The sequence below is a fragment of the Bradyrhizobium commune genome (assembly GCF_015624505.1).
Classification (GTDB): Bacteria; Pseudomonadota; Alphaproteobacteria; order Rhizobiales; family Xanthobacteraceae; genus Bradyrhizobium; species Bradyrhizobium commune.
The window spans coordinates 171,298-283,788 of record NZ_CP061379.1; the positions used below are offsets into that span (position 1 = coordinate 171,298).

The 112,491-nt window shown below is 64.7% G+C and carries 112 protein-coding genes, 1 tRNA gene and 1 riboswitch (1 of these 114 only partly in view); of the genes, 48 read left to right on the forward strand and 65 right to left on the reverse strand.

Features of this window, described 5'->3' with window-relative positions; translation table 11 throughout:
- Positions 1–29: 29 nt before the first annotated feature.
- The 8 genes from IC761_RS00775 to dnaK all read right to left on the reverse strand — a co-directional run bounded on the left by IC761_RS00775 (position 30) and on the right by dnaK (position 7,422).
- Positions 30–653, reverse strand: a complete 624-nt coding sequence (locus IC761_RS00775) for a 2,3-bisphosphoglycerate-dependent phosphoglycerate mutase (protein ID WP_195801428.1) — start codon at positions 651–653, stop codon at positions 30–32.
- A 22-nt stretch (positions 654–675) separates the two neighbouring features.
- On the reverse strand, positions 676–1,491 hold the full coding sequence (dapB, locus tag IC761_RS00780; protein ID WP_195801429.1) for a 4-hydroxy-tetrahydrodipicolinate reductase: 816 nt from the start codon (positions 1,489–1,491) through the stop codon (positions 676–678).
- Between the two features lie 263 nt (positions 1,492–1,754).
- Positions 1,755–2,066, reverse strand: coding sequence for a DUF1330 domain-containing protein (locus IC761_RS00785; protein WP_195801430.1), 312 nt, complete (start codon positions 2,064–2,066; stop codon positions 1,755–1,757).
- A gap of 23 nt (positions 2,067–2,089) precedes the next feature.
- On the reverse strand, positions 2,090–2,800 hold the full coding sequence (gene pyrF / locus IC761_RS00790) for an orotidine-5'-phosphate decarboxylase (protein WP_195801431.1): 711 nt from the start codon (positions 2,798–2,800) through the stop codon (positions 2,090–2,092).
- Positions 2,801–2,806: 6 nt separating this feature from the next.
- Positions 2,807–3,385 carry an NADPH-dependent FMN reductase gene (locus tag IC761_RS00795; RefSeq protein WP_195801432.1) on the reverse strand — a complete coding sequence of 193 codons (579 nt, stop codon included), beginning with the start codon at positions 3,383–3,385 and terminating at the stop codon, positions 2,807–2,809.
- A gap of 57 nt (positions 3,386–3,442) precedes the next feature.
- The gene (locus tag IC761_RS00800) at positions 3,443–4,042 is read right to left on the reverse strand and encodes a class I SAM-dependent methyltransferase (protein ID WP_195801433.1); all 600 of its coding nucleotides are present in this window, start codon (positions 4,040–4,042) and stop codon (positions 3,443–3,445) included.
- A gap of 91 nt (positions 4,043–4,133) precedes the next feature.
- The gene (dnaJ, locus tag IC761_RS00805; RefSeq protein WP_195801434.1) at positions 4,134–5,261 is read right to left on the reverse strand and encodes a molecular chaperone DnaJ; all 1,128 of its coding nucleotides are present in this window, start codon (positions 5,259–5,261) and stop codon (positions 4,134–4,136) included.
- Between the two features lie 259 nt (positions 5,262–5,520).
- Positions 5,521–7,422, reverse strand: a complete 1,902-nt coding sequence (gene dnaK, locus IC761_RS00810) for a molecular chaperone DnaK (RefSeq protein WP_195801435.1) — start codon at positions 7,420–7,422, stop codon at positions 5,521–5,523.
- 395 nt (positions 7,423–7,817) lie between these two features.
- Between dnaK and IC761_RS00815 the strand changes: the two genes are divergently transcribed.
- Both IC761_RS00815 and pncA read left to right on the forward strand, forming a co-directional pair.
- Positions 7,818–8,759 carry a hypothetical protein gene (locus tag IC761_RS00815; protein WP_195801436.1) on the forward strand — a complete coding sequence of 314 codons (942 nt, stop codon included), beginning with the start codon at positions 7,818–7,820 and terminating at the stop codon, positions 8,757–8,759.
- Positions 8,760–9,032: 273 nt separating this feature from the next.
- A complete protein-coding gene (gene pncA, locus IC761_RS00820; protein WP_195801437.1) occupies positions 9,033–9,755 on the forward strand; it encodes a bifunctional nicotinamidase/pyrazinamidase in 723 nt (240 codons plus the stop codon).
- Between the two features lie 18 nt (positions 9,756–9,773).
- Here the strand turns inward: pncA and grpE are convergent, their stop codons facing one another.
- A complete protein-coding gene (gene grpE, locus IC761_RS00825) occupies positions 9,774–10,379 on the reverse strand; it encodes a nucleotide exchange factor GrpE (RefSeq protein ID WP_195801438.1) in 606 nt (201 codons plus the stop codon).
- A 99-nt stretch (positions 10,380–10,478) separates the two neighbouring features.
- Positions 10,479–11,567, reverse strand: coding sequence for a heat-inducible transcriptional repressor HrcA (hrcA, locus tag IC761_RS00830; protein ID WP_195801439.1), 1,089 nt, complete (start codon positions 11,565–11,567; stop codon positions 10,479–10,481).
- Positions 11,568–11,748: 181 nt separating this feature from the next.
- Between hrcA and rph the strand changes: the two genes are divergently transcribed.
- The 3 genes from rph to hemW are packed head-to-tail and all read left to right on the forward strand — an operon-like array spanning position 11,749 to position 14,310.
- Positions 11,749–12,462: a ribonuclease PH gene (rph, locus tag IC761_RS00835; protein WP_195801440.1), complete on the forward strand. Its 714-nt coding sequence runs from the start codon at positions 11,749–11,751 to the stop codon at positions 12,460–12,462.
- 11 nt (positions 12,463–12,473) lie between these two features.
- Positions 12,474–13,109: an RdgB/HAM1 family non-canonical purine NTP pyrophosphatase gene (rdgB, locus tag IC761_RS00840; RefSeq protein WP_195801441.1), complete on the forward strand. Its 636-nt coding sequence runs from the start codon at positions 12,474–12,476 to the stop codon at positions 13,107–13,109.
- A gap of 16 nt (positions 13,110–13,125) precedes the next feature.
- Positions 13,126–14,310, forward strand: a complete 1,185-nt coding sequence (gene hemW / locus IC761_RS00845) for a radical SAM family heme chaperone HemW (protein ID WP_195804507.1) — start codon at positions 13,126–13,128, stop codon at positions 14,308–14,310.
- 115 nt (positions 14,311–14,425) lie between these two features.
- Here hemW and IC761_RS00850 read toward each other — a convergent pair whose 3' ends face one another.
- Positions 14,426–15,658, reverse strand: a complete 1,233-nt coding sequence (locus tag IC761_RS00850; protein WP_195801442.1) for a penicillin-binding protein activator — start codon at positions 15,656–15,658, stop codon at positions 14,426–14,428.
- 339 nt (positions 15,659–15,997) lie between these two features.
- Here IC761_RS00850 and rsmI point away from each other — a divergent pair, with 339 nt between their 5' ends.
- From rsmI to IC761_RS00885, 7 genes are all read left to right on the forward strand, one after another.
- Positions 15,998–16,948 carry a 16S rRNA (cytidine(1402)-2'-O)-methyltransferase gene (gene rsmI, locus IC761_RS00855; protein WP_195801443.1) on the forward strand — a complete coding sequence of 317 codons (951 nt, stop codon included), beginning with the start codon at positions 15,998–16,000 and terminating at the stop codon, positions 16,946–16,948.
- On the forward strand, positions 16,935–17,333 hold the full coding sequence (locus tag IC761_RS00860) for a YraN family protein (RefSeq protein WP_195801444.1): 399 nt from the start codon (positions 16,935–16,937) through the stop codon (positions 17,331–17,333). Before rsmI ends, IC761_RS00860 begins: the two co-directional genes overlap by 14 nt.
- A gap of 10 nt (positions 17,334–17,343) precedes the next feature.
- Positions 17,344–18,288 (forward strand): glutathione synthase, encoded by a 945-nt coding sequence (gene gshB / locus IC761_RS00865; RefSeq protein WP_195801445.1) that lies wholly within the window; start codon positions 17,344–17,346, stop codon positions 18,286–18,288.
- Positions 18,289–18,774: 486 nt separating this feature from the next.
- A complete protein-coding gene (gene cpaB, locus IC761_RS00870) occupies positions 18,775–19,587 on the forward strand; it encodes a Flp pilus assembly protein CpaB (RefSeq protein WP_195801446.1) in 813 nt (270 codons plus the stop codon).
- Positions 19,588–19,597: 10 nt separating this feature from the next.
- Positions 19,598–21,115, forward strand: a complete 1,518-nt coding sequence (locus IC761_RS00875) for a type II and III secretion system protein family protein (RefSeq protein ID WP_195801447.1) — start codon at positions 19,598–19,600, stop codon at positions 21,113–21,115.
- Positions 21,116–21,171: 56 nt separating this feature from the next.
- Positions 21,172–21,909 carry a CpaD family pilus assembly protein gene (locus IC761_RS00880; RefSeq protein WP_195801448.1) on the forward strand — a complete coding sequence of 246 codons (738 nt, stop codon included), beginning with the start codon at positions 21,172–21,174 and terminating at the stop codon, positions 21,907–21,909.
- Positions 21,906–23,195, forward strand: a complete 1,290-nt coding sequence (locus IC761_RS00885; RefSeq protein WP_195801449.1) for a CpaE/TadZ family protein — start codon at positions 21,906–21,908, stop codon at positions 23,193–23,195. The genes IC761_RS00880 and IC761_RS00885 overlap by 4 nt, the downstream gene beginning before the upstream one ends.
- Positions 23,196–23,278: 83 nt before the next feature.
- Here the strand turns inward: IC761_RS00885 and IC761_RS00890 are convergent, their stop codons facing one another.
- Both IC761_RS00890 and IC761_RS00895 read right to left on the reverse strand, forming a co-directional pair.
- Entirely contained in the window at positions 23,279–24,037 is a 759-nt protein-coding gene (locus tag IC761_RS00890; protein ID WP_195801450.1) for a tetratricopeptide repeat protein, read from the reverse strand.
- Positions 24,038–24,120: 83 nt separating this feature from the next.
- Positions 24,121–24,366 carry a PilZ domain-containing protein gene (locus tag IC761_RS00895; protein WP_027534981.1) on the reverse strand — a complete coding sequence of 82 codons (246 nt, stop codon included), beginning with the start codon at positions 24,364–24,366 and terminating at the stop codon, positions 24,121–24,123.
- A 227-nt stretch (positions 24,367–24,593) separates the two neighbouring features.
- On the opposite strand from IC761_RS00895, the gene IC761_RS00900 reads away from it, so the two are divergent.
- The 3 genes from IC761_RS00900 to IC761_RS00910 all read left to right on the forward strand — a co-directional run bounded on the left by IC761_RS00900 (position 24,594) and on the right by IC761_RS00910 (position 29,050).
- Entirely contained in the window at positions 24,594–26,132 is a 1,539-nt protein-coding gene (locus IC761_RS00900; protein ID WP_195801451.1) for a YifB family Mg chelatase-like AAA ATPase, read from the forward strand.
- Positions 26,133–26,229: 97 nt separating this feature from the next.
- Positions 26,230–26,703: a hypothetical protein gene (locus IC761_RS00905; protein ID WP_195801452.1), complete on the forward strand. Its 474-nt coding sequence runs from the start codon at positions 26,230–26,232 to the stop codon at positions 26,701–26,703.
- 124 nt (positions 26,704–26,827) lie between these two features.
- Positions 26,828–29,050 (forward strand): ATP-binding protein, encoded by a 2,223-nt coding sequence (locus tag IC761_RS00910; RefSeq protein ID WP_195801453.1) that lies wholly within the window; start codon positions 26,828–26,830, stop codon positions 29,048–29,050.
- A gap of 135 nt (positions 29,051–29,185) precedes the next feature.
- Here IC761_RS00910 and coaA read toward each other — a convergent pair whose 3' ends face one another.
- From coaA to hisB, 7 genes are all read right to left on the reverse strand, one after another.
- The gene (gene coaA / locus IC761_RS00915) at positions 29,186–30,142 is read right to left on the reverse strand and encodes a type I pantothenate kinase (protein WP_195801454.1); all 957 of its coding nucleotides are present in this window, start codon (positions 30,140–30,142) and stop codon (positions 29,186–29,188) included.
- A gap of 27 nt (positions 30,143–30,169) precedes the next feature.
- Entirely contained in the window at positions 30,170–30,493 is a 324-nt protein-coding gene (locus tag IC761_RS00920) for a phosphoribosyl-ATP diphosphatase (protein ID WP_195801455.1), read from the reverse strand.
- A 76-nt stretch (positions 30,494–30,569) separates the two neighbouring features.
- Positions 30,570–31,346, reverse strand: coding sequence for an imidazole glycerol phosphate synthase subunit HisF (gene hisF / locus IC761_RS00925; RefSeq protein ID WP_195801456.1), 777 nt, complete (start codon positions 31,344–31,346; stop codon positions 30,570–30,572).
- Between the two features lie 9 nt (positions 31,347–31,355).
- Positions 31,356–32,093, reverse strand: a complete 738-nt coding sequence (hisA, locus tag IC761_RS00930; protein WP_195801457.1) for a 1-(5-phosphoribosyl)-5-[(5-phosphoribosylamino)methylideneamino]imidazole-4-carboxamide isomerase — start codon at positions 32,091–32,093, stop codon at positions 31,356–31,358.
- Positions 32,090–32,740 (reverse strand): imidazole glycerol phosphate synthase subunit HisH, encoded by a 651-nt coding sequence (hisH, locus tag IC761_RS00935; RefSeq protein ID WP_195801458.1) that lies wholly within the window; start codon positions 32,738–32,740, stop codon positions 32,090–32,092. The genes hisA and hisH overlap by 4 nt, the downstream gene beginning before the upstream one ends.
- Positions 32,737–33,267, reverse strand: coding sequence for a DUF2628 domain-containing protein (locus tag IC761_RS00940; RefSeq protein ID WP_195801459.1), 531 nt, complete (start codon positions 33,265–33,267; stop codon positions 32,737–32,739). Before IC761_RS00940 ends, hisH begins: the two co-directional genes overlap by 4 nt.
- A gap of 72 nt (positions 33,268–33,339) precedes the next feature.
- Positions 33,340–33,933, reverse strand: a complete 594-nt coding sequence (gene hisB, locus IC761_RS00945; RefSeq protein WP_195801460.1) for an imidazoleglycerol-phosphate dehydratase HisB — start codon at positions 33,931–33,933, stop codon at positions 33,340–33,342.
- A gap of 191 nt (positions 33,934–34,124) precedes the next feature.
- On the opposite strand from hisB, the gene hslV reads away from it, so the two are divergent.
- From hslV to IC761_RS00965, 4 genes are all read left to right on the forward strand, one after another.
- Positions 34,125–34,685: an ATP-dependent protease subunit HslV gene (gene hslV, locus IC761_RS00950; protein WP_195801461.1), complete on the forward strand. Its 561-nt coding sequence runs from the start codon at positions 34,125–34,127 to the stop codon at positions 34,683–34,685.
- 181 nt (positions 34,686–34,866) lie between these two features.
- A complete protein-coding gene (locus tag IC761_RS00955) occupies positions 34,867–35,472 on the forward strand; it encodes a DUF2585 domain-containing protein (RefSeq protein ID WP_195801462.1) in 606 nt (201 codons plus the stop codon).
- Positions 35,473–35,524: 52 nt separating this feature from the next.
- On the forward strand, positions 35,525–36,829 hold the full coding sequence (gene hslU / locus IC761_RS00960; RefSeq protein ID WP_195801463.1) for an ATP-dependent protease ATPase subunit HslU: 1,305 nt from the start codon (positions 35,525–35,527) through the stop codon (positions 36,827–36,829).
- Between the two features lie 181 nt (positions 36,830–37,010).
- Entirely contained in the window at positions 37,011–38,135 is a 1,125-nt protein-coding gene (locus IC761_RS00965) for a hypothetical protein (protein WP_195801464.1), read from the forward strand.
- A 138-nt stretch (positions 38,136–38,273) separates the two neighbouring features.
- Here the strand turns inward: IC761_RS00965 and IC761_RS00970 are convergent, their stop codons facing one another.
- Genes IC761_RS00970 through IC761_RS00980 form a run of 3 tightly spaced genes read right to left on the reverse strand, consistent with a single transcriptional unit; the run spans position 38,274 to position 41,063 of the window.
- Positions 38,274–38,864 (reverse strand): Smr/MutS family protein, encoded by a 591-nt coding sequence (locus tag IC761_RS00970; RefSeq protein WP_195801465.1) that lies wholly within the window; start codon positions 38,862–38,864, stop codon positions 38,274–38,276.
- Positions 38,861–40,381: a murein transglycosylase A gene (gene mltA / locus IC761_RS00975; RefSeq protein WP_195801466.1), complete on the reverse strand. Its 1,521-nt coding sequence runs from the start codon at positions 40,379–40,381 to the stop codon at positions 38,861–38,863. Before mltA ends, IC761_RS00970 begins: the two co-directional genes overlap by 4 nt.
- Positions 40,359–41,063 (reverse strand): Tim44/TimA family putative adaptor protein, encoded by a 705-nt coding sequence (locus IC761_RS00980; protein WP_195801467.1) that lies wholly within the window; start codon positions 41,061–41,063, stop codon positions 40,359–40,361. The genes mltA and IC761_RS00980 overlap by 23 nt, the downstream gene beginning before the upstream one ends.
- A 411-nt stretch (positions 41,064–41,474) precedes the next feature.
- Between IC761_RS00980 and secB the strand changes: the two genes are divergently transcribed.
- A complete protein-coding gene (gene secB, locus IC761_RS00985; RefSeq protein ID WP_195801468.1) occupies positions 41,475–41,954 on the forward strand; it encodes a protein-export chaperone SecB in 480 nt (159 codons plus the stop codon).
- Here secB and dnaQ read toward each other — a convergent pair.
- Genes dnaQ through IC761_RS01005 form a run of 4 tightly spaced genes read right to left on the reverse strand, consistent with a single transcriptional unit; the run spans position 41,951 to position 44,785 of the window.
- Entirely contained in the window at positions 41,951–42,670 is a 720-nt protein-coding gene (dnaQ, locus tag IC761_RS00990; RefSeq protein ID WP_195801469.1) for a DNA polymerase III subunit epsilon, read from the reverse strand. The two genes, secB and dnaQ, sit on opposite strands and share 4 nt — an antisense overlap.
- Before the next feature lie 34 nt (positions 42,671–42,704).
- On the reverse strand, positions 42,705–43,304 hold the full coding sequence (gene coaE, locus IC761_RS00995) for a dephospho-CoA kinase (RefSeq protein ID WP_195801470.1): 600 nt from the start codon (positions 43,302–43,304) through the stop codon (positions 42,705–42,707).
- A 23-nt stretch (positions 43,305–43,327) separates the two neighbouring features.
- Positions 43,328–43,936: a Maf family protein gene (locus IC761_RS01000; protein WP_195801471.1), complete on the reverse strand. Its 609-nt coding sequence runs from the start codon at positions 43,934–43,936 to the stop codon at positions 43,328–43,330.
- Positions 43,937–43,945: 9 nt separating this feature from the next.
- Positions 43,946–44,785 carry a pyruvate, water dikinase regulatory protein gene (locus tag IC761_RS01005; RefSeq protein WP_195801472.1) on the reverse strand — a complete coding sequence of 280 codons (840 nt, stop codon included), beginning with the start codon at positions 44,783–44,785 and terminating at the stop codon, positions 43,946–43,948.
- A gap of 475 nt (positions 44,786–45,260) precedes the next feature.
- Here IC761_RS01005 and hemJ point away from each other — a divergent pair, with 475 nt between their 5' ends.
- The 7 genes from hemJ (at position 45,261) to IC761_RS01040 (ending at position 53,827) form a co-directional block, all read left to right on the forward strand.
- Positions 45,261–45,695, forward strand: coding sequence for a protoporphyrinogen oxidase HemJ (gene hemJ / locus IC761_RS01010; RefSeq protein WP_195804508.1), 435 nt, complete (start codon positions 45,261–45,263; stop codon positions 45,693–45,695).
- Between the two features lie 259 nt (positions 45,696–45,954).
- Positions 45,955–47,220, forward strand: a complete 1,266-nt coding sequence (gene rho, locus IC761_RS01015; protein WP_195801473.1) for a transcription termination factor Rho — start codon at positions 45,955–45,957, stop codon at positions 47,218–47,220.
- Between the two features lie 316 nt (positions 47,221–47,536).
- Entirely contained in the window at positions 47,537–48,907 is a 1,371-nt protein-coding gene (mnmE, locus tag IC761_RS01020) for a tRNA uridine-5-carboxymethylaminomethyl(34) synthesis GTPase MnmE (RefSeq protein ID WP_195801474.1), read from the forward strand.
- 385 nt (positions 48,908–49,292) lie between these two features.
- Positions 49,293–51,173 (forward strand): tRNA uridine-5-carboxymethylaminomethyl(34) synthesis enzyme MnmG, encoded by a 1,881-nt coding sequence (gene mnmG / locus IC761_RS01025; RefSeq protein WP_195801475.1) that lies wholly within the window; start codon positions 49,293–49,295, stop codon positions 51,171–51,173.
- 60 nt (positions 51,174–51,233) lie between these two features.
- Positions 51,234–51,905, forward strand: a complete 672-nt coding sequence (gene rsmG, locus IC761_RS01030) for a 16S rRNA (guanine(527)-N(7))-methyltransferase RsmG (RefSeq protein ID WP_195804509.1) — start codon at positions 51,234–51,236, stop codon at positions 51,903–51,905.
- 30 nt (positions 51,906–51,935) lie between these two features.
- Positions 51,936–52,790 carry a ParA family protein gene (locus IC761_RS01035; RefSeq protein ID WP_195801476.1) on the forward strand — a complete coding sequence of 285 codons (855 nt, stop codon included), beginning with the start codon at positions 51,936–51,938 and terminating at the stop codon, positions 52,788–52,790.
- 152 nt (positions 52,791–52,942) lie between these two features.
- Complete coding sequence (locus IC761_RS01040; RefSeq protein ID WP_195801477.1) at positions 52,943–53,827, forward strand: ParB/RepB/Spo0J family partition protein; 885 nt, start codon at positions 52,943–52,945, stop codon at positions 53,825–53,827.
- A 275-nt stretch (positions 53,828–54,102) separates the two neighbouring features.
- Here the strand turns inward: IC761_RS01040 and holA are convergent, their stop codons facing one another.
- Genes holA through leuS form a run of 3 tightly spaced genes read right to left on the reverse strand, consistent with a single transcriptional unit; the run spans position 54,103 to position 58,311 of the window.
- Positions 54,103–55,131, reverse strand: coding sequence for a DNA polymerase III subunit delta (holA, locus tag IC761_RS01045; RefSeq protein WP_195801478.1), 1,029 nt, complete (start codon positions 55,129–55,131; stop codon positions 54,103–54,105).
- Positions 55,132–55,133: 2 nt separating this feature from the next.
- Positions 55,134–55,685, reverse strand: a complete 552-nt coding sequence (lptE, locus tag IC761_RS01050) for an LPS assembly lipoprotein LptE (RefSeq protein WP_195801479.1) — start codon at positions 55,683–55,685, stop codon at positions 55,134–55,136.
- Positions 55,672–58,311: a leucine--tRNA ligase gene (gene leuS / locus IC761_RS01055; protein WP_195801480.1), complete on the reverse strand. Its 2,640-nt coding sequence runs from the start codon at positions 58,309–58,311 to the stop codon at positions 55,672–55,674. The genes lptE and leuS overlap by 14 nt, the downstream gene beginning before the upstream one ends.
- Positions 58,312–58,518: 207 nt before the next feature.
- On the opposite strand from leuS, the gene IC761_RS01060 reads away from it, so the two are divergent.
- Positions 58,519–59,565: a GGDEF domain-containing protein gene (locus IC761_RS01060; protein ID WP_195804510.1), complete on the forward strand. Its 1,047-nt coding sequence runs from the start codon at positions 58,519–58,521 to the stop codon at positions 59,563–59,565.
- On the opposite strand, the gene IC761_RS01065 is transcribed toward IC761_RS01060, so the two are convergent.
- Positions 59,562–61,259, reverse strand: a complete 1,698-nt coding sequence (locus tag IC761_RS01065) for a diguanylate cyclase domain-containing protein (RefSeq protein WP_195801481.1) — start codon at positions 61,257–61,259, stop codon at positions 59,562–59,564. The two genes, IC761_RS01060 and IC761_RS01065, sit on opposite strands and share 4 nt — an antisense overlap.
- A gap of 108 nt (positions 61,260–61,367) precedes the next feature.
- On the opposite strand from IC761_RS01065, the gene IC761_RS01070 reads away from it, so the two are divergent.
- On the forward strand, positions 61,368–62,057 hold the full coding sequence (locus IC761_RS01070; RefSeq protein WP_195801482.1) for a YggS family pyridoxal phosphate-dependent enzyme: 690 nt from the start codon (positions 61,368–61,370) through the stop codon (positions 62,055–62,057).
- A 162-nt stretch (positions 62,058–62,219) separates the two neighbouring features.
- Here the strand turns inward: IC761_RS01070 and IC761_RS01075 are convergent, their stop codons facing one another.
- Positions 62,220–62,999 (reverse strand): 2-keto-4-pentenoate hydratase, encoded by a 780-nt coding sequence (locus IC761_RS01075; RefSeq protein ID WP_195801483.1) that lies wholly within the window; start codon positions 62,997–62,999, stop codon positions 62,220–62,222.
- A gap of 6 nt (positions 63,000–63,005) precedes the next feature.
- Entirely contained in the window at positions 63,006–63,575 is a 570-nt protein-coding gene (locus IC761_RS01080; RefSeq protein ID WP_195804511.1) for a L,D-transpeptidase family protein, read from the reverse strand.
- A 203-nt stretch (positions 63,576–63,778) separates the two neighbouring features.
- Between IC761_RS01080 and IC761_RS01085 the strand changes: the two genes are divergently transcribed.
- Both IC761_RS01085 and IC761_RS01090 read left to right on the forward strand, forming a co-directional pair.
- Positions 63,779–64,465 carry a response regulator transcription factor gene (locus tag IC761_RS01085; RefSeq protein WP_007598630.1) on the forward strand — a complete coding sequence of 229 codons (687 nt, stop codon included), beginning with the start codon at positions 63,779–63,781 and terminating at the stop codon, positions 64,463–64,465.
- 58 nt (positions 64,466–64,523) lie between these two features.
- The gene (locus tag IC761_RS01090) at positions 64,524–64,967 is read left to right on the forward strand and encodes a cyclic nucleotide-binding domain-containing protein (RefSeq protein WP_195801484.1); all 444 of its coding nucleotides are present in this window, start codon (positions 64,524–64,526) and stop codon (positions 64,965–64,967) included.
- 115 nt (positions 64,968–65,082) lie between these two features.
- Here IC761_RS01090 and xth read toward each other — a convergent pair whose 3' ends face one another.
- From xth to IC761_RS01145, 11 genes are all read right to left on the reverse strand, one after another.
- Entirely contained in the window at positions 65,083–65,898 is an 816-nt protein-coding gene (gene xth, locus IC761_RS01095) for an exodeoxyribonuclease III (RefSeq protein WP_195801485.1), read from the reverse strand.
- Positions 65,899–66,085: 187 nt separating this feature from the next.
- Positions 66,086–66,841 (reverse strand): outer membrane lipoprotein carrier protein LolA, encoded by a 756-nt coding sequence (locus tag IC761_RS01100; protein ID WP_195804512.1) that lies wholly within the window; start codon positions 66,839–66,841, stop codon positions 66,086–66,088.
- Positions 66,842–66,994: 153 nt separating this feature from the next.
- Positions 66,995–69,466 carry a DNA translocase FtsK gene (locus IC761_RS01105; protein WP_195801486.1) on the reverse strand — a complete coding sequence of 824 codons (2,472 nt, stop codon included), beginning with the start codon at positions 69,464–69,466 and terminating at the stop codon, positions 66,995–66,997.
- 9 nt (positions 69,467–69,475) lie between these two features.
- The gene (locus IC761_RS01110) at positions 69,476–70,690 is read right to left on the reverse strand and encodes an aminotransferase class I/II-fold pyridoxal phosphate-dependent enzyme (RefSeq protein WP_195801487.1); all 1,215 of its coding nucleotides are present in this window, start codon (positions 70,688–70,690) and stop codon (positions 69,476–69,478) included.
- A 321-nt stretch (positions 70,691–71,011) separates the two neighbouring features.
- The gene (locus IC761_RS01115; protein ID WP_195801488.1) at positions 71,012–71,416 is read right to left on the reverse strand and encodes a GFA family protein; all 405 of its coding nucleotides are present in this window, start codon (positions 71,414–71,416) and stop codon (positions 71,012–71,014) included.
- A 217-nt stretch (positions 71,417–71,633) separates the two neighbouring features.
- Positions 71,634–73,082, reverse strand: coding sequence for an ammonium transporter (locus IC761_RS01120; protein WP_129270114.1), 1,449 nt, complete (start codon positions 73,080–73,082; stop codon positions 71,634–71,636).
- A gap of 38 nt (positions 73,083–73,120) precedes the next feature.
- Entirely contained in the window at positions 73,121–73,459 is a 339-nt protein-coding gene (locus IC761_RS01125) for a P-II family nitrogen regulator (RefSeq protein ID WP_195801489.1), read from the reverse strand.
- Between the two features lie 447 nt (positions 73,460–73,906).
- On the reverse strand, positions 73,907–74,509 hold the full coding sequence (locus tag IC761_RS01130; protein ID WP_195801490.1) for an ATP-dependent Clp protease proteolytic subunit: 603 nt from the start codon (positions 74,507–74,509) through the stop codon (positions 73,907–73,909).
- Positions 74,510–74,550: 41 nt separating this feature from the next.
- Positions 74,551–74,904 (reverse strand): SRPBCC family protein, encoded by a 354-nt coding sequence (locus tag IC761_RS01135; protein ID WP_195801491.1) that lies wholly within the window; start codon positions 74,902–74,904, stop codon positions 74,551–74,553.
- On the reverse strand, positions 74,901–75,215 hold the full coding sequence (locus IC761_RS01140) for an ArsR/SmtB family transcription factor (RefSeq protein WP_195801492.1): 315 nt from the start codon (positions 75,213–75,215) through the stop codon (positions 74,901–74,903). Before IC761_RS01140 ends, IC761_RS01135 begins: the two co-directional genes overlap by 4 nt.
- Before the next feature lie 68 nt (positions 75,216–75,283).
- Positions 75,284–75,622, reverse strand: a complete 339-nt coding sequence (locus IC761_RS01145; protein ID WP_195801493.1) for a P-II family nitrogen regulator — start codon at positions 75,620–75,622, stop codon at positions 75,284–75,286.
- Positions 75,623–75,861: 239 nt separating this feature from the next.
- Here IC761_RS01145 and IC761_RS01150 point away from each other — a divergent pair, with 239 nt between their 5' ends.
- Complete coding sequence (locus IC761_RS01150) at positions 75,862–76,752, forward strand: DUF4339 domain-containing protein (protein WP_195801494.1); 891 nt, start codon at positions 75,862–75,864, stop codon at positions 76,750–76,752.
- 45 nt (positions 76,753–76,797) lie between these two features.
- Here IC761_RS01150 and tesB read toward each other — a convergent pair whose 3' ends face one another.
- Positions 76,798–77,661 carry an acyl-CoA thioesterase II gene (gene tesB / locus IC761_RS01155; protein ID WP_195801495.1) on the reverse strand — a complete coding sequence of 288 codons (864 nt, stop codon included), beginning with the start codon at positions 77,659–77,661 and terminating at the stop codon, positions 76,798–76,800.
- A 148-nt stretch (positions 77,662–77,809) separates the two neighbouring features.
- Between tesB and IC761_RS01160 the strand changes: the two genes are divergently transcribed.
- Positions 77,810–79,030, forward strand: coding sequence for a ubiquinone biosynthesis hydroxylase (locus IC761_RS01160; RefSeq protein ID WP_195801496.1), 1,221 nt, complete (start codon positions 77,810–77,812; stop codon positions 79,028–79,030).
- Between the two features lie 67 nt (positions 79,031–79,097).
- Here IC761_RS01160 and IC761_RS01165 read toward each other — a convergent pair whose 3' ends face one another.
- Positions 79,098–79,295, reverse strand: a complete 198-nt coding sequence (locus IC761_RS01165) for a Trm112 family protein (protein ID WP_092027743.1) — start codon at positions 79,293–79,295, stop codon at positions 79,098–79,100.
- Between the two features lie 39 nt (positions 79,296–79,334).
- Positions 79,335–79,865, reverse strand: a complete 531-nt coding sequence (locus IC761_RS01170; protein ID WP_195801497.1) for a TetR/AcrR family transcriptional regulator — start codon at positions 79,863–79,865, stop codon at positions 79,335–79,337.
- 92 nt (positions 79,866–79,957) lie between these two features.
- Here IC761_RS01170 and IC761_RS01175 point away from each other — a divergent pair, with 92 nt between their 5' ends.
- The 3 genes from IC761_RS01175 to IC761_RS01185 all read left to right on the forward strand — a co-directional run bounded on the left by IC761_RS01175 (position 79,958) and on the right by IC761_RS01185 (position 81,430).
- Positions 79,958–80,308, forward strand: coding sequence for a hypothetical protein (locus IC761_RS01175; RefSeq protein WP_195801498.1), 351 nt, complete (start codon positions 79,958–79,960; stop codon positions 80,306–80,308).
- 192 nt (positions 80,309–80,500) lie between these two features.
- Complete coding sequence (locus tag IC761_RS01180) at positions 80,501–80,779, forward strand: PepSY domain-containing protein (RefSeq protein ID WP_195801499.1); 279 nt, start codon at positions 80,501–80,503, stop codon at positions 80,777–80,779.
- A gap of 36 nt (positions 80,780–80,815) precedes the next feature.
- On the forward strand, positions 80,816–81,430 hold the full coding sequence (locus tag IC761_RS01185) for a cytochrome b/b6 domain-containing protein (RefSeq protein WP_195801500.1): 615 nt from the start codon (positions 80,816–80,818) through the stop codon (positions 81,428–81,430).
- A gap of 168 nt (positions 81,431–81,598) precedes the next feature.
- On the opposite strand, the gene IC761_RS01190 is transcribed toward IC761_RS01185, so the two are convergent.
- A complete protein-coding gene (locus IC761_RS01190) occupies positions 81,599–82,276 on the reverse strand; it encodes an LON peptidase substrate-binding domain-containing protein (protein ID WP_195801501.1) in 678 nt (225 codons plus the stop codon).
- A 27-nt stretch (positions 82,277–82,303) separates the two neighbouring features.
- Entirely contained in the window at positions 82,304–83,224 is a 921-nt protein-coding gene (trxA, locus tag IC761_RS01195) for a thioredoxin (protein ID WP_195801502.1), read from the reverse strand.
- 274 nt (positions 83,225–83,498) lie between these two features.
- On the opposite strand from trxA, the gene IC761_RS01200 reads away from it, so the two are divergent.
- A tRNA-Gly gene (locus IC761_RS01200) sits at positions 83,499–83,573 on the forward strand.
- Between the two features lie 144 nt (positions 83,574–83,717).
- On the opposite strand, the gene IC761_RS01205 is transcribed toward IC761_RS01200, so the two are convergent.
- Positions 83,718–84,368, reverse strand: a complete 651-nt coding sequence (locus IC761_RS01205) for a nucleotidyl transferase AbiEii/AbiGii toxin family protein (RefSeq protein WP_246791421.1) — start codon at positions 84,366–84,368, stop codon at positions 83,718–83,720.
- Positions 84,369–84,371: 3 nt separating this feature from the next.
- The gene (locus IC761_RS01210) at positions 84,372–84,632 is read right to left on the reverse strand and encodes a hypothetical protein (RefSeq protein WP_195801503.1); all 261 of its coding nucleotides are present in this window, start codon (positions 84,630–84,632) and stop codon (positions 84,372–84,374) included.
- 149 nt (positions 84,633–84,781) lie between these two features.
- On the opposite strand from IC761_RS01210, the gene IC761_RS01215 reads away from it, so the two are divergent.
- The 3 genes from IC761_RS01215 (at position 84,782) to IC761_RS01225 (ending at position 88,104) form a co-directional block, all read left to right on the forward strand.
- Entirely contained in the window at positions 84,782–85,768 is a 987-nt protein-coding gene (locus tag IC761_RS01215; RefSeq protein ID WP_195801504.1) for an NAD-dependent epimerase/dehydratase family protein, read from the forward strand.
- A 381-nt stretch (positions 85,769–86,149) separates the two neighbouring features.
- Positions 86,150–87,430: a PQQ-dependent sugar dehydrogenase gene (locus IC761_RS01220; RefSeq protein WP_195801505.1), complete on the forward strand. Its 1,281-nt coding sequence runs from the start codon at positions 86,150–86,152 to the stop codon at positions 87,428–87,430.
- Positions 87,431–87,510: 80 nt separating this feature from the next.
- Entirely contained in the window at positions 87,511–88,104 is a 594-nt protein-coding gene (locus tag IC761_RS01225) for a c-type cytochrome (RefSeq protein ID WP_195801506.1), read from the forward strand.
- A gap of 74 nt (positions 88,105–88,178) precedes the next feature.
- Here IC761_RS01225 and panE read toward each other — a convergent pair whose 3' ends face one another.
- From panE to IC761_RS01245, 4 genes are all read right to left on the reverse strand, one after another.
- A complete protein-coding gene (panE, locus tag IC761_RS01230) occupies positions 88,179–89,102 on the reverse strand; it encodes a 2-dehydropantoate 2-reductase (protein ID WP_195801507.1) in 924 nt (307 codons plus the stop codon).
- Between the two features lie 99 nt (positions 89,103–89,201).
- Positions 89,202–89,810: a 2-hydroxychromene-2-carboxylate isomerase gene (locus tag IC761_RS01235; RefSeq protein WP_195801508.1), complete on the reverse strand. Its 609-nt coding sequence runs from the start codon at positions 89,808–89,810 to the stop codon at positions 89,202–89,204.
- A 90-nt stretch (positions 89,811–89,900) separates the two neighbouring features.
- Positions 89,901–91,250, reverse strand: a complete 1,350-nt coding sequence (locus IC761_RS01240) for an MATE family efflux transporter (RefSeq protein WP_195801509.1) — start codon at positions 91,248–91,250, stop codon at positions 89,901–89,903.
- An 89-nt stretch (positions 91,251–91,339) separates the two neighbouring features.
- A complete protein-coding gene (locus IC761_RS01245) occupies positions 91,340–91,936 on the reverse strand; it encodes a DUF2239 family protein (RefSeq protein WP_195801510.1) in 597 nt (198 codons plus the stop codon).
- A 147-nt stretch (positions 91,937–92,083) separates the two neighbouring features.
- Here IC761_RS01245 and IC761_RS01250 point away from each other — a divergent pair, with 147 nt between their 5' ends.
- On the forward strand, positions 92,084–92,749 hold the full coding sequence (locus tag IC761_RS01250; RefSeq protein ID WP_195801511.1) for a glutathione S-transferase family protein: 666 nt from the start codon (positions 92,084–92,086) through the stop codon (positions 92,747–92,749).
- On the opposite strand, the gene ggt is transcribed toward IC761_RS01250, so the two are convergent.
- On the reverse strand, positions 92,750–94,501 hold the full coding sequence (gene ggt, locus IC761_RS01255; RefSeq protein ID WP_195801512.1) for a gamma-glutamyltransferase: 1,752 nt from the start codon (positions 94,499–94,501) through the stop codon (positions 92,750–92,752).
- 100 nt (positions 94,502–94,601) lie between these two features.
- Here ggt and IC761_RS01260 point away from each other — a divergent pair, with 100 nt between their 5' ends.
- Positions 94,602–95,987, forward strand: a complete 1,386-nt coding sequence (locus tag IC761_RS01260; RefSeq protein WP_195801513.1) for an MFS transporter — start codon at positions 94,602–94,604, stop codon at positions 95,985–95,987.
- A 98-nt stretch (positions 95,988–96,085) separates the two neighbouring features.
- Here IC761_RS01260 and purH read toward each other — a convergent pair whose 3' ends face one another.
- From purH to IC761_RS01275, 3 genes are all read right to left on the reverse strand, one after another.
- Complete coding sequence (gene purH, locus IC761_RS01265) at positions 96,086–97,678, reverse strand: bifunctional phosphoribosylaminoimidazolecarboxamide formyltransferase/IMP cyclohydrolase (RefSeq protein ID WP_195801514.1); 1,593 nt, start codon at positions 97,676–97,678, stop codon at positions 96,086–96,088.
- 24 nt (positions 97,679–97,702) lie between these two features.
- A riboswitch (ZMP/ZTP riboswitch) is annotated at positions 97,703–97,784 on the reverse strand.
- A 59-nt stretch (positions 97,785–97,843) separates the two neighbouring features.
- On the reverse strand, positions 97,844–99,562 hold the full coding sequence (locus IC761_RS01270) for a heparinase II/III family protein (RefSeq protein ID WP_195804514.1): 1,719 nt from the start codon (positions 99,560–99,562) through the stop codon (positions 97,844–97,846).
- Between the two features lie 157 nt (positions 99,563–99,719).
- Positions 99,720–101,066 carry an RsmB/NOP family class I SAM-dependent RNA methyltransferase gene (locus IC761_RS01275; RefSeq protein ID WP_195801515.1) on the reverse strand — a complete coding sequence of 449 codons (1,347 nt, stop codon included), beginning with the start codon at positions 101,064–101,066 and terminating at the stop codon, positions 99,720–99,722.
- Positions 101,067–101,254: 188 nt separating this feature from the next.
- On the opposite strand from IC761_RS01275, the gene IC761_RS01280 reads away from it, so the two are divergent.
- Together IC761_RS01280 and IC761_RS01285 are read left to right on the forward strand one after the other, a co-directional pair.
- Positions 101,255–101,458 carry a DUF1674 domain-containing protein gene (locus IC761_RS01280; RefSeq protein ID WP_195801516.1) on the forward strand — a complete coding sequence of 68 codons (204 nt, stop codon included), beginning with the start codon at positions 101,255–101,257 and terminating at the stop codon, positions 101,456–101,458.
- 49 nt (positions 101,459–101,507) lie between these two features.
- The gene (locus IC761_RS01285; protein WP_195801517.1) at positions 101,508–102,098 is read left to right on the forward strand and encodes a thermonuclease family protein; all 591 of its coding nucleotides are present in this window, start codon (positions 101,508–101,510) and stop codon (positions 102,096–102,098) included.
- A gap of 55 nt (positions 102,099–102,153) precedes the next feature.
- Here the strand turns inward: IC761_RS01285 and IC761_RS01290 are convergent, their stop codons facing one another.
- Complete coding sequence (locus IC761_RS01290; RefSeq protein WP_195801518.1) at positions 102,154–102,669, reverse strand: L,D-transpeptidase; 516 nt, start codon at positions 102,667–102,669, stop codon at positions 102,154–102,156.
- A gap of 424 nt (positions 102,670–103,093) precedes the next feature.
- The gene (gene acs, locus IC761_RS01295) at positions 103,094–105,040 is read right to left on the reverse strand and encodes an acetate--CoA ligase (RefSeq protein ID WP_195801519.1); all 1,947 of its coding nucleotides are present in this window, start codon (positions 105,038–105,040) and stop codon (positions 103,094–103,096) included.
- 400 nt (positions 105,041–105,440) lie between these two features.
- On the opposite strand from acs, the gene IC761_RS01300 reads away from it, so the two are divergent.
- Positions 105,441–106,610, forward strand: coding sequence for a DNA topoisomerase IB (locus IC761_RS01300; protein WP_195801520.1), 1,170 nt, complete (start codon positions 105,441–105,443; stop codon positions 106,608–106,610).
- A gap of 10 nt (positions 106,611–106,620) precedes the next feature.
- On the opposite strand, the gene IC761_RS01305 is transcribed toward IC761_RS01300, so the two are convergent.
- Positions 106,621–107,079, reverse strand: a complete 459-nt coding sequence (locus IC761_RS01305; RefSeq protein ID WP_195801521.1) for an SRPBCC family protein — start codon at positions 107,077–107,079, stop codon at positions 106,621–106,623.
- 168 nt (positions 107,080–107,247) lie between these two features.
- Here IC761_RS01305 and IC761_RS01310 point away from each other — a divergent pair, with 168 nt between their 5' ends.
- Positions 107,248–108,327, forward strand: a complete 1,080-nt coding sequence (locus IC761_RS01310) for an adenylate/guanylate cyclase domain-containing protein (protein WP_195804515.1) — start codon at positions 107,248–107,250, stop codon at positions 108,325–108,327.
- Positions 108,328–108,449: 122 nt separating this feature from the next.
- Here the strand turns inward: IC761_RS01310 and IC761_RS01315 are convergent, their stop codons facing one another.
- The 3 genes from IC761_RS01315 to tsaD all read right to left on the reverse strand — a co-directional run bounded on the left by IC761_RS01315 (position 108,450) and on the right by tsaD (position 111,034).
- Positions 108,450–108,863 (reverse strand): EVE domain-containing protein, encoded by a 414-nt coding sequence (locus IC761_RS01315; protein ID WP_195801522.1) that lies wholly within the window; start codon positions 108,861–108,863, stop codon positions 108,450–108,452.
- Between the two features lie 114 nt (positions 108,864–108,977).
- Complete coding sequence (locus tag IC761_RS01320) at positions 108,978–109,958, reverse strand: NAD(P)H-dependent glycerol-3-phosphate dehydrogenase (RefSeq protein ID WP_195801523.1); 981 nt, start codon at positions 109,956–109,958, stop codon at positions 108,978–108,980.
- Positions 109,959–109,960: 2 nt separating this feature from the next.
- Positions 109,961–111,034, reverse strand: coding sequence for a tRNA (adenosine(37)-N6)-threonylcarbamoyltransferase complex transferase subunit TsaD (gene tsaD / locus IC761_RS01325; RefSeq protein WP_195801524.1), 1,074 nt, complete (start codon positions 111,032–111,034; stop codon positions 109,961–109,963).
- A gap of 152 nt (positions 111,035–111,186) precedes the next feature.
- Between tsaD and IC761_RS01330 the strand changes: the two genes are divergently transcribed.
- Together IC761_RS01330 and IC761_RS01335 are read left to right on the forward strand one after the other, a co-directional pair.
- Entirely contained in the window at positions 111,187–111,933 is a 747-nt protein-coding gene (locus tag IC761_RS01330; RefSeq protein ID WP_195801525.1) for a uroporphyrinogen-III synthase, read from the forward strand.
- A 77-nt stretch (positions 111,934–112,010) separates the two neighbouring features.
- Positions 112,011–112,491, forward strand: the 5' portion of a protein-coding gene (locus IC761_RS01335) for a COG4223 family protein (RefSeq protein WP_195801526.1). Its footprint extends 749 nt past the window's final position; only the first 481 of its 1,230 coding nucleotides appear in the window; its start codon is at positions 112,011–112,013; the stop codon falls past the right edge of the window.

The window sequence follows — 112,491 nt, forward strand, 5'->3', positions numbered from 1 at the left end:
ACCCTACGATTTCTTTTCCAGATCATGCTTTAGCCCGCCAGATCCAGCTTCGATGCCACGGTCGAATCCGCATTGAGGCGATAGATGATCGGCACACCTGTCGCGAGCTCGCGCTTCAGGATGCCTTCGGGCGAGAGCTTTTCCAGCACCATGATCAGTGCGCGCAGCGAGTTGCCATGGGCGGCAACCAGCGTGCGCTTGCCGTTGAGCACGCCGGGCAGGATCTCCTGCACGTAGTACGGCAGCGCGCGCGCCAGCGTGTCCTTCAGGCTTTCGCCGCCGGGCGGGGGCACATCGTAGGAACGGCGCCAGATCAGCACCTGATCCTCGCCCCATTTCTTGCGGGCGTCGTCCTTGTTGAGGCCGGAGAGATCGCCATAGTCGCGCTCGTTCAGCGCGAGGTCCTTGTTGGTCGGCAAGTCCTCCTGGCCGAGCTCGCCCAGAATCAGATCGAGCGTGTGCTGCGCGCGCGTCAGCACCGAGGTGTAGGCGACGTCGAACACGAGGCCTTGTGCCTTCAGCTTGCGGCCGGCTTCCGAGGCTTCCTTCACCCCGAGCTCGGTGAGATCAGGATCCTTCCAGCCGGTGAACAGGTTCTTCAGATTCCATTCGCTCTGGCCGTGGCGGACGAGCACGAGAAGACGTTCGCTCATTGACTGCTTTCCGTTTGGTTCTTCAGATATCTGCGAGGCCGAGCACGTCGGCCATGGAGTAGTGCCCCGGCTTCTTGCCATGCGCCCACAGCGCCGCCTTCAGCGCGCCGTGTGCGAACAGCATGCGGTCTTCAGCGAGATGCGACAATGTCAGCCGCTCGAACGGGCCGAGGAAGGTGACGCTATGCTCGCCGGCGACGGTGCCGCCGCGCAAGGAGGCAAAGCCGATTGCGCCGGGCTTGCGCGCGCCGGTGATGCCGTCACGGCCGCGTTCTGCATTGTCCTCGAGCGAGATGCCGCGACCGGCCGCTGCCGCCTGACCCAGCATCAGCGCGGTACCGGAGGGCGCATCGATCTTCATGCGGTGATGCGTTTCCACGACCTCGATATCGAAGCTCTCGTCGAGCGCCTTGGCGACACGTTTCACCACCGCTGCGAGCAGATTGACGCCAAGGCTCATATTGCCGGACTGGACGACGACGGCGCGGTTGGTGACGCTCTTGATCACGGCGTTATCCGAAGCCGAAAGCCCGGTGGTGCCGATGACATGGACGATACCGCGCTCGGCCGCGATCGCGACATTGGCGATGGTCGCGGCCGGAACGGTGAAATCCAGAATGCCGTCGGCGTCCTTGGACATGGCCCAGAGATCGGCGGAGAGCTTGATGCCGTTGGCCGGCAGGCCTGCGAGCACGCCGGCATCCTTGCCGAGCAGCTCCGAACCCGGCGCCTCCAGCGCGCCAGCCAGCACCGCGCCTTTGCTGTCGGCGATTGCCCGCGTCAGCGCCCGGCCCATCCGGCCGCCGGCTCCAGCAACAATCAAGCGCATGTCTGACATGGTGCGATCCTCTCAGATGCGTTGTAGCGGCGGGATGCAGTTCCGGCAACCGAGGGGCGGGCAGGCGCCAGCGCGCGCCCTATCTCCCCCTGAAGGCAGGTCGCTTGCGGCCATCCTTCGAGACGCCCGCCTGCAGCGGGCCCTCAGGATGAGTTCGGAGTACGTGGCAACAAATTCGACGGGTACCGGTGCTGCTTGGCCTCATCCTGAGGAGACCGCGGAGCGGTCGTCTCGAAGGACGAGGCGCGCGCGCAGATCGCGGCCTAGCCGTCCGACGGCTGCGGGCCGTCGTAGCCCTCGATGATGATGAGGTCGGCGATGGAGTGCGGCTGGCGCACCTTGATGTTGGCCTGGTATTCCGGCGAGTTGTAGCAGGCGATCGCGGTCTCGTAGTCGGGGAATTCGATCACGACGTTGCGGTTGCGACTAGCACCCTCGACGGTGGTGAACTTGCCGGCGCGGACGACGAAGCGGGCGCCCCATTTCTTGAAGATCGGACCGTTGGCCACGGCATAGGGCTTGTAGCCCTCGTCATTGTTCACATCGACGCGTCCGATCCAGTAGCCTTTTGCCATTGTTCTTCTCCCTGTGTTGTTGGTTAGCCCAGCGCCGCAGCTATCTCGGCCTGGATGGCGTCAGCGGTCGCCCTGGGGTCGGCGGCTTCCACCACCGGCCGTCCGACGACGAGATAATCGGCGCCGGCCGCGATCGCGCGGCCCGGCGTCATGATGCGTTTCTGGTCACCGGTCGCAGAGCCTGCCGGGCGGATGCCGGGCGTGACGAGGCTCATCTGGTGGCCGACGGTCTTGCGCAGAGCACCCACCTCCTCCGGCGAGCAGACGAGGCCGTCGACGCCGAGCACCTGGGCCTGCTGCGCGCGCGCCTCGACCAGCTCCGAGACGCTGAGCCTGTAACCTGCCGCATGCAGATCGTCGTCATTGTACGATGTCAGCACGGTCACCGCGAGAATCTTCAGGCTGGCCTTGCCGCGGCCTTCGACCGCGCCCTTCATGGTCTGCGGATAGGCATGCACGGTCAGGAAGGTCGCGCCGAGCTTGGCCACGCTCTCCACGCCGCGCGTCACCGTGTTTCCGATGTCGTGCATCTTGAGATCGGCAAATACCTTCTTGCCCTTGTCGGCGAGCTTGCCGATCAAAGGCAATCCACCGGCATAAGCGAGCTGATAGCCGATCTTGTAGAACGTGACGCTGTCGCCAAGCTTCGCAATCATCGCCTCCGCGGCATCAACGCTGGGCAGATCGAGCGCGACGATCAGGCGGTCCTTCGGGGCGATTTCGGCTGGCGTCATGTCACCTCACATCATGCGTTGGGAAATATCGATCAACTGCCGCACCATCTCCTTCAACGAGGCGATGTCGCCTTCGTTCTTCAGCCTGTCCATATCGTCATAGGCCTGATCGGCAAAGGCGAGCGTGAGCTGGCTCGCGATCACATTGGCGTGGCAGGAGGTCAGGATCAGCCGCAACGCCTGGAGCGCGCGGGCGGCACCGAGCCGGCTCTGCGAGGCGCCGGCAAGCGCAAAGGCGCGGTTGCGGAACACGTCGCCGCGCGCCTCGTGCGGATCCTGTACCCGGCTCACCCAGTCGATCGCGTTCTTCAGCAGCGGCGGCACCGAGGCGTTGTATTCGGGCGTGACGAACAGCACGCCATGATGCGCGCCGATCATGCGCTTGAGATTGGTTGCGTGCTTGGGCACGCCGGACTTGGCCTGGAGATCGCCGTCATAGATCGGCAGCGGAAAATCGGCCAGCGAGATGCGGGTGATGTCGACGCCGGCCTGGGCGAATTCATAGCTGGCTGCCGCCGCCAGCTTCGCATTATGCGAGCCGGTGCGGAGCGAGCCAGGAATGACCAGGATTTTCGGTGCTGACATCCAATCCAATGCGTTCGGCGAAACGAGCCCGCCGCGCAAAGAGGAAAGCCGGCGGAATTAGTCCTTGCGATACACCCAGACGCGGGCCGGCGGAAGGTTCATCCAGATCCGTTCCGATGCCTCTGTGGACACGCCGGGCAACGATTTCGGGATCGGCGGCACCACCGCATAGGTGAATTGGACGAAGGGCGCGCCAGGCGCGAGCGCCGTGAAGGCGTCGCGCATGAGCCGCAGCCGCGTCAGCATCGGCTTCGTCACCAGCGGCAGGCCAGAGACCACCGCCGCCGCCGGCGCGCTCAGCACGTTCCAGAGCGTATCACGCAGGCGATAGGCATCGCCCTGGACGACCTTGGCCTGCGGATAGCGGTCGCGGAGCAGGGCGCAGAAGCCGGGATTGTATTCGACGAGGACAAGGCGCTTCTGGTCGACGCCGCGCTCGACCAGCGCGGAAGTGATGGCGCCGGTGCCGGGTCCGAGCTCGACCACCGGGGCGTCCGAATTGACATCGACGTAGTGCGCCATGGTCCGGGCGAGAAGCTTGCCCGACGGCATCACCGCGCCCATATGCAGCGGCTTTTCGATCCACGACCTTAGAAAACGCACCTCGTCATCAAGACGAGGCTTCTTCAACGCACGCGCGGACGATGGCAAGGGCATGTCAGGACCGGACGACGGGACCGCGTGACCGCGGCGTGTCAGAAAATGGTCATAAACAGGTATAGGCCGCGGACGGTACGGTCAAGCCGGGTCAATTCGCCCGATTACCGAAGAAATCCTTGACCTTGGCGAAGAAGCCGTCGGCTTCCGGCTGGGTTGTGCCGGAGGAGAGCTTGTCGAACTCGGCCAGCAATTCCTGCTGCTTCTTGGTGAGGTTCTGGGGGGTCTCGACCACGACCTGGACATACATATCGCCCATCTGCCGCGAGCGCAGCACCGGCATGCCTTTTGATGCAATGCGGAAGCGGCGGGCGGACTGGGTTCCGGCGGGGACCTTCACCTTGGTCTTGCCCTTGTCGATGGTCGGCACCTCGAATTCGCCGCCAAGGGCAGCGGTCACCATCGAGATCGGCACGCGGCAATGCAGGTCGGCGCCATCGCGCTGGAAGAACTGGTGCTGGGCCAGCGACAGGAAGATGTAGAGGTCGCCGGGCGGGCCGCCGCGGACTCCGGCCTCGCCTTCGCCGGCGAGCCTGATCCTGGTGCCGTCCTCGACGCCCTGAGGAATGTTGACCGACAGATTGCGCTCGCGGGTGACTCGGCCCTGGCCCGAGCAGGACGGGCAGGCATCCTCGATCATCTGGCCGCGGCCCTGGCAGCCGGGGCAGGTGCGTTCGAGCGTGAAGAAGCCCTGCGACTGCCGCACACGGCCGGCGCCACCACAGGTCGCACAGGTCTTGGGCTTGGTGCCGGCCTTGGCGCCAATGCCCGAGCAAGCCTCGCAGGTGACCGAGACCGGGATCTCGATCTGCGCGGTCTTGCCGCCAAAGGCTTCCTCGAGGGTGATTTCCATGTTGTAGCGCAAATCGGCGCCACGCTCGCGGCCGCCGCGGCCGCGCTGCCCGGCCATGCCGAACAGATCCTCGAAAATGTCGGAGAAAGACGAAGCGAAGCCTGCGCCGAACCCGGGACCGCCACCGGGGCCTCCCTGCTCGAAGGCAGCATGGCCGAAACGGTCATAGGCCGCGCGCTTGTCCTTGTCCTTGAGGATCTCGTAGGCCTCGTTGATTTCCTTGAACTTGACTTCGCTGGTGTCGTCCCCGGGATTGCGGTCGGGGTGGAATTTCATCGCCAGCTTGCGGAAGGACGATTTCAGAACCGAATCGTCGGCCGAGCGTTCGACTTCGAGGGTTTCGTAATAGCAGCGCTTGGTGGACATGTGTGACCCGGTCTATCCAATCGCGATTCAAGTCGGAGCGAAACAACGTCGCCACGCGACGATATAGGCAGCCTTCCGCCTTGCGGCAGAGGGCTGCATGGCAGCGTTGAGAATAACGGCTGGGGATTGATTGATCGTAACGGGACCGACTTCAAAAGAGTCCTGGCCCGTCGAGCCCGACACGAAAGCCTCCCCCCTGAAGGGGGAGGCCGTTGCAGCGTGTGGGGTCCAAGCCGTCCGCATCATGACCCTCGCGGGCTTATGCAGACTTCTTGTTGTTCTTGTCGTCGTCGACCTCGGTGAATTCCGCGTCCACGACGTCGTCCTTGGCCGCATCCTTCTTGGCGTCGGCCTCGGCCTGCTGCTTGTACATGGCCTCGCCGAGCTTCATCGAAGCCTGGGCCAGCGTCTGGGTCTTGGCCTTGATCGCCTCGGCATCGTCGCCCTTCAGCGCTTCCTTGAGGTCGCTGACGGCATCCTCGATGGCGCGGCGCTCGGTCTCGGCGACCTTCGAACCGTGCTCGGCCAGCGCCTTCTCGGTGGAGTGCACCAGCGCGTCGGCATGGTTCTTGGCGTCGACCGCCTCGCGGCGTTGCTTGTCGGCCGCGGCATTGGCCTCGGCGTCCTTGACCATCTTGTCGATGTCGGCTTCCGACAGGCCGCCGGAGGCCTGGATGCGGATCTGCTGTTCCTTGCCGGTGGCCTTGTCCTTGGCCGAGACGTTGACGATGCCGTTGGCGTCGATGTCGAAGGTCACCTCGATCTGCGGCATGCCGCGCGGGGCCGGCGGAATGCCCATCAGGTCGAACTGGCCGAGCATCTTGTTGTCGGCCGCCATTTCACGCTCGCCCTGGAAGACGCGGATGGTGACCGCGTTCTGGCTGTCCTCGGCGGTCGAGAACACCTGGCTCTTCTTGGTCGGGATCGTGGTGTTGCGGTCGATGATGCGGGTGAACACGCCGCCCAGCGTCTCGATGCCCAGCGACAGCGGGGTCACGTCGAGCAGCAGCACGTCCTTGACGTCGCCCTGGAGCACGCCGGCCTGGATCGCAGCGCCGATCGCCACGACTTCGTCCGGGTTGACGCCCTTGTGCGGCTCCTTGCCGAACAGCTGCTTCACGACTTCCTGGACCTTCGGCATGCGCGACATGCCGCCGACCAGCACGACTTCGCCGATCTCACCGGCGGTGACGCCGGCATCCTTCAGCGCCTTGCGGCAGGGCTCGACGGTCTTCTGGACGAGGTCGTCGACCAGCGCCTCGAACTTGGCGCGGGTGAGCTTCATCGTCAGATGCTTCGGGCCGGTCTGGTCCGCGGTGATGAACGGCAGGTTGATCTCGGTCTGCGTCGTCGACGACAGCTCGATCTTGGCCTTTTCAGCGGCTTCCTTCAGGCGCTGCAACGCGAGCTTGTCGTTGCGCAGGTTGATGCCCTGCTCCTTCTGGAACTCGTCCGCGAGGTAGCCCACCAGGCGCATGTCGAAATCTTCGCCGCCGAGGAAGGTGTCGCCATTGGTCGACTTCACCTCGAACACGCCGTCGCCGATTTCGAGAATGGAGATATCGAACGTGCCGCCGCCGAGGTCGTACACGGCGATCGTGCCGGTCTTGGTCTTGTCCAGACCATAGGCGAGCGCAGCCGCGGTCGGCTCGTTGATGATGCGCAGCACTTCGAGGCCGGCGATCTTGCCGGCGTCCTTGGTGGCCTGGCGCTGGGCGTCGTTGAAGTAGGCGGGAACGGTGATGACGGCCTGGTCGACCTTCTGGCCGAGATGGGCTTCCGCGGTCTCTTTCATCTTCTGCAGGATGAAAGCCGAGACCTGCGAGGGCGAGTAGGTCTGGCCGTCGGCCTCGACCCAGGCGTCGCCGTTGGAAGCCTTCACGATCTTGTACGGAACGAGCTTCTTGTCCTTCTCGACCATCGGGTCGTCGTAGCGGCGGCCGATCAGGCGCTTCACTGCGAAGAACGTGCGCTCGGGATTGGTGACGGCCTGGCGCTTGGCAGGCTGGCCGACGAGGCGCTCACCGTCGTCCGTGACGGCGACGATCGAAGGCGTCGTGCGCATGCCTTCGGAATTCTCGATGACTTTGGCGTTTTTGCCATCCATCACGGCGACGCACGAATTCGTGGTGCCGAGGTCGATCCCAATGACCTTTCCCATGGTCCTGATATCCTTGTTTTTGCGGCAGGTTGGCTGGGCCCAGAAGGCACCCGAACCGAAACCCCCTAAGATCAAACATTCGCGATATTGCGATGGTTGACGCTCATATAGGAGGGGGGGAGGGGCCCGCAAGGACCGAACGCAAGTTTCGGCCGTGAAAACATCGGGTTTTGGAAGAACATATCCGCCCTGCACCGCCCTTGCGGGTGAGGAATTATTAACAGGTTCAGCCCTCAGCCGGCCCGCGCCGCCGTGATCCGCCCCGCCTTGTTACCGGCGCGCCAAACCCGCTAAAAGGCGGACCGGCCGGACCGCCGCGCGACCGTGCCTCGCGCGACAAAGAGGCCCGATGGCCGACCATCGAACGGCCTCAATGTGAACCAATCAGAGTGCCCATGAAGCTGATCCGCCCCCTCGCCGCGCTCGCCCTCCTCGCCGCCACGGCACTTGCGGCCTTCGCCGCCGACGCTGTTTTCCCGCCCGGCTTGCGCCTCGGCATGGTGCCGCTGGTCGGCCTCAATGCGGCCAAGACCTTCCCGGGCTTCGAAAGCGAGGACGGCAGCGTCAAGGTGCTGATCACCGAGCTGCCGCCGGCGGCCTATGGCGAGGTCGCCAGTGCCTTCAGCGCCAACCCGGCCGGCAACAACGGGGTGAAGCAGGACAAGATCGAGACGCCGGCGGGGCTGGCCTATTTCACCACCGAGACTGGCAAGGCCGGCGACACCCCGGTGAAGCGCTATTCGATGATCGTGCCGGGTCCCGGATTCTCCGGCTATGTCGCGGTCCAGATCCCGGAGAACGCCACCAAGATCTACACCGATGAGGCGGTGCGGCAGATGTTTGCGAGCACCAGCACCCGCAAGCAGGTCTCGGCCGAAGAGCAGATCGCGCTGATGCCGTTCAAGATCACCGATCTCGCCGACTTCAAGGACATCCGCACGCTGGCGCCGGGCGCCAGCATCATCCTGGCCGACGGCAGCGAGAGCACCGGCTATGAACAGAAGCCGTTCATGATCCTCGGCCTGATCGGCGCCACCCCGCAGCAGGCCGACGACCGCGCCCGCTTCGCGCAGGAAGCCGCGCTGCAGATTCCCGGCGTGCGCGAATCGCGCATTACCATGTCGGAGCCGATCCGCATCAATGGCCAGCAGGGTTTTGAGACCCGGATCGACGGCGTCAGCGGTAAGGACAAGGTCCCGGTGACCGTGGTGCAGTGGATCCGCTTTTCCGCCGGCGGCGCCTCGCTGCGTATCATCGCCAGCGCCCCGCGCGACCAGTGGTCGGATGCCTTCACCCGCTTCCGCGCCGTGCGCGACGGCATCCAGCCGAAGGGCTGACGACGGCGGTCCAACACATCCGGTGTCGTCCCGGCGAAGGCCGGGACCCATAACCACAGGGAGTGGTTGCAGGGTGAGCTGGTAATTCCAAGTCTTCGCAAAACCATTGCTGCGGCGTATGGGTCCCGGCCTGCGCCGGGACGACGATCTGGATTAGCAGCTCAACCGCTCATCAAAGCCGGCTGCATTTTCGGGCTTTTGTTCGTATACGAACGGAACTAGGCTTCGCTCCCGGTGGATCACCTTATTAGATCATTCTGGAGGAGGCGAACGATGCTCAATCGGCGACAGATTTTGGCGGCGCTGGGGACGACGGCGCTCGCAACCCTCGCACCAAGCGCGCTGTTTGCAGCGACCTCGATCAAGCCGGACGACGCATCGGCGCTGCTCGTGATCGACGTGCAGAATTGCTTCCTGCCCGGCGGCAGCCTCGCGGTGAAAGAAGGCGAGCAGGTGGTGCCGGTCATCAACAAGATGGCCAAGGCGTTCTCTAACGTGGTGATGACGCAGGACTGGCACACGCCTGGCCACGTCTCGTTTGCCTCGGTGCATTCCGGCAAGAAGCCGTTCGAGACCATCGACCTGCCCTACGGCAAGCAGGTGCTGTGGCCCGACCATTGCGTGCAGGGCACCGACGGCGCCTCGCTGTCGAAGGATCTCTCGATCCCGCAGGCCGAGCTGATCATCCGCAAGGGCTTTCACAAGGACGTCGACAGCTATTCGGCCTTCCTCGAAGCCGATGGCAAGACTTCGACGGGACTTGCCGGCTATCTCAAGGGGCGCAAGATCAAGCGCGTCTTTGTCGCCGGCCTCGCGACCGATTTCTGTGTCGCCTGGACCGCGCTCGATGCGCGCAAGGCCGGCTTCGAGGTCTATGTCGTCGAAGACGCCTGCCGCGGCATCGACAATCAGGGCTCGCTGGCAAAGGCCTGGACCGATATGGCCAAGGCCGGCGTGAAGCGGATCCAGTCTGCGGACATCGCGGTGAGCGCGTAAGTGTGACTTACGTCGCGCCTAGTTCGCCTCGTTGCTGTTCGCCGCGGGCGCGGCCTTCGCCCCGCCCTTGGCGACACCGACCAGCGCCGGGCGCAGCACGCGGTCGCCGATGGTGTAACCGGCCTGCACGACCTGAACCACGGTGCCCGACGGCACCGACGCATCAGGCACTTCGAACATCGCCTGCTGGAAGTTCGGGTCGAACTTCTGGCCCAAGGGATCGAACTTCTTCACGCCGTGCTTTTCCAGCGCGTTGAGCAGCGAGCGCTCGGTGAGCTCGACGCCCTCGATCAGCGAGGTCAGGCCGGGATCGGCCGCGGCGCGCGTTTCGGCCGGAATGGCATCGAGCGCACGCTGGAGATTGTCGGCGATGTCGAGCACGTCGCGGGCAAAGCCGGTGATGCCGTAGAGGCGGGCGTCAGCGACCTCCTTGGTGGTGCGCTTGCGCAGATTTTCCATCTCGGCCAGCGTCCGCAGCATGCGGTCGCGCGCCTCACTGGCTTCCTTCTGCAACAGCTCGACCGAGCCGGGCTCGGGATCGTCGGGCATGATGTAGGGTTTTGACACCACCGGCTCGCCGGTCGCAGCAGTCGTGTCTTCGGGTTGCCGGTCTCGATCGGTCATCGGCTCTCTTCTCGAACTGGTCTCAATGGGATTTTGCTGGCCCGGATATCGTGCTTCGGGCGCTGAAAATCAAGCGCCCGTGATCGGCGCAAATGCCGGTCAGCCCCCCAGCAGGCGGCTGACGATACGGGCGGCGTAGTCCACGGTCGGGATCACACGGGCATAATTCAGCCGCGTCGGCCCGATCACGCCCAAAACGCCGACGATGCTGCCGGCCGCATCCCGATAGGGCGAGATGATGGTGGAGGAACCGGACAGCGAAAACAGCTTGTTCTCCGAGCCGATGAAAATCCTGACGCCTTCGGCGGTTTCTGCGCGGCCCAGGAGGTCGATCACGCCGCGCTTGGTCTCGAGATCGTCGAACAGCAGCCGCACGCGCTCGAGATCCTCCAGCGCATGCAGGTCTTCCAGCAGATTGGCGTGGCCGCGGACGATCAGCTGGCGGTCCTCGTTCTCGCCGCCGGACCAGCTCGCAATCCCGGCCGAGATCACCTTCTGCGTCAGCTGATCGAGCTCGGCGCGCGCCTCGTTGAGCGCGGTCTCAAGCTCGAGCCGCGCCTCGGCCAGCGTTCGGCCCCGGATCCGCGCGTTGAGGAAATTGCCGGCCTCTGTGATCGCCGAGGAGGGAACTCCCGGCGGCAGCGCCAGCACGCGGTTTTCGACCTGGCCATCTTCGCCGACCAGGATCACCAGCGCCTTTTCCGGTTCCAGGCGAACGAATTCGATGTGTTTCAGCCGCGTATTGGATTTCGGCGTCAGAACGACCGCGGCGGTCCGGGTGAGACCCGACAGCCGCGTCAACGCCTGATCCAGCGCCGCCTCGACCGACTGCGCCTGCCCGACCGAGGTCAGTTGGCTCTGGATCGACTGCCGCTCGGCCTCGTTGAGGTCGCCGACCTGCATCAAAGCGTCGACGAAGAAACGCAAGCCGAGTTCCGTCGGCAGCCGGCCGGCGGAGGTGTGCGGGGCATAGATCAGGCCGAGATGTTCGAGATCCGCCATGACGTTGCGGACCGAGGCCGGCGACAGCGGCATCGCGATCAGGCGGGAGATGTTGCGCGAGCCGACCGGCTCACCGGTGGCGAGATAGCTTTCGACAATTTGACGAAAGATGTCGCGGGAACGCTCGTTGAGCTGGGCGAGGCCTGCGCGCGGCGCGATCAGATGGATCGGATCGTGATGGGCCACAGACGATAACTCCTCTCAGGTGCTCATAATTTGTCCATCCCGGAAGCTTCTGACAAGCGTGGCGTTTGCGGGGTGGAAAACCGGGGGTGAAAAAGCCTTGTGGTTTCCCCTTGCTGCTCACCCTCGCCCCCCCTACAAGCACCGCGAACAGCCCTTTTCCGAGAGTTTTGGAGGATTTCCCATGCGGCCAAGCCGCCGTGCGCCCGACGAATTGCGCCCCGTGACGCTTGAGCGCGGCGTGGTCAAATATGCGGAAGGCTCCTGCCTCGTGAAATTCGGCGACACCCATGTGCTGGTCACGGCCACGCTGGAGGAACGCCTGCCGCCATGGCTGAAGGGCCAGGGCCGCGGCTGGGTCACCGCCGAATATGGCATGTTGCCGCGCGCCACGCTGGAACGCACCCGCCGCGAGGCCTCTGCCGGCAAGCAGAGCGGCCGCACCGTCGAGATCCAACGCCTGATCGGCCGCTCCTTGCGCACCATCGTCGATCTCGAAGCGCTCGGCGAGCGCCAGATCACGGTCGATTGCGACGTGATCCAGGCCGACGGCGGCACCCGCACCGCCTCGATCACCGGCGCCTGGGTCGCACTCGCCGACTGCATCAACTGGATGAAGTCGCGCAACATGATCAAGGCCAAAGTGCTGCGCGACAATGTCGCCGCGATCTCCTGCGGCATCTATCAGGGCAAGCCGGTGCTCGACCTCGACTATGCCGAGGATTCGGAAGCCGAGACCGACGCCAATTTCGTCATGACCGGCGACGGCCGCATCATCGAGGTGCAGGGCACCGCGGAACGCGAGCCCTTCACGCAGGACGAGTTCCTGGCGCTGATAGCGCTGGCCCAGAAGGGCATCGCGCGTCTCGTGGACTTGCAGAAACTGGCTGTCGCGTAGTCAATAGGCCCATGCCCCGCCGAATCACCGGAAAGCTCGTCATCGCCACTCACAATCCCGGCAAGCTCGCCGAGATGAAGGAGCTGCTCGCGCCGTACGGCATCGAGGCGGTGTCGGCCGGCGAGCTCGGCCTGCCCGAGCCGGACGAGACCGGCAACGATTTCCGCAGCAACGCCGCGATCAAGGCGATCGCGGCGGCGCAGGCAACGAAGTTGCCGTCGTTCGCCGATGATTCCGGGATTGTCGTCGACGCGCTCGATGGCGCACCCGGCATCTACAGCGCGCGCTGGGCCGGGCCAGCCAAGGATTTTAGCGCGGCGATGGCGCAGATCGAGCGCCTGCTACAGGAGCGCGGCGCGACCACGCCGGACAAGCGCACCGCGCATTTCGTCTCCGCACTCTGCGTCGCCTGGCCCGACGATCATCTCGAAGAGGTCGAGGCGCGCGTCGACGGCACGATGGTGTGGCCGCCGCGCGGCACCGCCGGTTTTGGTTACGATCCGATGTTCCTGCCCGACGGTCACACGCGCACCTTCGGCGAGATGGAAAGCATCGAGAAGCACGGCCTGCCGCCGCTTGGCCTCGGCCTGTCGCACCGTGCCCGTGCCTTCGTGAAACTGGCGGAGATCTGCCTTGAGCCGCGCTAGAGCGTTTTCGAGCGAAGTGGATACCGGTTCGCGCAAGGAAAACGCGTCAAAACAAGAATCTGAACCCTTTGGCGTCTACGTGCACTGGCCGTTCTGCCTGTCGAAGTGCCCCTATTGCGACTTCAACAGCCACGTCCGCCACGCTGCGATCGACGAGGCGCGCTTTGCCTCCGCCTTCGCGCGCGAGATCGAAACCACCGCACAGCGCTCGCCTGGCCGCGAGGTCACCTCGATCTTCCTCGGCGGCGGCACGCCGTCGCTGATGCAGCCGGCAACCGTCGGCGCCGTGCTCGATGCGATCGGCAAGCACTGGACCGTCGCCAGCGACGTCGAAGTGACGCTCGAGGCGAATCCCACCAGTGTCGAAGCCACGCGCTTTGCCGGCTATCGCGCCGCCGGCGTCAACCGCGTCTCGCTCGGCGTGCAGGCGCTCGATGATGTCTCGCTGAAGGCGCTCGGCCGCATGCACAGCGCGCGCGAGGCGTTAGATGCCGTCGCGATCGCGCGCCGCTCGTTCGACCGCTACTCGTTCGACCTGATCTACGCCCGTCCCGACCAGACGCCGGCGATGTGGGCTGACGAGCTCCGCCACGCCATCGATGAAGCGGCCGAGCATCTGTCGCTCTATCAATTGACGATCGAGGAAGGCACGCCTTTCTTCGGCCTGCACCAGGCCGGCAAATTGAAGACACCGGACGAAGCCGTCGCGCGCGCGCTCTACGACGTGACGCAGGAGACCTGCGACAAGCTCGGCCTTCCCGCCTACGAGATTTCCAACCACGCACGGCGCGGCGCCGAGTGCCGGCACAATCTGGTCTACTGGCGCGGCGAGGAATATGCCGGTATCGGCCCCGGCGCCCATGGCCGTCTCGACATCGACGGCGTGCGCCATGCCACCGCCACCGAGAAGCGCCCCGAGGCCTGGCTGATGCGGGTTGAAAGCAACGGCAACGGCATCGTCACCGACGATCTCCTCAACAGCGAAGAGCGCGCCGACGAATTCCTGTTGATGGGATTGCGCCTTGCTGAGGGCATCGACCCCGAGCGCTACAGAGCGCTCTCCGGCCGCCCGCTCGACCCAAAGCGCATCGCGCTGCTGCGCGAGGAAGGCGCGATCACAGTCGATGCGACGGGGCGCTTGCGCGTGACGAGCAGCGGTTTCCCGGTGCTGGACGCGGTGGTTGCGGATCTCGCGGCGTAGCGAGGTGTCGTAGGGTGGGTTAGCGAAGCGTAACCCGCCAACTTTGTCCCACGTGCACGGAAACATGGTGGGTTACGCCTTCGGCTAACCCACCCTACGGCACCGTCGCCCTGAGCTATGCCCCAAAACTCTTCGGCGAGCCCGCGACCGCAACACCGCCGCCGGTCGTCACCTTCATCACCGCGAGCCCGCGCTCGTTGGTGCCGTCGGCACGGAAGCGGAACAGGCCGTCGATGCCGGCAAAGCCGGAAGGGTTGGTGAGCACATCGGGCGAGAAGCGCGTGGTGCCTTGCGTGCGCGCGAGGGCGGCGACGAGCGCGACCGCGTCATAGGCGAGCGTCGCGGTGCGGATCGGCTCGGCACCGTATTTGGTGCGGTAGCGGCCGGAGAACGCGCGAAAACCGGCCGGATCGGGCGCGGCGTAGAGGCCGCCTTGCAAATTTGGGCTGGCATAGACGCGCGGATTGTCCCACAGGCCGGTGCCGAGCAGCTGGATGTTGCGCAAATTCGCGCCCGCGGCCGTCATCGCATCGGCCACCGCGACGACGGCATCGCCGTCATCGGCGATGAACAGCGCATCGGCGCTGCCGAGCTGCTGCGCCACGGTTCGTGCCGGCGTGGCGCGATCGGCGCCGTATCGTTCGAACGCGACGACGCGGCCGCCGCGCCGCGGCACCGCCGCCTTCACCGCGGCCTCGACGACGTTGCCATAGGCGTTGTCGGGCACGAGCACGGCGACGGAGCGCTTTCCGATGCTGGCGGAATACTCGACGATGCGGTTGACGTCGGACTCCGGCAGGAAGCTGAGCAGATAGACGCCGCGGCCGGCGATGCTGGAATCGGTCGAGAACGCGATCACGGAGATGCCGCGCTGGCGCGCGACCTGCGCCACCGCCGGCACCGACTGCGCGAACAGCGGCCCCAGGATGATCTCGGCGCCTTCGTCGACCGCCTGCTGCGCGCCGGCTTGCGCGCCCTGCGGGCTGCCATTGTCGTCCTTGATCAGGAGCTGGATGTTCGGGTTCTGGAATTCGGCCAGCGCCATCTCGGCGGCGTTGCGCATGGATTGCGCGGCGAGGCCGGCATTGCCCGCGGCCGAGAGCGGCAAGATCACGCCGACCTTCACACCACCGCTGCCGGCGGTCGTGGCCTGCTGCGGCGGGCCAGCCGGTTGGGCCGGGGGCTGGGAGCTCGAGAACGGATTGGAGAACTGGCTGAGGCTCTGCTGCACGCCGGCGCAGGCCGACAGCAGCGGCGCGCCGAGCAACAGGCCAAGCGCGCCCCTCCGGGTCGCCCCCGACGATCGGGGCCCCTGAACGGGAGACTTCAAATCACGCGGGCCCAGCATGGCAGCTTCTCTTCTGACCCGCCGTCGCCGGCCGGTCACAACGAACTTGCCGCGACGGAAGTCGCGGATTCAGGCATATTGTCGGCAAATAGTTAACCAAAACAAAAGGATAAGGACCGCTTAACGCGGCCGCCTGTCAAGTTCTGGCTCGCTGTCCGCCGTCCGTCACCAAGCACCAAGGCGGCGTTTCCGCCGCGAATATGGCACTGACGCTGCATTCCCTCTCGAATGTGACCCCGGACGGATCACATTCCAGTCCTTCCTCGCCCCTTAACCGGTACGATCTTTTTCGGAGCACCGGTTCCCAGCCCTCCGGATCATGCCTAAGTTCGTTTCATTATGCGCGCAAAGCCGGCCCCGATAAATACACCTGAAGGCACAGACGCCGCCTTGCGCGGTTTCTCCATCGACGCCCATCGGCTCGTCGCGCCGAAGCCGGCGCCAGGCCTCTATCTGGTCGCGACCCCGATCGGCAATCTCGGCGACATCACGCTGCGCGCGCTCCAGACGCTGGCCGGGGTCGAGATCATCGCCTGCGAGGACACCCGCATCACGCGGCGCCTGACCGAGCGCTACGATATCTCGGCGCAGCTCAAGCAATATCACGAGCACAATGCCGAGGCCGCGCGGCCGAAAATTCTGGAGGCGCTCGCGCAGGGCGGCTCGGTCGCGCTGGTGTCGGACGCCGGCACGCCGCTGATCTCCGATCCCGGCTACAAGCTGGTGCGCGAGGTCTGCGCCGCGGGTCATGCCGTCTACGCATTGCCTGGCCCGTCCTCGGTGCTCGCGGCGCTGTCGGTCGCGGCGCTGCCGACCGACCGCTTCTTCTTCGAAGGCTTTTTGCCGGCGAAATCCGTCGCCCGGCGCTCGCGCCTCACCGAGCTCGCCCGGATCGATGCGACGCTGGTGATGTTCGAATCCGGCAACCGCGTGCAGGATACGCTGGCCGATCTCGCCGAGATCATCGGCACGCGCGAGGCCGCGATCTGCCGCGAGCTGACCAAACTGCACGAAGAGATTTCGCGCGCGACCCTGAGCGAGCTCGCGCGCGAGGCGGACACGCTGGAGACGCGCGGCGAATTCGTGCTGGTGATCGGCCCGCCCGCGGCCGACGCCGAGGTGATGACGTCGGACGCGCTGGATGATCTCCTGCGCGGGCAGCTCGCCGCGCACAGCGTCAAGGACGCAGTGGCGCACGCCGTCGAGCTATCCGGCCGGCCGCGCCGCGAGGTCTATGCCCGCGCGCTCGAGCTCGCAAGAGGCTTGCGGGGCGACGATGGCGAAGACTAAGGGCGCAGAACCGAAAGTCGCCTCGCCCGAACGTGTCGCCGCGTTCCGCACCGGCATCTCGGCCGAGACCCGCGCCGCAGCCTACCTCATGGCCAAGGGCTATCGCATCCTGGCAAAGCGCTACCGCACACCGCATGGCGAGATCGACCTCGTCGCCCGCCGCCGCAATCTGATCGCCTTTGTCGAGGTCAAGGCGCGCGCCAGCCTCGACGAGGCCGCCTATGCGGTGACGCCGCGCCAGCAGCAGCGCATCATCGACGCCGCGCAAGGCTGGCTTGCCGCGCATCCCGAGCATGCGGAATTCGAGCTGCGATTCGACGCCATGCTGATTGCGCCGCGCTCGCTTCCACGCCATGTGTTGGCGGCATTCGACGCCTCGACCTGAAAGGCAGACCATGAAACTGAACGTCGCCGTCCAGATGGACCCCATCGCCCGCATCAACATCAAGGGCGATTCCACCTTCGCGCTGCTCCTGGAGGCGCAGAAGCGCGGCCACGGCCTGTCCTATTACACGCCGGACAAGCTCTCGATGGTCGGCGAGGAGCTGGTCGCGCCGGTGCAGCTTCTGACCGTGCGTGACGAGCCCGGCGATCACTTCACGCTTGGAGAGCCCAAGCGCGAGGCGCTCAATGGCTTTGACGTGGTGCTGCTGCGCCAGGATCCGCCGTTCGATCTCGCCTACATCACCTCGACGCATTTCCTGGAGCGGATCCATCCGAAGACGCTGGTGGTCAATGACCCGGCCTCGGTGCGCAACGCGCCGGAAAAGCTGTTCGTGATGAACTTTCCGCAGCTGATGCCGCCGACCTTGATCTCGCGCGACCTCGACGAGATCAATGCGTTTCGCGACAGGCACGGCGCCGTGGTGATGAAGCCGCTGCACGGCCATGGCGGCGCGGCGGTGTTCCGCGTGATGCCGCAGGACATGAATTTCGGCTCGCTCTACGACATGTTCTCGGTGACCTTCAAGGAGCCCTGGGTGATCCAGCAGTTCATCCCCGAGGTGAAGCACGGCGACAAGCGCATCATCCTGGTCAATGGCGAGTTCGCAGGCGCAGTGAACCGCGTGCCGGCCGCCGACGACCTCCGCTCCAACATGGTCCGCGGCGGCGCTGCGCAGGAGACCGAGCTCACCGCCCGCGAGCGCGAGATCTGCGCGACCGTCGGGCCGGCGCTGCGCGAGCGCGGCCTCTTGTTCGTCGGCATCGACGTCATCAACGGCAATCTCACCGAGATCAACGTGACCTCGCCGACCGGCATCCGCGCGATTGCGCGGCTGGGTGGGCCGGACGTTGCCGCCAAGATCTGGGACGTGATCGAGCAGAAGCGCGCGAAGTAATATTCCGCAATGATTCGTCTGGGAGCCCGCGATCTCTCCGCACGTCGTCCCGGACAAGCGGAGCGCCGATCCGGGACCCATACGCCGCAGCAACAGTTTTGCGACGGGTCGGGGTTACCAGCTGCGCGCCACAACTACTCCCTGTGGTTATGGGTCCCGGCCCCCGTGCGCATTTGCGCACCAGGCCGGGACGACACCATTGATGTTGGCGTTGCTTCCGTCTCATCAGCATACCGCCCCGCCGACCGCTAACCACCCATTCACCATGACGCCCGGCGTCTCATCCGAATGCATGAGCGGACACGCGTAGGTCTACGGGGCCGCAGCCTCGCGGCTAACGCGGCATTCACCATCTGCCCAGAACTCGCACCGTCACAGGCCATCACACTCGGCCTCGCAACACCCCTTATACTTTTACTGCCTACTCATCGACACGGGGGAACCCGCCAGGTGCGGTCCGAGTGCCCCGCGTAAGAGTAGCAGCGTATGAATACCGCACGCATTGTCGTTCTCGTCATCGCGCTGGGCGCCGGCGGCGTCGCCGCCTATCTCGCCAGCGGCTATGACAACAAGCCCGCGCCCGCGCTTCCGGTCGCCGAGAAGCTACCGACGATCGAGGTTCTGGTCGCGAAGAGCGACATCCAGCTCGGCCAGGCGGTCAAGCCCGACGACCTGATATGGCAGGTCTGGCCGGCGGCGACCGCGAGCGGCGCCTTTATCCGCCGTGACAGCAGGCCCGACGCGCAGACCCAGATCGCCGGCTCGATCGCGCGCATGCCCCTGATGCAAGGCGAGCCGATCCGCGAGCAGAAGCTGGTGAAGGCCGACGGCTCCGGCTTCATGGCCGCGATCCTGCCCTCAGGGATGCGCGCCGTCTCCACCGAAATTTCCGCCGAGACCGCCGCCGGCGGCTTCATCCTGCCGAACGACCGCGTCGACGTCGTCCTGACCCGCCGCCTGAAGAATCCCGACACCAATGGCCCGGCCGGCGGCAACGATCTGATCCTGTCCGAGGTCATCCTGCGCAACATCCGCGTGCTCGCGATCGACCAGGCGCCGAAGGAAAAGGACGGCCAGACCACCGTGCTCGGCAAGACCGTCACGCTCGAGCTCAAGCCCGACCAGGTCGCGACACTGTCGGCCTCGCGCCAGGGCGGCACGCTGACGCTCGCGCTGCGGAGCATCGCCGATGCCAACGCGGCCGACGGCTCGCTCGAAGACCAGGGGCTCAAGCGCGCGGACGGCGTCAACGTGATCCGATACGGCGTGCAGGCGCGGCAACTGACGTCACAGAAGTGATGGGGATAGCATGAAGGACGGGGACATTCGGACGGGCCTGCGCATTCGGGGGAAGCGCACGCGCTCGTTCTGGACGGGGGCAATGCTGATGCTGGGGCTGGTCGCAGTCCCTGGCCGGGTCAGTGCCGCGGATGCGCCGGTCGGCGACCAGGCGCCGATGCAGGCACCGGATCTCGGCGTGTCGTCGGTTGCAACCATCGCGCCAGCGAAGACGCGTTTCCTCTCGCTCGGCGTGGGCAAATCCGTCGTCATCGACCTGCCGCGTGAGGTCAAGGACGTGCTGGTGGCCGATCCCAAGATCGCCAATGCCGTGATCCGCTCGGCGCAACGCGCCTATATCATCGGCGGCACGGTCGGCCAGACCAACGTCGTGTTCTTCAGCGCCGACGGCCAGCAGGTCGCCGCCTATGACATCGCGGTGAAGCGCGACCTCAACGGCATGCGCGCCGCGCTGCGCTCGTCGCTGCCGGGTGTGCAGATCGAGGGCGTCGGCGATAGCGTGATGCTGACCGGCTCGGTATCGAGCCCGGTGGAAGCGCAGCAGGCCGGCGACGTCGCCGCAAAGCTCGTCGGCGGCCCGGAGAAGGTCGTCAACAACATCGTCGTGCGCGGCCGCGACCAGGTGATGCTCAAGGTCGTGGTCGGCGAAGTGCGCCGCGACATCGTCAAGCAGCTGGGCGTCGACCTCAGCGCCAGCCTGAACGCCGGCACTGCGGTGGTGAATTTCAACAACTCGAACCCGTTTACAGCCAGCGGCGGACCGCTGGTCAGCAACAACGGGCTCGGCGTTGCCGGCCTCACCAAGGGCGTCGCCACCGTCAGCGCCACGATGCGCGCGATGGAAAGCGCCGGCGTGATGCGGACGCTGGCCGAGCCGAGCCTGACGGCGATCTCCGGTGAATCGGCGACCTTCGTCGCCGGCGGCGAATTTCCAATTCCCGGAGGCTACGCCTGCGATCCGACCACACATGTCTGCACCACCCAGATCACCTACAAGAAGTTCGGCATCTCGCTGAACTTCACCCCCGTCGTGCTCAGCGAGGGCCGGATCAGCCTGCGCGTGATGACCGAGGTCTCGGAGCTGTCGAGCCAGAATGCCATCACGGTGTCGCAGGCGCTGTCCTCGAGCTCGACCAACTCGATCACGATTCCCTCGGTCCAGACCCGCCGCGCCGAGACGACGCTGGAAATTCCCTCGGGTGGCTCGATGGCGATGGCCGGCCTGATCCAGCAGCAGACCAAGCAAGCGATCAACGGCCTGCCCGGCGTCGACCAAGTGCCGATCCTCGGCGCGCTGTTCCGCAGCCAGGACTTCGTCAACAACGAGACCGAGCTGATGGTGATCGTGACGCCCTATGTGGTGCGCGCGGTCGCCCAGAAGGACCTGTCGCGGCCCGATGACGGCTTCGCGCCCTCGTCGGATGCGCAGTCGGCGCTGCTCGGCCGCATGAACCGCCTCTATGGCATCGCCCGCCGCGTCGATCCGATCAACGGCATGCCCGGCGATTTCGGCTTCATCATCGACTGACACGGGCGGACGTTTTGGGGAACGGGGCGAGAAACGGGGCAAGAGGGGACGAGGCGATGACGAAGACGACACAGGATCGGCGTCGCGGCTTGCGCATCGCGCTGGCACTGGCGGGGCTCGCTGTCACGCTGGGCGCGTGCAACACCACCGGCGACGTTGTCACCACCCAGACGGTGCCGATCGACTATCGCATGCGCCACCCGATCGCGGTGCAGGAAGGCAAGCGCTCGATCGTGATCTTCGTCGGCAAGGCTCGTGGCGGCCTCTCGACCGCGCAACATGCGGACGTGATGGGCATCGCCCAGGACTGGGTGCGCGAAGGCACCGGCTCGGTTGTTGTCGATGTTCCCATCGACACTGCCAATTCGCGCGCTGCGGCTGCGACCTATCGCGAAATCCGCGCCGTGCTTGGCGCCGGCGGCGTACCCTCGCGCGCCATCGTCCAGCATCCCTATCGTCCCGAGGATCCCGGCCTGCTGCCGACCATCCGGCTGAGCTATTCCAAGATCGCCGCGGTCGCCGGACCCTGCGGCTTGTGGCCCGAGGACATGGGTCCGTCCATCGTCGATCCCGGCTACAACGAGAACCGGCCCTATTTCAATCTCGGTTGCGCCACCCAGCGCAATCTCGCGGCGATGATCGACAACCCCGCCGACCTCGAGCAGCCGCGCGCCGAAACCCCGGCCTACACCGCACGGCGCGACATCGCCTTCGACCGCTACCGCAAGGGCACGGCGACCACGACCACCTATCCCGAAGCCGAAAAGGCCAAACTCAGCGATACAGGCAAATGACGGGCATTCACGACGAAGAAGCGGACGATCCGCAGCACCCCGACGAGCACATTGCGCCGGTCCCGCGCATCTCGGTGCAGGCGTTTTGCGAGACCGAGCAGACGCTCGCCGCGGTGACCGCGGCGGGGCAGGATCGCCGTCTCGCGAAAGCGCATCTGACCGCGAAGAGCGGCGGCCTGGCTGCGGCAATCGAAGTCTATGACACGATGCCGACGCCGAACGTGATCGTGATCGAATCCGACGGCACGCGCGACATCCTCGAGGGCCTCGACGACCTCGCCGGCGTCTGCGATCCCGGCACCCGCGTGGTCGTGATCGGCAATCCCGGCGACACCGCACCCTATCGCGAGCTGGTCCGCCGCGGCGTCAACGACTACGTGATCGGGCCGGTCGAGACCATCGACGTGGTGCGCTCGATTTGCAGCCTGTTCTCGGCCTCGGAGGCCATCATCACCGGCCGCGTCATCGCGGTGGTCGGCGCCAAGGGCGGCGTCGGTGCCTCCACCGTCGCGCACAACGTGGCCTGGACGATTGCGCGCGACCTCGCGCTCGATTCCGTCGTGATCGATCTCGACCTCGCCTTCGGCACCGCCGGCCTCGACTACAACCAGGATCCGCCGCAGGGCATCGCCAACGCGGTGCTGTCGCAGGACCGGCCGGACACGGCGCTGATGGAGCGCCTGCTCGCCAAATGCACCGAGCGCCTCAGCCTGCTCGCGGCACCCGCGACCCTAGATCGCGTCTATGATTTCGGCGCCGAAGCCTTTGACGCGATCTTCGACACGCTGCGCATGACCACGCCCTGCATCGTGCTCGACGTGCCGCATCAATGGTCGGCCTGGACCAAGCGCGCGCTGGTCAATGCCGACGACATCGTGATCGTGGCCGAGCCCGATCTCGCCAATCTGCGCAACACCAAGAACATGCTGACCGTGCTCAAGGCGGCGCGGCCGAACGACCGGCCGCCGCTCTACTGCATCAACCAGGTCGGCATGCACAAGCGCGCGGAGATCGACGTCAAGTCCTTCGCCAAGACGATGGAGAGCCAGCCGCTCGCGGTGATTCCGTTCGATTCAAAACTGTTCTCGGCCGCGGCCAATAACGGCCAGATGATCGCGGAAATCTCCAAGAGCCACCGCACCACCGAGCTGTTCCAGAACATGGCGAACCGTCTCGCCGGACGCGGCGAGGTGAAGAAGCCGAAGCGTTCGCTGCTCGGGCCGCTGCTGAAGAAGCTGAAGGGCAGGCCGGGACGCGGATCCGCACCGCACCGCAAGGCGTCGTAACATAGCGTTTTCGAGCGAAGTGGATACCGGTTCGCGTCAAGAAAACGCGTCAAAAAAAGAAGGGCGGATTACTTGTCCGCCCGCTACTGCTTCTTCGCCAGCAGCTGCCGCAGCGCCGTGACCTTGGCCGCGGCCTGGTCCGGCGGCAAATCTGCCTTCACGAGGATTTCAGCCTCGGCCTCGCGGCCCTGCAATCCCAGCACGAGCGCGAGATTGGCACGGACCCGCGCATCGTTCTGATTGCGCTGATAGGCGCGGCCGAGCACCTGTTCGGCCTTCGGCAGATTGTTTTGCAGCACATAGGACAGGCCGAGATTAGACAGCACGGTCGGCTCGTCGGGCACGATCTTCAGTGCCGTGGCATAATATTGCTGCGCTTCCTCGTTGCGGCCGAGCTGGTCGAGCGCCGCACCCTGCGCCGACAGGATGCGCCAGTCGGGATCCTCGGGCGTATGCGCGCGGCTCAGCACGTCGAAGGCCTGCTGGAAATTGCCGTTGTCGGCGAGCGCACGGCCGTAGCCGGCAAGCAGCGCCCTGTTGCTGGGATGGGCAAGCACGGCCTGCTCCATCACCGCGACCGCCTGGGCGCGCTGGCCGGTGTCGCGCAGCGCCTTGCCATAGTCGAGCGCGACATTGGGATCGCCGGGCTTGGCGCGATACCGCTCGCGCAGCGCATCCATGTCCGGCTTCGCGTCGGCTTTGGCGGCCGGCTCCGACTTGACGCCGAGCGCGCCGGTCACGTCCTCCAGGCTCGTGGTCTGGCAACCGCCGAGGACGAGCACCAGGAGCGCGGGGAACAGCAATCTTGCCCGGGGGGAGGCAAGGGACGAACGCTTGGACATACTCTGATCACCGCCGGCGGACTGATCAGAGATGCTTTGCCGATTAACGCTAAAGTCCGGTTAAGGAATCGCGCCGCTCGGGACTAGTCGGTGAATTCCGCACCGAATTCGCAGCCGATGCGCCAGCGCAGGCGGCACTGGCGGGAATAATCCGGCGCGAAGATGATGGTGAATTGCGGAGGCACTTCCAGAAACTCCGCCACCACCTTCACACCCCCGTCCGAGATATCCGTGATCGTGCAGTCCCGCGGCAGCGAGCCCGCGCCAAAATGAATCTTGGCGAGCCGCGTGCACACCCGTCGTTCGCTTCTGCGGCGATTTGCAAGCATTTGAATTGTTCACCCGTTAGATCACGGCCCATCCCGCAGCCCTAGGAGTAGCGGACATTCGTTGGAATGTGCTGAGGACAGCCGCTCGCATTCGAGGCGTAGTCGACGCTTAGTGTCTTCGTCCCGTTTACGGGTCGTTAGGGAATCCGGCCCCTCCGCTCTCGTTCCCGTATTGTTCTTGTCAGGGCCGTCGGCGTCTGCTACCCTCGATTGTGCGAGGGGGCAGCATGGTTCAGCGGGTTTCGACAGTCGCCTTTGAGGGGATCGAGGCCCGCGCGGTCGACGTGCAGGTACAGGTCGCGCCAGGCCTGCCGGCCTTTGCCATCGTCGGCCTGCCGGACAAGGCGGTATCGGAGGCGCGGGAGCGGGTGCGCTCGGCGCTGATCGCCTCGGGGCTGGCGCTGCCGGCGCGGCGGATCATCGTCAATCTGGCGCCGGCGGACCTGCCCAAGGAAGGCAGCCATTACGATTTGCCGATCGCGCTCGGGCTGATGGCGGCGATCGGCGCGATCCCGCCGGATGCGCTGACCGGCTTCACCGTGCTTGGCGAGCTCGGCCTCGACGGCTCGATCGCACCTGTCGCCGGCGTTCTTCCCGCCGCGATCGGCGCCAATGTGCGCGAGGAAGGCCTGATCTGCCCGGCGGCCTGCGGCTCGGAAGCAGCCTGGGCCAGCCCGGACATCCAGATCATCGCCGCGCGCTCGCTGATCCAGATCGCCAACCATTTCAAGGGCACGCAAGTGCTGTCGCGGCCAGTGCCGAAGGTGCATGAGGCCGCGGCCTCCCCGCTCGATTTGCGCGACATCAAGGGCCAGGAGAGCGCCAAGCGGGCGCTGGAGATCGCGGCCGCCGGCGGACATCACCTCCTGATGATCGGCGCGCCCGGCGCCGGCAAATCGATGCTGGCGGCGCGACTGCCTTCGATCCTGCCGCCGCTGTCGCCGGGCGAGCTGCTCGAGGTCTCCATGATCGCCTCCGTCGCCGGCGAGATCGAGGGCGGCGCGCTGACGTCGAAGCGACCGTTCCGTTCGCCACATCATTCAGCAAGCATGGCAGCACTGACCGGCGGCGGCGCGCGCGCAAGACCCGGCGAGATCTCGCTGGCGCATCAGGGCGTGTTGTTCCTCGACGAGCTGCCGGAGTTCGACCCGCGCGTGCTGGATTCGCTGCGCCAACCCCTGGAGAACGGCGAGGTCTCGGTCTCCCGCGCCAACCATCGCGTGACCTATCCGGCGCGCTTCATGCTGGTCGCGGCGATGAATCCCTGCCGCTGCGGCAATGCGTTCGAGCCCGGCTATGCCTGCAAGCGCGGTCGCATCGATCGCTGCACCGGCGACTATCAGGCGCGCATCTCCGGCCCGCTGATGGATCGCATCGATCTGCGCATCGAGGTGCCGGCGGTGACCGCGGCCGATCTGATCCTGCCGCCGCCCGCGGAAGGCTCGGCCGAAGTCGCCGCGCGTGTGGCGGCTGCGCGCGACATCCAGCTCGCGCGTTACGCCGATGTCGGCCTGCCGCATGTCCGCACCAATGCCGAGGCGCCGGCCTCCGTGCTGGAAGACATCGCCAAGCCCGATGCGCAGGGCCAAAAGCTGCTGCGCGATGCCGCCGAGACCATGCGGCTGTCGGCGCGCGGCTATCACCGCGTGTTGCGGGTGGCACGCACGCTCGCCGACCTCGACGGCACTGAGAAGATCGGCCGGCTGCATCTCGCCGAGGCGCTGTCCTACCGCGCACTCGCGGAGGATGTACGCCAGCTGGCGTAAGGGCTTCGCGCGTCAACCCGGCGGTAAGGAGTTTCCTTTACCCTCTGCAAACCATAAGGCCCAACAGTTCCCATCTGGGCCCGGCGAGTAGAGTGTCATGTTGCGTTTCAAGATCCTGGCCTCGGTTGTTCCCCTGTTGGCAGCTGCGGTGTTCGCCCGCAGCGAGATCGGATCGGTGTCGCATCCCTGCATCGCCATCGGCGAGACCTCGGTCGAGCTGACATCCCTGTTCTGGACCGCCGGCGTCCAAGTCGCCTTCACCGACGATCCCGCACTGGCCAATGTGCGGGTCCAGATCACCGACGATGCAGACGCGGCCGACTTCGCCGTCGTGGACGACGGTCTCGGTTCGGAACCGGACTCCTGCCAGGCCAATCCGTCGACCCGTCTTGTCACGATTGCCGCGCAGCCGGTGGACGGCGGTCCGGTCATCTACCTCTCCACCGACGGCCCGGCCGACTACCGCGTCTATGTCCGCTCGAAGACGCTCTCGCAGCAAGAGGCCGCAGCCCTGATCGTCGGCGCTCATGGCGGCCACCGCCCGTCCCCTCTCCAGGCCGCCTCGCTCTGAAGCGTTAACACCTCGTCAACCCTGTTTGGAGGCGGCGCCTGCGCCTCAAGCTGTTCGCAAGGTCGGCGAGACATCGTCGCGCGCGGCGGCAGTGGGGTTTCGGACAAGAGTCGGGGTCGGTGCGATGGGTGGGACGTTCCGGATCAAGGTGCGCATGCGCCGCTTCAGGCGCCGCCACCCCAGGATCGCCTTTGCGATCCGCTCGTTCATGATCTTCTCGGCGACGTTCGGCGGCGCCTACGGCTTCGTCTCCGGCAGCCGCTCGGAAAATTCCGGCTACGATCCCAACACCTTTGCGATCGGCGCGAGCTTCCTGTTCGCGCTCGCCTGCCTCGGCCTCGCCACGCTCAGCATGCGGCTGCGCTTCGTCAACAAGCGGCTGCGCACGCTCGCCGCGCACAACGAAGCCCTGATCGACCGCAATTGGGAACTGAAGGAAGCCGAAGAGCGCGCCCGCAGCCTCTTCGAGTCGCAAGGCGATCTCATCGTGCTGCGCGACCATCAGGGCCGCATCACCTTCGCCAACGACGCCTATTGCGCGCTGTCCGGACAGGCGCGCAACGCGCTGGTCGGTACGCGGTTTGACTTCGACGTGCTGGAGCAGGGCGACAGCGCGCGCGAGAGCAACGGCACGCGCATCCACGACCAGCGTATCACCACGCAGCTCGGCGCGCGCTGGATCGCCTGGCGCGAAGGCTTCGTGCGGCTCGATGCCGGCCAGCCCGCCGAATTGCAGAGCGTCGGACGCGACGTCACCGACCGCACCGAGACCGAGCGCGCGCTGGCCGACGCGCGCGACCAGGCCGATGCCGCCAACCGCGCCAAGTCGCGCTTCCTCGCGATGGCCTCGCATGAGATCCGTAACCCCCTGAACGGCATCATCGGCATGGGCGGGCTGCTGCTCGACACCACACTGACGCCGGAGCAGGCGACCTATGCGAAGGCGGTGAAAACCTCCGGCGAAGCGCTGATGGCGCTGATCGAGGAGCTCTTGGACTATTCCAAGATCGAAGCCGGCAAGCTCGATCTCGAGCAGCGCCCCTTTGCGCTCTCGACCCTGATCGAAGAAATCACCGAACTGCTGGCACCTCGCGCACAAGCCAAAAACCTCGAGATCGCGGCTTACGTCGACGAGCGGCTTCCGCTGGAAGTCGTGGGCGACGCGGCACGGCTGCGTCAGGTGCTGCTCAACCTCGCCGGCAACGCCATCAAATTCACCGCGACCGGCGGCGTCGCGCTGATCGTCGAGCCCGGCATCTGGCCGAACGAGATCAGCTTTCTGGTGCGCGACACCGGCATCGGCATCGCGCCCGAAGCGCAGCAACGCATCTTCCGTGAGTTCGAGCAGGCCGACGAGCGCGTCGCCCGCACCTATGGCGGCACCGGGCTTGGCCTCGCCATCAGCGAACGCATCGTCAAGCGCATGGGCGGCCGCATCACGCTTACGAGCGAAGTCGGCAAGGGCTCGACCTTCGAGGTCGCGATTCCGCTGGCGCCGTCGCAAGGGAATGCCGGGCACACGACGTTCCCGAGCCCCGACCTCACCGGCAAGCCGATCCTCCTGATTGTCGAGGGCATCGAGGGCTCGCTGATCGCGCGGCGGCTCGAGCGCTGGGGTGGCCAGACCTGCATGGTTTCGGATGCGGCCGCTGCCGAAGCGCTGCTGCCGGAGCGCGCGTGGCATGCGGTGCTGGTCGACCGCACGCTCGGCGCTGCCATGGCCGACCGCCTCGGGGAGCTCGCTCGCCCACACGCGACGCAGCGGCTGGTGCTGCTGACGTCGGGCTCGCGCCACGAAAACTTCTCGCCGGCCTTCACCGGTTTCCTGATGAAGCCGCTGCGCGCGGCCTCGCTCGCCGCGCGTCTCGCATTGACACCGGAAGTCGCCTCGCCCGATCTCGCGCCGGAGCCGCCGGTGGAAGCCAAGGCACCGGCGGCAAAAGGCCTGTCGATCCTCGTCGCCGAAGACAACGAGATCAACGCGCTCCTGATGCGGTCGCTGCTGACCAAGCTCGGCCACCGTGTCGTCATCGCCGTTCACGGCGAAGCCGCGCTGGAATCCTGGCTCGCCGCCAGCTCTGCCGGCACGCCTTACGATCTGGTTCTGATGGACATCCAGATGCCGCAGCTCGACGGCATCGAGGCCACAAAACGCATCCGCGCGCATGAGTCCGCCACCGGCGGCCACCATACCCCGATCCTGGCACTCACCGCCAACACGCTGGTAGAAGATCGCTACGCCTGTTTCGAGGCGGGCATGAATGGATTCTTGATCAAGCCGCTCGATCGCGACAAGCTCGACGAGGCGCTGGCGGGGCTCGCGGCGGCGCGGCAGCTGGCGGTGTAACGACAAGCGACGGTGCCGTAGGGTGGGTTAGCCCTGCAGATGCGCGAAGCGCATCTGCTCGGCGTAACCCACCTCTTCTGCTTACGCGGAAAGAGAGATGGTGGGTTACGCCTACGGCTAACCCACCCTACAAAGCTACAGCCTTCGCAGCGCCACGCTCTCCACCACGTGATCCGCGCCCTTCTTCAGGATCAGCGTCGCGCGGGGCCGCGTCGGCAGGATGTTGTCCTCGAGATTGGCGAGGTTGGTGCGCTCCCAGATCGCGGTGGCGGTGGCAGTGGCCTCCTCGTCCGAGAGCAGCGCGTAGCGGTTGAAGTAGGATTTTGGATTGGTGAATGCGGTGTCGCGCAGCGCCAGGAAGCGCTTGATATACCAGCGCCGCAGCGCCGCTTCATCCGCGTCGATATAGACCGAGAAGTCGAAGAAGTCGGAAACAACGGGCACCGCCTTGCCGTCGCGCGGCAGCTTGCCGGTCTGCAGGACGTTGACGCCCTCGACGATGAGAATGTCGGGCTGGTCGACCTCGGCCCATTGGTTCGGCACGATGTCGTAGGTCAGATGCGAGTATACCGGCGCACGCACGTGGCGGCGTCCGGACTTGATGTCGGACAGGAAGTTCAGCAGCAGCGGCAGGTCGTAGCTTTCGGGAAAGCCCTTCTTCTGCATGATGCCCTGCCGGTCGAGCACGGCGTTGGGATAGAGAAAACCGTCGGTGGTGATCAGCTCGACCTTCGGCCGCGGCGACCACCGCGCCAGCAGCGCCTGGAGCACACGAGCGGTGGTGGACTTCCCGACCGCGACCGAACCGGCGACGCCGATGATGTAGGGCACCTTGCGATCGCGGATGTCGAGGAACTGGCGTTCCGCATAATACAGGCGCTGCATTGCATCGACATAGATCGAGAGCAGGCGCGACAGCGGAAGATAAATGTCCTCGACTTCCTGCAAGTCGAGGCGATCGTGCAGCGAACGCAGCCGGTCGAACTCGCCCGGCTCCAGCGTCATCGGCGTATCGTCGCGCAGATGCGCCCATTCCTGGCGCGTATAAACGCGGTACGGATTGTACTGCTGCTCGGGTGCGCGGATATCCATGACGCGACCTTCTCCGTTAAGAGCTGGCTAGCTGCTCTTGCGCGACGCTTTCTCTTCCAACCCAGACATGTTCGTGCGCTTGTCGAGCGCCGCTTCCACTTCCTCCAGTTTTACGCCGCGCGCCTTGAGCAGCACAAGGAAGTGATAGAGCAGGTCGGCACTCTCGGCGATCAGATGTGCGCGATCGTTTTCGACTGCGGCGATGACGGTTTCGACGGCTTCCTCACCGAACTTCTTGGCGCAGTGTTCGGCGCCCTTGTCGAGCAGCTTGCGGGTGTAGGACGCCTCGCCACCGGATGCCGCGCGGGCATCGATGGTCTCGGCCAGATCGTGGATCGTGAAACGCGGCATACAAAATACTCAGAAAACGCCCAGGCAAAAAGCCAGTCCCCGCCGGCAGATGTAGCACTTTTATGAACAGGAGTCGTCAGGCATCCATGCGCATGGGCAGCCCGCGCCGGGCCATATGCTCCTTGGCTTCACGGATGGTGAATTCCCCGAAATGGAAGATCGAGGCGGCCAGCACGGCGGTGGCGTGCCCGTCGCGGATACCGTCAACCAGGTGATCGAGATTGCCGACGCCGCCCGAGGCGATCACCGGAACGGGAACGCTGTCGGCGATCGCCCGGGTCAGCGGGATGTCAAAACCCTGCCTGGTGCCGTCGCGGTCCATCGAGGTGAGCAGGATTTCACCCGCACCGAGCGAGACCACTTCCTGGGCATATTCGATCGCGTCGATGCCGGTCGAGTTGCGGCCGCCATGGGTGAAGATCTCCCAGCGGTCGGAGCCGCCCGGGCGCTTGACCCGCTTGGCGTCGATCGCCACCACCACGCACTGCTCGCCGAACTTTTCGGCCGCTTCCTTGACGAACTCGCGCCGCGACACCGCAGCGCTGTTGATCGAGACCTTGTCGGCGCCGGCGCGCAACAGCGTCTTGATGTCGTCCACCTTGCGCACGCCACCGCCGACCGTCACCGGCATGAAGCAGGCCTCCGCCGTGCGCCGGACCACGTCCAGCATGATGCCGCGGTTCTCATGGGTCGCGGTGATGTCGAGGAAGGTCAGCTCGTCGGCGCCGGCCGCGTCATAGGCGATCGCGGCTTCGACGGGGTCGCCGGCATCGCGCAGGTCGACGAAATTGACGCCCTTGACGACGCGGCCGTCCTTGACGTCGAGGCAGGGGATGACGCGCACCTTGAACATTTTGCTCTCCTAGGCGGCGCGGGCGTTGCGGATCAAAGCGAGAGCGGCGGCGGGATCGAGCCGGCCGTCATAGAGCGCACGGCCGGCGATCGCGCCGGCGAGCTTTTTCGCCCGCGGCGTCAGCATCGCGTTGACGTCCTCGATCGAGGCGAGGCCGCCGGAGGCGATCACGGGGATCGAGATGGCGTCAGCCAGCGCAATGGTCGCATCGAGGTTCAGGCCTTTGAGCAAGCCGTCGCGGGCGATGTCGGTAAAGATGATGGCGGCAACGCCGGCATCCTCGAACCGCTGCGCGATCTCCAGCACCGTCACTTGCGAGGTCTCGGCCCAGCCTTCGACCGCGACCTTGCCGTCGCGGGCATCGAGCCCGACCGCGACGCGGCCGGGGAATTTTTTCGCCGCAGCCTTCACCAGCTCGGGATCGCGCACCGCGGCCGTGCCGATGATGACGCGGGTGATGCCCTTGGCGAGCCAGGCTTCGACAGTCGCAAGATCGCGGATGCCGCCGCCAAGCTGCACCGGGATCTTGATGGTCTTCAGCATCGCCTCAACGGCCTGCGCGTTCATCGGCTTGCCGGCAAAGGCGCCGTCGAGGTCGACGACGTGGAGATACTCAAAACCCTGCGTGACAAAGCTCTGCGCCTGCGCGTCAGGATCGAGGTTGAACACGGTTGCGCGCGCCATGTCGCCTTGCTCGAGGCGCACGCATTGGCCGTTCTTGAGGTCGATGGCAGGGAAGAGAATCACGGTTTCCATCGCAAAAAGTTCGAGATCAGGGCCAAGCCAAAACGCTGGCTCTTCTCGGGGTGAAACTGCGTGCCGATTGCGGTGTCCTTGGCGACGATCGCGGTGACGGGCCCGCCGTAATCGGCGCGCGCAAGCACGTCCGCCTCGCTGGCGGGATTGAGGTGATAGGAGTGCACGAAATAAGCGTGCTGACCCTTGGGGCCGAGCGGCAGCTTGTTCAGCACCGGGTGCTCGCGCAGCACCTCGAGCGTATTCCAGCCCATGTGCGGGATCTTCAGGCTCTCGTCGCGCGGCGTGATCTTCTCGACATCGCCGCCGATCCAGTTCAGGCCTTCGGTGATGACGTGCTCCTTGCCGCGGGTCGCCATCAGCTGCATGCCGACGCAGACGCCGAAGAAGGGCCGCGCCTTGACGCGCACCGCCTCGGTGATCGCCTCGACCATGCCGTTGACGGCATCGAGGCCGCGCCGGCAATCGGCGAAGGCGCCGACACCCGGCAGCACCAGACGGTCGGCGCTATAGGCCTGGTCCGGATCGCTGGTGACGAACACCTTTTGCGGGTTCTCCAGGCTGCGCGCGGCACGCTCAAACGCTTTCGCGGCGGAATGCAGGTTGCCGGAACCGTAATCGATGATGGCGACGCTCATCTTGACCCTCCCGGTTCTGGAAACAAACCAATGATGCCACCGGCCGGAATCGGCGGCGGGTTCGAAAATGGCTGGCCCGGCACGTTGCGGGTCGGCGGCGGGCCGCCGCGGTCGACGGCCCATTGATCGTTGACGATGCCGCGCTGGGTCTTGCTCCAGCGCTCGAAGAACCGGTGCTCGGCCGTGTCCTCATCGTCAGCGACGACGACGTCGAGCTGTTTCCACTTGCCGCGCGACAGCGTCCAGCGGCGCAGGCTCGAGGCCTCAAAGCCCATCAGCAGCGCGACGATCATGTTGGCAAAGAAGATCGCGCCGCGGCCGACGCCCAGGCTGTGCAGCCCGGCATCGAATGCAGCCAGGAACACGATCCAGCCGATCAACGCCAGCCACAGCCTGTTCCAGAGCAGCCAGAGCGGACCGAGCAGCATCGCCCAGAGATGAAAGCCGTCGCGCACGAACACGAACTTGTCGGTCGCGCGCAGATCGGCCCCGCCGGGGGTGGGTGCATGAACTGTGTAGACAGGCATTTTCGATGCCCCGTTCTCGAGAATTGAGTCAATGCCGTCCGCAGCGCCATCAGGCGTCGCGAGATGGAGATGTCAGCCGCCGAGCGAGCCCTTGGTGGACGGGATTTCCCCCGCCGCTTTCGGATCGATCGCAACCGCCGTCCGCAGCGCCCGCGCCAGGCCCTTGAAGCAGGACTCGGCGATATGGTGGCTGTTATCGCCATATAGGGTCTCGACGTGCAGAGTCACGCCGGCATTCATGGCGAAGGCCTGGAACCACTCGCGCACCAGCTCGGTGTCGAACTCACCGATCTTGTCGCGGGGGAAGTCGACCTTGAACACCAGGACCGGGCGGCCCGAGATGTCGATGACGACGCGCGACAGCGTCTCGTCCATGGGCATGTGCACGCCGGCATAGCGGGTGATGCCCGCCATGGTACCGAGCGCCTGCTTGACGGCCTGGCCGAGCGCGATGCCCGTGTCTTCGGTGGTATGGTGATGATCAATGTGCAGGTCGCCAACCGCCTTGACCGTGAGGTCGATGCGGGAATGGCGGGCGAGGAGATCGAGCATATGGTCGAAAAAGCCGATGCCGGTCGCGATTTTGGCCACGCCGGTGCCATCGAGGTTCACGGTGACCTCGATGTCGGTTTCCTTGGTCTTGCGCTTGATCGTCGCGGTGCGCATTGGAAAATCGGTTTCCATTCTAGTTTTGAGCCGAAAACGGCGGTCTTTTAACAGCCAAATGACGCCTTCGCTACTGCGGGAACGGCTGGCCGGGGCCTACTTCTGCCTATGGTGAGCGAAATGGGGCCGGAGCGGCCCGTTGTACGCCCGGCCCCAACCGCCTAAATCAGGCCGGACAACGAGGATGATTTATGCAGGATTCCCAGAACAGCCTGCCGGTCTGGCACGGCACCACGATTTTGACGGTCCGCAAGGGCGGCAAGGTGGTGGTCGGTGGCGACGGCCAGGTCTCGATCGGCCAGACCGTGATCAAGTCCAACGCCAAAAAGGTCCGCAAGCTCGGCAAGGGCGACGTGATCGGTGGCTTCGCCGGCGCCACCGCCGATGCCTTCACCTTGTTCGAGCGGCTGGAGAGCAAGCTCGAGCAATACCCGGGGCAGCTCACCCGGGCGGCCGTTGAGCTCGCCAAGGACTGGCGCACCGACCGTTATCTCAGGCGGCTGGAGGCCATGATGATCGTGGCCGACAAGGACGTCTCCCTGGTGCTGACAGGCACCGGCGACGTGCTCGAGCCCGAGGCGGGCGTGATGGCGATCGGCTCCGGCGGCAATTACGCGCTGGCCGCGGCCCGCGCCCTGATCGACACCGACAAGGACGCCGAGACCATCGTCCGCCGCTCGCTCGACATCGCCGCCGACATCTGCGTCTACACCAACCGCAACGTCACCATCGAAGCACTGTCGGCCGGCTAAAGGATCCATCCGTGGATGAACAGCGCAGCTCCGGGCTCGTTCTAACCTCTCCCGCTTGCGGGAGAGGTCGGCGCGTAGCGCCGGGTGGGGGCTCTCACCTCTTGGGGGTTCTTGCCAGCGGAGGCACCCTCTCCCCGACCCTCTCCCGCAAGCGGGAGAGGGAGAGCACCGCCGCTCTGGCATGACGCTCGCACCCGCCAAGAGCGCCAGGACGGCGATCCCCGCGACCTACTGGGTCGGCATCGCTCTGCTGCTGCTGGCGCTGCAAGCCTCGATCCTGTTTGCGATGGGCCGGGTGCCGATCTGCACCTGCGGTTACGTCAAGCTCTGGCATGGCGTGGTGAACAGCTCGGAGAATTCGCAGCACATCGCCGACTGGTACAGCTTCTCGCACGTGCTGCACGGCTTCCTGTTCTACGGGCTGACATGGCTCTTGTTCTCGCGGGGCTTGTCCTGGTCCGCACGGCTGATCATCGCGATGCTGATCGAAGGCGCCTGGGAGATCGTCGAGAACTCGCCGTTCATCATCGAGCGCTACCGCGCCGGAACGATCTCGCTGGACTATTACGGCGACAGCATCGTCAACTCGGTCTCGGACACGCTGTTCATGGTGCTGGGGTTCCTCACCGCGCGCGTGCTGCCGATCCCGGCCACCGTTGCGCTCGGGCTCGCCTTCGAGATCATGATGGCGCTGCATATTCGCGACAATCTGACGCTCAACATCCTGATGCTGATCCATCCGATCGACGCAGTCAAACAATGGCAATCCGGTCCGCCGATCATCTGACGGTCGAAAAAGCCGCTTGTCCTCGGCCGCCTCGCGCCCTAGCTAAACAGACATGACAGATTTTTCCCCCCGCGAAATCGTTTCCGAACTCGACCGTTTCATCGTCGGCCAGTCCGACGCCAAGCGCGCCGTCTCGATCGCGCTGCGCAATCGCTGGCGGCGGCAGCAGCTCGAAGGTTCCTTGCGCGAGGAAGTGCTGCCGAAAAACATCCTGATGATCGGCCCGACCGGCGTCGGCAAGACGGAAATCGCGCGACGGCTCGCAAAGCTTGCCAACGCACCGTTCCTCAAGGTCGAGGCGACGAAATTCACCGAGGTCGGCTATGTCGGCCGCGACGTCGAGCAGATCGTGCGCGATCTCGTCGAGGTCGCGATCGCCCAGGTGCGCGAGAAGAAGCGCAAAGACGTGCAGGCGCGCGCGCAACTTGCCGCCGAAGAGCGCGTGCTCGATGCGCTGGTCGGTGCCAATGCCAGTGCCGCTACGCGCGAATCCTTTCGCAAGAAGCTGCGTGCCGGCGAACTGAACGACAAGGAAATCGAGATCGAGACGCAATCGTCCGGCAGCGGCATGCCGATGTTCGAGATCCCGGGCATGCCCGGTGCGCAGATGGGCGCGATCTCGATCGGCGACATTTTTGGCAAGCTCGGCGGCCGCAGCAAGACGCGGCGGCTGACGGTCGAGGGCTCGCACGAGATCCTCGTCAACGAGGAATCCGACAAGCTCTTGGACACCGACCAGCTGACGCTGGAGGCGATCAGCGCGGTCGAGAACAACGGCATCGTGTTCCTGGACGAGATCGACAAGATCTGCGCCCGCGACGGCCGCGTCGGCGGCGACGTCTCGCGCGAGGGCGTGCAGCGTGATCTCTTGCCGCTGATCGAGGGCACCACGGTCTCGACCAAGCACGGCGCGGTCAAGACCGACCACATTCTGTTCATTGCGTCCGGCGCCTTCCACGTCGCAAAACCGTCCGACCTCTTGCCGGAATTGCAGGGCCGCCTGCCGATCCGGGTCGAATTGCAGGCGCTGACCCGCGACGACATGCGCCGCATCCTGACCGAGCCCGAGGCCTCGCTGATCAAGCAATATGTCGCGCTGTTGCAGACCGAGGGCGTGACGCTCGACATCACCGACAGCGCCATCGACGCGCTCGCCGACGTCGCGGTCGCCGTCAATTCCACCGTGGAGAACATCGGCGCGCGCCGACTCCAGACCGTGATGGAGCGGGTGCTGGACGAGATCTCCTTCACCGCGCCGGACCGCAACGGCGAGACCGTCCGGGTCGACGCCGATTTTGTGCAGAAGCACGTCGGCGATCTCGCCAAGAACGCGGATTTGAGCCGGTTTATTTTGTAATTTTGCGCGGTCGCGCTATTCATTCCGTCGTCGTCCCGGCGCAGGCCGGGACCCATACCCACCAGTGGTTATTGTCGGAAAGCGATGGCGGCTCCAGCCTTGACTCAAAACAACCATTCGTGGGTATGGGTCCCGGCCTGCGCCGGGACGACAGCGGAATTTTGTGCACGCAGGGTTCGTCGTGTTCGCTGACATCCAGAAGAACCCCTGGCGCCTCTTCCTCGCGATCAACATCGCCGTCATTGTCGGCGTGTTCATCCACAAGATCCTGCTGCCGCCTTACGTCCCCTATATCCACCTCCTCGTCGACTACCATTTCGGCTTCATCAAGCGCGCGCTGATCGGGGCGATCGTCGCGCTGTTCACGGCAAAAGTGCCGGTGTGGCTGGTATTCGCGCTATCGGGTACGGTGTGGCTGGTGACACTGGGGCTGTTCGTCAAGCTGTTTCAGAAAACGTTCGGCTTCACGCAACAGACGCTGCCGCTGTTCGTCTTCCTCGCAGGCTCGCCGTTCTTCCTGAAAAACTTCATGCACACGCTCGGCCATTTCGACATCTATGGCTGCATGCTGGCGCTGATCCTGCTGCTGGTGCCGGCGCGCTCACTGTTGTTCGTGGCGCTGGCTGCGCTGTTCTCGATCATTCTGGTGCTGATCCACCACATCCATCTGCTGATGTATGTGCCGACCCTCATCACCATCGTCGTGACCAGGCATTACCTGATCTATGGCTGCAATCGCACCAACGTCGCGTTCGGTATTGTCGCCTTCACAGCGGTTTCCGCGCTGTTCTTCGCCGCGCAGTTTTTGGGAACGATGCCGATCGCGGAAGCGGATTTCCTCGCCTATCTGAAGACCCGGATGGCCGATCCTGCGCGTACCGACCTCTTGCAATTCAGCTACATCTGGTATCAGCCGCTGTCGAAGGAGATGTCCGACACCTGGGGACGCCTGCCCCACAACAGCCTCGGCATCCCCGTCTTCGCGCTGCTGATCTGGCTGCATACGCCGCTGTGGCGCTATTTTGCCGGCCTGATCCGCGCGCTCGAACACGACATGCACCGTCGTCTCGTCATTGCGGCGCTGATCGGCGTCAGCCTCGCTTATCTCGTGATGTTCGCGATGGTGTTCGACTATTCGCGCTGGATGTCGAGCTGGGCGGTCTGCATGTTCCTGCTGCTGCATGCGGTGAAGATGCTGCCAGCCAAGCAGGAAACGCAGCTGATCCCCGCGGTGGACAAGAAGACGAATATCTTCGGCCTGTTCGTCACGCTGATCCCGCGCGTCGGAATCGTCCGGCCGTTTTAGGCGGTCTGCTCCCTCTCCCGCTTGCGGGAGAGGGCTGGAGAGAGGGTGTCGCCGCAATGGGACACCCCCGATGCTGAAAGAGCCCTCACCCGGCGCTGCGCGCCGACCTCTCCCGCAAGCGGGAGAGGTGTAGAGCCGCTAGAATCTCGCCCGCCGGATCCGCACATAAAGCGCGCCCTCGCCGCCATGGCCGATATGCGCCTCCTCGAAGCCGACCACGAAGGCGCGGAATTCCGGCAGGCTCAGCCATTCCGGCACCTGGCGGCGGAGCACGCCGCTCTCGCCGCCGCTCCGGCCCTTGCCGGTGATCACCAGCACGAAGGTCAGGCCGTCGTGATGGGCGCGGTGCAGGAAGCCGGTCAAAGCGCGATGCGCGCGCATCTGGGTCATGCCGTGCAGATCGAGCCGGGCCTCGATCTCGCTGCGGCCGCGCGACAGTTTTGTGCGCTCGCGCTTGCCGAGCGGGGCGAGCGGCGGCATCGCCGGCTTTGATGGACGCGGTGCCGGTGCGGCGGCCAGGGGCCGCGGCGACGGCGCGGGTTTTGCGACTGGCGTTGCGGGCGAAGGATCCGTGCGCGGCGCCGCATGCACCTTTGTCGCGCGATGCTTCCGCAGCGGCTTGATCTGCTTTGCGACAAGGTCCCACAGCTCACGGTCTTCCTCGCTCAGCCCGCGACGGCGCGGCGAGGGACGAGGATCCAGCACGGGCGGACGGGACGATCGCTTCATTGCTGGTGGGAACGACTTTTCGTGTGCCGGCGTGGCTCGCGGACAGGCTCGATCACGGGACGCGGTGCCGGCAGCGGCACCGGATTGGCCACCGCAACCGTCTCACCCTTGCTCGGCGCCACGGCAGGCGCGGCTGGCTTCGCTGCCTCCGTCTGCGGAAACAGCCTCGCGATCTTCTCCGATGGCCGCGGATCCGGCACCGGCAGACGCGCAGCACGAACGCCGGGATCGAGGCTCTTCGGCACCAGCATCACGAAATGCATGGAATGGCGCAGCCGGCCCGAGACCCGGCCGGCATCCGCACCGGCGCCAAAATAAAGATCGGCGCGCGCGGGGCCGATGATGGCCGAACCCGTATCCTGCGCGATCATCAGCCGATGGAACGGCGTCTTGGATCGTTCGGAATCGATCGGCAGCTCGCCTTCGATGAAGAACGGCGTGCCGTAGACGTGGAGCGATTTGTCGACCGCGATCGAGCGGCCGGCTGTCAGCGGAATGCCCTGCGCCCCGACCGCCTCGTCCTTGTCGGAGAGATTGACTTCGTGGAAGAAGATGTAGGAGCGGTTCTGGCGCCGCAGCTCTTTCGCGCCATCCGGGTTTTGCGCCATCCACTCCCTGATCTTCTGCATCGACATCTCCTCCTTCGGAATGATGCCGCGTTCGATCAGGACGCGCCCGACGGCGGTGTAGGGATAGCCGTTGTAGGAATCGTAGTTGAGCCGAATGGTACCGCCGTCATCGAACTTGATCCGCGCCGAGCCCTGGATCTGGGCGAACAAAAGATCGGTCGGGTCCTTCAGCCAGGCGATCTCGAGGCCGCGGCCGGCGATCTTGCCATCCTCGATCTCGCCGCGATCGTAATAGGGCACGAGCTTGCGGCGGCCGATCTTGCGATAGACCGGCCCCTTGTTGGGCAGGTTGACGGACGCCTGATTGTAGCCGCGCACGAACAGGTTCGAGGGACGGCGATAGACCGGAACGTTGTAGACATCGGTCTGTGTGCGCGAGCCGTCGAGCACTGGTTCATAGTAACCCGTGACAAACCCGTCGGGCTCGCCGAGCCGCGAGATGCGCAGCGGCGAAAAATTGTCCTCGAAGAAAGTCTTTGCCTTGGGGTCGTCGGTGAGCTCGAGCGATTTGGCGAGGCGGCAGGGCTCGATCAGCGACGCACCCAGCGCTTTCGGCTCGGCCGCGCCAGTCTGCGCATTGATCGAGCGGCAGCTGGCGCGAAACGTCTTGTAGGCCGCGAGGTGATCGTCATCGCTCCAGCCTTTCACGTCGGCCCAGGCCAGCGGCAGATATTGCGCCCCGGGAATCTCGAACGGGAGCGGGAGCTGGGGATAGGGCAGGGCCCGCGGCGGGAGCGCGGCCACGTCCGGAAGATGACGCTGATGGCTGCGATAGTGGCGCCGCGCCGCCTCGGCGCCAAGCGGGAACGACAACAGCACGACGGCACCTGCGCACAGCGCCGTCACGCCATTCCTGAAGGCAATTCTAATTCGCGCTTCCGGTGCCAACCAGCTTCCAGTTCGGATCGCGAGAGGTGGTGTCGCGGGCGAAAGTCCAGATGTCGGTGATGTCGGCGACCTTGTCGGCGTTGCCGTCGACGATGTTGCCGGCCTTGTCGCGGGTGACCGAGATCATCTGCGAGACGAAGCGGATGGTCAGCTGGGCGGTGCGGTCGCGCAGCTCGGCGCCGACCAGCTCCGCCTTGTCGATCGAGACGAAGCGTGTCTCGGTCTTCTGCTCGTTCTTCTCGCGCTCCTTGATCGCGGCGTCGAAGCTGTCATAGACCTCCGACGACAACAGGTCGCGCAGCGCGCGACGGTCGCCATTGGCAAAGGCCAGCACGATCATCTCGTAGGCGCCGCGGGCGCCGGAGATGAAGTGGCGCGGGTCGAAGGTGGAATCCTTGTCGACGATGGCATCGAGGCCCTGGGCGAGCGCGGTGCCCGGTTCGGTCAGGCCCTTCCAGCGGTCGGAGGGCGGGGCCGGCTCGGCGGTCGGCGCCAGGGGCGCCTGATCGATCACCTTGCCGGGCATGGTGACGACGTTCTTGTCCGGGGCCCCCTGAAGCGCATTCCTGGCCGTGCGGTCGAACGGCGGCCGCTCATTGCCGGTCCGCTGCCCCAGCACGCTGCGCAGCCTCAGAAAGATAAAGACCGCCAGCGCAAGGAAGATGATGGTGTAGATGTCCACGTCGTATTCGCTTTCTGGTCTTTTCAGGAGGTCGCTGCCGGGAAAATCAATCCGGCCAGTAGACCGTTCCATACGGGAACGGCAAGTCTACATCACCATTTTAGGACCCGCTTGAGGCCCCGCGTCTCGTCTGTCGGATGTAGGCACGAAATCTTGCCCGGCCAATGGCGCCTTTTGGCACAGCGGGAAGTGTAGCGCGTTTTATGCTTAAGGGGAAACCCGATCCTGCCTGGAAATCGCGCATCTTCAAGCGTTTAAGGCGCGATTTCGTGTCCGGGGCAGGGCGAACGTCACAGTTGTGGGCGCGGCCCGGATTCCCCATCCGGAGCCGTTCGTCCTTGTGGAATGAGGCGGCCCTATGTTAGCCAACCGCCGCGAAATTCAGCCCCAATCGGGTAAGGAGACACTCTGATGACCAACGGCAACGGTACCCCTCCCGAGGCGGCCCAGGCTCCCCAGCTCAACGTGCTGGCGCAATATACCAAGGACCTCTCGTTCGAAAATCCGAACGCGCCGAGCTCGCTCCAGCAGCAGAGCCAGCCGCCCCAGATCAACATCCAGATCAATGTCGGCGCCAACAACCTCAGCGAAACCGAGTTCGAGGTGACGCTGTCGGTCGAGGGCAAGGCCGAGACCGCCGGCAAGGTGATGTTCTCGTTCGAGCTCGCCTATGCCGGCGTGTTCCGCATCGCGAACGTGCCGAAAGAGAATCTGCACCCGCTGGTCATGATCGAGTGCCCGCGACTGCTGTTCCCGTTCGCCCGCGAGATCATCGCGACCGCTGTCCGCGACGGCGGGTTCCCGCCGCTGATGCTGGATCCGGTCGATTTCGTCGGTCTCTACCGTCAGAACATGGAGCGGCAGATGGCCGCTCCTGGCGGTCAGGCCTAACCGGCCGGATTGGCGGCAACTGGGGCGGGCAAGAACTCGTTCCAGATCGCCTTGTCGCCGAGCGTTGCGATGAAAGCCCGATGGGCCTCGCGCTCGGCATCTGACACCCGCGGGGCAAGCGGCACCGGCCGCTGCCGCCGCGGCGCATCTCCAGCGGCATTGACGCGAATCTCCTGGGCGTCCGACGCCAGCAGCAGCTGCGACTGCCGCGCCCCGACCAGATCGACATAGACTTCGGCGAGCAGCTCGGCGTCCAGCAGCGCGCCGTGCTTGGTGCGGTGTGAATTGTCGATCGCATAGCGCGAGCAGAGATCGTCGAGCCGGTTCGACACGCCGGGATGCTTGCGCCGCGCCAGCAGCAGCGTATCGACCAGCCGCTCGCGCGGGATCGCGGCGTGCTTGATCCGGTCGAGCTCGGCATTGATGAAGCTGATGTCGAACGAGGCGTTGTGGATCACCAGCGGCGCATCGCCGATGAACTCCAGAAACTCGTCGACGACCTCGTTGAACAGCGGCTTGCTCGAGAGAAACTCGGCCGACAGCCCGTGCACCGCAAAGGCCTCCGCCGGCATATCCCGTTCGGGATTGATATAGACGTGGAACGTCTGTCCCGTCGGCATGCGGTTGAAGATCTCGACGCAGCCGATTTCGACCAGGCGATCGCCGCGGAGCGGATCGAGGCCGGTGGTTTCAGTGTCGAGGACGATTTCGCGCATGATTCCGAGAGATCTAGCCGTGTGAGGCGGCGAATCAGGCGCGCCGCTGCGGCATCTTAACGACCTCGGCCAGAATGTGCGCGATTTGCGCGCGCACCGGCTCAAGTCCGTGTGACGTATCCACCACGAAATCGGCCCGCTTGCGCTTCTCGGTATCGGGGGTCTGCTTGGCGATGATGGCGTCGAGTTTTGCGTCGTCCATGGTGCCGCGCGCCAGCACCCGCTCGCGCTGGAGTTCAGGCGAGGTGGAGACCACGACCACGGCGTCGACCCGCTTCTCGCCGCCGGTTTCGAACAGCAGCGGGATGTCGAGAACCACGACCGGCGCCGCGGCAGCTTCAGCTTCCGCAAAGAACTTTTGCCGGGACGCACCGAGCATCGGATGGACGATCTGCTCGAGCTGCTTGATCGCCGCGGGATCGTGCACCACGCGCGCGGATAGTTTGGGCCGGTCGACCTTGCCGTTCACGGTGGTGCCGGGGAAGGCCGCCTCGATCGCCGGCGCTGCCTCACCCTCATAGAGCTGATGCACGGCAGCATCGGCGTCGTAGACGGGCACACCGGCCTCCGCGAACAGCTTTGCGGTGGTCGATTTCCCCATCCCGATCGAGCCGGTCAGTCCCAAAATCCGCATCAGCGTCCAGCCGTATTGATTGTCTAGACCGCAATTAGCTGTTCGCGCCGCAGGAACGCAAGCAACGGCAGCAGTGGCAGGCCGAGAATGGTGAAATGGTCGCCCTCGATGCGCTCGAACAGATGGATGCCAAGCCCTTCGAGCTGATAGGCCCCGACGCTGGTGGTGACGGCATCGCCAGCGGCGTCGAGATAGGCTGAAAGCTCGGCCTCGGACATTTGCCGCATCGTCATGCGGGCTATCGCGACGTCCTCGAAAACAATCTTGCCGTCTCGTGCTACGGCGATGGCGGAATTCAGCTCGTGGCCGTTGCCCGCGAGATCGCGCAACTGCGCCATCGCTTGCGACCGGCCAGCGGGCTTGTTGAAGAGACGATCGCCGAGTGCCAGCGTCTGGTCGGCGCCGATCGCGTAGCTGCCGGGATGGCCAGCCGAGACCGCCCTGGCCTTTTCACGGGCCAGCAGCAGCGCGACTTCGCGCGGGTTCGACAGCTTTGAATCGGCCTGAATGCCGCGCTCGTCGATGTCGGCCGCAATCGCCTTGAATTCCAGCCCGGCATTGGCCAGCAACATTTTTCGCGCGCCGCTTTGCGACGCCAAAATCAAACGAGATTTGCCGCGCCAGAGAGACATCGCCAAAACTTATTCCGAAGGCCGGCTTCGCTGGCGATCACTATACAGCTTCATGATAGCCGCCGCTGTTTCCTCGATCGAGCGCCGCGTCACGTCAAGCAGCGGCCAATCATGCTTGGCACTCAGCTTGCGCGCAAACGCAACCTCCTCGGTGACCGACTGCCTGTCGGTATAATTCTCGCTGCCGGACTCGGCGCCCATTGAGAGCAGCCGGTTCTGACGGATCTGGATCAGGCGTTCCGGCGTCGCGTGCAGGCTTACGACCAGCGGCCGGGTCAGTGTCTCCAATTGCGCCGGCACCGGAATGCCCGGCACCAGCGGCACGTTGGCGGTGCGGATGCCGCGGTTGGCCAGATAAATCGAGGTCGGCGTCTTGGAGGTGCGGGACACACCGACCAGAACGACGTCGGCTTCCTCGAGGCCCTCGACATGCTGACCGTCGTCATGGATCATCGTGTAGTTCAGCGCATCGATGCGCTTGAAATATTCCGCATTGAGCACGTGCTGCGCGCCGACGCGACCGGTGGTCGCTGCTCCAAGATAGGCTTCGAACAGCTGCATCACCGGGCCGATGATCGACAGGCTCGGAACATTGATCTCCTTGCACTTGTCCTCGAGCCGGGAAACCAGATCCTTCTCCAAGAGCGTGAACAGCACGATCCCCGGCGCTTCCTCGATCTCATCGAGCACGCGGTCGAGCTGCTTCTGGCTGCGCACCAGCGGATAGACATGCTCGACCGGCGTCACGTTGGCGTATTGCGCCGCGACGGCGCGCGCGACCGTAATCAGGGTCTCGCCGGTGGAGTCGGAGACGAGGTGCAGATGAAAATAATTGCTCGAGGTCGGCACAAAAACTCTTTGTATGAGGGCGGGGCAGTTTGTGGATTTCTGTGGAGCTTAACCCCTCGGAAAGGGATGCGCGACACCAGGGGCGGGATAAGTGCCAATTTTCTTCACACCGCTGCCCCTCAGAACAAGTCCGGCACGCATGCGAGACGGAAACGGGATTGCGCCGACAAGCCCTTTGATAAGCTGCGGATGAAAACGCGCAAGCCTTTGAGCCCGGATGGTTTATCCAGGCAGGCAGGAACCACGCAGGAGATGTTGAGGGATGTGAACAAGGGCGCACGAACTGGCGCACTTCATTGCGTGAGTCCAATCCACGGTCACTCAGACTCAAACCTTTAAGAATCTAAGATTCTAGATTTGAGGAAGGCAGTACGGACGGATATGTGTGCAGAGTAAGACCTTAACGGGTTCTTACTATCCCCAGCCCGCTGGCCTAAGGTCGCCGGAAGGCTGGGTGCTCATTCGGGTGCCGGACATGTCGGAAGACCTCTACCTCTGGATCAAGGCGCTTCACGTGATCGCCGTCATCTCCTGGATGGCCGGCATGCTCTATCTGCCGCGGTTGTTCGTCTATCACTGCGAAGCCGAGATCGGCTCGAAGCAGTCCGAGACGTTCAAGATCATGGAGCGCCGGCTGCTCAAGGCGATCATCAATCCGGCGATGGGAGCGACCTGGATTGCCGGACTTTTTCTCGCCTGGTCCGGGCATTGGTTCAGTTTCGGCTGGCTGCACGTAAAACTGGCACTGGTGCTGGCGCTGTCCGCGGTCCACGGCTTTTTTTCGCGCTGGGTGAAGGACTTCGCTGCCGACAAGCGCCCCCGCACCCAGAAATTCTATCGGATTATCAACGAGGTGCCGACGTTGCTGATGATCCTCATCGTGATCATGGTGATCGTAAAGCCGTTCTAGGCAAGATTCTAGGCAACAATCGTGAGCGATCGCTCAGCGCTTCGTCTTGCGGAGTGGGAAGCGATTTTCTATATTAGCGATATCCCACCCAACGCAGGCGGATGTGGTTGTGTCCGAGCTTTTTGAAGGCCGGACACCGCATCAGGTTTGAAGCCTCCACCGGCGCTCACCTTGCCAGACCTGCGGACCTTACCTTCTCACGTCCGCATTTCAGAGCCTCCTCGCACCCCTCCCCAGGTTACCCCACAGGACCACCCCAATGCGGGAAATTAAACTCCAGGACCTCAAGTCGAAGACGCCGGCCGAGCTCGTCTCGTTCGCGGAAGAGAACGGGGTCGAGAATGCCAGCACCATGCGCAAGCAGGAGCTGCTATTTGCCATCCTCAAGCAGCTTGCGATCGCGGAAACTGACATCGTCGGCGAGGGCGTCGTCGAGGTGCTCTCCGACGGCTTCGGCTTCCTCCGCTCGCCGGATGCGAATTATCTGCCGGGCCCGGACGATATCTACGTTTCGCCGTCGCAGATCCGCCGCTTCGGCCTGCGCACCGGCGACACCATCGAAGGCCACATCCGCAGCCCGAAAGAGGGCGAACGCTATTTCGCGCTGCTGAAAGTCAACACGCTCAATTTCGAGGACCCGGAAAAGGCCAAGCACAAGGTCAATTTCGACAACCTCACGCCGCTGTTTCCGAATCAGCGTTTCCGCATGGAAATCGACGACCCGACGCGGAAAGACCTGTCTGCACGCGTGATCGACATCGTAGCCCCGATCGGCAAGGGCCAGCGCGCGCTGATCGTGGCGCCGCCGCGCACCGGTAAAACCGTGCTGATGCAGAACATCGCGCACTCGATCACGGCCAATCATCCCGACTGCTATCTGATCGTGCTCTTGATCGACGAGCGTCCGGAAGAAGTCACGGACATGCAGCGCTCGGTGAAGGGCGAGGTGGTGTCCTCGACCTTCGACGAGCCGGCCGTGCGTCACGTCCAGGTCGCCGAGATGGTGATCGAAAAAGCCAAGCGCCTGGTCGAGCATGGCCGCGACGTCGTGATCCTGCTCGATTCGATCACGCGCCTGGGGCGCGCCTACAACACCGTGGTGCCGTCATCCGGCAAGGTCTTGACCGGCGGTGTCGACGCCAACGCGCTCCAGCGCCCGAAGCGTTTCTTCGGCGCCGCCCGTAACATCGAGGAAGGCGGCTCGCTGACCATCATCGCGACCGCGCTGGTCGATACCGGCAGCCGCATGGACGAAGTCATCTTCGAAGAGTTCAAGGGCACCGGTAACTCGGAACTGATCCTCGACCGCAAGGTCTCGGACAAGCGCACCTTCCCGGCGATCGACATCTCGCGCTCCGGCACCCGCAAGGAGGAGCTCATCACCGATCCGCAGGTGCTCAAGAAGATGTACGTGCTCCGCCGCATCCTGAACCCGATGGGCACCATGGATGCGATCGACTTCCTGCTCGACAAGCTGCGCTCGACCAAGAGCAATTCCGAGTTCTTCGACTCGATGAATACCTAGTGTGCGGTGCAACAAAGCCTCAGAGGGCGCCTTCGGGCGCCCTTTTTGTTGTGCGGCCTTGCTGCGGGACAGGTGCAGCATGAGAGGCGATTTGGCGCCGGATTCCCGATCGCTTCTAAGTTGTTGATATTTATTGAATTTGATTGACTTTCGGAGTTCCTTCCGGGTTCCGGAGCAGGGGTTTCTGCAGCAAACGCCCTGACTATATTGCGCTGCAATATGCCTGATTGCTGCGGGAATGGTGCAGCAAAGCAGGCTGCCGCACACTGACCAAAACGGGTGTTTGCCTTTTCGCCGGCAGCCGGACAAATAGGCCATGCATCCGCGAGACCAGACCATCTTCGCTTTGTCGTCCGGCCGTCCGCCGAGCGCGATCGCCGTGGTGCGGGTTTCAGGCTCACAGGCTGGCGCGGTGCTGACGGCGCTGACAGGCCAGCTGCCGGCGCCGCGGCAGGCGAACCGCCGGCTGCTCCGAGATGCGGCGGGCCAGCCGATCGACGATTCGGTCGTGCTCTGGTTTCCGGGACCGGCGAGCGCGACGGGCGAGGACGTCGCCGAATTTCACGTTCATGGCGGCCGGGCGGTCCTGGCGGCGCTCATCGCCGCTATTTCGAAAATTCAGAATACGCGCGCGGCCGAGGCCGGCGAGTTCACGCGGCGCGCCTTCGAGAACGGCAAGCTCGATCTCACCGAGGCCGAGGGCCTCGATGATCTGATCCACGCCGACACCGACCGTCAGCGCCGCCAGGCACTGCGGCAGTTGCAGGGCCTGCTCGGCAACCGCGCGCGCGACTGGCGCGAGCGCATCATCGAGGCTTCGGCGCTGATCGAAGCCGGCATCGATTTCTCGGACGAAGGCGACGTGCCCGCGGAATTGATGGCGCCGGCCGTGAAGGCGATCAGGGCGCTGCACGACGAAATCACAGAAGTGCTTGCAGCACAGGGACATGCTGAACGGCTGCGTGACGGCATGGTGGTCGCCATTGCCGGCCCGCCGAACGTCGGCAAATCGACGCTGATGAATCAGCTCGCCCGCCGCGAGGTCGCGATCGTCTCGCCGCATGCCGGCACCACACGCGACGTGATCGAGGTCCAGCTCGATCTCGATGGCTATCCGGTCACGGTGATCGACACCGCCGGCATTCGTGAGACCGAGGATCCGGTCGAGCAGGAGGGGGTGCGTCGGGCGCGGGCGCGAGCCGAGGACGCCGACCTGGTGTTGTGGCTAGAGGACGGCGACCATCCGGCGGATCGATCGAAAGCCAGTCCCATTCCAACCAGGAAGCGTCCGTCGGGCGAGATTGATTTCCGCGGGCTGACCGTGCTGCACGTCCGCAACAAGATCGATCTAGTTGCAGGCGAAGGAACAGATCTGGCCGAGGGCCAGATTGGGATTTCTGCGAGTCGTGGCTTTGGTGTGCCCGAACTCGTCAACTTGCTGGTTGGGTTCGCTGCGACCTTCTTCGGTGAGAGCGAGGGCGCGTTGGTGACTCGGGCGCGCCAGCGTGAATTGCTTTATCGCGCCTCGGACAGCTTGCACCGGAGCCTGGAGCTTGTAGAAGAAGGTGAGGAGCTGGCCGCCGAAGAGCTGCGCGCCGCGGCCTATGCCTTGGGCCGACTGCTGGGCCGGGTGGACGTCGAGGACGTCCTTGGGGCCATCTTCCAGAAATTCTGCATCGGAAAGTAGCGCTAGTTCTTCAATGTAGAACTAGCGTTTGTTCCATTGCTTGGTGTTTCACGTGAAACGGTGGTTGGGTTCCGATCCCCGCGCCGCCCGCGGCATTGCGAGGAGCTCTTGCGGCGAGGCAATCCAGGTTGCCACCGCGGAAGTCTGGATTGCTCCGCTGCGCTCGCAATGACTGAGTGGGGCGCGGCCACTGCTGTCCCCTCATTGAATTACCCCTGTCCGCAGCCCAGCTTTGTTTCACGTGAAACAACAACGCGACTTCTACTGTGCATGGGGTTGTTTTCGAGAAACGATCTAGCTCCTCCGGCCGCCCTGTTTCACGTGAAACACCCGCCTCCCCAGTTTCCACTTCCGGCTTTCCCGCCTCTGAGCTAGAAGTCCGCCCATGCGACCAGAGCGAGAGAGTTTCGACGTCATCGTCATTGGCGGCGGCCACGCCGGCTGTGAGGCTGCGGCTGCCTCAGCCCGGATGGGCGCGACCACTGCCCTGGTGACGCACCGCTTCTCGACCGTCGGCGCGATGTCCTGCAATCCCGCCATCGGCGGTCTCGGCAAGGGCCATCTGGTCCGCGAGGTCGATGCCCTCGATGGTCTGATGGGCCGCGTGGCCGACGCTGGCGGCATCCAGTTTCGTGTTCTCAATCGCCGCAAGGGTCCTGCCGTGCGGGGTCCCCGTGCCCAGGCGGACCGGAAGCTTTACGCCGCGGCCATGCAGGCGGCGATCCAGGAAACCTCGGGTCTTTCCGTCATCGAAGGCGAAGCCGACGAGCTGATCGTGGTCGAGGGACGAGTGACCGGGCTGCGCCTGGCGGACGGCCGGATGTTTCGGGCAGGGGCTGTCGTCGTCACCACCGGCACCTTCCTGCGCGGTCTGATCCACCTCGGCGAGAAGAACTGGCCGGCCGGGCGCGTCGGCGAGGCCCCTGCGATGGGTCTCTCGAACTCCTTCGAGCGTGCCGGCTTCACCCTCGGGCGACTCAAGACCGGCACGCCACCCCGCCTGAATGGCACGACGATCGACTGGTCTGCAGTCGAGATGCAGCCCGGAGACGAGCCCCCGGAGCCGTTCTCGGTGATGACCGAGCGGATCACGACCCCGCAGATCCAGTGCGGGATCACCCGGACCACGTCCGCGACCCACGAGGTGATCCGGGCCAATGTGCATCGCTCCCCGATGTACTCCGGCCAGATCAAAAGCTCGGGGCCCCGCTATTGTCCTTCGATCGAGGACAAGATCGTCCGCTTCGGCGATCGCGACGGCCACCAGATCTTCCTGGAGCCGGAAGGGCTCGACGATACCACCGTCTATCCCAACGGCATCTCCACCTCGCTGCCGGAAGAGGTCCAGCTCGCGATCCTCGCCAGCATTCCGGGCCTGGAGCGGGTGAAGATGGTCCGGCCGGGCTATGCCATCGAATACGACCACATCGATCCCCGCGAGCTCGATCCGACCCTTCAGACCAAGCGTCTGCGCGGTCTGTTCCTCGCCGGGCAAATCAACGGCACCACCGGATACGAGGAAGCCGCGGGGCAGGGCATTGTGGCCGGCTTGAACGCGGCCTTGTCCGCGAGTGGCGCGGCGCCGACCGTGTTCGACCGCGCAGACGGCTATCTCGGCGTGATGATCGACGACCTTGTCACCCGTGGCATCAGCGAGCCCTATCGGATGTTCACCTCGCGCGCCGAGTACCGGCTGACCTTGCGGGCGGACAATGCCGACCAGCGCCTGACCGAGAAGGGGATGGCGCTGGGCTGCGTCGGCAGTGCCCGGACGCAGCATCATCGCGCCAAGATGGACGCTTTGAATGCGGCCCGGACGCTGTCGAAGTCGCTGACCATCACCCCGAACGAGGCGATCAAGCACGGGCTGTCCCTGAACCGGGATGGTCAGCGCCGCTCCGCTTTCGAGCTGATGGCCTATCCGGAGATCGGCTGGGACCAGGTCCGCGCGATCTGGCCGGAGCTGTCCACCATCGATCCCGTCATCGCGACCCATCTCGAGATCGACGCCAAGTACGATGTCTATCTCGAGCGCCAGAGCGCTGATGTCGAAGCCTTCCGGCGCGACGAGGGGATGGTGCTGTCTGAGGTCGACTACCGGCAGGTCCCCGGTCTTTCCAACGAGGTCCGCGCCAAGCTGGAGAAGGCGCGGCCGTTTACCGTTGGCCAAGCCGGTCGGATCGACGGCATGACGCCGGCGGCGCTCGGCATCCTCGCCGCCTATCTTCGTCGCGAGGCACGGAAGACCTCGAAGGCAATTGCATAGGCGTTTCACGTGAAACAGCGCGGACCGGCCCAGTCCCAGCCGAAGATCGCCAAGCCGAAGATCGCTAAGGCCAGCGCCAACGATCAATCGCTCGACGCTGTCATCGCCGCCGACAAGATCGCAGCTCTCAAGCTCGCCCCCGTTTCACATGAAACGGAAGCCCGGCTCGATCGCTACATCGCGTTGTTGAGGGAGTGGCAGGCCAAGACCAATCTGGTCGCGCCCTCGACCCTGCCGCAGCTCTGGACCCGGCACATCGCCGACTCGCTTCAGCTCGTGGATCTTGCGCCGACCGCAAAGCGCTGGGCCGATCTCGGCAGCGGCGGCGGCTTTCCCGGAATCGTCCTCGCCTGTGCCATGGCCGGGACGCCGGGCACGAGCGTCCATCTCGTCGAGCGGATCGCCAAGAAAGCCGCGTTTTTGCGCGAAGCGATCCGCGTCACCACATCACCGGGAGTCGTACATCTCGCTGAGATCGGGGATAATGTGGATAGAATCACCGGCCCCGTCGATTGCGTCACCGCGCGCGCGCTGGCTCCGCTACATCAACTCATCGGCTTTGCGGAGCCGCTGATGCGTCAGGGCGCAAAGGCGTTATTTCTCAAGGGTCAAGATGTAGAGGCTGAATTGACCGAAGCCGCTAAATATTGGAATATTCGGCCAAAGCTTCACCAAAGCCGCACGGGTGACGGCTGGATCGTAGAACTCGTTGGCGCCGACCGGCGCGGCTGAGGCGTTCAGGGGTTGAGTGGGGAATTTGCGATGGGCTTGATTGACGAGACGCAGCAAGAGCAGACCGCAACGGTGCCGCAGGGTCATCCGCGCATCCTGGCGCTGGCGAATCAGAAGGGCGGCGTTGGAAAAACAACCACGGCGATCAATCTCGGCACGGCGCTCGCCGCGATTGGCGAGCGCGTCCTGATCGTCGATCTCGATCCGCAGGGCAACGCTTCGACCGGCCTCGGCATCGATCGCCGCAACCGCTCCTGCTCGACCTACGACGTGCTGATCGGCGAGGCCAGCCTGCGCGAGGCGGTGGTCGCGACCGCCGTGCCGCGGCTGCACATCGCGTCCTCGACCATGGATCTCTCCGGCCTCGAGCTCGAGCTCGGTACCACGCCCGGCCGCGCCTTCAAGCTGCGCGACGCGATCTCCGCGCTCAACAACAACGTCTCGCCGGAAGCCGATTACACCTACGTGCTGATCGACTGCCCGCCCTCGCTCAATTTGCTCACGGTGAACGCGATGGCAGCATCCGATGCGATCCTGGTGCCGCTGCAATGCGAGTTCTTCGCACTCGAAGGTCTGTCGCAATTGCTCCAGACGGTGGAGCAGGTGCGCTCGACGCTCAATCCGAACCTGTCTATCCACGGCATCGTGCTGACCATGTTCGACTCGCGCAACAACCTCTCGAACCAGGTCGTCGCCGACGTTCGCCAGTTCATGGGCGAGAAGGTCTACAAGACCATGATCCCGCGCAACGTGCGCATCTCGGAAGCGCCGTCCTACGGCAAGCCGGTCCTGGTCTATGATCTCAAATGCGTCGGCAGCGAAGCATACTTGCGGCTCGCCACCGAAGTGATCCAACGCGAGCGCGAGCTGCGCGTCACGCATTGAAGCGACGGTGATCCGTAGGATGGGTAGAGCGCAGCGAAACCCATCATCGCACGCGCGAACAGCGATGGGTTTCGCTTCGCTCTACCCATCCTACAAGTTTCGAAAATTCAGTTCTGGAGTACTGCAGCGTGAACCCAAGGGAGCTGGCGACAATGGCCGACGAAGCGCGTTCGCGACTGGGCCGGGGTCTTGCGAGTCTGATCGGTGACGTCGGCGGTGAAGCCGCGCATGTCGATCGTCCGCGCGCACAGCGCAAGGTGCCGATCGAATTCATCAAGCCCAATCCGCGCAATCCGCGCCGCACCTTTTCCGACACCGAGCTCAAGGAGCTCTCCGAGTCGATCAAGCAGCACGGCGTGATCCAGCCCATCGTGGTGCGCCCCGTGAAGGGCGCGCAGGATCGCTACGAGATCATCGCCGGCGAGCGGCGCTGGCGCGCCTCGCAAATGGCCGGCCTGCATGAAGTGCCGATCGTACCGGTCGACATCAGCGACAGCGATGCGCTGGAATTCGCCATCGTCGAGAACGTGCAGCGCGAAGACCTCAACCCGATGGAAGAGGCGCAGGGCTATCACGCGCTCGCCAACGAATTCAAACGCAGCCAGGACGACATCGCAAAGGTCGTCGGCAAGAGCCGCAGCCACATCGCCAACATGATGCGGCTCACAAGACTGCCGGCCGAGGTGCAGGCCCTCATCGCGCAGGGACAGCTGACCGCCGGTCACGCCCGCGCGCTGATCGGCGTGCCCGATCCGCTCGCCGCGGCCAGGCGTATCGTCGAAGAGGGCCTCAACGTCCGCCAGGCCGAGGCGCTCGCGCATGAAGAGGGCGTGCCGGAGCGCAAGCCGCAAAAGGCACGCGCCGGGGGCAAGGAGAAGGACCCCGACACGATCGATCTCGAGAAGCGCGTCACCGACGCGCTCGGCCTCAAGGTCACGGTGAACCACCGCGATCCCGGCGGCTCCGTGCAGATCAACTACCGCAACCTCGATCAGCTCGACGAAGTGATGAAGCGGCTCGCCAAGGGCGGGCTTTGATCATCGGTGTCGTCCCGGCGAAGGCCGGGACCCATACCGCGTGATCCATCGATTGCTGAAGGCAGCAGCACCGACCACGAGTCGTAGCCAAACTTCTCCCCGTGGTTATGGGTCCCGGCCGTCGCCGGGACGACGTCGAAGATATTGTCGGGCTCAATAGTCTATCCACCCGTCATTGCGAGCGTAGCGAAGCAATCCAGAGTCTCTCCGCGGAGGGATTCTGGATTGCTTCGTCGCAAGGGCTCCTCGCAATGACGGGGAGAGAGCGGGGGAACTCAACCCCGCCGCTTCGCGTTCGCGGCGATCGCCATCAGCGTGCGCTGGGCGATTGCCGCGGCAAGCGTCGCTTGCTTGCGGGTGTCGAGGGCGGCGGTCGCGAGCTGCTCGATGATGCCTGCGAGCCGCGTGACGCTGAAATTACGCAGCGCGGTTTCGACCGCCGGCTTTCGTGAAAAATGCAGCCGCGGGAAACCACCGTCGAGCACGGCGGAGGCTGGCGTACCGTCGGCAATCGCAAGCGCGGATTTGTGCAGCCATGCGGCCTGACGCTGCGCGGCCGAGATGATCACGCCGGGATAGGTGCCGGCGATCATGGCCTTGGCGAATTCGGTCTCGACGATGTCAGGCCGGCCTGCGAAGGCGCCATCGACGATCGGATCGAGTTTCAGCTCGGACGCATCCGCCACCACAGCCATCACATCATCCAGCGTGACCTCGCCCTTGCCATGCGCATAGAGCGTCAGCTTGCGCAGCTCGTTGCGCGAGGCCTGGCGGTCGCCGCCGAGGAACGACATCAATGCGGCGCGGGCATCCTGCGCGATCCGCAAATTGGCGATGCGGAGCTCATCCTCCATCAGCTTCGCAAGATCGCGTTCGGTGTCGGGATAGCAGCCGATCGCGACCGCCGCCTTGGCGCGCTCGCAGGCCTTGCGCAGCGGCGATTCCGGACGGAGCTCGCCGGCCTCGATCACGATGCGGCAATCTTTCACGCCCATCTCGGCCAGCGTGTCGACGCCGCTGGCGAAGCTGCGCGAGCCGGCGCGGATGCGGATGGCGCGGCGACCGCCGAACAGCGGCACGGTCATGGCTTCATCGACCAGCCGCGACGGCTCGGCCGAGAGCTCGTCGCCGTCGAGCTTCACGAGCGAGAAGGGATCGTTGGGATCATCGACCGCGGAGGCGATCAACGCGTCGGCACGCTCGCGGACGAGGCCGGCATCGGGGCCGTAGAGCAGGATGATCGGGCGGCCCGCATCGGGGCGGGCGAGGAAGGCGTCGATTTCCTTTCCGCGCAGCGCGACCAAACTTAAGTGCCTGCGGTGAAGAACGCGGCGAGGCGGGTGTTGATGTTCTCCGCGATCTCGTTGGCGGCGCGATCCTCGGCGTCGCGCACCGCGCGGTTGCGGGCGAAGCGCTGGTAAGAGCCGGGCATGTCGTAGGACACACGCGAGAACGTGGTGCCGGTCATCACCGATTTGCCGGTTACAACCTCGGTCAGGTTGTACTGGCAGTCGATGCCGTAGTTCTCGCTGTTCGGCAGGCCGGTGTTGGGATCGACGATCAGGGACGACTTGCTCGTGGTGAAGCGGATCTCCAGCCGGTGGGTCGGCGGCATGCCCGTGGCCGAGCCGTAAAGCTTGAAGGCGAGCGCGTTGCGCACTTCGACGCCGACGCGGGCTTCACGCGAGGCGTTGGCCTTGTTGATCGGCGGGAGCTCGATGCCCATCAGCTTCTCACGCAAGCCCGGGGTGCCGTCGGTATGCTCGGCATACATCGGCTGGAAGCAGCCGGCCGTCAGCGCCGCCAGAGCGGCCACCGCCAGCAAGCGGGCTGCGATACGGATCCTAGCCGACAACATTCACGATCCTCTTGGGGACGATGATCACTTTGCGGACGGGCTTGCCGTCCAGGGCCAGTTTTACCGCATCGAGGGCCAGAACGGCAGCCTCGATTTCCGGATTCTGGGCCGCTGTTGCAACCGTGACCTCACCCCGCTTCTTGCCATTGACCTGGACCACCAGGGTCATGCTGTCTTCAACCAGCAAATCGCGTTCGATTTGCGGCCAATCGGCCTCCGAAACCAGCCCGGCCTGGCCCAGCCCATTCTCGAACAAGACTTGCCAGCACTCCTCGGCCAGATGCGGCATCATCGGGGAGAACAGCTGGACCAGGATCTGGCTGGCCTCCCGGATCGCCCAGGCCAAAGCAGGGGCAGGCTGGCCCGGACGCTGGAGCACCTCCGAAAACGCGTTGGCGAATTCGCGGATATGGGCGAGGCAGACGTTGAAGTGCAGCCGCTCGATGCCGGTAGTGACCTTGTCCAGCGCAGCATGGGCGGCCTTGCGCAAGGCGGTCGCGTCCGCGCCGAACGAAGCCGGACGCGCAGATGGGGCTCCCTTGGCGAGCTCCACGGCGTCGGTCACCAGCCGCCACAGCCGCTGCACGAAGCGGGAGGCGCCCTGGACGCGCTCGTCGCTCCAGATCACGTCGCGGTCGGGCGGGGAGTCCGACAGCATGAACCAGCGCGCGACGTCGGCGCCGTAGGTCGCGATGATGTCGTCGGGGTCGACCGTGTTCTTCTTCGACTTCGACATCTTCTCGATCGGACCGATCTGGATGTCCTCGCCGGTCCCAAGCAGCGTGGCGCGCCGGCCATTGCCGCCGATCTCGATCTTGACCTCGGCCGGCTGCACGAAGCTGCCGTCGGCCTTCTGGTAGGTCTCGTGCACCACCATGCCCTGCGTGAACATGCCGGCGAACGGCTCGTCCAGCGCGATGTGCCCGGTCGCCTTCATCGCGCGGGTGAAGAAGCGGCTGTAGAGCAGATGCAGGATCGCGTGCTCGACGCCGCCGATATATTGGTCGACCGGCAGCATCCGGTTGGCGACCGCAGGCGTCGTCGGCGCGTTCTCGTTCCAGGGATCGGTGAAGCGCGCAAAGTACCAGGACGAATCCACGAAGGTGTCCATGGTGTCGGTTTCACGTTGCGCCTTGCCGCCGCATTGCGGGCAGGTGACGTGCTTCCAGGTCGGATGATGGTCGAGTGCATTGCCCGGTCTGTCGAAGCTCACATCTTCCGGCAGCACGACCGGCAGGTCGGCATCCGGCACCGGCACCACATCGCATTTCGGACAATGGATCACAGGGATCGGGCAGCCCCAATAGCGCTGCCGTGAAATGCCCCAGTCGCGAAGGCGGAAATTGACCTGCCGCTCGCCGACCGGCGCATTGCCGCGCAGCTCGCTCTCGAGACGTTTCGCCACCTCTTCCTTCGCCTGCTCGATGGTCATGCCGTCGAGGAAGCGTGAATTGATCATGCGGCCGTCACCGTCATAGGCGGTGTCGGTGATGACGAACGATTTTGGATCCTGGCCCTCGGGACAAACGACGGGGGTGTTGCCGAGGCCGTATTTGTTGACGAAGTCGAGGTCGCGCTGGTCGTGCGCGGGGCAGCCGAAGATCGCACCCGTGCCGTATTCGATCAGCACGAAATTGGCGACATAGACCGGCAGCGTCCAGCTGGGATCGAACGGGTGGACCGCGCGGATGCCGGTGTCAAAACCCTGCTTCTCCGCGGTGTCGATGATCTCCTGCGCGGTGCCGATCTTCTTGATGTCGGCGATGAACGCGGCGAGCTTCGGATTCTTCGCGGCGGCGGCCTGCGCCAGCGGATGATCCGCCGAGATCGCCATGAATTTCGCGCCGAACAGCGTGTCGGGGCGCGTCGTGAAGATCTTCAGCTCGCTCTCGCCTTCGGGCGTGGTCGCCGGATCGAGCGCGAAGCGGATCAAGAGGCCCTCCGAGCGACCGATCCAGTTGCGCTGCATCAGCCGCACCTTGTCGGGCCAGCGGTCGAGCCCATCCAGCGCCGACAACAGCTCCTGCGCGTACTTCGTGATCTTGAAGACCCACTGGCTCATGTCCCGTTGCTCGACGACGGCGCCCGAGCGCCAGCCGCGGCCGTCGATCACCTGCTCGTTGGCGAGCACGGTCATGTCGACCGGATCCCAGTTCAGCTTGCGCTTCTCGCGCTCGGCCAGGCCCGCGGCGAGCATGTCCAAAAACATCTTCTGCTGATGCTTGTAATAGCTGGGATCGCAGGTCGCGAATTCGCGCGACCAGTCCAGCGACAGCCCGATCGAGCGGAGCTGCTTCTTCATCGCGGCGATGTTGTCGTAGGTCCAGGCCTTCGGCGCGACCTTGCGCTCGATCGCGGCGTTCTCGGCCGGCAGGCCGAAGGCATCCCAGCCCATCGGGTGCAGCACGTTGTAGCCCTTGGCGCGCATGAAGCGGGCCAGCACGTCGCCGAGCGTGTAATTGCGGACATGACCGATATGGATGCGCCCGGACGGGTAGGGGAACATCTCCAGCACATAATATTTCGGCCGCGAATCGTCGTTCCTGGAGACGAAGATCGCCTGTTCGTCCCACTGGCGTTGCCAGCGCGGTTCGGCGTCGCGGGCGTTATAGCGTTCGGAGGTCATGGAATCGTTCGGTTTCGTGAATTTAGGCCGTCGAAAGTGGCCGGACTAGGCCATAGAAGTCCTCAAGGGGTCAATGGGTTGCCCAAAGGGATGTCAAAGGACGCGGGTCGGCCGGCCGCACCCCGCACAAATACCGAGCCGGCCGTTGGGACGCGATTAAGGCCTCGATGCGAGGTTGGAGTCGGATAAAACCCCCAAATGACTGCGATGGATACGAGCCTCGACGATCTCGACCACGACTATGCCGCCTCCATCGCCGATCGGGCGATGCGGGCCATGGCCGAGCAGCGGATTCCGCCGACGCCGACCAATTTTGCGGTTTGGTTCCAATATTTTGCCGGCAGCCATGACGATTTGCGCAACGCCATCGATCTCCTGATCGACCACAACCGTCCCTTCGACGCCCGAATCAATCAGGATCTGTTCGAGACCTATGTCGCCCCCCAGGTGAGTGCCGTCGTCGTCGACACGTCGGAGCGGCTGCATGAGCTGATGGGCACGGCGAAGGACTTTCTGGCGACGGCGATTGCCGACAACCATTCCCAGATCCAGGCCATCAGCGATGTCGCCGGCCAGGGCCAGGCCGGCGTCGATCCGAAGGCGCTGGTCGCCCAGCTCATGAACGAGCTGGCGCGCGCGGCCAGCAGGGCGACCCGGCTGGAAGCGGGCTTTGCCGAAAAGACCCGCGAGCTTGACGTGATCCGCGATTCCCTCTCCAAGTCCGAGCAGCGCGCCCGGACCGACACGCTGACGGGCCTGGCGAACCGGCGCGCGCTCGACGAATTCCTGCGCAAGGCGCAGACGACGGCGGAATGGGGCGAGCCGCTCAGCGTGCTCCTGCTCGACATCGACCACTTCAAGACCTTCAACGACAATTTCGGCCACGGCGTCGGCGATCAGGTGCTGCGCCTGATGGCCAAGGTGCTGCGCGAAAAAGTTCGCGAGCAGGATCTGTCGGCCCGCTATGGCGGCGAGGAGCTGATCGCGGTGCTGCCGGATACCGATCTCGCGGCCTGTACCGAGATTGCCGAGCGCATCAGGCGCGCGATCGCGGAAGCAAAGATCACGCGCCGTTCGACCGGCGAGGTGTTGCCCGGCATCACGGTATCGATCGGCGTGGCGCGATATCGGGTGGGCGAGACGGTCACCGACCTCATCGAGCGCTGCGATCGCGCGCTCTATCTCGCCAAGGGCGGCGGCCGCAATCGCGTGGTGACGGAGAACGAGCTCGATCGCGCCGAGGCTGCGGGTTAGCCCGCCATCGCGATCTCGGCGGTGCTGCCCTCGATCCGCAAAATGCCGTGCTCGACGACATTGTTGCGGCCGCGGTGCTTTGCGGCGTAGAGCGCGGCGTCGGCGGCCTCGATCAGGTCGCCCGGGCGCAGGGTTTCGTTGGGGCGCGTCGCCGCAACGCCGATCGAGACGGTGACCACCATGTGCGAGGACGTGATGTGCGGCAGGCAGAGTTTGAGCACGGCCGCGCGCACCTGTTCGCCGATCTCGACGGCGCGCACCACGTCGGTGTTCGGCAGCAGCAGGCAGAACTCCTCGCCGCCGTAACGCGCCGCGAAGCCCATGGTGTCGGCGGCGATGCCGGACAGCGACTCGCCGAGCCGGGTCAGGCAGGAATCGCCTTCGAGATGGCCGTAGGTGTCGTTGAACAGCTTGAAATGGTCGACGTCGATCATCAGGAGCGCGAGCTCGCTGCCATATTGCTGCGCGCGCATCCATTCGAAGTCGAGGCGGCTCTGGAAGCCGCGGCGGTTGGCGAGCCCCGACAGCATGTCGATCGAGGCCATCACCGTCAGCCGGTCGTTGCTCGCGATCAGCTCGCGCTCGCGCTGGCTGAGCTGGGCGGCCATTGCGTTGAAGGCGCGCGCCAGCGGCACGAATTCGGACGGCAGCCGGTTGCGCGCCGCGCGGGCCGACAGATCGCCCTCGCCCAGACGCTTGGCCATGTCGGCGAGCATCTCGATCGGCTTGATCACGAGCTTCTCGGCGGCGATGAGCGCGCCGAGCAGCACGAACATGACGACGAAGGCGAGCTGGAGATAGGCGGTGCGGATGTCGCGGCTGACCGCCGCGGACACCTTGTCCTCGTCGATGCTGGCGATCAGGCGGGCGTTGGTGCCGGCGATGCGGGTGAAGCTGACCGCGCGGCGCGAGCCGTCGGCGGCGAGGAACGACAGCGAGCCTTCGTCCTGGTCCGAACGCAGCGCCATGTCGGCGATCGCCGACATCAGCGGCATGTTGTCGAGCGGACGTCCGACCGCGCTGTGCTGGTCGGCGGGTGCGGCCAGCACGGTGCCGGCGCTGTCGACCAGCACCGCGGTGATACCGGCGCGGCCGCCGAGATTGTTCATGACCTTCGACATCCAGTCGAGATTGACGGTCGCCAGCACGACGGCGTCGGCGACGCCGCTGAATGCGGAGACCGGATACACCGCCATGACGGTCGGCGTCTGCACCGGCCGCGACAGGATGAAGTCGGACAGCACGAAGCGGCCGGTCTCCTGCGCCTGCTGGAAATAGGGCCGGTCGGAGAGGTCGAGACCGACATACATGTTGTTGGTGGCGCACTGGATGCGGCCGTCCGCGCCTGCGATCAGCAGCGTGCGGATCCAGGGCAGGCTCGTCGGCAGGCTCGCACGCAGCACGTCGCAGCTCTTGCTGACGCCGCCGGCGGAGGCGCGGATGAAGGCCTCGGATTTCAGGATGGTCTCGACGGATGAGATTACCTCGCGCTGGGCGTCGGCGCTGTGCCGTGCCACCGTGGTGAACTCGGTCGTGGCCTGCGCAATCTGCTTGGTGCGGGTGTCTTCGAGCGAACGGATGCGCTCGAGCATCAAGGGTGCGACCAGAATCACCGCGAGCAAAGCAAGCCGGGCCCGGATCCCGAGGACCTGCTTGAGTTTTGCGCGTTTGCGGTTGAAACTGACGTTTGCCATCTTCGCTACCCACCCCATGGGCCAAGGTAAAGCGAAGGGTTCAAAAACCCTTTCTTGAACTCGGTAAAATTGGAACTACCTCCGTTACGATCGCAACCAGTCGACGTCATGACAGACAGCAATTCCGCGCCGGTAACCGGCCATTCACCAAACGCGCTCGCCGCGGTCGAAGCCGAGATCGCGCGCGCCTGCGCCGATGCACGACGCGAACGCGCGTCGGTGACGCTGATTGCGGTGTCCAAGACCTTCGCGGCCGATACAATTATCCCGGTCATCGGCGCCGGACAGCGCGTATTCGGGGAAAATCGCGTCCAGGAGGCCAAAGGCAAGTGGCCGGAGTTAATGTCGGCTTACCCCGGCATCGCGCTGCATCTGATCGGTCCGCTGCAATCCAACAAGGCGAAAGAGGCGGTCGCGCTGTTCGACGCGATCCATTCGGTTGACCGTCCGAGCATTTGCCAGGCGTTAGCCAAAGAAATCGAATCCCAGAAAAAGCACCCGCTTCTGTTCGTCCAGATCAACACCGGCGAGGAGCCGCAGAAGGCCGGCGTCGCGCCCGCTGACGCCGACGCCTTCCTCGCGAGCTGTCGCGACACCTATGGGCTGACGATCTCCGGTCTCATGTGCATCCCGCCGGTGGACGAGCCGCCGGCCGCACATTTCGCGCTGACCGCCAAGATTGCCGCGCGCAACGGACTCACGAATCTGTCGATGGGCATGAGCGCGGATTATGCGACCGCCATCATGCTCGGCGCCACGCATGTCCGCGTGGGCAGCGCGATCTTCGGGCACCGGTGATCATTGTCGTCCCGGCGAAGGCCGGGACCCATACCGCGTGATGTCTCGGTGACGGGCGGTGTCAGTACCGATGAAAGTTCAGCAACTGCGAATCTTCACCCAACCTCTGCCTGTGGTTATGGGTCCCGGCCTTCGCCGGGACGACAACGGTGGGTGAGATCGCTATCCGAATCTCACCGACACCTTCCCCAACACGCCAAAATCCGCCGCAAAATGATCGCCGGCCTGGATCGGCAGCGGCGGATGGCATGTGCCGGTCGTCACCACCTCCCCTGCTCGCAAGGTGATGCCGAGCCCGCGCAGTTCGTTCGCGAGCCAGGTCAGCGCCACGCGGGGATCGCCCAGCACGTTCTTGCCGTGGCCGATGTAACGCTGGCCGCGCAGCATGATCTCGGGCCGCTCCTCGACGAGATTCATCGCGCGCCAATTCGCGTCAGTCGCCGCACCCAGCACGAACAGATGCGCGCAGGCATTGTCGGCGATGAGCTGGGCCTCGCCGGCGTTGGCGAAAGTGGCGAAGCGCGAATCGGGGATCTCGATCGCGGGATGCAGCGTGTCGACGGCGGCAAGCACCTCGTCGACGCCAAAAGGCACAGACCGCGGCGAAAGATCACGCCCCATGCGGAAGCAGAATTCCGGCTCGCCGACACGCATCTCGTTACCCGTCATCGACGCGGTGCCGCCATCGGCGATGACGGTGTCGCTCAGAATGCGTCCGGCCATGGGACCCGCGACATTGATGTGCCTCTGGCCGGCCTCGCTTGTCGCCGCGATCTTCCAGCCGAATAATTTGCCGCGTGCCTCGAGCGCAGCCTGGATGGCATAGCCTTCTGCACGGGTCTGCGGCCGCAGCCGCGTCTCCAGCGCATCAAGCTTGCTGCCCTCGTGCCAATGTTGGACGAGGATTTGCGATGCGGCTGCGATCTGATCCCTGTCGAGCATGTGTCCTCACCCGATGATGATTCTTGTTCTTGGTCCCAAGCGGCGCAGCAATTGCAGCATCGCGGATTTCGTCATGGAAACGCAGCCCGCGGTCGGGCCGAAATTGTCGCGGGCCAGGTGCAGGAACACCGCGCTGCCGCGGCCGGCGATGCGCGGCCTGGTGTTGTGATCGATCTCGACGATGAAATCATAGAGGTGATCGGCGCGCTTGAGCCGGTCGCCGCCCTCGCCCTCACCGCGCCGGATCCACCGATTGTAATGACGGTCGGCCGGATCCTCGCACCAGGCATCCGCGCTGGTGATGGCCCGCACCGGCAGGAACGTTTGCGGCCGGCTATGGCGGTCGCCCCGCCACCACAACTGCCTGGGATGAAAGCTGCCCCTGGGGGTGCCGCCATCGCCCTCGCGCTTGTTGGCCAGAATGCCGCCGCGGCCCAGCGCCACCGGAAAAGTCAGCGGCCCGGCGGTCAGCCAGCCCCGCCGTGCATTGCCGGCGGCAGGCTTGACGCGGATCGCGGCGAGTGGTCCGGCGCCCCGATTTAGGTTGTAACTATTTGAATTGGCGTTGTTTTTCATGTGAAGGCATGGTGTCCTGTTCATTACAGGACATTCATCGAAATGCCCCGCCATTTTAGGTTAGAGTGGTTCCGGCTTGTGAATCGGTAACAGCCCACTACTTCAACACGAACAACAATAAAAACGGCGACCTCAAAACTTCCCATCACGGCTGGGTGCGGCATGCATGCGCGCCGAGCCGGACCCCAAAAGGATGACCCCCTATGGCCAATGCCCGCAAGATCCTGATCGTGGATGACGATACCGATCTGCGCGACACGTTGGTGGAGCAATTATCGCTACACGAAGAATTCGAAGCCTCCGCGGTCGATACCGGCGCCAAGGGTGCCAGCGCCGCAAAGGCCAACGCTCCCGATCTCGTCCTGATGGATGTCGGCCTCCCCGACACCGACGGCCGCGAGGTGGTCCGCTCCTTGCGCAAGGGCGGCTTCAAGGCGCCGATCATCATGCTGACCGGGCATGACACCGATTCCGACACGATTTTGGGCCTGGAATCCGGCGCCAACGACTATGTCGCAAAGCCTTTCCGCTTTGCCGTGCTGCTTGCCCGCATCCGCGCTCAACTGCGACAGCACGAGGCCAGTGAGGACGCGGTGTTCTCGGTCGGCCCCTACTCCTTCCGTCCCGGCTCCAAGATGCTGACCGCGGCCAACGCCCGCAAGGTGCGGCTGACGGAGAAAGAGACGGCGATCCTGCGCTTCCTCTACCGCGCCGGCCAGATGCCGGTGTCGCGCGAGACCCTGCTCCAGGAGGTCTGGGGCTACAATTCCGGCGTCACCACCCACACGCTGGAAACCCACATCTACCGCCTGCGCCAGAAGATCGAGAAGGACGCCGCCAATCCGGAAATCCTGGTGACGGAAGCCGGTGGCTACAAGCTGGTGCCGTGATACGCTTTGGGGCAGCGCGAATCGTTTGAGATCGCGTGCCCTTGAGCCTCGGATCTGAATGTCAATCGACGACGACGTAGCGCTGCTCGAGCGTGTCCCGACACTGCGCCTGTTGGGAGACGCCTCGTTGCGCATGCTGGCGATCGGCTCCGAGCAGCGTGATTTCGTCCGCGGCGATGTCCTGTTCAATCTTGGTGACGACGCCGACGCCGGCTTTGTGGTTCAGCGCGGCGCCTTCCGCGTCGACGACGGCGCCGGCGCCGAGATGATCGCCGGTCCCGGCACGCTGATCGGCGAGCTCGCGCTGGTGGTGCCGATGAAGCGGCCATCAGGCGCGATCGCGCTGGAGCATTCCACCGTCATCCGCGTCGCGCGCAGCCTGTTTCAGCGCGTGCTCGAGAGCGATCCCGCCGCCGCGGTTCGTCTCCGCGACGAATTCGCGGTGCGCTCGAGCCAGATCGCCAGCGATATTCTGATGGCAGGCGCGAAGCTCAGCACGTAACTGTTTCTCGATCTCGTGGCCCGGATGGAGCGAAGCGCAATCCGGGACAGTCTTTCCGAAGGCACGAATCCCGGATTTCGCTGCGCTCCGTCCGGGCTACGGACTTCCTGAGAATTCAAACCTCCAGCGTCACCGTCACCGGCACATGGTCTGACGGCCGCTCCCAGCTGCGGGCGTCGCGCAAAATCCTGAAATCGCTCACCGCATCCTTCAGCGCGCGCGAGACCCAGATGTGGTCGAGCCTGCGGCCGCGGTCGCCGACAGTCCAGTCGGCGGAGCGATAGCTCCACCACGTATAGACCTTTTCCGACATCGGAATGCGTTCGCGCGCGACGTCGACCCACTCGCCCGCCGCCAGCGCCGCCTTCAGCTTCTCGGTTTCGATCGGCGTGTGCGAGACGACTTTGAGAAGCTGCTTGTGCGACCAGACGTCGTTCTCGTGCGGCGCGACGTTGAGATCGCCGACCAGGATGTGGCGATCTTCGCCGCGCGGATGCAGCGGCTCGCAAGCCGTCATCTCGTCGAGGAAGCGCAGCTTGTGATCGAATTTTTCGTTCAGCGCGGGATCGGGAATGTCGCCGCCGGCGGGCACGTAGAAATTATGCAGCACCAGCGGCTTTGCGATGTTCGCCTTCTCGCCGAACGACACCGAGATGTGGCGCGAATCCACCTTGTCGCAGAAGGTGCGGACGTCCGTGGACTCGAACGGAATCTTCGAGACGATGGCGACACCGTGATAGCCCTTCTGCCCGTTCAGCGCGACATGCTCATAGCCGAGCCGCTTGAAGCGCTTCAGCGGAAAAGCGTCGTCGATGCATTTGGTCTCCTGGAGACACAGCACATCCGGCCGCGCGCTCTTGAGGAATTTCGCGACCAGATCGATGCGCAGGCGCACCGAATTGATGTTCCAGGTTGTCAGGGAAAGACGCATGGGACTTGCGTCTTAGCAAGCTCTCGTGGGGCGGGCAAAGGCGCAAAGCGCCGTGCCCACCGTCTTTTCGGGCTTCGTGCCAGCCGTAATTCGTAGGGTGGGTTAGCCGAAGGCGTAACCCGCCATCTCTCGGTCGGCGATTGCGGAGGCATGGTGGGTTACGCTGCGCTAACCCACCCTACGGCACCTATCCGGGCGACGGGCCGTAATTGGTGAAATCGATCTTGAACATGCTCGGATCGAGCTTCTTGCCCGCGTCGAGATTATAGACCGCGATCGTGGTGTCGTAGCCTTGCGGGTCGGTGACGGTCCATTGCTTCAGCTGGCCGTCCTTGGCGCCGATCATCAGCAGCAGGCGGCTGGTGCCGACCAGCGCCTGCTTCTCCTCGATGGTGACGCTGATGAAGAGATCGTCCGCGGTGACGTTGACGACGTTGGTGTCCTTCATCAGGTCGATGCGGTCGGACAGCAGGTAGCGCAGCGGCGTCTGCGACAGCGGGTAGACGTCTTGCGTTGCGAGCTTGCGGTCGCGCACCACGACCGACGATCCGTCCGCGACGATGTCGATCGGGCTCGGCGGATCATACTCGAAGCGGACCTTTCCCGGCTTCTGGATGTAGAAATCGCCTTGCGTCTTGCTGCCGTCGGGACCGACCTGCACGAAATTCCCGACCAGCGTCGACAGCGAGGAAAGATAGGCGCTGACTTTCGCGGCCTGCGCCTTCTGCTTGTCGTCGAAGGTCTGGAAGATGCTGCTCGGCACGTTGCGGCGCGGATCCGGAATCACCGGATTCGGCGGCGCCTGCGTTGCGCCGGTGATCGACGGTCCTCCCGACGGCGGAGTAGCGTCACGACCCTTCGGCGCCGGCTTCGGCACGGGCACGGTCTGCGCGAACGATGCTGCGGTCACCATCACGGCGGTGACGAGAAGCACGCCCGCCACGCGCGCGCTACGCGCAGCAATGGAGGCAGCGAATCGAATGTCCGGATGTTGGGTCAACGCGTCGTCCTGTGTGGCTGGGCGTCGTTTTAGCGTGATTTCGGGCAAAAGCAGAGATCGTTTTTGCGTGAAAATATCAATTCGAGGCGTCGCGGCTCACATATGGCTGTCTTCTTCCTCGACCAGAATCTCGCGCTTGCCGGCGTGGTTGGCGGGTCCGACAATGCCTTCCAGTTCCATGCGCTCCATCAGCGATGCGGCGCGGTTATAGCCGATTTGCAGGCGGCGCTGGATGTAACTGGTCGAGGCCTTGCGGTCGCGTTTGACGATCGCAACGGCCTGCTGGAAAAGATCGCCGCCGCCATCCGCGCCCATGCCGCTGGCGTCGAACACGGCGCCGCCATCCTCGTCCTCGGTCGGCTCTTCGGCCGTAACTGCTTCGAGATATTCGGGCTGGCCTTGCGTCTTGAGGTGACGCACCACCTTCTCGACTTCCTCGTCCGATGCAAAGGGACCGTGCACGCGGCTGATGCGGCCGCCACCGGCCATATAGAGCATGTCGCCCTGGCCGAGCAGCTGCTCGGCGCCCATTTCACCCAGGATGGTGCGGCTGTCGATCTTGGAGGTGACCTGGAAGGCGATGCGGGTCGGGAAGTTCGCCTTGATGGTGCCGGTGATGACGTCGACCGACGGACGCTGCGTGGCGAGGATCACGTGCAGGCCGGCGGCGCGCGCCATCTGCGCGAGACGCTGCACCGCGCCTTCGATGTCCTTGCCCGCGACCATCATCAGGTCGGCCATTTCGTCGACGATGATGACGATGTAGGGCAGCGGGTCGAGCGAAAGCTTCTCTTCCTCGTAGATCGCCTTGCCGGTTTCCTTGTCGAAGCCGGTATGCACGGTGCGCGTCGGCTCCTCGCCCTTGGCTTTCAATTCGAGCAGGCGCGTGTTGTAGCCGTCGATGTTGCGCACACCGAGCTTGGCCATGTTCTTGTAGCGCTCTTCCATCTCGCGCACGGCCCATTTCAGTGCAACCACCGCCTTCTTCGGATCGGTCACGACGGGCGTGAGCAGATGGGGAATGCCGTCATAGACGGACAGTTCGAGCATCTTCGGATCGACCATGATCAGGCGGCACTGGTCCGGACGGAGCCGATAGACCAGGCTCAGGATCATCGTGTTGATGGCGACCGACTTGCCGGAGCCGGTGGTGCCGGCGATCAGCATGTGCGGCGTGCGCGCGAGATCGATGATGACAGGGTCGCCGCCGATGGTCTTGCCGAGGCAGAGCGGCAGCTTCGCAACCGTCTCGGTGGCTTCCTTCGCGACCAGCAGCTCGCGCAGATAGACCTTTTCGCGATGCGCGTTCGGCAGCTCGATGCCGATGGCATTGCGACCGGGAACGACGGCGACGCGCGCGGACAGCGCGCTCATCGAGCGGGCGATGTCGTCGGCCAAGCCGATCACGCGCGACGATTTGATGCCGGGCGCCGGCTCCAGCTCGTACAGTGTGACCACGGGACCCGGATTGGCCTTCACGATTTCGCCGCGCACGCCGAAATCCTGCAGCACGCCTTCGAGAGCGCGCGAATTGGTTTCGAGCTCAGCCTTGCTGAGCGGCTGGCGATCGCCGGCCTTCGGCGCCGCCAGCATGGAGACGGAGGGAAGGTCGAACCTGTCGGACGATTTTTTCGAAGCGGCCTTTGGCGCAGCCTTCTTGCGCGAGGCGCGTGCGGGCGCCTCCTCCTCTTCTTCCTCCTCGTCTTCTGCCTCGTCCTCCTCGTGCTCTTCGTCCTCGGCGTGCGGCGAGATCGAGGGCGCCGAACGGCCGCCGAGATTGGGCTCCTGCCGGCTGAAGCCGATGGCCTTGGCCTTTGGCCCGCTTGAGACCAGCGCGCGATAGGCGGTGCCGAAGAACCAGATCAGCCGCGCCTTGGTGCTCATCAGGGCGTGGAACAGCCACCCCAGCGAGATCGAGCCGCGATCGCTCTCCTCGTCGTCGTCGAGCGGCTTGTCGTCGTCCTCGATCTCCGCCAGTTCGGCATCGTGCTCGCGCGCACCAAGGCCGCAGGCAATCAGGAAGGTTGCGGCCAACGCGACGAACAGGATCGCGCCCAGCACGATGCGATAGATCGCGCCGGGTGGCCCGAAGATCACCGCGGGCGCCCGCACCAAGGCATCCCCGACCACGCCGCCGAGGCCGGTCGGCAGCGGCCATGCGCCGCCATGCGGCCAGCAGCTGACAAAGCCTGCCGCAATCACCGTGCAGAGAATCCACGCGCCGAGCCGCAGCGCTTCGCGGTCGAACGGGCGATGCGTCATCATGCGCCAGCCCCACACCGCGACCGTCAGGATCAGCATGATCGCGCCGAGGCCGAGGATCTGCATTGCGAGGTCGGCACCGATCGCGCCCGCATAACCGAGAATGTTGCGGATCGGCCGGGAGGTCGCGTGGCTGAGGCTCGGATCCTGCACGGACCAGGTCATCAGCGCCGCGGAGGCGACACCCGACAGCGTGATCAGTCCGAAGCCGGTGAGCTCGCGCACACGTCGGGTCAATGCCTCGCGGATCGATGGCGGCAGATGACCGATCAGGGGAATGACTCGTTCGATCGCCGACATGCTCACGGGCCCCGCCTAACCCAGAGTCTCGACCAGACGGTGCAGCGCCTGCGCCGTGGTCTCGCTATCCTGCACCAGCGCCAGGCGAATGTAGCCGGCACCGGGATTGAAGCCGTCGGGCTGGCGCCGCGCCAGATAGGAGCCGGGCACCACGCGCACGCCTGCTTCCGTGAAGAGCTTGAGTGTCATCGACACGTCGTCGCCAAGTTTGGACGTGTTGAGCCAAACGCAGAAGCCGGCGTCGGGCCGGCGATAGCCGTAACGATCGCCGATGATCTGGTCGGCGAGATCGAACTTGATCCGGTAGAGCCTGCGGTTCTCCTCGACATGCGCTTCGTCGCCATAGGCAACGGTCGCGACATGCTGGAGCGGCACCGGAACCTGGGGCGCGGCGATGTTGCGCAGCTCGAGGAACATGCCGATGAACCTCTTGTCGCCGGCGGCAAAGCCGACGCGCATGCCCGGCAGGTTCGAGCGCTTCGACAGCGACTGAAACGCAACCACGCGGGTGAAGTCGGGGCCGGCGCATTCGAGCGCGCTGCCGGGGGCCTCCCGGGTGTAGATCTCGGAATAGCATTCGTCGCTGAGGATCACGAAGCCATAGCGATCGGCGAGTTGCTTCAACCGCCTGAAATAGTCCGGCTTGGCGACCGAGCCCTGCGGATTGGCGGGCGAGGCCAGATAGAACGCGACCGTGCGCGCCAGCGTCGCCTCGTCGATGGCGTCGAGATCGGGCAGGAAGCCGTTTTCGATCGTTGTCGGCAGATAGATCGGCTCGCAGGCTGCGGCACCGGCGCCGGCGCCATAGACCGGGTAGAACGGGTTCGGCATCAGGATCGCGGGCTTGCCGGGACGCGGCCCGACATAGCGTGCCGCCGCGATCGCGGCGAGGAACAGCCCCTCACGGCTGCCATTGAGGACGAGAATCTCGCTCTCGGGATCGAGCGGCCGCGGCAGCCTGAAGCGCGACGACAGCCAGGCGCCCGCAGCCTTGCGGAACGGGTCGGTGCCCTTGTTTGCGGGGTAACGACCGAAATCGGCTATGTGCTTGGCGAGCACCGGTCCGACGAAATCCGGCACCGGATGCTGAGGCTCGCCGACCGCGAGCGAAATCAAGGGCTTGCCGGGCTGATGCGGCGCCAACAGCTCGTTCAGCCGGACGAAGGGCGAGCGTTCACTGTCGGAGCTTCCACCGGTCAGCGGCGCACGGGATGAAGCGGTCATAGCCATTCTGGGCGCCAGCACTCTTGGAACAGCCGGTCGCACGAATACGCCGGCGGGAAATGGTTCAGTTCACCATAGATAGGGCGAGGTTAAGACGCGATTAACCATCGGTCGGCCGGCCCGTCCAGAGCGGAATAATTGGACCGGATAACAACGGGATGGCTGTGGCGGTTCTCCACCTCTCCCGCTTGCGGGAGAGGTCGGCGCGCAAGCGCCGGGTGAGGGTTGTGTCCTCACGCGGGTCATCGATTGCGGAGATACCCCCACCCCCGCCCTCCCCCGCAAGCGGGAGAGGGAGCGCACCGTTTTCTTGGCTCAATCCGACCTCTAGTGCCCCGGCAGCTTCTCGAACGTCGTCATGCCTGCGGGGATGGCGTGGAACTCCTGCTTGTCGCAGGTGTAGATCGCCATCTGCGGCTTGAATTTGTCCGGCTCGTCCAGCGTGCCGACCTTCAGGATCGCGGCGGGCAGGCCCGGCACCTTGGTCACCAGATGGGTGCCGCACTCGGCGCAGAATTCCCGCGTCACGGCGCGTTCGAGATCCTTGCGGGTGAACTGCTTGGGGTGACCGGTGATGTAGCTGAAGCCCGTCGCCGGCATCGCGATGAACGTGTTGGGCGCGCCGCCCGAGATGTACTGGCACTCGCGGCAATGACATTGGGCCTGCATCATCGGATCGCCCTCGGCCACATAGCGCACTTCGCCGCAATAGCATCCGCCTTCCAAACGCATGACGACCTCCCTTTGTTGTTCGTTGTGGTCGATATTTCTGCGCCGGCAATCTGGAATGGCAATGTTTTTCTTTTGCCGCGTTGTCAAAAAGAATTCGCAAAAAGAAAGGGGCCCCAGCTTGCGCTGGAGCCCCTCAACGGTCGGGGCATTGCCGGGTATGTGCCCAAACCGTAGTTGTGGACGCGATCCCCGAGGAGACCGCGTCCGGGAGGAGACGTTACATGTTGTAAGCGCGCTCGGTGTGCTCGGTGATGTCGAGGCCTTCACGCTCGGTCTCGACATTGGCGCGGAGGCCAACGATCACATCGACGACCTTGTAGAGGATCGCCGAACCGATGCCCGACCACACCAGCGTGGTGCAGACGGCTTCGATCTGCGAGATCATCTGCGCGGTGAAGTCGTAATCGGCGACCTTGGGCGGGATCGCGGTGTAGTCGATGATGCCGGCACCACCGAGAGCCGGATTGACCAGGATGCCGGTGCCGAGGGCGCCGACGATGCCGCCGATGCAGTGCACGCCGAACACGTCGAGCGAGTCGTCGTAGCCGAGCGCGTTCTTCACGACGGTGCAGAAGAACAGGCAGACCACGCCGACCACGAGGCCGAGGACGATCGCGCCCATCACGCCGGAGAAGCCGGCGGCAGGCGTGACGGCCACGAGGCCCGCGACAGCGCCGGAGATGACGCCGAGCACCGACGGATGACCCTTCACGATCCACTCCGCGAACATCCACGACAGCGCGGCGGCTGCGGTGGCGACGAAGGAGTTGGTCATGGCGAGAGCCGCGCCGCCGTTGGCTTCGAGGTTGGAGCCGGCGTTGAAGCCGAACCAGCCGACCCAGAGCAGCGAGGCGCCGATCATCGACATGGTCAGCGAGTGCGGAGCCATCAGCTCCTTGCCGTAGCCGGTGCGCTTGCCGATCAGGAGAGCGCCGACGAGACCTGCAATGCCGGCGTTGATGTGCACCACGGTGCCGCCTGCGAAGTCGATCGCGCCCTTCTTGAAGATCCAGCCGGCGTCGGCGTTGATCTCGTCGAGCTTGGCCTGAGCCGCGGTCTTCGCGGCGCCATCAGCCGCAGCAGCCAGAGCCTTGGCAGCGTCCTGGATCGCGTCCGGGCCGGGCCAGTACCAGACCATGTGCGCGATCGGGAAGTAGATCAGCGTGACCCAGAGCGGGATGAACAGAGCGATCGCCGAGAACTTCATGCGCTCGGCGAAGGCGCCAACGATGAGGGCGGGCGTGATCGCCGCGAAGGTCATCTGGAAGCAGACATAGACGAGCTCCGAGATGTTGGCGTCGACCGAGAAGGTCGCAGCCTTCGAGTCGGTGGTGACGCCCATCATGAAGGCCTTGGAGAAGCCGCCGATGAAGTCGGAGCCGCCGGTGAAGGCGAGGCTGTAGCCGTACACGGCCCAGATCACGGTGACGACGCAGACGGTGTAGAACACCTGCATCAGGACCGAGAGCATGTTCTTGGAACGAACGAGGCCGCCGTAGAACAGCGCGAGACCCGGGATCGTCATCAACAGCACGAGCACTGTCGATGTCAGCATCCAGGCGTTATCCCCCTTGTTGACCGTTGGCTCGGCATAGGCTGCGGTCGCAGCGAACAGGCCGACTGCGAGAGCCGCCAATCCCGCGCCATAGGGACGCTTAAACGTCATTTCATTTACTCCTGATTGAATCTTGGTTGAGCGCGAAATCAAAGGGCCGCGGCGTCGGCTTCGCCGGTGCGGATGCGAACCGCATGGTCGAGGCCGATGACGAAGATCTTGCCGTCGCCGATCTGTCCGGTTTTCGCGGCGGACGTGATGGCATCGATGGTCTTGTCGACCTGGTCGGAGGCGACAGCGACTTCGATCTTGATCTTGGGCAGGAAGCTCACGGCATATTCGGCGCCGCGATAGATTTCCGTATGGCCTTTCTGACGGCCATATCCCTTGACTTCCGTCACCGTGAGACCGTGAACGCCAATGGCGGTCAGGGCGTCACGGACTTCTTCCAGCTTGAATGGCTTGATAATCGCCATAACAATTTTCATGGGTCCTATCCCCGCTTGGGCCCGGTCCGGACGTGGCCGGGCGTTTCTCGACTGGTTCGCCACGAGGGAGAAGTTTCACTACGCGGGCACAGCCGGGACCCCTAGAATCAAATGCCGTGCCAGATCGGGCCTGTTGGCTAACGGACTATGAAAACGGGTGTTTTCGCGTTTGGCGGGTATTGCGTTGCAGTGCGCTATTACGTCGCGCTTAAAACGTGGTCAGGCCTGTTCAAAATGTGAGCAGTGCAGGTCACCGACACAATGTTGCTCATGTGTCGGGCAGCAAAATGGTAATTTAGTAGAGCCATCGCCTCCTGAAGGGCTTCGCCGTGCCGCGAAACATCGAGCCGTTCGAATTCGTGCTCACGGGATGCGCGCCGCAGGCCGGTCGGCTTGAGCAGGACAGGCTTGCCGGACGGTATCCGGCTGAAGTCCGCGGTCGGACCATCAGGCGGCATCGCGCTCCGCAAAGACCCGGTCGATCAATCCCCATTCGACGCCTTGCTGCGCGGTCATGAAATGGTCGCGGTCGAGCGTCCGTTCCACCTCCGCCTCGGCGCGCCCGCAATGTTGCGCATAGAGCCGGATGATGCGCCGCTTGGTTTCCTGCATCTCGTTGGCATGGATCAGGATGTCGGAGGCCTGGCCCTGGAAGCCACCGAGCGGCTGATGCACGTGCAGGCTTGCATTGGGCAGCGCGGCGCGGTGCCCGGGCTCGCCGGCCATCAGCAGGAACGAGCCCATCGAGCGCGCGGTGCCCATGCACAGCGTATGGACCGGCGCCTTGATGAACTGCATGGTGTCGTACATCGCGAGGCCGGAGGTGACCACGCCACCGTAGGAATTGATGTAGAGATTGATCGGCCTGTTCGGATTCTCGGCTTCCAGGAACAGCAGCTGCGCGCAGACCAGTCCGGACATCGCATCATTGACCTCGCCGTTGAGGAAGATGATGCGCTCGCGCAAGAGCCGCGAGTAGATGTCGAAGGATCGTTCGCCGCGGGCGGATTGTTCGACGACCATAGGGACGAGCTGAAGCATGTCGCGCATCGGCGACCTCCGTTTCTGCAGATGATGAAGTCCTGTTGCTGTCAGGCCGCCAGCATCAGGCAGCAATTGGTGTTGGCAGCTTGCGGCAACGTTACGCGATCGTCGCAGGCCTGCTGGATGATGCGAAAACGGGTGCCGCCGTCCTCGTTCGGTTCGACCCGGAAGATGACCTGGCTCTCGCGGAACGGCGGGACGGAATCGCGAAGCCGGTACCGCACCTCTTCGCCCGCGATCGACGATTCCGGCTCCGCGCCCGCAAGATCCGCATTCGGCAGCCAGCGCTCGCGCAGCGCCGGAATGGTCACGGCGCGCCAGACCTTCGCCGGCGGTGCATCGAATTCATATTCGAGCACCAGGTCTGCATCAGCGGGATCAGGCTTCTCTGCGTCGCTCATTGATCCATATCCTTCAAGAGGTCGGCGAGCGCTTCCATGCGCTTCGGCCAGTAGGCGCGGTAGCGCGCAAGCCATGCCCCGATGGCGACGATTCCGTCCGGGTCGACTTCGTAATTGACAAAGCGGCCGTGGCGCTGCTCGCGCACCAACCCCGCTGCGCGCAGCACCGCGAGATGCTGCGACATTGCCGGTTGGCTGATCTCCAATCCGTCGCGCAAGGCGCTCGCATTCAGGCTTCCGCCAGCGAGCCTCTCAAAGACCTTGCGGCGCGTCGGGTCGGCCAGCGCCTTGAAGATGTCGGCTTCGATCATGACAACACATAAGCATGTACTTATGTGTTGTGCAAGCCCTTCCGGCAGCGATCGAACGCGCTTGAGCCCTACAGCGCGTCGCTGTCAGTTTCGCCGGTCCGGATACGCAGCGCGTGGTCGATCGGCGTGACGAAAATCTTGCCGTCGCCGATCTGCCCGGTGCGCGCGGTTGCCGTGATCACGCTGACCGCCTTCTCGGCGACATCGGAGGCGACTGCGATCTCGATGCGCAGCTTCGGAAGGAAGTTCACGACATATTCGGCGCCGCGATAGATCTCGGTGTGGCCCTTCTGACGGCCATAGCCCTTCACCTCGGTCACGGTCATGCCGTGGACGCCGATCGTGGTGAGCGCCTGACGGACTTCATCGAGCTTGAAGGGTTTGATGATCGCGACGACGAGTTTCATGGTCAGGCCTGTTTCCCCGGGATGCGCCGCGCCGCACGTCTCCGGCGCCGCGTCAATCTGGCATCTTTCGGGGCAAATGGCATAAAAAACTTGCAGATTGAAGCAGAAAAACGTTTGCCGTTGTGAACGGCCGCCTCTGTACAGGGCATCCGTTCATCCATCACAATGCATTTTTGGCATGGATGCGGTGAACCGAACCGTGCCCGCCGGTACATAAGTATGTTTGAGGGGGACGTTTCATGGCGAGCTGGTTCTACGCATCCGAAGGCAAGCAGCAGGGGCCCTATCCGGAAGGGCAATTCCGCGATCTGATCGCTCAGGGCGTCGTGCGCCCCGACACGCTGGTGTGGTCCGAGGGCATGGCCGGCTGGCAGAAGGCCGTCGAAATTCCCGGCCTGATCGGCGGCGCCGGTGCGCCCCCGATGGTCCCGACCGGCGGCCCACCCATGATGGGCGGCGGTAGCTATACCGGTGCCGGCAGTGCGGCCGGAGGATCGCTGTCCATCGACTTCGGAATCTGGGACTTCGTCTGGCGCACGCTGGCGATGACGATCGGCTCTGCCTTCGTGATCCCCGCGCCTTGGCTGATCGTTTGGTACACGAAGTGGTTGGTATCCTGCGTTCGAGTGCCCGGACGGCCGAACCTCAGCTTCGAAGGTGGGGCGATGACCATCGTGCCCTGGTTCTTTGGCATCATCGTGCTCTTCGCCATAGCGGGGTACACGGGCAGTCAGCTGATCAACCTGCTGGCCTTCCTGCTTTACATCGCTGCTTACTGGCTTTTCATAAGATGGTTTGTCGCGAATCTTGCGTCGAACGGCCAGCCGCTCGGGCTCAGCTTTTCCGGCACTCCCTGGGCCTATGTCGGCTGGATGCTCCTGTTCTTCGTTTCCATCATTACCATCATCGGCTGGGCATGGGTTTATGCGGCTTGGCTCCGATGGTTCTGTCGCAACATCCAGGGCACCCGGCGCGAAGTCGTATTCGTCGGCAGCGGCCTGGAGTTCCTGTGGCGATCGATCGTGATCGCCATTGTCAGCTCCCTCATCATCCCGATTCCGTGGATGTATCGCTGGAAGCTGCGATGGCTGGCGTCGCAGGCGCTGCTCGCGCCGCGTGGCTCGACGTGAGCTGATCGGGACAACTCCGCGCGCGATTGATCGCGCTCAGGGCCTTCAGCTCCTCCGCTCGCGCACGGAGCCTTCCTGCGCGACGGAGGCCACCAGCGTGCCGTCGGGCTTGAAGATCGAGCCGCGGGTCAGGCCGCGGCCGCCTTGCGCGCTCGGCGAATCCTGCGCGTAGAGCAGCCATTCGTCGGCGCGGAACGGGCGATGAAACCACATCGCGTGGTCGAGGCTCGCCGGCATCATGCGCTTGTCGAACAGCGTGCGGCCGTAGCGCGCCATGATCGCATCGAGCAGCGAGAAGTCCGAGGCATAGGCGAGCGCGCACATGTGCAGCGCCGGATCGTCCGGCAGCGTCGCCGCGGTCCTGATCCAGACGTGAATGCGGCCGTCCTCGATCCTCTCGCCGAAATAGCGGCCGAGCTCCACCGGGCGCAGCTCGATCGGCCGATCGGATTCGTAGTAGCGGCGGATGAATTCCGGCATCTCGCGGAACATCGGCTGCTTCGCCACTTCCTCCGCCGTGAGCTTTTCCGGCGGCGGCACCTCGGGCATCTTGTCCTGATGGTCGAACGCGGTTTCCTCCTCGGCATGGAACGACACCATGATCGAGAAGATCGCATTGCCGTGCTGGATCGCGGTGACGCGGCGCGTCGAATAGCTCTTGCCGTCGCGCAGGCGCTCGACCTGATAGATGATCGGGATCTGCGGATCACCCGGCAGGATGAAATAACAATGCAGCGAATGCGGCAGCCGGCCCTCGACCGTGCGGCAGGCCGCAACCATCGCCTGGCCGATTACCTGGCCGCCGAACACCCGCTGCCAGCTCGTCTTCGGGCTGTTGCCGCGGAACAGATTCACCTCGAGCTGCTCGAGGTCGAGGATCGCGATCAAATCGATCAGGCTTTTGGACATGACTTGCGCTTTCGCATCGCCCCGGAATGGCACATCAGGCAGTTCTTTGCGGGCGGTTCCGCCCTTGTTTCACCGCACTGTTTCGCCCACCTCAAGTCTGCTAGCAAGGCCAAGAGTTAGCCGGGGTTTTTGGCAGGAAAGCTTGGGTATGTCAGCACAGGGTAGCATTGTCATTGGTGGCGGCGCGTTCGCGGGCCTTGCGCTCGCTCTGGCGCTGCGCCAGGGCCTCGGACCCGAGATTCCCGTCATCGTCGCCGATCCGGCGCTCAGCACGCGGCCAAGCCGCGACCCCCGCGCGACCGCGATCGTCGCCGCCTGCCGCCGGCTGTTCGAGGCGATCGGCGCCTGGGACGATGTCAGGGGCGAGGCGCAGCCGATCCTCGACATGGTCGTCACGGATTCGAAGCTGGAAGACGCCACGCGTCCGGTATTCCTGAATTTTGCCGGCGATGTCGCGCCAGGCGAGCCGTTTGCGCATATGATCGAGAACCGCCGCCTGATCGACGCGCTGGTCGTCCGTGCCGAGGCGGCAGGCGTCGAGCTCCGCGCCACCACGGTCGCGACCTATGACGCAAGTCCTGGTGGCATTGACGTGACGCTCGGCGATGGCAGCAAGGTCGCCGCGAGCCTGTTGATTGCGGCTGACGGCGCGAAGTCCAGGCTGCGCGAGCGCGCCGGGATCGTTACCCATGGCTGGGAATATGATCAATCCGGCATCGTCGTCACCGTCGGCCATGAGCGCGATCACGAGGGCCGCGCCGAGGAACATTTTCTGCCCGCAGGCCCGTTCGCGATCCTGCCGCTGACCGGAAAACGGTCCTCGCTGGTGTGGACCGAGCGCCGCAGCGAGGCCGCGCGCATCGTGGCCTTGAGCGAGGAGGAATTTCACGGCGAGCTCGAGCAGCGTTTCGGCCTGCATCTCGGCGAGGTGAAGCCGCTCGACAAGCCGCGCGCATTCCCGCTGTCCTATTTCGTGGCGCGCTCCTTCATCGCCGAGCGCCTCGCGCTGGTCGGCGATTCCGCCCATGTCATTCACCCGATCGCGGGCCAGGGCCTCAACATGGGCCTGAAGGACGTCGCGGCGCTGGCCGAGGTCGTCGTGGACGCCGCGCGGCTCGGCATGGATCTCGGCGGCGCCGACGTGCTGGAGCGCTACCAGCGCTGGCGCCGCTTCGACACCATGGCGATGGGCGTTGCCACCAACTCGCTGAACTTCCTGTTCTCCAACCAGTCGAGCCTGCTGCGCACCGTGCGCGACATCGGTCTCGGCATCGTCGACCGCGCTCCGCCGCTGAAGAATCTCTTCATCCGCCAGGCCGCCGGCCTGACCGGCGAGATACCGAAGCTGTTGAAGGGCGAGGCGTTGTAGGGGCGAATGGTGAGTGGCGAATAGCGAATGGATCCACTCGCTACTCGCCACTCCCTATTCGCCAAATTCAATCGATCTTCCGCGCCTCTTCCGGCAGCATGATCGGGATGCCGTCGCGGATCGGATAGGCGAGCTTGGCGCTGCGCGAGATCAGCTCCTGCTTGGCGGAATCGTACTCCAGCGGGCCCTTGGTCAGCGGACAGACCAGGATCTCCAGCAATTTGGGATCGACGCTGTTTTCGGGGCGTTCGGTGGGCGCGTTCATGGGGAACTCCGGCGATCGGCTGCGTTTAGCACAGAAAATCTACGCAGACACCATATGCAAAAGCGCGTCGATCAGCGCCGGAAGCCGGGCCGCCGCCACTGGCGGGCCCGACAGCGCGTAGCCCAGAAACGTCCAGTACAGAATCTGCGCGCGGGCCTGCGCGTTTGCCGCGGAGAATCCGCGGCGCCCCAGCAGGGTCTCGATATAATCGAGCCTGCGGCGGTCGATCGCGCGAACCGCGGCCTGCGCGGCCGGATCGAACGCGGCCCAGTTGCGCACCGCACGCTCCAGGTCGAGCCGCGCGCCAAAAGTCCTGCGCAGCAGCGCTTGCAGCGGCTCGTCGCTGACAGCCTCGACGCCGGCGATGATCTCTTCGGCCGCGATCTCGCGCCAGCGCTTCAGGATGGCGGCATGGAACGCGCCGAGATCGGCGAAGTGCCAGTAGAAGCTGCCGCGCGACACGCCCATTGCCCTGGCGAGCCGATCGGCCTTCAGCGCGGTGAAACCGCTCTTGGCGAGGGCCTTGAGTCCTTCCTTGATCCAGTCATCGGCGGAGAGCTGCTCGGGCATATCGGGGTCCGGACGTCACGACCATACACTAGTGTATTGACAGGCGCGATGCCAGCGCCTAGCTAACAATACACAACTGTATGGAGGCATTGATGCGCGATCTCTTGCTCCAGTGCGCCGGCGTCGGGGCCATTGTCGTGGCGTTCATCCACGGCATCCTCGGCGAGACCAAGGTGTTTCCCCGCGCCCGCATCGAGCCGGAACGGCTCCGTACCCTGATCCGCCTGGTGTGGCAGGCCTCGACCGTTGCCTGGATCGGCTGCGGCGTGCTCCTGATCGCGACGCCCTGGATGGATTCGGCGCCGGCGCGCCACTGGATCGTCGTCACCATGATCTGTGTGTTCGGTCTGTCCGCCTGCGCCAACGCCTGGGCGACGCGCGGCCGCCACTTCGGCTGGATGGCGCTGAGCGCAGTCGTGGCGATGGCCGTCGCCGGCTACTGACGTCGTGAGACGTAAGGCCGCAGCGGCGGTTCAAATGAGCGCTGCTTGCGGACAGTGCTGATCTTTTCTTCGCCGTTAGAATCTCTCTAAGACCATTTGCACCTGGCGTCCGATTGACTTCACCCTTGCCTTCGCTTCCTTCGGTCGCGCGTCGCGCAGGATGTTGCGCGCACGACAGAGGAGGAGACGTTCGTGAGAGTCATTCGTGTTGCTGCCATTGCACTGACGATCGGGTTCGGCATGGCGCCTACGGCCATGGCCGACGGCTTCAAGACTTGCACCAAGCTCGAAAAGGCGTCGTGGAAGCCGGCGGCCGAGGCCGAAGCCAAGGCCAAGGCCGCCGGCTACGAGGTGCGGCGCTCCAAGGTCGAAGGTTCGTGCTATGAGGTCTACGGCGTCAAGGAAGGCAAGCTCTACGAGCTGTTCTACAGCCCCGAGGATCTCAGCCTGAAGCAGACGATTGCCAAATAGACTTATTGGTAAGTAAGCTTTGAGGGTCGTCCCGGCTTGAACGAGGAAACGGTGCGAGATGCGCGCGGGGTGTCCAATCGACGCCCCGCGGATCGGACGATCGAGGTCTGGGACCTCCCGCTGCGCCTCTGGCACTGGGCGCTTGCCCTGTGCGTCCTGATCGCGTGGTTCACCCCCACCGTCTATGACACCCTTCACCGCATCGTCGGCTACAGCGTGATCGCCCTGCTGGCCTTCCGCCTGATCTGGGGTCTTTGGGGCGGCCGCTATTCGCGCTTTCGCATGGTCGGCGTCCGGCTGCGCGCCGCGCCCAACTACCTCTGGAATCTGCGCCGCGGCATCACCGGCCGCTATATCGGTCTCAACCCCGCCGGCACCCTGATGCTGGTCGCGCTGCTGATGTCGCTGACCGTCTCGGCGATCACGGGCGCGCTGTCGGTGACCGTCACCTTCTTCGGTGTCTGGTGGATCGAGGACACCCACGCCTATGCCTCGGATGCCGCGATGGTGCTGATCGTGCTGCACATCGGCGGCGTGGTGCTGATGGGGCTGCTCCAGCGCGAGAACCTGATCCGCGCGATGATCACCGGACGCAAGCGCATCCGAGGTCCCCACACCTCTCCCGAAGGGAGAGGTCGGATCGCATCGTAAGATGCGATCCGGGTGAGGGGTTATGGTCTCACTGAATGGTGCGGCCCCTCACCCGGATTGCTCCGGACGATGCTTTGCATCGCCGAACGCAATCCGACCTCTCCCCGCTGGGGAGAGGTAAACAATTCGGCGACAGCCTGGATCTAATTTCGATCGCTCACGCGGCCTTCACTGCAACGGCGGATCGCCGCTGGTGCGCTTCTTGGCGAGATCCATCTCGGTGACCGCGATCAGGATTTCGGCGCGGGTCTTCAGGTCCGGCGCTTCCAGCATCGCCTGCTTCTCGGCGGGGCCATACGGCGACATCATCGCGAGCGCGTTGACGAGCGCTTCGTTCGGCGCGCTCTCGACGCCTTCCCAATCGACCTTGAGATTATTGGCCTTCAAAAAATCCGCCAGCGCCACCAGCAGGGCTTCGCGGTTGACCGCGTCCTCGCCCATGCGTGCGGTGAAATCGTCGGTGAAGGGGAAGAAGTCGACCTTGCACTGCCGGTACGCCGTCAGCACCTCGAGCTCCTCGAGCACCCTGAAGCGCGCGACCCCGGTGAGCTCGAGGATGTAGCGGCCGTCGCCGGATTCGGCGAGCTGGGTGATGCGGCCGACGCAGCCGACGCGGAACAGCGCCGGTCTGTCTGAATTCTTCGGCGAATGCGCGATGTCGGGCTGGATCATGCCGATCAGGCGATGGCCATCACGAAGAGAGTCGTCGACCATCGCGAGATAGCGCGGCTCGAAGATGTTGAGCGGCATCTGGCCGCGCGGCAACAGCAGCGCGCCCGGCAGCGGAAACACCGGAATGATCTCCGGAAGGTCGGCGGGGCCGCGATATTCGATGTTGATCGGCATCTGGTCCCCGTCGATTTGCGACCGCGCCTACGAAAACAGAATGGTCGACAAGCGCTTGCGTCCTTCGATGGTGGCCTCGTCAGTGCCGCCCCAGGCCTCGAAGAACTGCACCAGCTGCTTGCGGGCGCCGTCATCGTTCCATTTGCGGTCGCGCTTGACGATCGCGAGCAGCTGCTCGGTGGCCGCCGCCCGGTTGCCCTGCGCGTTGAGCGCGGTGGCAAGATCGAAACGCGCTTGATGATCGAGCGGATTTGCGGCGACTTTCTGTTCCAGCTCCGCGACGGGCCCGAGCGCCTCCGCCTGCTCGGCGAGGTCGATCGCGGTCTGCACGGCCTTCACCGCGGGGTCGTTGCGCTTGGATTCCGGCACCATGGCGAGCGTCTGCTTGGCCTGCTCCATCGCACCGGAGACGGCGTAGCATTTTGCGAGGCCGGCAAGGGCGGCGATGTTGGTCGCTTCGTGCTGGAGCACCTCGGCATAGATCTGCGCGGCCGCAGCTGCATCGCCCTCGGCCAGCACCGCCTCGGCCTCTTGCAGGATCTCGGCGATGTTGGCCTCACCCGGCGCGGTCACGCCCTTGGTCACCTTTTCGATGAAGGCGTTGACCTGGCTCTCCGGCACCGCACCCATGAAGCCATCGGCCGGCTGGCCGTTGACGAAGGCGATCACGGCCGGGATCGACTGGATGCCCATCTGGCCCGGGATCGCCGGGTGCTGGTCGATGTTCATCTTGACCAGCTTGACCTTGCCCTTGGCCGCCTTGACCGCCTTTTCCAGCACGGGGGTGAGCTGCTTGCAGGGGCCGCACCACTCCGCCCAGAAGTCGATCAGCACCGGCTGGCGCTTCGATTCCTCGATGACGTCCTTCACGAAGGTCTGGGTGGTGGTGTCCTTGATCAGATCGGCCGCAGCCGGGCTCGCTCCGTTACCCTGGTCGATGATCGTCACGGGATCCCCTCGTCTGATGTCTGGAATGGCGGCTCTTTAGCACGTCGCCAATGCTTGTGCTCCGCTGTCGGCCCTAAAATTGGGCCGGGACGGCCGAATTTCAATCCATGGACACCGATTCGGCGGTTCCGGGTAGTTTTCGGTCGATTTGGCCGGGATCGGGCTCATATTGGGGCTCCGAATGCGAATTGATGCCGCCGGTAGCTGTTGCATTCGCCGCCCGCTTTTGGCATACGACAGCCGTTGCCGGCGCGTCATGCGACCGACACAGGATGCGGGTGTAGCTCAGTGGTAGAGCACGACCTTGCCAAGGTCGGGGTCGAGGGTTCGAGCCCCTTCGCCCGCTCCAGTTTTTCCCAGAGCATCCACGATGAGTTGGCTATCCCGTCCGGGGCGAGTCGCTGCGCCGATTTTGGTGCCGGTCGCATGCGCCGCGCCAACGTCCCAGGACTGAACCGGACGTCAAGCCGTAGTTCAGGGCGATTCGTTCCAGTTATACAGCGCGAAGGAGATCCTTGGTCTTTTCCAGCGCCACGTTCGCGATCAGCCTGTATGGATCTTTGATCGAGAGTTGATTGATCGCTGCGCTCACAAAGTCAGGCTTTAATTTGTCGATTGCGGTCAGCGCGCTTGTGACGCAGTCGCGATAGTGGCCCAGCTCCTTGATAACAGATTCCGCGTGCTTTTCGCTGCCCGCCGCGATGTCAAATATGTCGCGCGGCGCGATGCTATTGCCTCGATGATAGACTTTCTTCGTAATGATTTCCGGGATCGTCTCCAGCAGGACCGTTTCGCCCTCAACTGTCGCTTGCGTCGTCGGAGAGGACGTTAGTGACGGTGCGACGATAAAATCGATCTCACCAAATTCAAAGCCGAGTTTCAGGAGCCGTGCGCCATCTCCCTTGTAGTCAACAGGCCTGATCTCGAAATTGAAGTCATGCTTCTGTGGATCGAGGAAGGGAAGAACTTGAGGGTCAGGGAGAAAGATATCGACATCGTGGCTTATCCGATGATCGATTTGCAGCATCATTGCTGTGCCGCCGCCGAACGTCCAATGATCGATGATCTTCCGCTCGGCGTTGACTTGTCGGATCATCGCACAGGCAATGCGAAACAGTTGCGCCCAATCTGATTGAGCGCTCATCTGTTACGCCGCAAGCGGATAGGATTGTCCCGAGAAATCGGCAAACGCCTTCGCTGCGGCGACCAATTGATCGTGGCTGATGCCGTACATCTCGGCGAACGCGACTTGCAGTTCGGGTTCAACATCCCCAAAAAACGACGACATCGGGCCGCAGGCTGCCTTCGCCGCAGAGGGGTCCAGCAGGCAATGAACGAGCCCCTGCGCGTCCAGCTTTTTGCTGTACGGCGCATTTACAGTCGTCAGAACTAGAATGGGGCTCTTCATTTTGCGTCACTGTCTGGATGCTCAATCAATATAGGACTGACATGGCAGTATCCACACTGCTCGAGGGGCTTGGATTCGCGGTAAACATTACCTAAATACCTCAAGTTCGACCTTAGCTTCAGCCGTTCGGCCGCCGCATTTCGTCAAAAATGACACTCTTGGTCACAGGTAGTTCGGGCCACCTCGGAGAGGCCGTTCTTCGGACACTCGGGAGTCGCGGGACGCCCGTGCGTGGGCTCGACCTCAAGCCATCGCCTTTCACCGACGCCGTCGGCTCCATCGTCGATCCCGGCTTCGTCCGGGCGCAGATGCAGGGCGTCACCGCCATCATCCACGCCGCGACGCTGCACAAGCCGCATGTCGCGACCCACTCCAAGCAGGCCTTCGTCGACACCAACGTCACTGGCACGCTCAATCTGCTCGAGGCAGCTGTCGCTGCCGGTGTGAAAAGTTTTGTCTTCACCAGCACCACCAGCGCGTTCGGCTCGCAGCTTCGCCCCGGCGCGGGACAGGCCGCGGTGTGGGTCACCGAGGACCTGCCGCCGATCCCGAAGAACATCTACGGCAGCACAAAACTGATGGCGGAAAATCTGTGCGAGCTGTTCTTCCGCGAGCGCGGCCTGCCTGTCGTCGTCTTGCGGACCTCGCGATTCTTTCCGGAGGACGACGACGATCCCGCCATGCGCGCGGCCTATGCGGCGGAGAACGCGCAGGCCAACGAGCTGCTCCATCGCCGGCTGGATATAGCCGATGCTGTCAGCGCCCATCTGCTCGCCGCTGCAGGGGCACCGGAGATCGGATTCGACCGTTATATCGTCTCGGCTACAACCCCGTTCGAGCCGCACCATCTCGCGGCGCTGGCACGTGATGCCGCGGGTGTCGTGCGCGAGCTCTACCCGGCTTGCGCGGAACTCTATGCGGTGCGCGGCTGGCAGCTGTTCCCGAAGATCGACCGCGTCTACGTCAACGACCGCGCGCGGCGCGAGCTCGGCTGGCATCCCGAATTCGATTTTGCTCATGTGCTGAGCAGCCTGCGCGCTGGCTCCGATTTTCGCAGCACCCTGGCGCGCGAGGTGGGAGCGAAGGGCTATCACGACACGCTGGTTGACGATGGACCTTACCCCGTCGCCAAATAGTCGCCGCTTTTGTCAATTCGCACGGCGATTCAGAAATGTGGCCGGTGTCGCCGCGCACCATCCGGCCTCTGCCGTTCTACTGTGCATGGGGTTGTTTTCGCGGTTTTGCATTGGTCGCCCATTTTGCTGCCTGCAAATTAATCGGACGCCGTCCCGATTCCGCGTTGCAGCGAGATCGTTATCGTCGCCGCGATCGCTCGCGGAGAAAATCCGTCTCAATTCTTATTGAGCACAACGGCAGTGCAGCTGTCGCGCTTCTCACAGCTCGCAGATGTGCTAACCTTTTTGCGTCTGCCTCTCGACAGACTCCAAACTTCGCCTCTCGACTAGCCATAACAAAATAACGTGCAGCCCTGACGGCTGCCTTAGGGGAGTGACGCGATGAAATTCCATCAATCCGTATTTCAATCCGTCCTGGCGCTTGCAGCGGTTGCCCTTGTTGCGGGGACAAGCGTCGCCAATGCGCAACAGCAGGACAAGAACCGAGCGCTGAAGAAATACGAATCCGGCACCAAGGAATTCTGGACCCATCCGCCGGATGATTGGTTCCTAGGCGACGAGACCGAAGCGCAGAAGGGTCTGGCGCCGCCCTCGGGTCCGCCGACCGGCGCGTCGGAGGCCGAGCTCGCGGCGATGATGAAGAAGATCAAGCTGCCGCCGGGCTTCAAGATCGAGGTCTATGCGCCTGGCGTGCTCGCCGCGCGGCAGATGGCCTGGGGTGACAAGGGCACGCTGTTCGTCGGCTCGTTCGGCCTCGGCAACGTCTATGCCATCACCGACAATGGCGGGAAGAAGGAGGTCAAGACCATCCTCAAGGGGCTGAACATGCCCACCGGTCTCGCCTTCAAGGACGGCGCGCTCTACGTCATCGCGGTCGACAAGCTGATCCGCTACGACAATGCCGAAGCCAATCTGGACAAGCTCGGCGACGGCAAGGTCGTCTATGACGACATGCCGTCCTATGCCGCGCATGGCTGGAAGTACCTCGCGGCCGACAAGGAAGGCTGGTTCTACATTCCGTTCGGACCGCCCTTCAATGTCGGCATCCCCCCGACCAGCGTCTCGCAGATCCGGCGCGTCGATCCCAAAACCGGCAACGCCGAAGTCTATGCGCTCGGCGTCCGCAACTCGGTCGGCGGCGACGTCGATCCGCGCACCGGAAAATACTGGTTCACCGAGAACGCCCGCGACTGGATCAGCGACGATCTGCCGAGCGACAAGCTCAACATGATCTCGAAGATCGGCGAGCATTTCGGTTATCCCTACTGCCACCAGGGCGACCTGCCCGATCCGAAGTTCGCGATGGGCCACAAATGCTCCGAGTTCACGCCGCCCGTGCTGAATCTCGGCGCCCACGTCGCTCCGCTCGGCATGAAGTTCTATACCGGCGACCAGTTCCCCGCCGAGTACAAGAACAACATCCTGATCGCCGAGCACGGCTCCTGGAATCGTCACAAGTACCAGGGCGGCAACATCACGCGTGTGATCGTCGGGCCCGATGGCAAGAATGCCAAGAAGGAGGTGTTCGCCTCCGGCTGGATCGAGGGTGACCAGGGCTATCTCGGCCGTCCCGACGACATCATCCTCGCCAAGGACGGCTCGATCCTCGTCGCCGACGACTGGGCCGGCGCGATCTATCGCATCAGCTACAGCAAGAAGTAGCGCAGACGACACGAGGCTGCGGTGGCCAGCGAGGCGACCGCAGCCTCTTTCGTTGAAGTCTTGGATTTGGAATTCCCATCATGCGCCGGCTCTTCATCTCGCACGCAATGGGCGCGGTTGCGCTTCTCACGTTCGGCTCCCTTCCCGCAAGCGCCGCCGATGTTGCCGCCGGCAAGGCCAAGGCCGAAATCTGCGCCGGCTGTCATGGCGACAACGGCATCTCGCAGACCGAGAACATCCCCTCGATCGCGGGCCAGCCGGACCAGTACATCCAGTGGCAGCTCGTGTTCTTCCGCGCCGGCTCGCGCAAGAACGAGCAGATGCAGCCGATCGTCGAGGAGATCAGCAACGAGGACATCCGCAATCTCGGCGCCTACTTCGCCTCGCTGACGCCGCCGAAGGGCGCGGAGGACAATGACCCGGATCTCTCGAAGAAAGGCGCGCAGGCCGCCGCCGGCCGCCGCTGCGCGTCATGCCATCTGGATAACTTTGCCGGCACCAAAGCGGTCGCGCGTCTCGCTGGTCAGCGCGAGGAATATCTCGTGAAGGCGCTGCACGACTACAAGACCAGCCAGCGCGTCGGCGGCGGCGTTGCCGCGATGGCGGATGTCGCATATGGCCTGAGCGAGGAAGAGATCACCGCGCTCGCGCACTATCTCGCGCATTTGCAGTAGCGGCAAACTCCGCTGTCGTCCCGGATCTGCGCGCGCTTGAGGCGTGCTTGTCCGGGACGACAGCGGAATGCGGATCAGCCCACCCGCTGCTTCTCATACGCCTTCAGATGCGTGTAGGCGATGCGCAGCTTCGGCACCGGCACCTTGGCCGCATCGCCGCGTGCAATGAGGTCGCCGATCACGTGATCGGCCTCGACCGGCAGGCCCGCCTTGATGTCGCGGAACATCGAGGCCGTCATCGGCGAGCCTTCGGTGGTGAGCATGCCCTTGACGCGTTCGAAGAACGGGCCACCCGGCGTGTAGCCGGACGCTGTGGCGATCGCGCTGGTCTCGTCGAGCATGCCGAGCAGAAAATCCCTGCCGCCGGGTGCGGCCAAGATGTTGCCGACGGAGGTGCGCATCAGGCTGGTGGATGCCGCGAGCGAGGACAGGAACACCCACTTCTCCCACATGTCCTGCATGATGTTCTGGCTGGCGGCGGCGCCATTGATGCCGCTCTTGAAGGCCTCGTCGATCGCCTTGACCCGATCCGACAACTTTCCGTCGCGCTCGCCGTAATTGATCGACTGCATCGGCTGGAGCTGCACCACCTCGCGCTTCTCATTCAGGGTCGCGGCGATGGCGCAGAGACCGCCGAGCACGCGCTCCTTGCCGAACCTGGCATCCAGCGTGTCCAGATGCTTCATGCCGTTCAGCATCGGAATGATCGCCGTGTTCGGCCCGACCGCCGCGGCAAACGACTTGATGGCGTCGTCGAGGTCGAACGCCTTGCAGCTCAGCAGCACGACGTCGAATTTGTCCTTGAGCGCGTCGGCCTGAACGGTCGGCGGATTGTTCAGCGTCACATCGCCATTCGGGCTCTTGATGACGAGGCCGGCGCTCGCGAGCTCGCCGGCGCGGCGCGGCCGGACCAGAAAGGTGACGTCGCGCCCGGCCTGCAACAGCCTGCCACCAAAATAGCCGCCGATGGCGCCGGCGCCGACCACGAGGATACGCATTGCAGAACTCCGCTTTTATTTCTGGCGAATGGCGAATAGGGCGTAGCGAATAGTAAGCGCAATTTCCACTCGCTATTCGCTACTCACCATTCGCTCGCTTCACTTTCCCGACACCATCTCCTCGACCTCGCGCAGCTGCTCCTTGCCGAAAAACATCTCGTTGCCGACAAAGAAGGTCGGCGAGCCGAACGCGCCGCGGGCGACCGCCTCTTCGGTGTTCTTGATCAGCTTGCCCTTGACCTCGGGCTCCTGGGCGCGGGCGAACAGCTTTTGGGCGTCGAGGCCGGAGGACGTCAGCGCCTTCGCTGCCACTTCCGGATCGTCCATCTTCTTCGGCTCGCGCCACATGTGGTGGAAGGCGGCGTCGACATATTTCTCCAACACGCCTTCGAGCTGCGCCGCGATCGCCGTGCGCATCAGGTTCAGCGTGTTGACGGGGAAGAAGGGATTCATGACGTAAGGCTGGACGTTGAAGCGCTTGACGAAGCGCTCGGTCTCGACCGCATGGAATTCGCGCTTGTTCCTGATGCCGGCAAGTGTCTCGGCCGGCGATTTGTTGTTGGTCGACTTGAAGATGCCGCCGAGCAGGATCGGAACATAGTCGAACTTGACGCCGATCCGCTGTTCGATCGCCGGGATCGCCAGATGGCTGAGATAGGCGTTCGGGCTGCCGAAATCGAACAGGAATTGCGGGGCTGTGCGGGTCAAAATCGTTCTCCCTGACATCGCTTTTCTCACATTGTGGCGCAGGGCACGCCACAGGTCCACCGTTTAATGACGGTCATAATACTTCGATGATCAGACCATGCGGCGGATCGCGCGCTTGCGCCACACCAGGAGGTAATAGCCCATCTGCAAAAGGAACATGGCGCAGAACACGATCGGATAGGCGGCCCATACGCCCTCGAGGCCGATTGTGCGGCTGAGGATTACGGCGGCGGGCAACTCGATCGCGACGATGGCAAAGATCGACAGCAACATCGGCGTCAGCGCCACGCCGGCGGCGCGCATGGCGCCCGAAAATACCGTGGCCAGGCCGAACGGCACCGAGCTCCACAAGGCGATCGTGAGCAGTCCCTTCGCCAGATCGAGCACGGTGCCGTCGGTGATGAAGATGCCGAGCACGGCGCGCGGCGCGAGATAGATCAATGCGACAAGCCCGCCGGTCAGGACGAAGTTGAACGCGACGCCGGTCCGCACGATGCTGTCGAGCCGGGCCCGGTCCCCGCCGCCCACGGCCTGCGCGCCGAGGATCGAGACCGCGATCGAAATCGACATCGCCGTGAACTGCGTGTAGCCCATCACCTGGTTGACGGCGCCATAGGCGGCGGTCGCCTCGGATCCAAAGCCGTTGACGAGGCCAAGCAGCACCAGCTCGGCGATCGCCATCACCACCATGCCGATTGCGCTCGGCAAGCCGATGCCGAGGATCTGTCCGATCACAGCGCGGTTGAGCCGCAGATGACGCAGCAGCGCAGGGTCCGGTGCGAGCGCGTGCTTCTTTCGCAGCAGATAGGCAGCGAGCGCGAGCAGCGTTACTGCGTTGGAGATTGCAGCGGCCCATGCCGGGCTGGTGATACCGAACGCCGGCAGTCCGAATACGCCGTGGATCAGCATCGGCGTCAGGATCAGGCCGATGGCCGTCGACAATGCCAGCGCCAGCAGCGGTGTCACGGCGTCGCCGACGCCACGGATCATCGCCGTCATTAGCAGGAAGACGAAGCCGAGCGGCATGGTCAGGAGTATGATGCGGGCATAGGCGCTGGCTTGGTCGAGAATGTCGGCGGGCGTCGCGAGCGCCATCATCAATTGCCGGCCGAAGATCCCACCGGCGAGTGCGGCTGAAATCGAGAGCAGGAGACCGACTGAGAGCGTCGTTCCCACTATGATCTTGATCCTGTTGTGCTGGCCCGCGCCAAAGGCTTGTCCAATCAGCACGGTGGCGCCGGTGCTCAGGCCCATGACGAAGGCGAACAGGAAGAACATCACCGGGTAGAACGCGGAAACCGCCGCAAGCGCGTCGACGCCGATCATCTGACCGAGATAGACATTGCTGACGGTGCCGAACAGCGATTGCAGCGCGTTGCTCAGCATCAACGGTGCGAGGAAGCGAAGGAAGCTTTTCCAGAGCGGCTTGGCGACGGACATGAGTTACCTTTCAGCAGGACGTGCGACGCCGTTGTCGCGCGACGCACGCGCGGCTCGGCCGTCGATGGGGTTGAGATAAAGAGCTGCGCCTACGCGCGGTCGCTGTAGGCGAGCTTGACGATGTGGTCGCGGACATCAGTGGGCCAGTCGGCGATCAGTCCGGAGAAGCGGCGCCGGTCATCCGCAAACAGCGCGCGCGAGGCTTCCTCGAACTGCGGCAGATTGCCGGCCATGGTCGACATGAAGTGATAGGCCGCCTCGCGCGCCTGCCGCTCGCGGTCCTTGTCGCCGCTGGCGCGCCGCGCCTCGTCGACGAGCTTTCGCAGCGCGACCGATGCACCGCCCGGTTGCGCGTTGAGCCATTCCCAGTGCCGCGGCAGCAGCGTCACCTCGCGCGCGACCACGCCGAGTTTCGGCCGGCCGCGGCCGCGCGGCTCGCTCGGTGCTGCGGTCTCCTCGACCGGGGGCGGGATCAGCTTCGCCAGCCGCGCCAGCACCTCGCGATCCCCGCCGCGCAGATCGAAGTCGATCGACCGGCCCGTGGCGTCCTCGAAGATGATGATGGGCTCATCCGGCCGCGATGCCATCCGCTTGACCACCAGCGCGACCTCGCCTGCCGGCCCGGACGCCATGCGGTGCTGACCTTGAAAGGCGGTAAAAGTCTTTTGCATTGGAATCATTGCCATCCTGGTGACGACGGCCATTTAATACCCGGGTAAATTCTCGACGTCAATATACCCGGGCGAAAATATCCGTGCGGATGGCTCGACATCGCGCTTCCGGGCTGGCACGTACGCGGCCAACTGACCACGCCGACCCTGGGGATCCCGCCGATGCTGACCGTCCACCATCTCAACAATTCCCGCTCGCAGCGGGTGCTGTGGCTGCTCGAAGAGTTGGGCGTGCCCTACGAGATCGTGCGCTATCAGCGTCAGCCGGACATGCGCGCGCCGAAGGAGCTACGCGCCATCCATCCGCTCGGCAAGTCGCCTGTCATCACCGACAACGGCAACACCATCGCCGAGTCCGGCGCGATCATCGAATATCTGATTGCGACCTACGGCAACGGCCGGCTGATCCCGCCGCCGAACACGCCGGAGCGGCTGCGCTTCACCTATTGGCTGCATTATGCGGAAGGCTCCGCGATGTCGCCGCTGCTGCTGAAGCTGCTGTTCACGCTGATGCCGAAGCGTGCGCCGGCCCTGCTCCGCCCGCTGGTGCGCAAGGTCTCGAACCAGGCGCTGACGACGCTGGTCAATCCGCAGCTGAAGCAGCACATGGATTATTGGGAAGGCGAGCTCGGCAAGAGCGAGTGGTTCGCCGGCAACGAGTTCACCGCGGCCGATATCCAGATGAGCTTTCCGCTCGAAGCGGCACAGGCGCGCGGCGGCCTCGAGCAGGGCCATCCCAAGGCGATGGCGTTCCTGGAACGCATTCATGCGCGGCCAGCCTATGCGAGAGCGCTGGAGAAGGGCGGACCGTATCAGGTCGGACGCTAGTTACTGCCCCGCTGCTTCCGCGCCGCGCGAGCGTGGATCAGGCGCGCCGAGCGGGCCGTTCGGCGTCACGAGAATCGAATTGGCGGAGGTCTGTCCCATCGGCTCGACGATGAGATGGTCCATCGCCTTCAGCCCGAACAGCACATCATCAGGAAAGCCGCGCTCGACACGCACCTCGTCCGGCAGCCATTGGTGATGCAGCCGCGGCGCGGCAACGGCGGCCGCAACATCCATCTTGTAGTCGAGCACGTTGACGATGACCTGGAGCACGGTCGAGATGATGCGGCTGCCGCCGGGCGAACCCGTCACCAGCACCGGCTTGCCGTCCCTGAGCACGATGGTCGGCGACATCGACGACAGCGGCCGCTTGCCGGGACCGGGCAAGTTTGCCTCGTAGCCGACGAGACCGTAGGCATTGGAGGCGCCGACCGCGGCGGTGAAATCGTCGAGCTCGTTGTTGAGCAGCACGCCGGTGCCCTCGGCGACCATGCCGACGCCGTAGCTGAAGTTCAGCGTATAGGTGTTGCTGACGGCGTTGCCGCTGCTGTCCACGACGGAGTAATGCGTGGTGTTGCTGCCTTCGCGCGGCGAAGTCGCGGCGGCAACAAGATCTTTCGACGGCGTGGCGTGCTCCGTGGAGATGCCCGCCCGAAGCCTGCTCGCATAGTCCTTCGCCGTGAGCCTATCGATCGGTGCGTTGACGAAAGCGGGATCGCCGAGATAGCGCGCGCGGTCGGCATAGGCGCGTTTCATGGCTTCGATCAGTAGATGCAATGAGGCCGGCGAACCCTGCTTCAAATCGCCAAGTTGAAAACCTTCGAGGATATTGAGCGTTTCCACCAGCACCACGCCGCCCGAGGACGGCAGCGGCATTGAGACAATGTCGTAGCCGCGATAGGTGCCGTGCACCGGCGCGCGGATCACCGCCTGATAGGCTTTTAGATCGGCCGGCGTCATGATGCCGCCGGCGTCCGACACCGCCTTGGCGAGTTTCTCCGCGACCGGGCCCTCATAAAAGCCGCGCGGGCCTTGCGCGGCGATGCTCGCCAGCGTGTCGGCGAGATCGCTCTGCACCAGCCTGTCGCCTTCACCGAGCGGCGTGCCATCGGGCTTTGCGAAGATTTTGGCTGACGATGGCCAGCGTGCCAGCCGCGAAGACCAGCCGGGCAGGGTATCGGCGATATCGTCGCCGACGATAAATCCATCGCGGGCCAGCGTGATCGCGGGCTCGAGCAGTTGCGCCAGCGTGAAATGGCCCGAGCCGTATTTCTCCAGCGCGAGCGCAAGGCCTGCGACCGTGCCGGGCACGCCGATGCCGAGCGCGGAATCGCGCGACTTGGCGGCATCGGGCTTGCCGTCGGGCCCAAGGAAGATTTGCGGCGTGGTCGCAGCCGGCGCGGTCTCGCGATAGTCGATCGCGATGTCCTCGTTGCGCTCGGCTGAGTGGATCACCATGAAGCCGCCGCCGCCGATATTGCCGGCACGCGGATAGGTCACTGCCATGGCATAGCCGGTCGCGACCGCGGCATCGACCGCATTGCCGCCGCGCCGCAGGATATCGGCGCCCACTCGCGCAGAAATCTTCTCCTGCGCCACCACCATGCCATGCTCGGCGGAAACGGCGTGGACCGTGTCGAGTGCGGGAGGGACATATAGCCGTCGCGCATCCTGCGCGGTCGCGGATGTAAGACCAAACGCCAGGGTGGCGATGATCGCGAAAAAAATTCGCCGTGTCGAAAATGACGACATCATCAAATTTCCGTCGTGGCTTTAGGCCAGTTCACACGTGTCGCCGCAATGCTATACGGTTTGCGCTAAGACAGGCAAAACTGTTTGTGATGAGGACTGCGTGATGACGACGATCGCCCCGGATGCGCGCATGGCCGGCGCGCAGCGGACCTATCCGCCGCGTGCCGCTGTCATCAGCTGGATATTCTTCGACTGGGCCGCGCAGCCCTATTTCACGCTGATCACGACCTTCGTGTTTGCGCCCTATTTCGCCACCAGCATTGCGCCGGACCCCGCCACCGGCCAATCGCTGTGGGGCTTTGCAATGGCGGCAGCCGGCATGGCGATCGCATTGCTGTCGCCGGTGCTCGGCGCCATCGCCGATGCTTCGGGCCGCCGCAAGCCCTGGATCGCCGCCTTCGGCGCGTTGCTGGTGGTGGCCTCCTGCGCGCTGTGGATCGGCAAGCCCGGCGACCACGCCATCATTCCGCCGCTGCTCATGGCGGTCGCGCTCGCCAGCGTCGGCGCTGAATTCGCGACCGTCTTCAACAATGCGATGATGCCCACCCTGGTGCCGCCGGAGCGGATCGGCCGGCTCTCCGGCACCGGCTGGGCCACCGGTTACATCGGCGGCATCGTCAGCCTGATCATCGTGCTCGGCTTCCTCGCCGCCAATCCCGAGACCGGCCGCACGCTGCTCGGCTTCACGCCGCTATTTGGGCTCGATCCCGCAACTCACCAGGGCGACCGCGCCGCAGGACCCTTGACCGGGCTGTGGTTCATCATCTTTGTGACGCCGATGTTCCTGTTCACGCCGGACTATCCGGCAAAGCGCCCGGTGCGCGAGGCGCTGCATGAGGGGCTCGCCGATCTGAAGCAATCGCTGAAGGATCTGCCGCAGCAGAAATCGCTCGCGGCATTTCTGCTCGCCAACATGATCTACACCGACGGCTTGGTCTCGCTGTTCGCCTTCGGCGGCATCTATGCCGCCGGCACGTTCGGCTGGCACACGATCCAGATCGGCACGTTCGGAATCATCCTCGCCATCGCTGGCACGTTCGGTGCCTGGCTCGGCGGCAAGCTCGACGATTTCATCGGGCCGCAGCGCGTCATCGCCGGCAGCATGCTGATCCTGCTGCTCTCGGTGGCGGCGATCCTTCTCGTCGACAAGGACAGCGTGCTGTTCGTCAAGGTCGCGCCGCCCGAGCCGGGCGGCGCGCTGTTCGCGAGCGCTGCGGAGCGTGCCTATATCGTGCTGGGCTGCCTGATCGGTGCGGCCGGTGGCCCGCTTCAGGCCGCCTCGCGGACGCTATTGATCCGTCTCGCGCCAAAGGATCGCATCGCGCAGTATTTTGGTCTGTTCGCGCTGACCGGAAAGGTGACGTCCTTCATCGGTCCGCTGCTGATCGGTGTGATCACGGCGGCAACGGCAAGCCAGAAGGCCGGCATGGCCGTGCTGGTGGTGTTTTTCGTCACGGGGTTCGCGCTGCTGATGCGCGTGCGGGAGTAATTCGTAGCCCGGACGGAGCGAAGCGCAATCCGGGGCCACCGTTGCCAGGATGCGAGACCCGGATTTCGCTTCCGCTCCATCCGCGCTACGCAGATCGCTTAGTGCCTGAAGTGCCGCGTCCCCGTGAACACCATGGCGATGCCGTGCTCGTCGGCGGCCTTGATCACCTCGTCGTCGCGCATCGAGCCGCCGGGCTGCACCACGGCGGTGGCGCCGGCTTCGATGCAGGCGAGCATGCCGTCGGCGAACGGGAAGAACGCATCCGACGCCACCACCGAGCCCTTGGTCAGCGGCTCGGCGAGCTTCAGCTCATTGGCCGCATCCTGCGCCTTGCGTGCCGCGATTCGCGCTGAATCCACCCGGCTCATCTGGCCCGCGCCGATGCCGACGGTGGCGAGATCCCTGGCGTAGATGATGGTGTTCGACTTGACGTGCTTTGCCACCCGGAACGCGAACTTCAGGTCGCGCATCTCTGCGTCCGTCGGCGCGCGCTTGGTCACGACCTTGAACGTCATGTCGTCGACCACGGCGTTGTCGCGGCTCTGCACCAGAAGGCCGCCCGCCACCGTCTTTGCGGTGAGGCCCGGCGCGCGCGGGTCGGGCAGGCTGCCGGCGAGCAGCAGACGGAGATTCTTGCGCGCGCCGATGATGGCGATCGCCTCTTCGCTCGCATCCGGCGCGATGATCACCTCGGTGAAGATTTTTGTGATTTCGCGCGCGGTGTCGGCGTCGAGCGGTCGGTTCATCGCGATGATGCCGCCGAAGGCCGAGGTGGAATCGCAGGCGAGCGCCTTGCGATAGGCGTCGACGAGGTTCGAGCCCTCCGCGACGCCGCAGGGATTGGCGTGCTTGACGATGACGCAGGCCGCGGTGCGCTTGGCGTCGAACTCGCCGATGCATTCATAGGCCGCATCGGTATCGTTGATGTTGTTGTAGGAGAGCTCCTTGCCCTGGAGCTGCCGCGCCGTCGAAACGCCCGGCCGCTTGTCCGGGGTCGCATAGAACGCCGCGGTCTGGTGCGGGTTCTCGCCGTAGCGCAGCGACTGGATCAGCTTGCCGCCGAAGGCGCGGAAATCGGGCGCGTCGATCTCGAGCTGGCGGTTGAACCAGTTCGAGATCGCAGCATCATAGGCCGCGGTGCGCGCATAGGCCTTGGCGGCGAGACGCCGGCGCAGTTTCAGCGTGGTCGCGCCCTTGTTGGCGGCGAGCTCGTCGAGTACGGCCTTGTAATCGTCGGCCTCGACCACGACGGCGACGTCGTCATTGTTCTTGGCGGCGGCGCGGATCATCGCGGGGCCACCGATGTCGATATTCTCGATGCAATCCTCGAAGCCCGCGCCTTTATCGACGGTCGCCTCGAACGGATAGAGATTGACGACAAGGAGATCGATCGGCGCGATGCCGTGCGACTTCATCGCCTCCGCGTGATCCTTGTTGTCGCGGATGGCGAGCAGGCCGCCATGCACTTTCGGATGCAGCGTCTTGACGCGGCCGTCCATCATCTCGGGGAAGCCGGTCAGCTCGGACACGTCCTTCACCTTGAGGCCGGCTGCGGCGATCGCTTTGGCAGTGCCACCGGTCGAGACCAGTTCGACATCATGGGCGGCGAGCGCCTTGGCGAACTCGATCAGGCCGGTTTTGTCGGAAACGGAAAGAAGGGCACGGGTGACGCGGCGGGGATGGTCAGTCATGAGCAAGATCCTCTGTCTTAGGAGTGTCTATGCCCAGGCGCGCGGCTGATATGTGTCGCGCTTCCCGATGGTGCTCCATCCAAGGTCGCCAGTCGCGCGAACGAGCGCTCGATAGCAGCTTTTGGCGGCTTTCACAACGATCAGATAGGGCCGAATCGCGCGCGTCTACAGCGGAAGTTCCGGCTCGCGCCGCGCGTTACGCCGGGCATTGGTCACGGAGGGCGAGGCGCTGGAACGGACAAAACTCCAGCGGATCGAGGGCGCCTGGCGCGCATCCTGCCGGATCACGATCTGCGCGGTGCGGCGGGGGCCGTCATTGCCGGCGAGGAACACGCTGTCCTCGAGGTCGACCTTGTCGTCCAGGGCTTCGAAGGTCCAGACGTCGCGGTTGGGCAGCACCAGCATGACGCCGCGCGCATCCGACAGCCGGCTCGCCTTCACCGCCGGATGCAGATGGAAGCGCAGCGCGAAATCGGCATCGGCGCCCTTCAGGCGCGCGCCTTGCGGCGGCGACAGCGTATCCTCGCCGTCGATCCGCGCGCCGTCATTGGCGATCATCAGCACGCGGCGATGGATCACGCCGAACTTTGCGAGATAGCCGTCATGCGAGGCCGTGAGCAGCGTGCCGCCCTCGACGACCTCGCGATAACTCTCGACGTCGGCGGGGCCGTTGGTGATGGGCGCGCCGTGCAATAGCCGCTTCATCGCCGACATTTCGACGAACTGGCACGACGAGGTGTCGTGATAGGTCAGCGTCGAATGCGCCGCCGTGCCGCGCGCGAACGGCCGCCAATTGTCGCGGCCGGTGGTCGGCATGCCGCAATTGGTGACGATGCGGCTGATCCCTGAGGACAGTTCGAACGACAGGCATCCGGCATGGGCGTCATGGCTGACGCCGGCCGGCGGCGGCGGGCCGGTGTCGATGATCAGCGTGGTCTGGCCGGCGTCGAGGCGCTGGAAACCGGTATGCGGCATGTTCGCCATCGGCGCGCCATGCGCGTCGTCATAGGCGAGCAGCGTCGCGAGCAGGTCCGAGGGCGTCGCGCTCATGCCGTTGAACAGCGCGAAATTGCCGTCGCCATGCCGGAAGAAGCGCAGCATCGGCATCATACGATCGATCGCGTTGAGCAGCGCCGGCGGCGGCGCGATGTTGCGTGCCGCAAAGGTCTGTCGCAGCGGCAGCAAGTCGATCAGGAGCTCGATCAGCGCGCCGGGATTGCGCGAGATGTGCCCGCCGTCGGGCAGGATCTGCCGCTGCAATTCGTCGGAGAGTTTTTTCGACGCGCTGCGGATATGGCTCGCCTGGTTGGCGAGGCAGAGCGTCGTGTAGCACAGCGCGATCAGCACCTGGAGTTTTGGCACGCCGTCGGGAATGTCGACCATCGTGTAGCGCAGCAAGCGGATCTCGCGGCCGAGCGCGCGCAGATAACGGCGGTAGAATTTGTTGTCGGTGTCGTTGAGCACCAGCGGCGCCTGCGACAGCAGCGAGATCACGCGCCGCGCCAGCACATCGGCGCGGCGGGCGACCGGACGGCGCTTGTTGGCGGGATTGGAAATCCAGTCCTCGACCAGCGCACGCGCATTGGCCCGTGTCAGCGCGGTGTCGGCGGCGCGCAAGTGTCGCAGCCAGCCGAAGCCGAGCAGCGCGACCTCCCAATCCTCCGAGGGCGGATCGAGATCGAAGATCGAGCGGCCGTGGCAATTGACGATCTTGCCGGCGAAGACGAAGCGCCCGGCATAGATCTCGGCGGCGCGCGTCGCATCCGCGGTGCGCAGGTCATGCGGGGCGATGATCAGACGGTCGGTCCGGCCGGGCCACACCCGCGACAACGCAACGGAACCGCCGCTCGCGCGCGCGAGCATGTTCCGCGCGAAGCGGTTCATCACCAGCGTCGAGATACGTCTGCGTTGAGCGACCGACACGCCTTGCCTTGAAGGGGGAGAGGATTCCGACGAATCCTTATTAATCCCAAAATCGGTCGGCTGACACCACCTTGAAAGGCCGCGAATCAGCGCCGTGGCAGCAAAAACCGGTGCAAAATCAGGATTTAACGAGCCGGGCTGCGAAAAATCCGTCGAGCCCGCCGAGCTTCGGGTCGGCGTGCGGCAGGTGGCTCGGCAGGGTGCGGAGATCACCGTCGGCGGTGACGATCTCGCTGAGCCCAAAGACCTCAGTCGCTTCGATCGGCACGCGGCGAAGCGCAGGCTCCGCAGCCAGCAGCGTCGCGATTGCCTGCTCGCTCTCTTCGGGTTCCAGCGAACAGGTGCAGTAGACCAGCGTACCGCCGGGCTTGAGCAGCGAGACGGATTTCTTCAGCAGCCGCTGCTGGAGCGCGGTCAAGCCGGCGATGTCGGGTTCCTGCCGGAGCCAGGCCACGTCGGGATGGCGACGGATGGTGCCGGTCGACGTGCAGGGTGCGTCGATCAAAATCCCGTCGAATCCGTTTGCCGGGCCCGCCCACTCCACAGCGTCAGCGACGACAGTCTCGGCCTGGAGCGACAACCGTGTGAGATTCTCGCGCAGGCGCGCCACCCGGGCGGGCGAGCGGTCGATTGCCGTGACATGCGCGCCGGCCTGCGCCAGTTGCGCGGTCTTGCCTCCGGGCGCCGCACAGAGATCGGCGATGGATTTACCCTTGATGTCGCCGAACAGCCGGGCCGGCAGTGCTGCGGCAGCGTCCTGCACCCACCATTGTCCTTCGGTGAAGCCGGGCAGCATGGTCACCGCGCCGTGCAGCAGCGTGCGTACCGATCCGGTCGGCAGCACCTCGCCGTGCAGCCGGCTTGCCCATTGCTCGGCGTCCTGCTTCACGGTCAGATCGAGCGAAGGTTCGTGGCCGAGTGCGAGCGCCATGTCCCTTGCGACTGTCTCGCCGTAATGGGCGCTCCAGCGCGCCAGCAGCCAGGGCGGCAGGTCCAGCGACTGCGTGGCGACCTCGTCGACCAGCGCCTTGCCCTCGCGCGCGCAACGGCGCAGCACGGCATTGACGAGGCCGGCATAGCGCGCCGCGCGCCGGTCGGATTGCACCAGGCGAACCGAGAGATCGACCGCGGCGTGATCGGGCACATCCATCCAGAGGATCTGGGCGGCGCCGATCAGGAGCGCGCTCTGCGCGCGCGGCGCATCGGAGGGAATGCCCTTGTCGAGCAGCCGTGACAGCACATGGCCGAGCGTGCCGAGCCGGCGCAGGATGGTCGCGACCAGCCGCCGCATCAGCGCGCGGTCACGGTCGGCGAGCGTCTTCAGTCCGGGATGGGCGCCGGCGCCGTCGAGCTGGTCGTCGAGCGTGCGGCGCTTGTGCAGCACGCCGTCGACGATGTCGGCAGCGATCCGTCGCGCCGCGAGACCGGGAACTTCGGACGGAGGGGCGAAACGTTGAGATGGCATGCGGAAGCAAGGTTCTGTGCGAGCGGCAGTTCCGCCGCGATGGGCGCATGCCTTAAGACCTGAACATGTGGCACGCGAATATGCCAAATGTAAGAATGGCCTCTGGCGTTTTCAGCCCTTCGCCGCCATTTCAGCAATGCGTTGTTGGACGTCGCGCCTGTGACGATCCTGCGCTAGGAAACCCGGCGATGAGTGACCAGCCAACCCCTTCCGATCGCAAGCCGCTGCCTCCGGCCGCGCGGCGCGCGCTGGCCGAGGCCGAGGCGCGCCGTCAGGCCGCTCTGGCTCATGCCAGGGACGACAGCAGGGCGAAAGAATTGCAGGGGCCGAAAGGACCCGAGCCGACGCGCTACGGCGACTGGGAGCGCAAAGGCATCGCCTCGGACTTCTGACGCTCTCGCTCTCTTGCCGGCCTGGCCGACTCAGCCATAGCTTGCGCGGATGTCGCGCTTCGACCCCGGTCATCCCTATCGGCCTTCGTATGGCGGCTCGCCGTTCGGCCGCCGTTTCTCGGGGCTGTTGCCGTGGATGTTCGTGGTCGGCATAGCGGTGGCTGTCGTGCTCACCTTCCGGCACGGGACGAACTGGCCTCTGCCGTATCATGCCGATGGTCAATCGCGTGATGCCGAGATCATCCTTCAGCAGTCAGGCAATCCTGACACGCGCCAGCCGGTCGACGTGATCCGCACCATCGACGGCGACACCTTTCTCGCCCGCGTGCACCAGCCCGACGGCCGCGATCTTGTCGCGCGCGTTCGGCTGCGTGGCATCGATGCGCCCGAGATGAAAGCGTCGTGCCAGCAAGAACTGGACAAGGCCGAAGCGGCGACCGACGCGCTGCGCGGTTTGCTCGGCCAGGGTGGCGTCACGATCTACAATCTCGGGTCCGAAAAATACGGGCGCGTCCTCGCCGACGTCGCAACCAGGCGCACGCCCAACGTCTCGGCCGCGCTGCTCGCGGGCGGTTACGCCCGCAGCTACAATGGCGGTCATCGCGATGGCTGGTGCGCTCGCGGCTGGCGTTTCTGGTAACGAAAAAGCCGCGTCACTCGACGCGGCTTCCGCGGTCCTGATCTGGTCCTTGCGATCAGCGCGTCACGACCACCGTCGTGCCGACGGAGACACGGCTGTAGAGATCGGTGATGTCGTCGTTGAGCATGCGGATGCAGCCATAGGAGACGAACCCGCCGACCGAGCCCGGCACGTTGGTGCCGTGGATGGCATATTCGCCACCGGCCAGTGTCATCGCGGCGACGCCCATCGGGTTGCGCGGCGAGCCGCCGGGAATGACGTCGGGGATGCTCGGCTTGTCGCGCTTCACCTCGGCGGGCGGCGACCAGGCCGGATTACGATACTTGCCGTCGATGCGGGTGGTTCCGGCCCACTGCTTGCCGGACTTGCCGACGCCGACCGGGTAACGCACCGCGTGGCCGTCATCGAGAATGAGATAGAGCCGGCGCTCGTTGGTTTTGACCACGATGGTGCCGGGCGAAAAGTTGGCGACGTGCGTCCCCACCATTTCCGGCCGTGCCTCGGCCGCCGTCGAAATCAAGACCCCTGCCCCGAACGTGGCTGCCAGCGCCATCGCAATCTTCATCGACATCGATGCTTCCCCCTGCCCCAAAACGAACCGTCCAAAAATGACGCAAACCCGGCAATCGCCGGCTTGCCCAGACATTCTTAACCGCGCCTATTAACCGGATGGTTTCCACGCGCCGCCGCCAAGGGCCAGCCAGCAGGGGGAACAAAGGAAATGTTCGAAACAAAGTAAATGACTTGAAAACAACACTCGCCGGGAAAGATGCGGGAGCGGCCGGGCGCGCCCTGACAAGTGCGTGAAGGTGTGCACGGCTGTTGTTTTAGGAGGGGCGGCGCGACGCCCGCTCGCGTGTCCCGGACAAGGCGCGGCACGAAGTGACGCGGCGCAGAGCCGGGACCCAGTTCTTTGCACGTGGCTGGATGGGCCCCCGCTCTGCAGCGCACCGCTGAAGAAGCGCTGCGCTGCGTTCGGGGCACGAGGGCCTGCCTTAAGCCGACTTCTTGTTCTGCCGGTTCTTGACGAGGTCATCGACCACGGCCGGATCGGCCAGCGTCGAGGTGTCGCCCAGGCTGCCCGGCTCGTCCTCGGCGATCTTGCGCAGGATGCGGCGCATGATCTTGCCGGAGCGGGTCTTGGGCAGGCTAGGGGCGAACTGGATCTGGTCGGGCGAGGCGATCGGGCCGATCTCCTTCCGCACCCAGGTGACGAGCTCCTTGCGCAGGTCGTCGGTCGGCTCGACGCCGGCCATCAGGGTGACATAGGCGTAGATGCCCTGGCCCTTGATGTCGTGCGGGAAGCCGACCACGGCGGCCTCCGAGACCTTCTCGTGCGCGACCAGCGCGCTCTCGACTTCGGCCGTGCCCATGCGGTGGCCGGAGACGTTGATGACGTCGTCGACGCGGCCGGTGATCCAGTAATAGCCGTCGGCGTCGCGGCGGCAGCCGTCGCCGGTGAAATATTTGCCCTTGTAGGTCGAGAAATAGGTCTGCTCGAAGCGGGCGTGGTCGCCATAGACCGTGCGCATCTGGCCCGGCCAGGAGCGGGTGAGACAAAGATTGCCGGTGGTCTCACCTTCCAGCACCTTGCCGTCGGCATCGACGATTTCAGGCACGACGCCGAAGAACGGCTGCGTCGCCGAGCCCGGCTTGAGCTTGGTCGCGCCCGGCAGCGGCGTGATCAGAATGCCGCCGGTCTCGGTCTGCCACCAGGTGTCGACGATCGGGCAGCGGTCGTCGCCGACGACGCGGTGATACCATTCCCAGGCTTCCGGATTGATCGGCTCGCCGACCGAACCGAGCAGGCGCAGGCTTGCGCGCGAGGTCTTCGTCACGGGCTCGTCGCCCGATTGCATCAGAGCGCGGATCGCGGTCGGCGCGGTGTAGAAGATGTTGACCTTGTGCTTGTCGATCACATTCCAAAAACGAGAGTTATCCGGATAATTCGGCACGCCTTCGAACATCAGGGTGGTCGCGCCGTTGGCGAGCGGCCCGTACAGAATGTAGCTGTGGCCGGTGACCCAGCCGACGTCGGCGGTGCACCAGTAGATGTCGCCGTCGTGATAGTCGAAGACGTATTGATGCGTCATCGATGCGAACACGAGATAGCCGGCGGAGGTGTGCAGCACGCCCTTGGGCTGGCCGGTCGAGCCCGACGTGTAGAGGATGAACAGCGGGTCCTCGGCATGCATGTGCTCGACCGGGCACTCCGTCGTCACCATCGCCGCCGCCTCGTGATACCAGAGGTCGCGCGTCGGATTCATGTCGATCTTGCTGCCGGTCCGCTTGACCACGACGACCCAGTCGACGCCGTCGGCCTTGGCGAGGGCGGCGTCGACATTGGCCTTCAGCGGCACCTTCTTGCCGCCGCGCAGGCCTTCGTCCGCGGTGATGATCACCTTGGATTTGCAGTCGTTGATGCGCTGGGCAAGTGAGTCCGGCGAGAAGCCGGCGAACACCACGGAGTGGATCGCGCCGATTCGTGCGCAGGCCAGCATCGCATAGGCCGCTTCCGGGATCATCGGCAGGTAGACCGTGACGCGATCGCCCTTCTTGACGTTGCGGGTGCGCAGGATGTTGGCCATCCGGCAGACCTCGTCGTGCAGCTCCTTGTAGGTGATGTGCTTGGACTGCGAGGGATCATCGCCTTCCCAGATGATCGCGGTCTGGTTGGCGCGCTTGTGCAAGTGCCGGTCGATGCAGTTATGGGCGACATTGAGAATGCCGTCCTCGAACCATTTGATCGAGATGTTGCCGGGCGCGAAGGAGACGTTCTCGATCTTGGTCGGCGCGTGCATCCAGTCGACGCGCTTGGCCTGTTCGGCCCAGAAACCGTTCGGGTCCGAGATCGAGCGGGCGTACATGTCCTTGTACTTGGCCTGATCGACCCAGGCGCGCTTGGCCCATTCCGCGGGGACGTCGTAGATCTTCTCGGACATGTTTCCCTCCACATACGGTCGGCCGAGCCCAAGCGATGAGGCGAGCCGACTTGATCGTTGAACCGATTATGCGTCGGGCTAACCGGACCCGACAAGGAGCACAAGCTGGACCTTCGGAGAGCGGCCGGCCATGCGGAGGATCAAGCTCTGTGAGCGGGCTGTCGCAAATCTGAAACAGGCCGGGGCCGGTCTTGGGCTCTTTACCCAAATCTCCGGAATAGGCTGCGCAGAGCGCCCATGCGTCCGTCGACGGTATTTAGAGACCGCCCCTCACCGATTCGGGACTCGCAATGCCGTTCGGAACACCCTAAATGGCCAACCCGGGTCCAAAGAGACCCCTTGGAACGAAAATCAGAACAGCGGCATTGACCGATAACAGACAGGGCTAAGGCTTAAGACTATGATGGATCAGCAGAATCTCGGGACGATACGGCCCGCTTCGGCCGATCCTGCTGCCATTGCGCTGGCCAAGGCCCTCGGACAATGGCCCAAACCGGCCGCTTCCGGCCGCCCGAGCCCGAAAAAGCTGTTCGATTCGACGCCCGCGGCGACCGTCGAGGCCCTCGCCAGGGAGCTGGGCCTGCGGCTCGGCGACCAGAACGAGCTCACCATTCGCCGCATCAAGCGCGGCAAGGGCTATTCCTTCGTCCGCCCCAACGGCGCGCATATCCGCGACGCCCGCATCATCCGCCGGCTGCACGCCATGGCGGTGCCCCCGGCCTATCGCGAGGTGCGCTACTCGGCCGATCCGAGCACGCATCTCCAGGCGGTGGGACGCGATGCGGCGGGCCGGCTGCAATATCGCTATCACGCCGACTGGGAAAAGGTCCGCGAGCACCGCAAGGCGCATCGCCTCGAAAAGCTCGTCGGCGCGCTGCCGAAAATCCGGCGCAAGGTCTCGGCATTCCTGTCGGGCGACGAGCCGACCCGCGAGTTTGCGCTCTCGGCCGTGATCGAGCTGATCGCGCGCACCGCGATCCGTCCCGGCAACGAATCCTATGCCCGCCTCAACGGCACCCGCGGCGCTACCACGATGCTGAAGTCCAACGTCACGCTGGAGGACGATTCCTTCGTGCTGACGTTCAAGGCCAAGGGCGGCAAGGCGGTGCGGAAGGAATGCGACGCGGCCAAGCTGGTGCGTGCCATCGGCATCTTGCGCGGCGTCCCCGGCAAGCGCATGTTCCAGTACCGCGACGCCTACGGCGTCGTGCGCGCCGTCAGCACCACGCAGGTGAATGCATTCCTGCGCGAGATCGCCGGCATCAAGATCTCGCTGAAGGATTTTCGTACGCTGATGGCGTCGGCCGTCGTCGTCGAATCGCTGTCGCGGATCACGCCGGCGACCAGCCAGCGGGGCCGCAAGAAGCAGGTGCTGGACGCAATCCGCGCCGCGGCCGACAAGCTCTCCAACACGCCGGCGATCTGCCGCAAGAGCTACGTTCACGACACCATCGTCACCGCCTTCGAGGATGGCATCCTCGAACGCTTTGCCGCGACCATGAAGGGTCAGCGCTCGCAGGCGCGGCGCGAGCAGCTTCTGGCGCAGGTGGTCGCGACCGCGGCGGTGTAAGCCGGCTCCGCTACATCTTGCCCTGCGGCTTGCGCGGATCGGGACCGGGGTTTTGCCCTGCGGCCGCCAGGGTCAGCCGTCCCAGATAATGCGCCCAGCCCTTGTCATGGCTTTCGACCTGCGCCGCATTCGGCAGGCCGCTGTGGGTCATCCGCAACAAGGTGCCGCCGTTCTGCTCGATCAGGTCGATCTCGATCAGGCTCGATCCCGGCGGGACCTCCTCGCCATTGTCCCAGCCGAAACTGTAGGCGAGACGATGCACCGGAACGACCTCGCGGAACCTTCCGCGGGCGGTGTTGCCACCTGCGCCGATGCCCTTGACGAGGTAGAGCCCGCCGGCATGAGGCTCGGCGGCGGCCTCGCTGCCCATCCAGTTCAGGATTTTGTCAGGATCTGTCAGGAAGGCGAACACCGTGGCGCGCGGGGCCGCAATATGGGTCTCGCGTCGAAGGACGAATTGCTCGGTCATCTTCTCTCATCCCAAGTCTTCTGCCACCCCAAGTCTTCTGCCACCCCAAGCCTGCCGCCATCCCGAGTCTGCCGCCATCCCAAGGCTGAACTGGCAGATGGCGGCGCCGAGACGGCCCGTCAAGGATAGGCCGTGACAAAGCCGGCTCGTCTTGGCCATCATCGGGCCATGCAGCTCACACCGACGCTCGCCTGGCTTGTCGATGCCGCCTCCGATGTCGCGGGGGCCGACCGCCTGCTTGCGGAACTTGGCGCGCGTCTGCTCGCCGATGACGTGCCGCTTTCGGCCGGCGCGCTGACGCTGGAAGTGCCCGATCCCCTGATCGCACGGCGGACCTGGCTGTGGCGCGCGGATGGCGACCAGGTCATCGAAGCACTTGGCTTCGCACCCGCCGGACTTTCACCTGGTCCGCCCCGCGACGCCGGCCGCCGCTGGCTCAAGGATTTCCCCGGCGGCGAGGTGCACGACGACGTCGTGGGGCAGCCCGACGGGCCCGTGCTCGGCTGGATCGGGCCGCGACCGTTCACGGCATCGGAGATCGAGCAATTGCGGCAGGCGGCGCGCTTTGCCGCGACGCCGCTCGCATTGCTCGCGGCGCGCGCCACCTTGCGGGCGGCGCTCGAAGTCTATCTCGGCAAGCGCAGCGCCGAGCGGGTGCTGGCCGCGCCGTTGCGGCGCGACCTCGGCGAGACCATTCAGGCCGCGCTGCTCTATGCCGATCTGCGCGGCTTCACCACCTTGTCGGAAACCATGCCACCTGCGGGCGTCATCGCGGCGCTCGACGCCTGGTTCGATCGCATCGCGGGCGCCGTTCACGCCTTCGGTGGCGAGGTGCTGAAATTCATCGGCGACGGCGTGTTCGCGATCTTTCCGGTCATCGACGCCTCGCCGCGTCGCGCCTGCGATTCAGCTCTGCGCGCAGCAGCTGCGGCGCGGGCCGGCATGGCTCATCTCAACGAGGAGCGCCGCGCTCAAGGCCTGCCACCACTGTCGTTCGGCGCGGCGCTTCATCTCGGCGAGATGTTGTGGGGCAATATCGGTGCCGCCAATCGGCTGGACTTCACCGCGATCGGTCCCGCCGTCAATCTTGCCAGCCGGCTCGAGGGCCTGTGCAAGCCGCTCGACAAGACCGTGCTGGTGTCGGGAGCGCTCGCCGCGACGACGGACACGCCACTGGTTTCGCTTGGGATGCACCGGCTGCGCGGCATTGCCTCGCCGTGTGAGGTGTTTGCGTTGCCGGAAAGTTGAAGAAGCAGTTCGTAGGGTGGGCAAAGGCGTGCACTTCGCGCGCCGTGCCCACCATCTCACGACGAGCATCGTCTTGATTGGTGGGCACGCTGCGCTTTGCCCACCCTACAATTCGTGGCTGGCTACATCCCGCCCATCTTGCAGACGAGCTTCCACTCCTCCGCCGTCACCGGCTGCACCGACAGGCGCGAATATTTCACCAGCGCCATCTCGGCGAGCTTCTTCTCGGCCTTGACCGCAGCCATCGTCACCGGCGTCTTCAAGGGCTTGTCGGCCTTGATGTCGACGCAGACGAATTTTCCGGTCTTGTCGGTCGGATCCGGATACGCTTCCTTGATCACTTCCGCGATGCCGACGATCTCCTTGCCCTCGTTGGAATGATAGAAGAACGCCTTGTCGCCCTTCTTCATGTTCACGAGGTTCTGGCGCGCAGTGAAATTGCGCACGCCGGTCCAGGCCTCGCCCTTGGCGCCCTTCTCGACCTGCTGGTCCCAGGACCACACCGACGGTTCGGATTTCACCAGCCAGTAGTTCATCGCGCGCCCTATCCGTTCGTCATGGCCGGGCCTGTCCCGGCCATCCACGTTCTGCCATCAGTTCAATATCAAGACGTGGATGCCTGCGACAAGCGCGGGCATGACGAGAAGATGTCATTCCTCTGCCTTGAAGGGCCGCGTCAGAAGCCCCGAGATCGCGGCGTCGATCGTGCTTCGGCCGCTCAGGATCGAAGCGACCGCTTCCGATACCGGCATCTCGATGCTCTGCGAAGCGGCGAGCTCGATCAGCACCGGCGCGGTGAACTCGCCTTCGGCAAGTTTGCCGGCCGGCGGCTGCTCGCCGCGACCGAGGGCGAGTCCGAGCGCAAAATTGCGCGACTGCGGGCTCGCGCAGGTCAGGATCAGATCGCCGAGGCCGGACAGGCCGGTGAGCGTTTCGCCGCGCGCGCCGAGCGCGCGGCCGAGGCGCGTCAGCTCGGCAAAGCCGCGGGTGGTGAGCGCGGCCTGTGCCGAGGCGCCGAGCTTGCGCCCGACCGCGATGCCGACCGCGATCGCCAGCACGTTCTTGGCCGCGCCGCCGATCTCGACGCCGCGGATATCGGTGGAGTGATAGGGCCGGAAGGTCGGCGAGCCCAGCGCCTGCACCAGCTGGCTCGCCAGCGCGTCGTCCTTTGCCGCCAGCGTGACCGCTGTCGGCTGGCCGCGCGCGACGTCATCGGCAAAGCTCGGCCCTGACAGGATCGCCGGCTGCGCGTGCGGCGCGGCCTCGGCGATCACATCGGTCATGAATTTGTGCGTGCCGTGCTCGATGCCCTTGGCGCAGGCGATGACGGGCACTGGCTTTGTGATGTGCGAGGCCAGCATATTGACCGCGCCGCGCAGATGCTGCGCCGGCGTCGCAATCAGCAGCATGTCCGCGCGCGCGGCAAGTGCGAGCTCGCTGGTCACGACAATCTCCGGCGCCAGCTGTACGCCGGGCAGCCGCGGATTATCGCGGGAGGAAGCGATCCGTGCAGCATGCTCGGCGTTGCGCGCCCACAGCGTCACTTCGCGCCCGGCGCGCGCCGCCACCGTCGCCAGCGCCGTGCCCCAGGCACCGGCGCCGATCACCGCAACGGATTGAAACGCGGTCATCGCTAAAATCCCGCCCGCGTGTTGCCGTAGCCCGCCGGCGCCGTGGCGTTGGCGTCGAGCAGCCAGCGCGCGCGGGGCTGGGCTTCCATCGTGTCGGTCAGGCCGAGCGCGAGGCGTTCGGCTCCGGCCCATGCGATCATCGCGCCATTGTCCGTGCAGAGCGACGGCGGCGGCATGATCAGTTGCGTCCCGGCTTGCCGCGCCACGTCATGCAACGCACCGCGAATCGCCTGGTTGGCGGCGACGCCGCCAGCCGCGACCAGCGCCTGGGGCGCGCCGAACTGCTCGCCGAAAAGCTTCAGACCAACGCTCAGCCGGTCGGCCGTCGAATCCATGACGGCGGCCTGAAAGCTCGCGCAGAGATCGCTGATGTCTTGCGGCGTGATTTCGAGGAGCCGGCTGGCTTCATTTCGCACCGCCGTCTTCAATCCGGAAAGGGAAAAGTTGGCGTCGGGGCGCCCCTGCATCGGTCGCGGGAAGGCAAAGCGCGCGGCATCGCCGTCGGCCGCGGCGCGCTCGACTTGCGGGCCGCCGGGATAGGGCAGGCCCAGCATCTTCGCGACCTTGTCGAAGGCCTCGCCGATCGCGTCGTCGACGGTGGTGCCGAGCCGCACATATTGGCCGACGCCGGTGACCGCGACGATCTGGGTATGGCCGCCGGAGGCGAGGAACAGGCAGTACGGAAATTCGATGCCGTCGGTGAGACGCGGCGTCAACGCATGCGCCTCGAGATGATTGACCGCCACCAGCGGCGTGTCATGCACCATCGCGATCGCCTTCGCGGTGGTCAGCCCGACGATGACGCCGCCGATCAAGCCCGGCCCCGCGGCCGCCGCGACTCCATTGAGCTCGGCAAAGCCGACGCCGGCCTCGTGCATGGCGCGGTCGACGATGCCGTCGAGCAGGTCGACATGGGCGCGTGCGGCGATCTCCGGCACCACGCCGCCGAAACGGGCATGCTCCTCGATTTGCGACCGCACGATATTGGACAGGATCCTGCCGCGTCCGTCAGGCGCGCGTTCGATCACCGCCGCGGCGGTCTCGTCGCAGGTGGTTTCGATGCCGAGTACCAGCATTGGCGAATTGTTATCCAATTTGCGCCCTTGCGCTCATCCGGAAAGCAGAGTTCTGGTACGTCCGGTAGCATTCCGGGGTCGCCTAGCGCAATTGCCGTGCGCAAATCGTCCTCGCGAAAGCGCTAATGCCTCGCGGTCTGGGAACACGAGCGATGTCCATTCTTGTCACACGGCCGCATCCCGACAATGAGGCGACGGCGGAAGCTTTGCGCGCGCGGGGACTTGTGCCGCTGCTTGCGCCGGTGCTCAAGTTCGAGCCGGTGGCCTTCCATGACGAGAGCGAGGCCGGCTATGGCGCCATCATCGTCACATCGGCCAACGCGATCCGTGCCGTCGCGCCGCTGCTCGCCGACCTCGATCTTTTGAAGCTGCCGCTGTTTGCGGTCGGCGAGCATACTGCCGATGCTGCGCGCGATGCCGGCTTTGCCGAGGTCATCGTTGCCGGCGGCGACGCCGCCTCCCTGCGCGACAAGGTGATGGAGGGCGCCCGCGACAGATTGGTGAAAAAGAAAAGCACGCTGCTTTATCTCGCGGGCGCGGATCTGTCGCGCGATCTCGGCGGCGAGCTTGGCGCCGAAGGCTTCAGCGTGGTGACGCAGACGACCTATCGCATGGCGCCGGTCAAGCACCTGCCGCGCGAGGTCTGTGAGGGCTTTGCCGCCCACGGCATACGGGCGGTGCTGCATTACTCCCGGCGCAGCGCGCGGGCCTTTCTGGAGGCGGCGCGGGACGAAGGCGTCGAGATCTCGGCGCTGGCGATCCCACAATGCTGTCTGTCCGAGACGGTTGCCGGCGTGCTGCGCGAGGCCGGCGCTGCCCAGGTCGCGGTTGCCGCCACGCCGGACGAAAATGCCTTGTTCGAGACCTTGGAGCGTGCTTTGCGGACCCGTTTGGCGTAAGAGGACGTGCCGAATCCGACCAGATCGGGTCCGTCCAAGGGCCTGCGCAAGTTACGAAAGTGTGAGGAACCGTCACGATGGCCGACGACAAGCCGGAAGACGCAGGATTGGCCCCCGAGCTCGGCCGCGCCAAGCGCACCCCGCCCACCATCGACCTCGAGGCGACCGAAGTCTCCACCCAGCCGCAGGAGACGGCCGGCGCGCCGGAGGCCCAGCCTGCGGCCGAGCAGGCCAATGCCGAAGAAGCCAGAGTTGAGGAAGCCAAGGCTGAGGAAGCCAAGGTCGAGCCGGAGCATGTCGAGGCGCAAGCCGCCGCGGCGGCCGCCGCCGTATCGCCCTGGGTCGTTGCACCGTTTTCCGGCGCCGTCGCAGCAGCGGTCGTGATCGGGGTCGGCTGGATGCTGGGCTGGCCCGCGGTGCAGGCGCCACCGGCGCCGCCGCAAGTGACGAGCGCGACCGTCGACGCGCTAGGCGGACGCGTCGCCGCGGTCGAAGCCAAGGCCGGCAAGCCTGTCGCCGATCCGGCGATAGTGGCGCGGCTCGATGCGTTGGAGAAAT

Coding starts and splice junctions, on each gene's coding strand:
- IC761_RS00775 (WP_195801428.1), bottom strand. CDS start 653: ATGAGCGAACGTCTTCTCGTGCTCGTCCGCCACGGCCAGAGCGAATGG.
- dapB (WP_195801429.1), bottom strand. CDS start 1,491: ATGTCAGACATGCGCTTGATTGTTGCTGGAGCCGGCGGCCGGATGGGC.
- IC761_RS00785 (WP_195801430.1), bottom strand. CDS start 2,066: ATGGCAAAAGGCTACTGGATCGGACGCGTCGATGTGAACAATGACGAG.
- pyrF (WP_195801431.1), bottom strand. CDS start 2,800: ATGACGCCAGCCGAAATCGCCCCGAAGGACCGCCTGATCGTCGCGCTC.
- IC761_RS00795 (WP_195801432.1), bottom strand. CDS start 3,385: ATGTCAGCACCGAAAATCCTGGTCATTCCTGGCTCGCTCCGCACCGGC.
- IC761_RS00800 (WP_195801433.1), bottom strand. CDS start 4,042: ATGCCCTTGCCATCGTCCGCGCGTGCGTTGAAGAAGCCTCGTCTTGAT.
- dnaJ (WP_195801434.1), bottom strand. CDS start 5,261: ATGTCCACCAAGCGCTGCTATTACGAAACCCTCGAAGTCGAACGCTCG.
- dnaK (WP_195801435.1), bottom strand. CDS start 7,422: ATGGGAAAGGTCATTGGGATCGACCTCGGCACCACGAATTCGTGCGTC.
- IC761_RS00815 (WP_195801436.1), top strand. CDS start 7,818: ATGAAGCTGATCCGCCCCCTCGCCGCGCTCGCCCTCCTCGCCGCCACG.
- pncA (WP_195801437.1), top strand. CDS start 9,033: ATGCTCAATCGGCGACAGATTTTGGCGGCGCTGGGGACGACGGCGCTC.
- grpE (WP_195801438.1), bottom strand. CDS start 10,379: ATGACCGATCGAGACCGGCAACCCGAAGACACGACTGCTGCGACCGGC.
- rph (WP_195801440.1), top strand. CDS start 11,749: ATGCGGCCAAGCCGCCGTGCGCCCGACGAATTGCGCCCCGTGACGCTT.
- rdgB (WP_195801441.1), top strand. CDS start 12,474: ATGCCCCGCCGAATCACCGGAAAGCTCGTCATCGCCACTCACAATCCC.
- IC761_RS00850 (WP_195801442.1), bottom strand. CDS start 15,658: ATGCTGGGCCCGCGTGATTTGAAGTCTCCCGTTCAGGGGCCCCGATCG.
- rsmI (WP_195801443.1), top strand. CDS start 15,998: ATGCGCGCAAAGCCGGCCCCGATAAATACACCTGAAGGCACAGACGCC.
- IC761_RS00860 (WP_195801444.1), top strand. CDS start 16,935: ATGGCGAAGACTAAGGGCGCAGAACCGAAAGTCGCCTCGCCCGAACGT.
- gshB (WP_195801445.1), top strand. CDS start 17,344: ATGAAACTGAACGTCGCCGTCCAGATGGACCCCATCGCCCGCATCAAC.
- cpaB (WP_195801446.1), top strand. CDS start 18,775: ATGAATACCGCACGCATTGTCGTTCTCGTCATCGCGCTGGGCGCCGGC.
- IC761_RS00875 (WP_195801447.1), top strand. CDS start 19,598: ATGAAGGACGGGGACATTCGGACGGGCCTGCGCATTCGGGGGAAGCGC.
- IC761_RS00880 (WP_195801448.1), top strand. CDS start 21,172: ATGACGAAGACGACACAGGATCGGCGTCGCGGCTTGCGCATCGCGCTG.
- IC761_RS00885 (WP_195801449.1), top strand. CDS start 21,906: ATGACGGGCATTCACGACGAAGAAGCGGACGATCCGCAGCACCCCGAC.
- IC761_RS00890 (WP_195801450.1), bottom strand. CDS start 24,037: ATGTCCAAGCGTTCGTCCCTTGCCTCCCCCCGGGCAAGATTGCTGTTC.
- IC761_RS00895 (WP_027534981.1), bottom strand. CDS start 24,366: ATGCTTGCAAATCGCCGCAGAAGCGAACGACGGGTGTGCACGCGGCTC.
- IC761_RS00900 (WP_195801451.1), top strand. CDS start 24,594: ATGGTTCAGCGGGTTTCGACAGTCGCCTTTGAGGGGATCGAGGCCCGC.
- IC761_RS00905 (WP_195801452.1), top strand. CDS start 26,230: ATGTTGCGTTTCAAGATCCTGGCCTCGGTTGTTCCCCTGTTGGCAGCT.
- IC761_RS00910 (WP_195801453.1), top strand. CDS start 26,828: ATGGGTGGGACGTTCCGGATCAAGGTGCGCATGCGCCGCTTCAGGCGC.
- coaA (WP_195801454.1), bottom strand. CDS start 30,142: ATGGATATCCGCGCACCCGAGCAGCAGTACAATCCGTACCGCGTTTAT.
- IC761_RS00920 (WP_195801455.1), bottom strand. CDS start 30,493: ATGCCGCGTTTCACGATCCACGATCTGGCCGAGACCATCGATGCCCGC.
- hisF (WP_195801456.1), bottom strand. CDS start 31,346: ATGTTCAAGGTGCGCGTCATCCCCTGCCTCGACGTCAAGGACGGCCGC.
- hisH (WP_195801458.1), bottom strand. CDS start 32,740: ATGAGCGTCGCCATCATCGATTACGGTTCCGGCAACCTGCATTCCGCC.
- IC761_RS00940 (WP_195801459.1), bottom strand. CDS start 33,267: ATGCCTGTCTACACAGTTCATGCACCCACCCCCGGCGGGGCCGATCTG.
- hisB (WP_195801460.1), bottom strand. CDS start 33,933: ATGCGCACCGCGACGATCAAGCGCAAGACCAAGGAAACCGACATCGAG.
- hslV (WP_195801461.1), top strand. CDS start 34,125: ATGCAGGATTCCCAGAACAGCCTGCCGGTCTGGCACGGCACCACGATT.
- IC761_RS00955 (WP_195801462.1), top strand. CDS start 34,867: ATGACGCTCGCACCCGCCAAGAGCGCCAGGACGGCGATCCCCGCGACC.
- hslU (WP_195801463.1), top strand. CDS start 35,525: ATGACAGATTTTTCCCCCCGCGAAATCGTTTCCGAACTCGACCGTTTC.
- IC761_RS00970 (WP_195801465.1), bottom strand. CDS start 38,864: ATGAAGCGATCGTCCCGTCCGCCCGTGCTGGATCCTCGTCCCTCGCCG.
- secB (WP_195801468.1), top strand. CDS start 41,475: ATGACCAACGGCAACGGTACCCCTCCCGAGGCGGCCCAGGCTCCCCAG.
- dnaQ (WP_195801469.1), bottom strand. CDS start 42,670: ATGCGCGAAATCGTCCTCGACACTGAAACCACCGGCCTCGATCCGCTC.
- coaE (WP_195801470.1), bottom strand. CDS start 43,304: ATGCGGATTTTGGGACTGACCGGCTCGATCGGGATGGGGAAATCGACC.
- IC761_RS01000 (WP_195801471.1), bottom strand. CDS start 43,936: ATGTCTCTCTGGCGCGGCAAATCTCGTTTGATTTTGGCGTCGCAAAGC.
- hemJ (WP_195804508.1), top strand. CDS start 45,261: ATGTCGGAAGACCTCTACCTCTGGATCAAGGCGCTTCACGTGATCGCC.
- rho (WP_195801473.1), top strand. CDS start 45,955: ATGCGGGAAATTAAACTCCAGGACCTCAAGTCGAAGACGCCGGCCGAG.
- mnmE (WP_195801474.1), top strand. CDS start 47,537: ATGCATCCGCGAGACCAGACCATCTTCGCTTTGTCGTCCGGCCGTCCG.
- mnmG (WP_195801475.1), top strand. CDS start 49,293: ATGCGACCAGAGCGAGAGAGTTTCGACGTCATCGTCATTGGCGGCGGC.
- IC761_RS01035 (WP_195801476.1), top strand. CDS start 51,936: ATGGGCTTGATTGACGAGACGCAGCAAGAGCAGACCGCAACGGTGCCG.
- IC761_RS01040 (WP_195801477.1), top strand. CDS start 52,943: ATGGCCGACGAAGCGCGTTCGCGACTGGGCCGGGGTCTTGCGAGTCTG.
- lptE (WP_195801479.1), bottom strand. CDS start 55,685: ATGTTGTCGGCTAGGATCCGTATCGCAGCCCGCTTGCTGGCGGTGGCC.
- leuS (WP_195801480.1), bottom strand. CDS start 58,311: ATGACCTCCGAACGCTATAACGCCCGCGACGCCGAACCGCGCTGGCAA.
- IC761_RS01060 (WP_195804510.1), top strand. CDS start 58,519: ATGGATACGAGCCTCGACGATCTCGACCACGACTATGCCGCCTCCATC.
- IC761_RS01065 (WP_195801481.1), bottom strand. CDS start 61,259: ATGGCAAACGTCAGTTTCAACCGCAAACGCGCAAAACTCAAGCAGGTC.
- IC761_RS01070 (WP_195801482.1), top strand. CDS start 61,368: ATGACAGACAGCAATTCCGCGCCGGTAACCGGCCATTCACCAAACGCG.
- IC761_RS01075 (WP_195801483.1), bottom strand. CDS start 62,999: ATGCTCGACAGGGATCAGATCGCAGCCGCATCGCAAATCCTCGTCCAA.
- IC761_RS01080 (WP_195804511.1), bottom strand. CDS start 63,575: ATGAAAAACAACGCCAATTCAAATAGTTACAACCTAAATCGGGGCGCC.
- IC761_RS01085 (WP_007598630.1), top strand. CDS start 63,779: ATGGCCAATGCCCGCAAGATCCTGATCGTGGATGACGATACCGATCTG.
- IC761_RS01090 (WP_195801484.1), top strand. CDS start 64,524: ATGTCAATCGACGACGACGTAGCGCTGCTCGAGCGTGTCCCGACACTG.
- xth (WP_195801485.1), bottom strand. CDS start 65,898: ATGCGTCTTTCCCTGACAACCTGGAACATCAATTCGGTGCGCCTGCGC.
- IC761_RS01110 (WP_195801487.1), bottom strand. CDS start 70,690: ATGGCTATGACCGCTTCATCCCGTGCGCCGCTGACCGGTGGAAGCTCC.
- IC761_RS01115 (WP_195801488.1), bottom strand. CDS start 71,416: ATGCGTTTGGAAGGCGGATGCTATTGCGGCGAAGTGCGCTATGTGGCC.
- IC761_RS01120 (WP_129270114.1), bottom strand. CDS start 73,082: ATGACGTTTAAGCGTCCCTATGGCGCGGGATTGGCGGCTCTCGCAGTC.
- IC761_RS01125 (WP_195801489.1), bottom strand. CDS start 73,459: ATGAAAATTGTTATGGCGATTATCAAGCCATTCAAGCTGGAAGAAGTC.
- IC761_RS01130 (WP_195801490.1), bottom strand. CDS start 74,509: ATGCGCGACATGCTTCAGCTCGTCCCTATGGTCGTCGAACAATCCGCC.
- IC761_RS01135 (WP_195801491.1), bottom strand. CDS start 74,904: ATGAGCGACGCAGAGAAGCCTGATCCCGCTGATGCAGACCTGGTGCTC.
- IC761_RS01140 (WP_195801492.1), bottom strand. CDS start 75,215: ATGATCGAAGCCGACATCTTCAAGGCGCTGGCCGACCCGACGCGCCGC.
- IC761_RS01145 (WP_195801493.1), bottom strand. CDS start 75,622: ATGAAACTCGTCGTCGCGATCATCAAACCCTTCAAGCTCGATGAAGTC.
- IC761_RS01150 (WP_195801494.1), top strand. CDS start 75,862: ATGGCGAGCTGGTTCTACGCATCCGAAGGCAAGCAGCAGGGGCCCTAT.
- tesB (WP_195801495.1), bottom strand. CDS start 77,661: ATGTCCAAAAGCCTGATCGATTTGATCGCGATCCTCGACCTCGAGCAG.
- IC761_RS01160 (WP_195801496.1), top strand. CDS start 77,810: ATGTCAGCACAGGGTAGCATTGTCATTGGTGGCGGCGCGTTCGCGGGC.
- IC761_RS01165 (WP_092027743.1), bottom strand. CDS start 79,295: ATGAACGCGCCCACCGAACGCCCCGAAAACAGCGTCGATCCCAAATTG.
- IC761_RS01170 (WP_195801497.1), bottom strand. CDS start 79,865: ATGCCCGAGCAGCTCTCCGCCGATGACTGGATCAAGGAAGGACTCAAG.
- IC761_RS01175 (WP_195801498.1), top strand. CDS start 79,958: ATGCGCGATCTCTTGCTCCAGTGCGCCGGCGTCGGGGCCATTGTCGTG.
- IC761_RS01190 (WP_195801501.1), bottom strand. CDS start 82,276: ATGCCGATCAACATCGAATATCGCGGCCCCGCCGACCTTCCGGAGATC.
- IC761_RS01205 (WP_246791421.1), bottom strand. CDS start 84,368: ATGAGCGCTCAATCAGATTGGGCGCAACTGTTTCGCATTGCCTGTGCG.
- IC761_RS01210 (WP_195801503.1), bottom strand. CDS start 84,632: ATGAAGAGCCCCATTCTAGTTCTGACGACTGTAAATGCGCCGTACAGC.
- IC761_RS01215 (WP_195801504.1), top strand. CDS start 84,782: ATGACACTCTTGGTCACAGGTAGTTCGGGCCACCTCGGAGAGGCCGTT.
- IC761_RS01220 (WP_195801505.1), top strand. CDS start 86,150: ATGAAATTCCATCAATCCGTATTTCAATCCGTCCTGGCGCTTGCAGCG.
- IC761_RS01225 (WP_195801506.1), top strand. CDS start 87,511: ATGCGCCGGCTCTTCATCTCGCACGCAATGGGCGCGGTTGCGCTTCTC.
- panE (WP_195801507.1), bottom strand. CDS start 89,102: ATGCGTATCCTCGTGGTCGGCGCCGGCGCCATCGGCGGCTATTTTGGT.
- IC761_RS01240 (WP_195801509.1), bottom strand. CDS start 91,250: ATGTCCGTCGCCAAGCCGCTCTGGAAAAGCTTCCTTCGCTTCCTCGCA.
- IC761_RS01245 (WP_195801510.1), bottom strand. CDS start 91,936: ATGGCAATGATTCCAATGCAAAAGACTTTTACCGCCTTTCAAGGTCAG.
- IC761_RS01250 (WP_195801511.1), top strand. CDS start 92,084: ATGCTGACCGTCCACCATCTCAACAATTCCCGCTCGCAGCGGGTGCTG.
- ggt (WP_195801512.1), bottom strand. CDS start 94,501: ATGATGTCGTCATTTTCGACACGGCGAATTTTTTTCGCGATCATCGCC.
- IC761_RS01260 (WP_195801513.1), top strand. CDS start 94,602: ATGACGACGATCGCCCCGGATGCGCGCATGGCCGGCGCGCAGCGGACC.
- purH (WP_195801514.1), bottom strand. CDS start 97,678: ATGACTGACCATCCCCGCCGCGTCACCCGTGCCCTTCTTTCCGTTTCC.
- IC761_RS01270 (WP_195804514.1), bottom strand. CDS start 99,562: ATGAACCGCTTCGCGCGGAACATGCTCGCGCGCGCGAGCGGCGGTTCC.
- IC761_RS01275 (WP_195801515.1), bottom strand. CDS start 101,066: ATGCCATCTCAACGTTTCGCCCCTCCGTCCGAAGTTCCCGGTCTCGCG.
- IC761_RS01280 (WP_195801516.1), top strand. CDS start 101,255: ATGAGTGACCAGCCAACCCCTTCCGATCGCAAGCCGCTGCCTCCGGCC.
- IC761_RS01285 (WP_195801517.1), top strand. CDS start 101,508: ATGTCGCGCTTCGACCCCGGTCATCCCTATCGGCCTTCGTATGGCGGC.
- IC761_RS01290 (WP_195801518.1), bottom strand. CDS start 102,669: ATGTCGATGAAGATTGCGATGGCGCTGGCAGCCACGTTCGGGGCAGGG.
- acs (WP_195801519.1), bottom strand. CDS start 105,040: ATGTCCGAGAAGATCTACGACGTCCCCGCGGAATGGGCCAAGCGCGCC.
- IC761_RS01300 (WP_195801520.1), top strand. CDS start 105,441: ATGATGGATCAGCAGAATCTCGGGACGATACGGCCCGCTTCGGCCGAT.
- IC761_RS01305 (WP_195801521.1), bottom strand. CDS start 107,079: ATGACCGAGCAATTCGTCCTTCGACGCGAGACCCATATTGCGGCCCCG.
- IC761_RS01310 (WP_195804515.1), top strand. CDS start 107,248: ATGCAGCTCACACCGACGCTCGCCTGGCTTGTCGATGCCGCCTCCGAT.
- IC761_RS01315 (WP_195801522.1), bottom strand. CDS start 108,863: ATGAACTACTGGCTGGTGAAATCCGAACCGTCGGTGTGGTCCTGGGAC.
- IC761_RS01320 (WP_195801523.1), bottom strand. CDS start 109,958: ATGACCGCGTTTCAATCCGTTGCGGTGATCGGCGCCGGTGCCTGGGGC.
- tsaD (WP_195801524.1), bottom strand. CDS start 111,034: ATGCTGGTACTCGGCATCGAAACCACCTGCGACGAGACCGCCGCGGCG.
- IC761_RS01330 (WP_195801525.1), top strand. CDS start 111,187: ATGTCCATTCTTGTCACACGGCCGCATCCCGACAATGAGGCGACGGCG.